At 61.1% G+C, this 111,949-nt stretch carries 107 protein-coding genes (1 of these 107 running past the window's edge); 40 read left to right on the forward strand and 67 right to left on the reverse strand.

All coding sequences use genetic code 11. From position 1 onward, the window contains the following. The 4 genes from ptsP to tadA all read left to right on the forward strand — a co-directional run. Positions 1-29 carry the end of a phosphoenolpyruvate--protein phosphotransferase gene (gene ptsP / locus GV818_RS08830; protein ID WP_161776369.1) on the forward strand. 2,506 nt of this gene lie to the left of the window's left edge, so only the last 29 of its 2,535 coding nucleotides appear in the window; its start codon lies off the left edge, out of view; the stop codon is at positions 27-29. A 2-nt stretch (positions 30-31) separates the two neighbouring features. Further along, positions 32-328 (forward strand): PTS transporter subunit EIIB, encoded by a 297-nt coding sequence (locus GV818_RS08835; RefSeq protein ID WP_161758289.1) that lies wholly within the window; start codon positions 32-34, stop codon positions 326-328. Positions 329-535: 207 nt separating this feature from the next. Beyond that, on the forward strand, positions 536-1,912 hold the full coding sequence (locus tag GV818_RS08840; protein ID WP_161776370.1) for a multicopper oxidase family protein: 1,377 nt from the start codon (positions 536-538) through the stop codon (positions 1,910-1,912). Next, entirely contained in the window at positions 1,912-2,400 is a 489-nt protein-coding gene (gene tadA / locus GV818_RS08845) for a tRNA adenosine(34) deaminase TadA (protein WP_161776371.1), read from the forward strand. The genes GV818_RS08840 and tadA overlap by 1 nt, the downstream gene beginning before the upstream one ends. 148 nt (positions 2,401-2,548) lie before the next feature. On the opposite strand, the gene cmoB is transcribed toward tadA, so the two are convergent. The 5 genes from cmoB to lon form a co-directional block, all read right to left on the reverse strand. Next, the gene (gene cmoB, locus GV818_RS08850; RefSeq protein ID WP_161758292.1) at positions 2,549-3,505 is read right to left on the reverse strand and encodes a tRNA 5-methoxyuridine(34)/uridine 5-oxyacetic acid(34) synthase CmoB; all 957 of its coding nucleotides are present in this window, start codon (positions 3,503-3,505) and stop codon (positions 2,549-2,551) included. Continuing rightward, positions 3,502-4,245 (reverse strand): carboxy-S-adenosyl-L-methionine synthase CmoA, encoded by a 744-nt coding sequence (gene cmoA / locus GV818_RS08855; protein WP_161758293.1) that lies wholly within the window; start codon positions 4,243-4,245, stop codon positions 3,502-3,504. The genes cmoB and cmoA overlap by 4 nt, the downstream gene beginning before the upstream one ends. A 171-nt stretch (positions 4,246-4,416) precedes the next feature. Beyond that, positions 4,417-5,052 (reverse strand): lysoplasmalogenase, encoded by a 636-nt coding sequence (locus GV818_RS08860; protein ID WP_161776372.1) that lies wholly within the window; start codon positions 5,050-5,052, stop codon positions 4,417-4,419. Position 5,053: 1 nt separating this feature from the next. Continuing rightward, positions 5,054-5,446, reverse strand: a complete 393-nt coding sequence (locus tag GV818_RS08865; protein WP_161758295.1) for a protease inhibitor I42 family protein — start codon at positions 5,444-5,446, stop codon at positions 5,054-5,056. Between the two features lie 160 nt (positions 5,447-5,606). Further along, entirely contained in the window at positions 5,607-8,027 is a 2,421-nt protein-coding gene (gene lon / locus GV818_RS08870; protein WP_161758296.1) for an endopeptidase La, read from the reverse strand. Positions 8,028-8,486: 459 nt separating this feature from the next. Between lon and GV818_RS08875 the strand changes: the two genes are divergently transcribed. Continuing rightward, positions 8,487-10,829, forward strand: a complete 2,343-nt coding sequence (locus tag GV818_RS08875) for a putative bifunctional diguanylate cyclase/phosphodiesterase (protein ID WP_161758297.1) — start codon at positions 8,487-8,489, stop codon at positions 10,827-10,829. Positions 10,830-10,880: 51 nt separating this feature from the next. On the opposite strand, the gene GV818_RS08880 is transcribed toward GV818_RS08875, so the two are convergent. Together GV818_RS08880 and GV818_RS08885 are read right to left on the reverse strand one after the other, a co-directional pair. Further along, positions 10,881-11,312 carry a HEAT repeat domain-containing protein gene (locus GV818_RS08880; protein WP_161776373.1) on the reverse strand — a complete coding sequence of 144 codons (432 nt, stop codon included), beginning with the start codon at positions 11,310-11,312 and terminating at the stop codon, positions 10,881-10,883. Between the two features lie 202 nt (positions 11,313-11,514). Next, positions 11,515-12,132: a LuxR C-terminal-related transcriptional regulator gene (locus GV818_RS08885; protein WP_161776374.1), complete on the reverse strand. Its 618-nt coding sequence runs from the start codon at positions 12,130-12,132 to the stop codon at positions 11,515-11,517. A gap of 146 nt (positions 12,133-12,278) precedes the next feature. Here GV818_RS08885 and GV818_RS08890 point away from each other — a divergent pair, with 146 nt between their 5' ends. After that, entirely contained in the window at positions 12,279-13,937 is a 1,659-nt protein-coding gene (locus GV818_RS08890; protein ID WP_161776375.1) for an ATP-binding response regulator, read from the forward strand. Here the strand turns inward: GV818_RS08890 and GV818_RS08895 are convergent. The 6 genes from GV818_RS08895 to GV818_RS08920 form a co-directional block, all read right to left on the reverse strand. Then, entirely contained in the window at positions 13,915-14,562 is a 648-nt protein-coding gene (locus GV818_RS08895) for a carboxypeptidase-like regulatory domain-containing protein (RefSeq protein ID WP_161776376.1), read from the reverse strand. The two genes, GV818_RS08890 and GV818_RS08895, sit on opposite strands and share 23 nt — an antisense overlap. 103 nt (positions 14,563-14,665) lie before the next feature. Beyond that, positions 14,666-14,959, reverse strand: a complete 294-nt coding sequence (locus tag GV818_RS08900; protein ID WP_161758302.1) for a hypothetical protein — start codon at positions 14,957-14,959, stop codon at positions 14,666-14,668. A 221-nt stretch (positions 14,960-15,180) separates the two neighbouring features. Next, entirely contained in the window at positions 15,181-15,480 is a 300-nt protein-coding gene (locus GV818_RS08905) for a hypothetical protein (protein WP_161758303.1), read from the reverse strand. Positions 15,481-15,862: 382 nt separating this feature from the next. Further along, positions 15,863-18,283 (reverse strand): glucose/quinate/shikimate family membrane-bound PQQ-dependent dehydrogenase, encoded by a 2,421-nt coding sequence (locus tag GV818_RS08910; protein WP_161776377.1) that lies wholly within the window; start codon positions 18,281-18,283, stop codon positions 15,863-15,865. A 118-nt stretch (positions 18,284-18,401) separates the two neighbouring features. After that, a complete protein-coding gene (locus GV818_RS08915) occupies positions 18,402-19,775 on the reverse strand; it encodes a carbohydrate porin (protein ID WP_161758393.1) in 1,374 nt (457 codons plus the stop codon). Positions 19,776-19,998: 223 nt separating this feature from the next. Then, the gene (locus GV818_RS08920; protein WP_161776378.1) at positions 19,999-21,201 is read right to left on the reverse strand and encodes a benzoate/H(+) symporter BenE family transporter; all 1,203 of its coding nucleotides are present in this window, start codon (positions 21,199-21,201) and stop codon (positions 19,999-20,001) included. 321 nt (positions 21,202-21,522) lie between these two features. Here GV818_RS08920 and GV818_RS08925 point away from each other — a divergent pair, with 321 nt between their 5' ends. Next, the gene (locus tag GV818_RS08925) at positions 21,523-22,911 is read left to right on the forward strand and encodes a PLP-dependent aminotransferase family protein (RefSeq protein WP_161776379.1); all 1,389 of its coding nucleotides are present in this window, start codon (positions 21,523-21,525) and stop codon (positions 22,909-22,911) included. A 65-nt stretch (positions 22,912-22,976) separates the two neighbouring features. On the opposite strand, the gene GV818_RS08930 is transcribed toward GV818_RS08925, so the two are convergent. Then, positions 22,977-25,016, reverse strand: a complete 2,040-nt coding sequence (locus GV818_RS08930) for a TonB-dependent receptor (RefSeq protein WP_161776380.1) — start codon at positions 25,014-25,016, stop codon at positions 22,977-22,979. A 375-nt stretch (positions 25,017-25,391) separates the two neighbouring features. On the opposite strand from GV818_RS08930, the gene GV818_RS08935 reads away from it, so the two are divergent. Together GV818_RS08935 and GV818_RS08940 are read left to right on the forward strand one after the other, a co-directional pair. After that, positions 25,392-25,622, forward strand: coding sequence for a VF530 family DNA-binding protein (locus GV818_RS08935; protein WP_016966714.1), 231 nt, complete (start codon positions 25,392-25,394; stop codon positions 25,620-25,622). Between the two features lie 8 nt (positions 25,623-25,630). Then, entirely contained in the window at positions 25,631-26,290 is a 660-nt protein-coding gene (locus GV818_RS08940; protein ID WP_161758308.1) for a Pr6Pr family membrane protein, read from the forward strand. Positions 26,291-26,296: 6 nt separating this feature from the next. Here GV818_RS08940 and GV818_RS08945 read toward each other — a convergent pair whose 3' ends face one another. The 3 genes from GV818_RS08945 to GV818_RS08955 form a co-directional block, all read right to left on the reverse strand. Next, a complete protein-coding gene (locus GV818_RS08945) occupies positions 26,297-27,082 on the reverse strand; it encodes a siderophore-interacting protein (RefSeq protein ID WP_161776381.1) in 786 nt (261 codons plus the stop codon). Continuing rightward, complete coding sequence (locus tag GV818_RS08950) at positions 27,079-27,654, reverse strand: PadR family transcriptional regulator (RefSeq protein ID WP_161776382.1); 576 nt, start codon at positions 27,652-27,654, stop codon at positions 27,079-27,081. Before GV818_RS08950 ends, GV818_RS08945 begins: the two co-directional genes overlap by 4 nt. 254 nt (positions 27,655-27,908) lie before the next feature. Further along, a complete protein-coding gene (locus GV818_RS08955) occupies positions 27,909-31,016 on the reverse strand; it encodes a transglycosylase domain-containing protein (protein WP_161776383.1) in 3,108 nt (1,035 codons plus the stop codon). Positions 31,017-31,650: 634 nt separating this feature from the next. Here GV818_RS08955 and GV818_RS08960 point away from each other — a divergent pair. Further along, positions 31,651-33,072: an amino acid permease gene (locus GV818_RS08960; RefSeq protein ID WP_161758312.1), complete on the forward strand. Its 1,422-nt coding sequence runs from the start codon at positions 31,651-31,653 to the stop codon at positions 33,070-33,072. 101 nt (positions 33,073-33,173) lie between these two features. On the opposite strand, the gene GV818_RS08965 is transcribed toward GV818_RS08960, so the two are convergent. From GV818_RS08965 to GV818_RS08985, 5 genes are all read right to left on the reverse strand, one after another. Beyond that, a complete protein-coding gene (locus GV818_RS08965) occupies positions 33,174-33,773 on the reverse strand; it encodes a hypothetical protein (protein ID WP_161758313.1) in 600 nt (199 codons plus the stop codon). 8 nt (positions 33,774-33,781) lie between these two features. Next, positions 33,782-34,372 (reverse strand): papain-like cysteine protease family protein, encoded by a 591-nt coding sequence (locus GV818_RS08970; protein ID WP_161758314.1) that lies wholly within the window; start codon positions 34,370-34,372, stop codon positions 33,782-33,784. Between the two features lie 280 nt (positions 34,373-34,652). After that, a complete protein-coding gene (locus GV818_RS08975) occupies positions 34,653-34,949 on the reverse strand; it encodes a cupin domain-containing protein (RefSeq protein WP_161758315.1) in 297 nt (98 codons plus the stop codon). Positions 34,950-35,024: 75 nt separating this feature from the next. Next, complete coding sequence (locus tag GV818_RS08980; protein WP_161758316.1) at positions 35,025-35,309, reverse strand: putative quinol monooxygenase; 285 nt, start codon at positions 35,307-35,309, stop codon at positions 35,025-35,027. Between the two features lie 55 nt (positions 35,310-35,364). Beyond that, positions 35,365-36,984 (reverse strand): FMN-binding glutamate synthase family protein, encoded by a 1,620-nt coding sequence (locus GV818_RS08985; RefSeq protein WP_161758317.1) that lies wholly within the window; start codon positions 36,982-36,984, stop codon positions 35,365-35,367. Between the two features lie 308 nt (positions 36,985-37,292). On the opposite strand from GV818_RS08985, the gene GV818_RS08990 reads away from it, so the two are divergent. The 6 genes from GV818_RS08990 to GV818_RS09015 all read left to right on the forward strand — a co-directional run bounded on the left by GV818_RS08990 (position 37,293) and on the right by GV818_RS09015 (position 41,176). Next, positions 37,293-37,565, forward strand: a complete 273-nt coding sequence (locus tag GV818_RS08990) for a type B 50S ribosomal protein L31 (protein ID WP_161758318.1) — start codon at positions 37,293-37,295, stop codon at positions 37,563-37,565. Between the two features lie 178 nt (positions 37,566-37,743). Then, on the forward strand, positions 37,744-39,090 hold the full coding sequence (locus GV818_RS08995; protein ID WP_161776384.1) for an HD domain-containing phosphohydrolase: 1,347 nt from the start codon (positions 37,744-37,746) through the stop codon (positions 39,088-39,090). Positions 39,091-39,191: 101 nt separating this feature from the next. Further along, a complete protein-coding gene (locus GV818_RS09000; protein WP_161758320.1) occupies positions 39,192-39,626 on the forward strand; it encodes an NUDIX hydrolase in 435 nt (144 codons plus the stop codon). Positions 39,627-39,650: 24 nt separating this feature from the next. After that, the gene (locus GV818_RS09005; RefSeq protein ID WP_161758321.1) at positions 39,651-40,289 is read left to right on the forward strand and encodes a LysE family translocator; all 639 of its coding nucleotides are present in this window, start codon (positions 39,651-39,653) and stop codon (positions 40,287-40,289) included. A 15-nt stretch (positions 40,290-40,304) separates the two neighbouring features. Next, on the forward strand, positions 40,305-40,670 hold the full coding sequence (locus tag GV818_RS09010) for a nuclear transport factor 2 family protein (protein WP_161758322.1): 366 nt from the start codon (positions 40,305-40,307) through the stop codon (positions 40,668-40,670). Positions 40,671-40,672: 2 nt separating this feature from the next. Further along, a complete protein-coding gene (locus GV818_RS09015; protein WP_161776385.1) occupies positions 40,673-41,176 on the forward strand; it encodes a GNAT family N-acetyltransferase in 504 nt (167 codons plus the stop codon). 74 nt (positions 41,177-41,250) lie between these two features. On the opposite strand, the gene metR is transcribed toward GV818_RS09015, so the two are convergent. Then, positions 41,251-42,168: a transcriptional regulator MetR gene (metR, locus tag GV818_RS09020; RefSeq protein ID WP_161758324.1), complete on the reverse strand. Its 918-nt coding sequence runs from the start codon at positions 42,166-42,168 to the stop codon at positions 41,251-41,253. 107 nt (positions 42,169-42,275) lie between these two features. Between metR and metE the strand changes: the two genes are divergently transcribed. Both metE and GV818_RS09030 read left to right on the forward strand, forming a co-directional pair. Continuing rightward, positions 42,276-44,585 carry a 5-methyltetrahydropteroyltriglutamate--homocysteine S-methyltransferase gene (gene metE / locus GV818_RS09025; protein WP_161776386.1) on the forward strand — a complete coding sequence of 770 codons (2,310 nt, stop codon included), beginning with the start codon at positions 42,276-42,278 and terminating at the stop codon, positions 44,583-44,585. A 201-nt stretch (positions 44,586-44,786) separates the two neighbouring features. Next, positions 44,787-45,821 carry an alpha/beta fold hydrolase gene (locus GV818_RS09030; RefSeq protein ID WP_161758326.1) on the forward strand — a complete coding sequence of 345 codons (1,035 nt, stop codon included), beginning with the start codon at positions 44,787-44,789 and terminating at the stop codon, positions 45,819-45,821. Positions 45,822-45,919: 98 nt separating this feature from the next. Here the strand turns inward: GV818_RS09030 and GV818_RS09035 are convergent, their stop codons facing one another. The 7 genes from GV818_RS09035 to GV818_RS09065 are packed head-to-tail and all read right to left on the reverse strand — an operon-like array spanning position 45,920 to position 53,404. Beyond that, positions 45,920-47,317, reverse strand: coding sequence for a sigma-54-dependent transcriptional regulator (locus GV818_RS09035; RefSeq protein ID WP_161776387.1), 1,398 nt, complete (start codon positions 47,315-47,317; stop codon positions 45,920-45,922). Continuing rightward, positions 47,307-49,088 carry a sensor histidine kinase gene (locus GV818_RS09040; protein WP_161758328.1) on the reverse strand — a complete coding sequence of 594 codons (1,782 nt, stop codon included), beginning with the start codon at positions 49,086-49,088 and terminating at the stop codon, positions 47,307-47,309. Before GV818_RS09040 ends, GV818_RS09035 begins: the two co-directional genes overlap by 11 nt. Beyond that, positions 49,085-50,212 (reverse strand): GNAT family N-acetyltransferase, encoded by a 1,128-nt coding sequence (locus GV818_RS09045; protein WP_161758329.1) that lies wholly within the window; start codon positions 50,210-50,212, stop codon positions 49,085-49,087. Before GV818_RS09045 ends, GV818_RS09040 begins: the two co-directional genes overlap by 4 nt. 14 nt (positions 50,213-50,226) lie before the next feature. Further along, positions 50,227-51,093 carry an alpha/beta hydrolase gene (locus GV818_RS09050; RefSeq protein ID WP_161758330.1) on the reverse strand — a complete coding sequence of 289 codons (867 nt, stop codon included), beginning with the start codon at positions 51,091-51,093 and terminating at the stop codon, positions 50,227-50,229. Continuing rightward, positions 51,090-52,484, reverse strand: a complete 1,395-nt coding sequence (locus GV818_RS09055; protein WP_161758331.1) for an aspartate aminotransferase family protein — start codon at positions 52,482-52,484, stop codon at positions 51,090-51,092. Before GV818_RS09055 ends, GV818_RS09050 begins: the two co-directional genes overlap by 4 nt. Beyond that, entirely contained in the window at positions 52,477-53,172 is a 696-nt protein-coding gene (locus GV818_RS09060; RefSeq protein WP_161758332.1) for an MtnX-like HAD-IB family phosphatase, read from the reverse strand. Before GV818_RS09060 ends, GV818_RS09055 begins: the two co-directional genes overlap by 8 nt. Further along, positions 53,147-53,404, reverse strand: a complete 258-nt coding sequence (locus GV818_RS09065) for a hypothetical protein (protein WP_161758333.1) — start codon at positions 53,402-53,404, stop codon at positions 53,147-53,149. The genes GV818_RS09060 and GV818_RS09065 overlap by 26 nt, the downstream gene beginning before the upstream one ends. Here GV818_RS09065 and GV818_RS09070 point away from each other — a divergent pair. Continuing rightward, positions 53,403-54,173 carry a MipA/OmpV family protein gene (locus GV818_RS09070; protein ID WP_161758334.1) on the forward strand — a complete coding sequence of 257 codons (771 nt, stop codon included), beginning with the start codon at positions 53,403-53,405 and terminating at the stop codon, positions 54,171-54,173. The genes GV818_RS09065 and GV818_RS09070 overlap by 2 nt on opposite strands. 137 nt (positions 54,174-54,310) lie before the next feature. Then, positions 54,311-55,171, forward strand: coding sequence for a fatty acid desaturase family protein (locus GV818_RS09075; protein ID WP_161758335.1), 861 nt, complete (start codon positions 54,311-54,313; stop codon positions 55,169-55,171). A 196-nt stretch (positions 55,172-55,367) separates the two neighbouring features. Here the strand turns inward: GV818_RS09075 and GV818_RS09080 are convergent, their stop codons facing one another. The 14 genes from GV818_RS09080 to GV818_RS09145 all read right to left on the reverse strand — a co-directional run bounded on the left by GV818_RS09080 (position 55,368) and on the right by GV818_RS09145 (position 69,718). Then, on the reverse strand, positions 55,368-55,769 hold the full coding sequence (locus GV818_RS09080; protein ID WP_161758336.1) for an EamA family transporter: 402 nt from the start codon (positions 55,767-55,769) through the stop codon (positions 55,368-55,370). Between the two features lie 31 nt (positions 55,770-55,800). Continuing rightward, positions 55,801-56,175, reverse strand: coding sequence for a transporter (locus tag GV818_RS09085; protein WP_161758337.1), 375 nt, complete (start codon positions 56,173-56,175; stop codon positions 55,801-55,803). After that, positions 56,172-57,092 (reverse strand): arginase, encoded by a 921-nt coding sequence (locus tag GV818_RS09090; protein ID WP_161776388.1) that lies wholly within the window; start codon positions 57,090-57,092, stop codon positions 56,172-56,174. Before GV818_RS09090 ends, GV818_RS09085 begins: the two co-directional genes overlap by 4 nt. A gap of 187 nt (positions 57,093-57,279) precedes the next feature. Then, a complete protein-coding gene (locus GV818_RS09095) occupies positions 57,280-57,609 on the reverse strand; it encodes a GlpM family protein (protein WP_178124830.1) in 330 nt (109 codons plus the stop codon). A 27-nt stretch (positions 57,610-57,636) separates the two neighbouring features. Next, on the reverse strand, positions 57,637-58,962 hold the full coding sequence (locus tag GV818_RS09100; protein ID WP_161758340.1) for a sigma-54-dependent transcriptional regulator: 1,326 nt from the start codon (positions 58,960-58,962) through the stop codon (positions 57,637-57,639). Then, positions 58,959-60,860, reverse strand: coding sequence for a sensor histidine kinase (locus GV818_RS09105; protein ID WP_161758341.1), 1,902 nt, complete (start codon positions 60,858-60,860; stop codon positions 58,959-58,961). The genes GV818_RS09100 and GV818_RS09105 overlap by 4 nt, the downstream gene beginning before the upstream one ends. Before the next feature lie 135 nt (positions 60,861-60,995). Further along, entirely contained in the window at positions 60,996-61,730 is a 735-nt protein-coding gene (locus GV818_RS09110; protein ID WP_161758342.1) for an amino acid ABC transporter ATP-binding protein, read from the reverse strand. Beyond that, on the reverse strand, positions 61,727-62,398 hold the full coding sequence (locus tag GV818_RS09115; RefSeq protein WP_161758343.1) for an amino acid ABC transporter permease: 672 nt from the start codon (positions 62,396-62,398) through the stop codon (positions 61,727-61,729). Before GV818_RS09115 ends, GV818_RS09110 begins: the two co-directional genes overlap by 4 nt. Next, the gene (locus GV818_RS09120) at positions 62,398-63,144 is read right to left on the reverse strand and encodes an amino acid ABC transporter permease (protein ID WP_161758344.1); all 747 of its coding nucleotides are present in this window, start codon (positions 63,142-63,144) and stop codon (positions 62,398-62,400) included. The genes GV818_RS09115 and GV818_RS09120 overlap by 1 nt, the downstream gene beginning before the upstream one ends. Positions 63,145-63,335: 191 nt before the next feature. Beyond that, complete coding sequence (locus GV818_RS09125) at positions 63,336-64,250, reverse strand: glutamate/aspartate ABC transporter substrate-binding protein (RefSeq protein WP_161758345.1); 915 nt, start codon at positions 64,248-64,250, stop codon at positions 63,336-63,338. A 366-nt stretch (positions 64,251-64,616) separates the two neighbouring features. After that, positions 64,617-66,155, reverse strand: coding sequence for a glycerol-3-phosphate dehydrogenase (glpD, locus tag GV818_RS09130; protein WP_161776390.1), 1,539 nt, complete (start codon positions 66,153-66,155; stop codon positions 64,617-64,619). A gap of 281 nt (positions 66,156-66,436) precedes the next feature. Further along, positions 66,437-67,192, reverse strand: a complete 756-nt coding sequence (locus GV818_RS09135; RefSeq protein ID WP_161758347.1) for a DeoR/GlpR family transcriptional regulator — start codon at positions 67,190-67,192, stop codon at positions 66,437-66,439. 95 nt (positions 67,193-67,287) lie between these two features. Next, positions 67,288-68,793 carry a glycerol kinase GlpK gene (glpK, locus tag GV818_RS09140; RefSeq protein WP_161758348.1) on the reverse strand — a complete coding sequence of 502 codons (1,506 nt, stop codon included), beginning with the start codon at positions 68,791-68,793 and terminating at the stop codon, positions 67,288-67,290. Positions 68,794-68,869: 76 nt separating this feature from the next. Continuing rightward, a complete protein-coding gene (locus GV818_RS09145) occupies positions 68,870-69,718 on the reverse strand; it encodes an MIP/aquaporin family protein (RefSeq protein WP_161758349.1) in 849 nt (282 codons plus the stop codon). 370 nt (positions 69,719-70,088) lie between these two features. On the opposite strand from GV818_RS09145, the gene ybaK reads away from it, so the two are divergent. Both ybaK and GV818_RS09155 read left to right on the forward strand, forming a co-directional pair. After that, positions 70,089-70,559 (forward strand): Cys-tRNA(Pro) deacylase, encoded by a 471-nt coding sequence (gene ybaK / locus GV818_RS09150; RefSeq protein ID WP_161758350.1) that lies wholly within the window; start codon positions 70,089-70,091, stop codon positions 70,557-70,559. 120 nt (positions 70,560-70,679) lie between these two features. Beyond that, positions 70,680-71,462 (forward strand): PhzF family phenazine biosynthesis protein, encoded by a 783-nt coding sequence (locus GV818_RS09155; protein ID WP_161758351.1) that lies wholly within the window; start codon positions 70,680-70,682, stop codon positions 71,460-71,462. Between the two features lie 74 nt (positions 71,463-71,536). Here GV818_RS09155 and GV818_RS09160 read toward each other — a convergent pair whose 3' ends face one another. Beyond that, positions 71,537-72,646, reverse strand: a complete 1,110-nt coding sequence (locus GV818_RS09160; protein ID WP_161758352.1) for an ABC transporter ATP-binding protein — start codon at positions 72,644-72,646, stop codon at positions 71,537-71,539. Then, positions 72,643-73,563 carry an ornithine carbamoyltransferase gene (argF, locus tag GV818_RS09165; protein WP_161776391.1) on the reverse strand — a complete coding sequence of 307 codons (921 nt, stop codon included), beginning with the start codon at positions 73,561-73,563 and terminating at the stop codon, positions 72,643-72,645. The genes GV818_RS09160 and argF overlap by 4 nt, the downstream gene beginning before the upstream one ends. A 415-nt stretch (positions 73,564-73,978) precedes the next feature. On the opposite strand from argF, the gene GV818_RS09170 reads away from it, so the two are divergent. The 3 genes from GV818_RS09170 (at position 73,979) to grxD (ending at position 76,948) form a co-directional block, all read left to right on the forward strand. Further along, complete coding sequence (locus GV818_RS09170; RefSeq protein ID WP_161776392.1) at positions 73,979-74,269, forward strand: hypothetical protein; 291 nt, start codon at positions 73,979-73,981, stop codon at positions 74,267-74,269. A 135-nt stretch (positions 74,270-74,404) separates the two neighbouring features. After that, positions 74,405-76,513: a molybdopterin oxidoreductase family protein gene (locus tag GV818_RS09175; protein WP_161776393.1), complete on the forward strand. Its 2,109-nt coding sequence runs from the start codon at positions 74,405-74,407 to the stop codon at positions 76,511-76,513. 96 nt (positions 76,514-76,609) lie between these two features. Beyond that, positions 76,610-76,948 (forward strand): Grx4 family monothiol glutaredoxin, encoded by a 339-nt coding sequence (gene grxD, locus GV818_RS09180; RefSeq protein WP_025129648.1) that lies wholly within the window; start codon positions 76,610-76,612, stop codon positions 76,946-76,948. Positions 76,949-77,154: 206 nt separating this feature from the next. Here the strand turns inward: grxD and bfr are convergent, their stop codons facing one another. Then, the gene (gene bfr / locus GV818_RS09185; protein WP_092311010.1) at positions 77,155-77,628 is read right to left on the reverse strand and encodes a bacterioferritin; all 474 of its coding nucleotides are present in this window, start codon (positions 77,626-77,628) and stop codon (positions 77,155-77,157) included. A gap of 212 nt (positions 77,629-77,840) precedes the next feature. Next, positions 77,841-78,059: a bacterioferritin-associated ferredoxin gene (locus tag GV818_RS09190; RefSeq protein ID WP_161776394.1), complete on the reverse strand. Its 219-nt coding sequence runs from the start codon at positions 78,057-78,059 to the stop codon at positions 77,841-77,843. Between the two features lie 323 nt (positions 78,060-78,382). Here GV818_RS09190 and GV818_RS09195 point away from each other — a divergent pair, with 323 nt between their 5' ends. After that, positions 78,383-78,985 carry a peroxiredoxin gene (locus GV818_RS09195; protein ID WP_020298582.1) on the forward strand — a complete coding sequence of 201 codons (603 nt, stop codon included), beginning with the start codon at positions 78,383-78,385 and terminating at the stop codon, positions 78,983-78,985. A gap of 70 nt (positions 78,986-79,055) precedes the next feature. Here the strand turns inward: GV818_RS09195 and rnt are convergent, their stop codons facing one another. Next, positions 79,056-79,727, reverse strand: coding sequence for a ribonuclease T (gene rnt, locus GV818_RS09200; RefSeq protein WP_015636816.1), 672 nt, complete (start codon positions 79,725-79,727; stop codon positions 79,056-79,058). Further along, entirely contained in the window at positions 79,724-80,770 is a 1,047-nt protein-coding gene (pyrC, locus tag GV818_RS09205) for a dihydroorotase (RefSeq protein ID WP_161776395.1), read from the reverse strand. Before pyrC ends, rnt begins: the two co-directional genes overlap by 4 nt. 153 nt (positions 80,771-80,923) lie before the next feature. Here pyrC and GV818_RS09210 point away from each other — a divergent pair, with 153 nt between their 5' ends. The 3 genes from GV818_RS09210 to GV818_RS09220 all read left to right on the forward strand — a co-directional run bounded on the left by GV818_RS09210 (position 80,924) and on the right by GV818_RS09220 (position 84,193). After that, the gene (locus tag GV818_RS09210) at positions 80,924-81,838 is read left to right on the forward strand and encodes a flagellar protein MotY (protein WP_161758358.1); all 915 of its coding nucleotides are present in this window, start codon (positions 80,924-80,926) and stop codon (positions 81,836-81,838) included. 129 nt (positions 81,839-81,967) lie between these two features. Further along, a complete protein-coding gene (locus GV818_RS09215; RefSeq protein ID WP_161758359.1) occupies positions 81,968-83,185 on the forward strand; it encodes an argininosuccinate synthase in 1,218 nt (405 codons plus the stop codon). Between the two features lie 381 nt (positions 83,186-83,566). Then, complete coding sequence (locus GV818_RS09220; RefSeq protein ID WP_161758360.1) at positions 83,567-84,193, forward strand: response regulator transcription factor; 627 nt, start codon at positions 83,567-83,569, stop codon at positions 84,191-84,193. 150 nt (positions 84,194-84,343) lie between these two features. Here GV818_RS09220 and GV818_RS09225 read toward each other — a convergent pair whose 3' ends face one another. From GV818_RS09225 to metG, 8 genes are all read right to left on the reverse strand, one after another. After that, the gene (locus GV818_RS09225) at positions 84,344-84,523 is read right to left on the reverse strand and encodes a PA3496 family putative envelope integrity protein (protein ID WP_161758361.1); all 180 of its coding nucleotides are present in this window, start codon (positions 84,521-84,523) and stop codon (positions 84,344-84,346) included. Between the two features lie 107 nt (positions 84,524-84,630). After that, positions 84,631-85,269 (reverse strand): endonuclease III, encoded by a 639-nt coding sequence (gene nth, locus GV818_RS09230; RefSeq protein ID WP_161758362.1) that lies wholly within the window; start codon positions 85,267-85,269, stop codon positions 84,631-84,633. A gap of 7 nt (positions 85,270-85,276) precedes the next feature. Continuing rightward, entirely contained in the window at positions 85,277-85,873 is a 597-nt protein-coding gene (locus GV818_RS09235) for an Rnf-Nqr domain containing protein (protein ID WP_161776396.1), read from the reverse strand. Further along, entirely contained in the window at positions 85,866-86,477 is a 612-nt protein-coding gene (locus tag GV818_RS09240) for an RnfABCDGE type electron transport complex subunit G (RefSeq protein ID WP_161776397.1), read from the reverse strand. Before GV818_RS09240 ends, GV818_RS09235 begins: the two co-directional genes overlap by 8 nt. Then, entirely contained in the window at positions 86,474-87,466 is a 993-nt protein-coding gene (locus GV818_RS09245; RefSeq protein ID WP_161776398.1) for an RnfABCDGE type electron transport complex subunit D, read from the reverse strand. The genes GV818_RS09240 and GV818_RS09245 overlap by 4 nt, the downstream gene beginning before the upstream one ends. Continuing rightward, positions 87,453-88,658 carry an electron transport complex subunit RsxB gene (gene rsxB, locus GV818_RS09250; protein WP_161776399.1) on the reverse strand — a complete coding sequence of 402 codons (1,206 nt, stop codon included), beginning with the start codon at positions 88,656-88,658 and terminating at the stop codon, positions 87,453-87,455. The genes GV818_RS09245 and rsxB overlap by 14 nt, the downstream gene beginning before the upstream one ends. Then, complete coding sequence (locus GV818_RS09255; protein WP_161758367.1) at positions 88,655-89,236, reverse strand: Rnf-Nqr domain containing protein; 582 nt, start codon at positions 89,234-89,236, stop codon at positions 88,655-88,657. The genes rsxB and GV818_RS09255 overlap by 4 nt, the downstream gene beginning before the upstream one ends. A 130-nt stretch (positions 89,237-89,366) precedes the next feature. Continuing rightward, positions 89,367-91,418, reverse strand: a complete 2,052-nt coding sequence (gene metG, locus GV818_RS09260; RefSeq protein WP_161758368.1) for a methionine--tRNA ligase — start codon at positions 91,416-91,418, stop codon at positions 89,367-89,369. 162 nt (positions 91,419-91,580) lie between these two features. Between metG and apbC the strand changes: the two genes are divergently transcribed. After that, on the forward strand, positions 91,581-92,675 hold the full coding sequence (apbC, locus tag GV818_RS09265) for an iron-sulfur cluster carrier protein ApbC (protein ID WP_110594902.1): 1,095 nt from the start codon (positions 91,581-91,583) through the stop codon (positions 92,673-92,675). Between the two features lie 102 nt (positions 92,676-92,777). On the opposite strand, the gene GV818_RS09270 is transcribed toward apbC, so the two are convergent. Further along, on the reverse strand, positions 92,778-93,536 hold the full coding sequence (locus GV818_RS09270) for an SDR family oxidoreductase (RefSeq protein ID WP_161776400.1): 759 nt from the start codon (positions 93,534-93,536) through the stop codon (positions 92,778-92,780). 160 nt (positions 93,537-93,696) lie between these two features. On the opposite strand from GV818_RS09270, the gene GV818_RS09275 reads away from it, so the two are divergent. The 9 genes from GV818_RS09275 (at position 93,697) to GV818_RS09315 (ending at position 101,268) form a co-directional block, all read left to right on the forward strand. Beyond that, complete coding sequence (locus tag GV818_RS09275) at positions 93,697-94,428, forward strand: HugZ family protein (protein WP_161776401.1); 732 nt, start codon at positions 93,697-93,699, stop codon at positions 94,426-94,428. Between the two features lie 66 nt (positions 94,429-94,494). Then, positions 94,495-94,971, forward strand: a complete 477-nt coding sequence (locus tag GV818_RS09280; RefSeq protein WP_161758371.1) for an FxsA family protein — start codon at positions 94,495-94,497, stop codon at positions 94,969-94,971. Between the two features lie 250 nt (positions 94,972-95,221). Beyond that, a complete protein-coding gene (locus tag GV818_RS09285; RefSeq protein ID WP_011063093.1) occupies positions 95,222-95,515 on the forward strand; it encodes a co-chaperone GroES in 294 nt (97 codons plus the stop codon). 49 nt (positions 95,516-95,564) lie between these two features. Then, positions 95,565-97,208 carry a chaperonin GroEL gene (groL, locus tag GV818_RS09290; RefSeq protein WP_161758372.1) on the forward strand — a complete coding sequence of 548 codons (1,644 nt, stop codon included), beginning with the start codon at positions 95,565-95,567 and terminating at the stop codon, positions 97,206-97,208. Positions 97,209-97,490: 282 nt separating this feature from the next. Then, complete coding sequence (gene colR, locus GV818_RS09295) at positions 97,491-98,174, forward strand: two-component system response regulator ColR (protein WP_161758373.1); 684 nt, start codon at positions 97,491-97,493, stop codon at positions 98,172-98,174. After that, a complete protein-coding gene (locus GV818_RS09300) occupies positions 98,164-99,444 on the forward strand; it encodes a sensor histidine kinase (protein WP_161758374.1) in 1,281 nt (426 codons plus the stop codon). The genes colR and GV818_RS09300 overlap by 11 nt, the downstream gene beginning before the upstream one ends. A 198-nt stretch (positions 99,445-99,642) precedes the next feature. After that, complete coding sequence (locus tag GV818_RS09305; RefSeq protein WP_161758375.1) at positions 99,643-100,323, forward strand: class I SAM-dependent methyltransferase; 681 nt, start codon at positions 99,643-99,645, stop codon at positions 100,321-100,323. A gap of 4 nt (positions 100,324-100,327) precedes the next feature. After that, complete coding sequence (locus tag GV818_RS09310) at positions 100,328-101,041, forward strand: lipopolysaccharide kinase InaA family protein (protein WP_161758376.1); 714 nt, start codon at positions 100,328-100,330, stop codon at positions 101,039-101,041. Positions 101,042-101,043: 2 nt separating this feature from the next. Next, on the forward strand, positions 101,044-101,268 hold the full coding sequence (locus GV818_RS09315) for a hypothetical protein (protein ID WP_161758377.1): 225 nt from the start codon (positions 101,044-101,046) through the stop codon (positions 101,266-101,268). Between the two features lie 99 nt (positions 101,269-101,367). Here the strand turns inward: GV818_RS09315 and GV818_RS09320 are convergent, their stop codons facing one another. The 8 genes from GV818_RS09320 to GV818_RS09355 form a co-directional block, all read right to left on the reverse strand. Further along, positions 101,368-102,465: a DUF1513 domain-containing protein gene (locus GV818_RS09320; protein ID WP_161776402.1), complete on the reverse strand. Its 1,098-nt coding sequence runs from the start codon at positions 102,463-102,465 to the stop codon at positions 101,368-101,370. Between the two features lie 2 nt (positions 102,466-102,467). After that, the gene (locus GV818_RS09325; protein WP_161758378.1) at positions 102,468-103,532 is read right to left on the reverse strand and encodes an imelysin family protein; all 1,065 of its coding nucleotides are present in this window, start codon (positions 103,530-103,532) and stop codon (positions 102,468-102,470) included. A gap of 43 nt (positions 103,533-103,575) precedes the next feature. Beyond that, on the reverse strand, positions 103,576-105,003 hold the full coding sequence (locus GV818_RS09330; RefSeq protein ID WP_161776403.1) for a di-heme oxidoredictase family protein: 1,428 nt from the start codon (positions 105,001-105,003) through the stop codon (positions 103,576-103,578). A 212-nt stretch (positions 105,004-105,215) separates the two neighbouring features. Then, a complete protein-coding gene (locus tag GV818_RS09335; RefSeq protein WP_161758380.1) occupies positions 105,216-106,556 on the reverse strand; it encodes an imelysin family protein in 1,341 nt (446 codons plus the stop codon). Between the two features lie 162 nt (positions 106,557-106,718). Continuing rightward, a complete protein-coding gene (locus GV818_RS09340) occupies positions 106,719-108,770 on the reverse strand; it encodes a putative bifunctional diguanylate cyclase/phosphodiesterase (RefSeq protein ID WP_161758381.1) in 2,052 nt (683 codons plus the stop codon). Positions 108,771-109,073: 303 nt separating this feature from the next. Continuing rightward, positions 109,074-109,670: a superoxide dismutase gene (locus GV818_RS09345; RefSeq protein WP_011063080.1), complete on the reverse strand. Its 597-nt coding sequence runs from the start codon at positions 109,668-109,670 to the stop codon at positions 109,074-109,076. A 176-nt stretch (positions 109,671-109,846) separates the two neighbouring features. After that, positions 109,847-110,449, reverse strand: coding sequence for a LysE/ArgO family amino acid transporter (locus tag GV818_RS09350; protein ID WP_161758382.1), 603 nt, complete (start codon positions 110,447-110,449; stop codon positions 109,847-109,849). Between the two features lie 2 nt (positions 110,450-110,451). Continuing rightward, a complete protein-coding gene (locus GV818_RS09355) occupies positions 110,452-110,856 on the reverse strand; it encodes an ACT domain-containing protein (protein ID WP_161776404.1) in 405 nt (134 codons plus the stop codon). A gap of 110 nt (positions 110,857-110,966) precedes the next feature. Here GV818_RS09355 and GV818_RS09360 point away from each other — a divergent pair, with 110 nt between their 5' ends. After that, positions 110,967-111,866: a LysR family transcriptional regulator ArgP gene (locus GV818_RS09360; RefSeq protein ID WP_161776405.1), complete on the forward strand. Its 900-nt coding sequence runs from the start codon at positions 110,967-110,969 to the stop codon at positions 111,864-111,866. Positions 111,867-111,949 lie beyond the last annotated feature (83 nt).

The following is a 111,949-nucleotide window of genomic DNA, read 5'->3' on the forward strand; positions in this document are numbered from 1 at the left end:
CCGTCGGCGCACTGGTTCTGGAGAACTGAAGATGTTCGAGAAATTACAGCAGGCGTTCTGGAAAGCCCTGACCCCTGACCTAGTGCCCGATCAGCCGAAAGCGCCGTCGCCCAAAGCCGCCGACAATGCTCTGGCAGAATCCATGCTGGCGGCATTGGGAGGCAGCGCCAATATCAAGAGCCAGCAACGCTTGGCCCTGACCCGGATGCGGCTCGAGTTGCACGATCCGCAACTGCTGGATGTCACGGCCTTACGGGTGGCCGGGGTGCCGGCGGTGATGTCCCTGGCCGGAGGGGTGGTGCACCTGCTGCTGGGATTGCAGGGTTGAACGGGCCTTTCGCCGGCCAACCGGCGCCGAAAAATGATTGGTGCAGACGCTGGCAGGCCAGCTAAGAGACCCGCAAAAACGCCGCCAACTCCCCGACTTCCCTGCGTCCCGTCGCCACGCCGGCCTTACTGTTTCTCAACTGCGGGTGTATCGTATTCGCCTTTTGCGGGCCTGGGTCCGCCGCAGATATGTGAGGTAGTTGAGTCCATGTCCTTTACCCGTCGACAAATACTCGGTGGTCTGGCCGGTCTGGTAGTGGTTGGCGTGGGAGCAGGCGGCGCGTCGCGTTACTGGCTGGGAAAAATGGCCGATGCTGAGGCGGGCCATGACTACGAGCTGATCGCCGCGCCACTGGATGTGGAACTGGTGCCGGGGCACAAGACCGAGGCCTGGGCCTTTGGTCCTTCGGCGCCGGGCACCGAGCTGCGGGTACGTCAGGGCGAATGGCTGCGGGTGCGCTTCATCAACCACCTATCGGTGGCCACCACCATCCACTGGCATGGCATCCGCCTGCCGCTGGAAATGGACGGCGTACCCTATGTCTCGCAACTGCCGGTGCTGCCCGGCGAATACTTCGACTACAAGTTCCGTGTGCCGGATGCCGGCAGCTACTGGTACCACCCACATGTGAATAGCAGCGAAGAACTGGGCCGCGGCCTGGTGGGACCACTGATCGTCGAAGAACGCGAACCCACCGGGTTCAAGTACGAGCGCACCCTGAGCCTGAAAAGCTGGCACGTGGATGAAGAGGGCGCCTTCATGCCCTTCAGCATTCCCCGGGAAGCGGCACGGGGCGGCACCGCCGGGCGCCTGTCGACTATCAATGGCGTGTCCCAGGCAGTGATCGAGCTGCCGGCCGGGCAGATTACCCGGGTGCGCCTGCTCAACCTCGACAACACCCTGACCTATCGCATCAATATCCCTGGTGTCGAGGCGCAGATCTACGCGTTGGATGGCAATCCCATCGAACCGCGTCCCCTGGGCAAGGAGTACTGGCTGGGCCCGGGCATGCGCATCTGCCTGGCGATCAAGGCACCGGCGGCGGGCGAGGAGCTGTCCTTGCGCAATGGTCCGGTGCGCCTGGGCACCCTGCGCTCGGTGGCCAACACCGATGCGCCGACTACATGGCCGAAGGCCTTGCCGGCCAATCCGGTGGCCGAGCCGGATCTCGACAACGCCGAGAAGCTCAACTTCAATTTCGAGTGGGTTGGCTCGGTCTCGGTGAATGTGGACAATGGCCAGCCGCCGAGCCTGTGGCAGATCAACGGCAAAGCCTGGGACATCACCGACAAGACCTGCGCCGACCGCCCGATTGCCACGCTGAAAAAGGGCCAGAGCTACATTTTCGAATTGAAGAACATGACTCAATACCAGCATCCGATCCACTTGCACGGCATGAGCTTCAAGGTCATTGCCTCGAACCGCAAGAAGATCACCCCGTACTTCACCGACACCTACCTGCTGGGCAAGAACGAGCGTGCCCGAGTGGCACTGGTGGCCGATAACCCGGGTGTCTGGATGTTCCACTGCCATGTGATCGACCACATGGAAACCGGTCTCATGGCCGCCATCGAGGTGGCGTGATGCGCCAGATTCGCCCGGCGTCGATCATCGACCGTAGTCGCGATCAGGATTTCATGCGTGAAGCCCTGGCCCTGGCGGCCCAAGGTGCAGCCCTGGGGGAAGTCCCGGTGGGCGCGGTGCTGGTGTCGGACGGTGAAATCATTGGCCGTGGCTACAACTGCCCGATCAGCGGCAGCGACCCCAGCGCCCACGCCGAAATGGTAGCGATCCGTGCGGCGGCCCAGGCGGTCAGCAACTATCGCCTGCCCGGCAGCACCCTGTACGTGACCCTGGAGCCTTGCAGTATGTGCGCCGGGCTGATCGTCCACTCGCGCATTGCCCGAGTGGTGTACGGCGCCCTGGAGCCCAAGGCGGGGATTGTGCAGAGCCAGGGGCAGTTCTTCACCCAGGGGTTTCTCAATCATCGGGTGTTGTACGAAGGCGGGGTATTGGCCGAAGAGTGCGGCACGGTGCTGAGCGAGTTCTTCAAGGCGCGTCGAGCGCGCTGAGCTCAAACGCGTCCGCGGTTTTCGCGAGCAAGCCGGCTCCTACAAAAAACCGTAGGAGCCGGCTTACCGGCGAAGAGGCCCTTGAGCCCTGCGCCACTCTGGTGGACGCCTTCGCTGGCAAGCCAGCTCCTACAGGGGGAGGGTGGTATTATTTTTTGGCGACAATCACTGCCCGCATCGGTGCCGGCAGGCCCTCGATGGTCTTGCTGTGGTCGTTGGGATCGAGGAAGTCGCTCAGGGACTGATACTTCATCCACTCGGTGCCGCGCTGTTCCTCGATGCTGGTCACGCTGACATCCACGCACCGCACGTCGCTGAACCCGGCGCGCCGCAGCCACAGTTCCAGGGCCGGCACCGAGGGCAGGAACCAGACGTTGCGCATCTGCGCATAGCGGTCTTCCGGCACCAGCACCTGGTGCTGATCACCTTCCACCACCAGGGTTTCCAGCACCAGTTCACCGCCCTTGACCAGGCAGTCCTTGAGCGCCAGCAAGTGCTCGATAGGCGAGCGGCGGTGGTAGAATACCCCCATGGAAAACACCGTGTCGAAACCTTCCAGGTTGGCCGGCAGGTCCTCGAAGGGGAACGGCAGGTGCCACACCGACGGCTCGGACAGGTAGCGCTGGACCGCCTGGAACTGGCAGAAGAACAGCCAGTTGGGGTCGACACCGATCACGCTGTGGGCACCCGCGCCGAGCATGCGCCACATGTAGTAGCCATTGCCGCAGCCGACATCGAGGATGCGCTTGCCTTTCAGGTCCAGGTGCGGGGCGACCCGCGACCATTTCCAGTCCGAGCGCCATTCGGTATCTACGTGCACACCGAACAGATCGAACGGCCCCTTGCGCCATGGCGACAGGCCCATCAGCGCAGAGCGCATCTGTACCCGGGTGGCCTCGTCGCAGTCGCAGTCCAGGCTCAGGCCATTGACCAGGTCGATCTCAGTGGGCTGGATCTTCGGCAGTGCATCGAGGGCGCTTTGCCAGCGCTCCAGGTCGCCGTGGCCTTTGTCCATCTTGGTATCGAGCTGGGCTTGCAGGCCGCTGGCCCATTCGGCCAGGGGAGTGCCCGCCATACGGCGAGCGAGGGGGGACAGATCAATCATGGCAAGGCAATCAACGAGGCAAAATTAAGACACTGGAACCACGGCACGACTTTCGAGAACCCGGCAGCCAGCAGGCGTTCGCGGTGTTCTTCGAGGCTGTCGGGCTTCATGACGTTTTCGATGGCGCTGCGTTTCTGGGCAATTTCCAGTTCGCTGTAGCCGTTGGCGCGTTTGAAGGCGATGTGCAGGTCGGTGAGCAGTGCGTGTTCCTCGCTGTCGTTGAAGCGCAGCTTCTCCGAGAGGATCAGCGCACCACCGGGCAGCAGCGACTGGCGGATGCGCCCGAGCAAGGCCAGGCGCTGCGCTGGAGCAATGAACTGCAGGGTGAAGTTCAACGCCACCACCGAGGCTGGCTGAAACTCCAGGGCCAGGATGTCAGCCTCGATCACCTCGACCGGCAGCAACTCCTGGAACATCGAGTCCTGGCCGTTGAGGTATTCCCGGCAGCGCTCGACCATGGCTGCCGAATTGTCCACGGCGATTACCCGGCAGCCGTCGCTGCGCACATGGCGGCGCAAGGCCTGGGTCACCGCGCCGAGGGAGGCGCCGAGGTCGTAAAGCGCACTGTGGGGCTGGGCGAACTGCGCCGCCAGGACCCCGAGGTTCTCGACAATGGTCGGGTAACCCGGCACCGAGCGCTTGATCATGTCCGGGAAGACCCGCACCACATCCTCGTTAAAGGCGAAGTCGGGCACCTGGGGCAGGGGCTGGGCGAAAAGGCGGTCGGGTTCTTTGCTCACGGCGGTTCCGGCGATGGAGATAAAAAGAGGGCGGCATTGTAGCCGCTGGCGCCGGTGGCGATAAGGCCCGAAGGGCCTTCAGGGGGGCGAGGGCGACACAAGGTGTGGTGCTGTTCGCCGGCCAGCCGGCTCCTACGGATTGTAGGGACCGGCCTGCCGGCGAAGCGGGGGTCAGCGCGGCTTCTGGCGGAACGCCGAAGCGGCGATGCCCCACTGGCCCAGCCAGTAGAAAATGATGATGAGGTAGGGCGCGGCATCGAAGGCCAGCACAAAGCGGCTGATGCCGATCAGGCTGTCGGAGAAGGCGAAGCTCAAGGCGCCCAGTGCCGCCAGCAGCGCCGAGCGCTTGGGCACCTCTGTGCCTAGGCGCGCCAGGGCCCGCCAGAGCATGGCGCTGATGGTCAGGGCGTAGACGATCACCGGGATCAGCAACGGGCCGAGGCCGTGGGATATCAGGATGCCCAACAGCACTGTGCCGATGGCCAGGGCCACCAGCAGCGGTAGCAGGGCCGGGCGCCGGCAATCACTGAGATAGGCCTTGAGATAGGCCAGGTGCGCCACCAGGAAGGCCCCGAGGCCGAACACGAACAGGTCCATGGGCCAGGCTAGCAACACATCGCCCAGTACCGAAAACAGCAGCCCGATAATGACCCAGCGGCGGTAGTCCCCGGGCGGTGCATCGTGCAGCCAGCCCAGCAGGGCGAGTACTGGCAGTGGCTTGACCAGCAGGCAGAGCAGCGTCGCATGTACGCTGACGCCGTAGATGAAGGTGGCGGCGCCCATCAGCGCAAGGATCAGCCAGCCCATGTCAATTGACCGTGATCGAGCAGTCGAAGGCCTTCACCGGGGACTCTTCCGGCGCCCAGGGTTGCTGATAGGTCAGCAACAGCCGGCCGGTACCGCTGGCAAAGGCCTGGAAGCGCCAGCTCGAGTGCCCACCGCTACCCACCAGGCCGGTGTCGTCGGGGTTGTTGTAGACCTCGGGGCTGACCTTGCGCAGGATGCCGCCGGCCGAGTCCTGGATCGCCCAGCGATAACCTGTGGTGGGGTTGCTCGGTAGGGTGACGATCAGGTTTTGCCCGTTGTGCAGTTGCAACGGACATTCACTCTGGTTCTCCACCGTGACGTTTTGCTTGGGCTGGCTGGCGCAGGCAGTAAGCAGGGCAAGGCTGAACAGGGCAAGCAGGCGAGTTACGGGCATGGGGCAGGAGGCTCCGATCATTCATGACGAACGGCGAGCATAACTGAAGATGTTGCGAAGTGTGGGGAGGGGAATAGAGGTTGGCCGTTATGACCTCTTCGCCGGCCAGCCGGCTCCTACAGCTTGGCAGCTATAGGCGTCGGCTTGCTGGCGAATGGGCTTAGAACAGCACTTTGGCCACGTCGGCGAAACGCTTGGCGAAGTGCACGGTGATGCCTTCCTTGAGGTAGTCCGGCAGCTCTTCGAAATGCCCGCGGTTGGGTTCCGGCAGGATCAGCTCGTGGATCTTCTGCCGCCGCGCCGCGATGACTTTCTCACGCACCCCGCCAATCGGCAGCACGTGGCCAGTGAGGGTCAGCTCGCCGGTCATGGCCACGCCTTTTTTCGGCGGCTGGTTGCGTGCCAGGGACAGCAGCGCGCTGGCCATGGTCACCCCGGCGCTGGGGCCGTCCTTGGGCGTAGCGCCTTCCGGCACGTGCAAGTGGACGAAGGCTTCGTCGAAGAACTTGCTGTCGCCACCGAACTGCTTGAGATGCGAACTGACGTAGCTGTAGGCGATCTCCGCCGACTCCTTCATCACATCTCCCAGTTGTCCGGTGAGCTTGAAACCCCGGTTGAGGGTGTGAATCCGCGTCGCCTCGATAGGCAGGGTGGCGCCGCCCATGCTGGTCCAGGCCAGGCCAGTGATGACTCCGGTGCCGCTCAGTAGCTGCTCGTTGCGGAACACCGGCATGCCCAGGGACGCTTCCAGGTCCTTGGGGCCGATCTTGATGCTGGCATCGGGTTCGTCCAGTAGCTTGACCACGGCCTTGCGCACCAGTTTGCCCAATTGCTTTTCCAGCTGGCGCACCCCGGCTTCCCGGGCGTAGCCGTCGATCACCGAGCGCAGGGCGCTGTCGCTGATGCTCAGGCTGTTCTTGGCCACACCGGCCTTCTCCAGTTGCTTGGGCCACAGGTGGCGCTTGGCAATGGCGAGTTTTTCCTCGGTGATGTAGCCCGCCAGGCGAATCACTTCCATGCGGTCAAGCAATGGCCCGGGAATCGAATCCAGGGTGTTGGCGGTGCACACGAACAGGACCTTGGACAGGTCCATGCGCAGGTCCAGGTAGTGGTCGAGGAAGTCGACGTTCTGCTCCGGGTCGAGAGTCTCCAGGAGGGCCGACGCGGGATCGCCCTGGTAGCTCTGGCCCATCTTGTCGATCTCGTCGAGCATGATCACCGGGTTCATCACCTCCACTTCCTTCAACGCCTGCACCAGCTTGCCCGGCTGGGCGCCAATGTAGGTGCGGCGGTGGCCCTTGATCTCGGCTTCGTCGCGCATACCGCCGAGGCTGAAGCGATAGAACGGCCGTCCCAGGGATTCGGCGATGGATTTGCCGACGCTGGTCTTGCCGACCCCGGGTGGGCCCACCAGCAGCACAATGGAGCCACTGATCTCGCCTTTATAGGCACCCACCGCGAGGAATTCGAGAATCCGATTCTTGATGTCGTCGAGCCCTGCGTGATGCTTGTCCAGCACCTTGCGCGCGTGCTTGAGGTCGAGTTTGTCGTCGCCGTAGACACCCCATGGCACTGCGGTGGCCCATTCCAGGTAGTTGCGGGTAACGGCGTATTCCGGCGAGCCGGTCTCGAGGATCGACAGCTTGTTCATTTCCTCTTCGAGGCGTTTCTGCGCCTGAGGTGGCAGGACCTTGCCCTGCAGGCGTTGCTCGAACTGTTCCAGGTCGGCGCTGCGGTCATCCTTGGTCAGTCCCAGCTCCTGCTGGATCACCTTGAGCTGTTCCTTGAGGAAGAACTCGCGCTGGTGCTCGCCGATCTTGCGGTTGACCTCGGCGGAAATCTCTTTCTGCAAGCGCGCGACTTCAACTTCCTTGCGCAGCATCGGCAAGACTTTTTCCATGCGCTTGAGCATTGGCACGCAGTCCAGCACTTCCTGCAGCTCGCTGCCGGTGGCGGAAGTCAGGGCGGCGGCGAAGTCGGTCAAGGGCGACGGGTCATTGGGGCTGAAGCGGTTGAGGTAGTTCTTCAGCTCTTCGCTGTACAGCGGATTGAGCGGCAGCAATTCCTTGATCGCATTGATCAGCGCCATGCCGTAGGCCTTGACCTCGTCGGTGGGCTCGCTGAGCTGGCGCGGGTATTCGACCTCCACCAGGTAGGGCGGACGATGGTGCTTGAGCCAGGTACGGATGCGCACCCGGGTCAGGCCCTGGGCGACGAATTGCAACTTGCCGTTTTCGCGGCTGGCGTGATGAACCTTGACCAGGGTGCCGTATTCCGGCAACGCGGAAGTATCGAAGTGCCGCGGGTCTTCCTGGGGGGTGTCCATGAAAAACAGGGCAAGGGAGTGGTGATCGGATTTGCTCACCAGTTCCAGGGTTTCGGCCCAGGGTTCTTCGTTGACGATGACCGGCAGCACTTGTGCTGGAAAGAACGGCCGATTGTGAATTGGAATGATGTAGACCTTGTCCGGCAGATTCTGCTCGGGCAGGGCCAGGTCGGTGCCATGGGCCGTCGATTGTTCGGTATTTTCCGGATCGATGTACTCACGCGGATCTTCGGGAAATTCTTGCTGGTCGCTCATGGAGGCTCCTGCGCGATGGTCTATGCAAGTTAGATGGGGCAGGTCATGGCGGGTTTCAATGGGAAACTGGTTTCAGCATTTTTCTGGAACGCCAAAAAGTCTGCCCGAGGCACTTTCAGGTATGGCGCAGACGGTGTTCCAGCGGGTATCCGCGTAGGGTTTTATGCTCAGTCCGGGCGTGCCGAGCAGGTCTTCTGAGAGCGTTTGAAGTGTCCGTCTGATACGATTTGTCAATAAAATGACTGAGGTAACACCTGTTTTATTGCGTGATCTTCTGTTGGTTGAGGATTAATCTGAGTGCCAGTCATGCTGGAATGAGACTGGCATTTATTTGACGCGCGCATTCAGCTTCTCTTGAGGGATGGGTATGAAGAACGGACTTTTCAGCTCCCGGCGGCGGCCATCCGCGCAGTCGTTTTCAGGTTTTTTCGTGCCATCGGAGTTGTCGAGAGCAACCTTATGAAGTGGCGCCGAACCTTCCAGGCAAGGATTGTCGGGGTGTTGGCGCTGTTGTTGCTGGTGCTGATCGGAGCGGTGTATTTCGCGGTCAAGACCGCCACCACCCAGGCGGTGGAGAAGCAGGCTCAGCTGCAGTTGAAAATCGGCACCCGGGTATTTGAGCGTCTGCTGGATCTGCGGGGCCGCAACTTGCAATACGGGGTCGACTGGCTGGTGGTGGATTCGGAGTTTCGCCGTGCGGTGCTCAGTGGCAAAGCGGTGGATATCCTCGCGGCCCTGGCTCAACACAGCGGCGGTATCCGTTCCAGCGAGATGTTTGTGCTCAGCCCCGAGGGGCGGGTTATCGCCAGCACCCTGGCGGACATTGTCCGAGACCAGCATTTTCCCTACGACCAGGCCCTGCGCCGAGCCCTGCGACACAACACCCATATGCTGTTCGTTGCGATCAAGGGCCGCCCCTACCTGCTGGTCCAGGGGGAAGTGCTGGATTCGCTACCTATCGCCCGGGTGGTCATGGGCTTTCCCATGGACGAGTTGTTCGCTCGAGAACTGCGCTCCATGAGCAACCTGGAAGTCTCATTCCTGACCGTTGATGGCCCACATCCCGGGGAGCTGTTCAGTACCCAGCCGGAGTTCTTCTGGACACCGATCATTCGCGTTTTGAGTGATTCCCTATGGCAGTCCTTGCCAGAATTGAGCGAAACCCATGGCCAGCGGTTTCTCAACCAGGCACTGCAATTGGCCAACACTGGCGATCGTGACGACCCGCGGGTCATGGCCTTGTTGCAAAGCCCCCTGGAGCAGGCACTGCAAGCGTTTGCGCCGCTGGATCGGGAGTTCTTGTGGATTGCCATGGTGGCGTTGGTGGTTTCGCTGGCCGGAGCCTTGTTCATGGCCCGACGGGTCTCGCGCCCCCTGGAAGACCTGGCCCAGGCGGCGCGACGTATCGGTGCCGGCAATTATCAGGCGCCGGTAACCGTCAAGCGCAGCGATGAGTTCGGGGTGCTGGCGGATGCCTTCAACGCCATGCAAAGCGCCATTGCCTCTCGCGAACGTCAGTTGGCACATAACGCCCTGCATGATGCGCTGACGGGGCTGCCCAACCGCGCCTTGGCCATCGAGCGTCTGAGCAAGGCCATCGCCGTCCGGCGCAATGTGGTGCTGCTGTACTTGGGGATCGACAACTATCGGGCGATCAACGAAGGCTTCGGCAGGGAAGGGCTGGAGCAGATGATGGGCGAGCTCAGCCGGCGGCTGCGCGAAGTGCTGTCCCAGGGGGACACGGCGGCGCGGATCACCGCCAGTGAATTCCTCCTGTTGCTGGAAAACACCGAGCTCGACGGTGCCATTGTCATGGCTGACCGGCTGCATGGCTTGCTGAGCCGACCGCAACTGATTCAGGGGGATGAAGTCCGACGCCAGATCTGCATGGGTGTGGCGGTGTATCCCGCCGACGGCCAGTCTGCCGAGGAACTGATCAGCCGTGCGGCCATTGCCCGCCATGATGCCTCGCTCAAGCCCGGCTATCTGCAGATCTACCAGCAGGACCGCGATCTGGCCCATCAACGGCAGATCAGCCTGATTCGCGATTTGCGTCGCGCTGCCGCAGAGGGTGAACTGTTTCTGTTGTATCAGCCCAAGCTCGACCTGCGCCGGGATTACCTGCATCAGGCTGAAGCCCTGCTGCGGTGGCAGCACCCGGTGTTTGGCGTGGTCTCGCCGGCGGAATTCATTCCCCTGGCCGAACGTACCGGCAGCATGCACAGCCTGACGTCCTGGGTCATCGAGGCCTGCATTCGCCAGTTGGCGGAGTGGAATCGCCGGGCCTTGCCGGTGCGCTTGTCACTGAACATCTCCGCCAGCGACCTGGAGGGCGATGGCCTGGATGCCCGCGTCAGCGACTTCCTCGAGCGCTATCAGGTGGCGGCCGAGCAACTGGTGTTCGAGATCACCGAGAGCGCAATCATGCGCAATCCAGAGCAGTCGCTGGCGGTGCTGCAGAAGTTGCGAGGCTGTGGCATCAGCCTGTCGGTGGATGACTTCGGCACGGGCTATTCATCCCTGGCGCAGTTGCAACGCTTGCCGGTGCAGGAACTGAAGATCGATCAGTCGTTTATCCGCAACCTGGACGAGACCAGCGGCGATGCGGTGATCGTGCGTTCGACCATTGAAATGAGCCACAAGCTGGGGCTCAAGGTCGTGGCTGAAGGGGTGGAGTTCGAGCATTGCCTGAAGCTGTTGGAAAGCTGGCACTGCGACACGGTACAGGGTTACCTGATCAGCCGGCCATTGCCGACCGAAGCCTTTGAACGTTGGTTGTTGCAGTCCCGGGTGCCGAGCTGAGGGGCAGGATGGCCGGCCGGGACATGCCGGCCGGCGTCCGAAGCCTGTCGTTCAGGGGACGGCAGACTCGGCCTTGGTCAGCAGGCTGTGCAGTTCCGGCTCGATGCCTTCTTCACTCAGGTTGTCCATGATTTCCAGGATACAGGGCGCGTAGCGCTGCTCGATGACCGCCTCCGCCCAGTCCAGTTCATAGATCGCCATGACCCGTACATCCAGGTAGGGCGAATCCGCCAACAGGCGTTTCAACAACTTGATGGCTGGCGCTGTGCGCAGCTCCCCGAGGGACACCGCACAGCGGTGCTGCCAGTATTCGGGTCGTGACAACAGCGTCTCGCCGAGCCGCTGCCACTGCGCCAGGGTAAAGGCCTGGAGCACTCCCTTGGCCACCTGTTCGGTGGTGTATTCGTTCCAGTTGGCGGCTTCCGAGTCACCAAACCAGTGTTGTAGCTGATCGAACAATTCATCACGTTTATCCGTATTCATGATGTTTTTCTCCTGCTTGGGGCGGCCGCGCCAGCACGCTGTTCCTGGCGTGCCGCCCGATGCCATGGCGTTTATACAGGCGTGCCGAGTCCGATGCTGCCTCATTTGCGGCAGGCTTCCCAGTGTTAACCGCATGGCAGGGGAAACAACGGCTGAGCGTGCTGGTGCTCGCCATCGGCAATTGGCTGGGCGCTATCCCGGTTTACCAGGCCCCGGCGAACTTTACTGCCGCCGCCGCCCGGGAAGGCACCTTCAGGGTATGGAGCAACGAAGACACATGGATGCGCACGGTGAACGGCGAGATATCCAGCTCACGGGCGATTTCCTTGTTGGTCTTGCCCTGGGCGATCAGACGCAGTACTTCCTGCTGCCGAGTGGTCAACTGGCTCAGCTCGGCGCCGGCATCCAGGGGCAGCAGGAGGCCGGAAGGGGCGTACTTGACCAGCACTTCGCCCTGGCGAATGGCCAGGATGGCTTGGCCGATCTCCTCCGGGGAGATGCTCTTGCCGATGTAGCCATCGGCGCCGGCAGCCATGACTTCGCCGATCAGCTGCTGTTTGTCGACCATCGACACCACGATGATCGAGGTGCGCGGCAATTGCCGGCGCAAGTCGGCAATCATGCTCACGGAGGTCAGCCCGGGAAAGCGCAGGTCGAGAATCAGCGAGTCGGGCTCCTCGCCGCTATTGGCCAGCTCCAGCACGGCGGGCAGATCACCGGCCTCTTCGAGCACGGCTTCGGGCAGCAGACGCTGGATGGTGCGCAGCATGCCCTCGCGAAACAGCGGGTGGTCGTCGGCGACGATAATCCGGCACGTCATGTGTTGAAACTCCTTGAAGCATCCATTTCTGTGAGCATGCTAACTTGGCGCGCGATGTTGTAACGGCCCGCTGGTCGTGTCCGGGATGCTGTGGTGCAGAGGGGCAAAAAACCATGGCAACGCATATTGCACAAGGAGGTGATTGGATGAAAGTTGAGAAGGACAGCGAACTCGACCAGGCCACCCTGCGGATCATCGTGGCCGGTTGTGCCCTGGTTTGGTTTGGCTTGATCGGCTTTCTGCCGGGGCAGGATATCGATACCTATGTGCCGGTGATTATCTATATTTCCCTGTTCATGCTGGGTTCGATCGTCCTGCGTGTGGCCATTGCCCGTTGGCCCGGGCACTATCCGGCGCGGCGCATCCTGGGCATGGTCTACGACTACAGCGGTACCTGTTACGGCCTGGTGATGGGCGGAGAGGGGGCGCTGCCGATCTATGCGGTGATGGTCTGGGTCAACCTGGGCGATGGCATGCGCTTTGGCTCGCGCTACCTGGCCATCGCCACGGTTCTGGCGCTGTTCGCGCTGTTCGTGGTCTACCTGCTGACCCCGTTTTGGCAGGCTCAGCCCTACATGGTGCTGATGCTGATGATCACCAGCACGGTGATTCCGGTGTACGCCCATATCCTGCTCAAGCGTACCCGCCTGGCTTCGGAAGAAGCCATTGCCGCGAACCTGGAAAAGTCTCGCTTCCTGGCCCAGGCCAGCCACGACCTGCGCCAGCCGATCCATTCCATTGGGTTGTTTACCGCGTGCCTGCGTGAAGCCAACCTGGGCGTTGATGAGCGGCGCATGGTGGATAACATCGACCGTTCGCTGCTCAACGTGTCGCAGTTGTTCCGTTCGATCCTCGATCTCTACACCCTGGACAACGGGCGGGTGCAACCCAAGTACGAAACCGTGCACCTGGGCGAATTGCTGCGCGATCTGGTGCGTCAGAACACTGAAGCGGCGCGCTGGGCCGGTGTTGAACTGCGGCTGCGGCCTTGCGGCCATTGGGTGCGGGTTGACCCGGGGCTGTTGGCGACCATGGTGCAGAACGTGCTGTCCAACTGCTTCAAGTACGCGGCGGAACGGCCGGTGCTGATTGGCGTGCGCCGGCGTGGCCAGGGCCTGGCCATCGTCATCTATGACCAGGGCCGGGGGATTGCCGAGGAGCATCTGCCGAAGATCTTCGATGAGTTCTACCGGGTTCGCCAGGTGCGCGACAAGGACGTTGAAGGCGTGGGCCTGGGGTTGTCCATCGTCAAGCGCCTGGGGCAGTTGATCGACCTGGAGGTGACGATCCGCTCGCGGCTTGAGCGGGGCACTGCGGTGTCTCTGCATGGCCTGCCACTGGCTGCACCACAGCAACTGCGCAATCGTGACGAAGCCCTTCAGAGCGGCCTGTTGACCGGATTGCGGGTCTGCCTGGTGGAAGATGACCGCAACGTGCTGCTGGCCACTTCGGCGCTGCTTGAGCGCTGGGGGTGTGTGGTCCAGGCGGAGTCGAGCGGGGAGGATCTGCTGACCGACTGCGACATCATCGTCGCCGACTACGACCTGGGTACCCGCGCCTCGGGTATCGAGTGCATCGACAGCATCCGTCGGCAGCGAGGCTGGGAGGTGCCGGCGCTGATCATCACCGGGCACGACATCGAAAAGATCCACGCCGCCCTGCACGACCGCAACATTGCCATCCTGTCCAAGCCGGTACGCCCGGTGGAACTGCGCAGCACCTTGCGTGCCCTGCGCGAGACACCAATGGCATCCACTCACAGGGCCGTGGTGCAAGAGGCCGCTACCAGGTCCGGCATGGGATAAGCAGGGGATAGTTGGTCATGGTCAGTTTCTTGTTCTCGCCGCTGGCGAGTTCAACGAAGTCGTCGAGCATCCCCGAGTTCGAAGAGGTCGAACTGCGCTCGGTGTAGTAGTGGGTGGTTACCGGCCCGTAGTTGGTGTTGCTCTGCCCGGTACCCACGTACTCGTTCCAGCGGCTGGTGCCGTACACCATGTCCTGGCCCTGGACGAAGTACCGACCGGGCTGCAAGCCGCTGAACTGGAAGATGCCGTTGCCGTTGGTCCGGGTCACCCGGTGCACGGCCACGGCCTCGGGGACCATGCTCACCGGTGCGCCTTCGGGTTGGGACGCGCGCAACTTATGCCAGGCCTGCAAGTGCGGGGTGACCGGGTAGAGATAGATCTTGACGTCGCGGCTGTCCTCGATGCCGTCGTTGCCGACAATGCAGAACTTGCCGGTGAGGGTTGCGCTGCCGGGTTGCAGGGCGGCGCGCGCGGCCTGGGTGTCGAAGGGGACGTCGGGGTACTGCACGGTGGAAATCTTGACCGGCGGGTATTCGTCCAGGGTTCGTCCCTGACGCGGCGCGCAGGCACTCAAGGCACAGGCGAGCAGGAGCGTGCCTGCCACCATGAAGAAGCGAGAGTTCATGGGTTCAAAACCTTTGAAGAAATTGCAGTGTTCGCGTGACATAGCCCTGCCATGGTGCAGGTGCCGGTGGTCGCCGCGAACCTGGGGGCCAGGGGCTAGCTGTTTACTGCTTGGTGCACTGGGCCGGCAGCGCTACCACTCCGCCCATGCTGGCGAAGGCGACCATGCCACCGCTGGGCAACACACAGTCGTATGCGCCGTTGCTGGTGCTGGCGGTGAAGTAGGTCTGGGAGGCGTCGCTGCGCACGTTAGAGACCGTATTCACGGGCTTGCCGAGGGTGGTCTGGGCGCGATTCTTGAGGTCGTCGTTGCTGGGCTTGGCGATGGCGCAACCGCCCAGGGCGAGGGCCAGGACGCTGAGCAGGGCAAGGGGGCGGACGTTGGAGTGGAGTTTCATGATGAGTCTTCCTTGGTGTTGTTGTGCTTTTTACGGCGCAGCCGCTCCCCACGCCGCAAACGGCGGTGTTGAGAGGAACGGGTGGTGGGTTGGCACTATATCGCCGGGATGGGGGAGGGTCGATTAGCACAAATGGGCTAATGTCGCTTTGCAATTACGGGGCGGAGGGAGTGGCGATCAGGGCTGCCTGATGGGACCGACTGCGCGGTCCCGGATCGGGGTCAGGTCAGCAGTTGTTCCTGCAGGCGCCGGCCCAGCACGTCCAGCAGGTCGCAGCCGTCGCGCAGGGGGATGACGCACAGTTGGGCGAAATCCTGGAGCAGGGCCGGGTTGCTCTGGAGGTTGTCGTGGCTGGCGATGTTTTCCAGCAACTGGGTGGCCGCGCGGATGCGGTAGGCGGCGGCTTCGTGGAGCGCGTCCAGTGGCGCCTGAGTGTCCACCAGCAGGGCGGGGATGTTGTAGTCGTTGCTGGTGAGGGGCATGTAGCGTTGCTCCGGCTGGTCAGCGGCGTTGTTGTTCATTGCTTGGGTCCCTCTCGCAGGAGTCGGAATGGCCACTAGGTGGCGTTGTGTACGCCTAACGAGATAGGGGCTTCCACACCCTGTCACGGTCTTGCCGGTGACAGGTCAGACCTTAGAGGCTGAGCCTTTGATGGACAAGGTGATGCGATTCGACGCAGGTTGTAGGAGTTTTCGGTGACCGCCCTTTGAGGGGCTGCTGGTCGAGCAAGATCAAACGCCAGGCACCTTGTAGGAGCCGGCTTGCCGGCGAACAGGCCCGCGAATGATGCATCGCCCTGGCGGACGCCTTCGCTGGCAAGCCAGCTCCTACGGGGAGTGCGAACGGCACAAAAAAAGGCGGCTACCCCAAGGTAGCCGCCCCTTTCATCCCTGCCGGTAGAGCTTATTCCGCCAGTTTGTAGGCAATGATGTAGTCGCCCATCTTGGTGCCCAGGGAGCCATGGCCGCCCACAACCACCAGGACGTACTGCTTGCCATCCTTGCCGGTGTAGCTCATCGGTGTGGCCTGGCCGCCCGCTGGCAGGCGGGACTTCCACAGTTCCTTGCCGTTTTTCACGTCATAGGCGCGGATGTACTGGTCCAGGGTGCCGCTGAGGAAGCCCACGCCACCACCAGTGACCATGGAACCGCCCATGCTCGGCACGCCCATCGGCAGGCCAATCGGGATCGGCGAGCTGTCACGGCTGGTGCCGTTCTTGTGCTTCCACACCACTTTGTTGGTGGTCAGGTCGATACCGGCCACGTAGCCCCAGGCCGGCGCCTGGCACGGTACGCCGAGCGGCGACATGAACGGGTGCATGATCACCGCGTAAGGCGCGCCAGTGTTGGGTTGCACGCCCGAGGTCTCGCTTTCACGCTTGCTGCCGGCAGCCACTTCGGCTTGAGGCACCAGCTTGGAAACGAAGGCCATGTAGTTCGGGCTGGTGAACAGCAGTTGGCGCACTGGGTCCAGCGAGACGCTGCCCCAGTTGAACACGCCGACGTTACCCGGGTAGATCAGGCTGCCCTGCACCGACGGCGGGGTGTATTGCCCCTCGTAGCGCAGTTCCTTGAACTGGATGCGGCACAGCATCTGGTCGAATGGGGTCGCGCCCCACATGGCTTTTTCGTTCAGCGGCGGTGGCAGCAGGTTCAGGTCCGAGCGGGCCTGGGTTGGTGCACTGTGGTCGCCTTCGACAGCGCCGGTCGGAGCCGGCACTTCCTGGATCGGTACGATCGGGGTGCCGTCACGACGGTCCAGTACATACAGGCTGCCTTGCTTGGTCGGCTGAATCAGCGCTGGCTTGACGCCGTTCGCGGTCTTCATGTCGAGCAGGGTCGGCTGGCTGCCCACGTCCATGTCCCACAGGTCGTGGTGAGTGAACTGGTAGTTCCAGCGCAGCTTGCCGGTATCGATGTCCAGGGCCACGGTGCCGGCGCTGAATTTCTCGGAGGTGGGGGTACGGTCGCCACCCCACTGGTCAGGCATCTGGTTGCCCAGTGGCAGGTAGACCAGGCCCAGTTTCTCGTCGACGCTGGCCAGAGACCACATGTTCGGCGAGTTGCGGGTGTAGGTCTTGCCTTCTGGCAGTGGGGTGGTTTCGTCGGGGTTGCCGGCGTCCCAGTTCCATACCAGGTGACCGTCATGCACGTCGAAGGCGCGGATTACGCCGGACGGCTCGTTGGTCGATTCGTTGTCGGTGACGTGACCGCCGATGATCACCAGGTTGCGGGTGATGGCGGCTGGCGAGGTGGAGTAGTAGCCACCCGGGGTGAACGTGCCGATACCGGCTTTCAAGTCCACTGCGCCTTTGTTGCCGAAGTCTTCACAGACCTTGCCGGTGTCGGCGTTGATGGCGATCAGGCGCGCATCGGCGGTTGGCAGGAACAGGCGACGCGGGCAGCTGGCGGTAATGGCCTGGCCGGCTGGAGACAGGCTGGCCGGCTGGCTGATGGCGTCGGACTGTGCGTAGTTGGCTTCGTCGTAGTACGACACGCCACGGCAGGTCATGTGCGCCCAGCCACGGAAGTCATCGCCGTTGGGGCCCTGGATTTGTGGGTCGAAGCGCCAGATTTCCTTGCCGGTATCCGGGTCAAGGGCCAGCACCTTGCTGTGGGCGGTGCAGGCATAGAGCATGCCGTTGACCTTCAGCGGGGTGTTCTGGTTGGTGATTTCCACCGGGTCCTTGGCAGTCGGCATGTCACCGGTGCGGATGCGCCAGGCTTCCTGCAGCTTGCCGATGTTGGCCGGGGTAATCTGTTTCAGCGGCGAGTAGCGGTCGCCGAATTCGGTACGACCATAGGCCTGCCATTCACCGTCGGGCATGGCCGGCGCGGTGCTGGTCATGTCGGTGCTATCGCGGCCCAGGTCACCGGAGATTTCCCCCGGGTGGGTGAACTGGCTGCCAATGGCGGCGCCACCGGCCAGCACCACGGCCACGCTCAGGGCTGCGGTGCCCATGGGGGCCGGGCCATCGCGCAGCAGCGGGCGGCGGAACCAGGGCAGCAGCAGGACCACGCCGAGGGCGAACCACAGCGACAGGCGTGGCACCAGTTGCCACCAGTCCAGGCCGATTTCCCACAACGACCAGACGGTGCTAGCAAACAGTACCAGGGCGTAGAGGCCCAGCGCCGCGCGTTTACCGGCCAGTAGCAGGAGGCCGGTCAACGTCAGGCCGATACCGGCCAGGACGTAGTACAGCGAACCGCCGAGCATGCTCAGCTTGATCCCCCCGGCCAGCAAGGCCAGGCCCATTAGCAGCAGCAAGATTCCGAGCAGGCTTGGCAGCAAGCGGCTCGGGCTTGAAGCACCCTCAGTGCTCATAGTGTGGTTCTCCGTGACGTTTAGAGTGTTCCCGCGCATGTTCACTGTAGATGACGATCAGGCGCGGACTTGGTTCAGCGAAAAAGTGTTGGGCGAGTCGTTTTTGTGCCGTTGGGCCTCAGAACGAACTCTGGATCTTGATCCCGCCGATCAGCGCATCATCCACCTGGCTGACGCCGCCGGGGTGGCGGATGTACTGCAGGTTGGGGCGCACGGTCAGCCAGTTGGCCAGGTGCACGCCGTAGTACAGTTCGGCGCTGTATTCGGTGTCCTGGGGTGGCAGGTAGCCTGGGTTGTCGTAGTCGTAGATTGCCCGGGCCTGGTTGCTGGCCTGGGCATTCTTGCGGAACGCCGGGTTGACGTGGACCCGGGCCAGGGCGAAGCCGATGTCGTCTTTCGCTCGGGCATCGAACAGGCCCTTGTAGACCAGGCCGGCCTGGACGTAGTTATCGATGGCGTTGGTTTTCTTGTCATGCGCGGTGGCATTGGCGAACAGGCTCAGGCCGCGGGAATGATCGCTGGCGACGCTGGTGACTTGCTGCTGGACCCCGAGCCACAGGCCGTGCTTGCTCGAACTGCTGCGGTAGGCCTCGCCACTCAGAGCAGCAGGCTGGCCGTTGCGGTCCTTGTAGACATCGCTGGCCTTGGCGCTGCTGTAGTAGTAACCGGCGCGGTATTCCCCTGCCAGGCCGTTGAGCTTGGGTGTCCACACCAGTTCCACCGGCACTACCGTGCCCTGGGTACCGCTGCCGCTGAGTTTGAAGCCGTTGTCACGGTCCAGGTTCGACGGGTTTTGTTCATAGGCACCGATCTGCGCGTACACCTCGGGAGTCAGGTGATATTTGACCCGCAGTGCCCACTGGCTGACGGGCCAGTTGTACCAGATGCCGCCGGCCCAGTTGCCGACCTGGGAGCCACAGAACGCCAGGTTCTGGAAGTCGCAGGGGAAGCTGTTGAAGTCTTCGCCTTCGCCGAAGCGACCGGCCTTGATGTCGAGCTTCTGGTCGAAGAATTTCTGCTGGTACCACATCTGCGTCAGGCGCCAGGTCTGGCCACGGCCCCAGACTTCCTGGGCCGAGGTGAAGCCGCCGACGCGCGGGTCGTTGATGCGGTCGTTGCTGATGTTGTCGCCGTCGCGCTTGGTCACCGTCAGTTGGAATTCGGCGTCGTCCCAGCCGAGGATCTTCTGCAGGTCCAGGTGGCTGCCGAAGGCAAACTGGTCGCTGTAGCGCGCGGTGCGGTCATGGTCGTAGCCGCCATGCAGGTTGGCGCCCATTTCACCGACATAGTCGACCTTGAAGTCGTAGCCCTTGTTGGCCAGTTCCGTGCGTGTGCCGTTCCAGTCGCCGAGCATCCATGGTGAGTCGCTGTCGAAGGCCGGTGCGGCCTGGGCGCAGGCGGCAAACCCCAGGGCACTGAGCAGGCTCAGGGTTTTGGGCAGGGCAACGGGAGTCAGGACAGCGCTGTCTTTTAAGCGCTGGAAAATGGGCATAGGCATTCGAGTCAGGTCTTTTTCTAGGAATAGGCAGAAGCAAGGGCAGGCTGCGTGGCCTTGATCACGCTGGATCGAGGCGGCATGCCGCTGATTTCAAAAGGAAAGATGAAGCGTTTCAGCTTCAGGGTGCAAAGGATAAAGCGCTGTCTCATCAAGAGAAAGCGCTTTTATTGACATGAACAGTTTCGGATTCGGTAACAGTCACCGGGTCCAGACGGGTTCAGCGCGGGACGGTGGCCCCGGCGAGGGCGGGCTTGTTCCGGGTATAGCTCAGGGCGAAGTGCGCCACCAGGCCGAAGATCAGCCCCCAGAACGCGGCGGCCAGCCCCAGGAAACTCATGCCCGAGGCTGTGACCAGGAAGGTGATCAGTGCCGCTTCACGCTGTTTCTCATCGGCCATGGCGCCGCTCAGTCCGGCGCTGATGGCGCCGAACAGGGCGAGGCCGGCCAGGGCCGCGATCAGTTCCTTGGGCAGGGCGGCGAACACCGAGGCCAGGGTCGCGCCAAAGATGCCCATGAGGATGTAGAACAGGCCGCAGGCGATTCCGGCGATATAGCGCTTGTCCGGATTTTCATGGGCTTCACGGCCGGTGCAGATAGCTGCGGTTATCGCGGCGAGGTTGATCCCGTGGGAGCCGAAGGGTGCCAGCAGCACCGAGGTGATGGCGGTCCAGGAAATGATCGAGCGCGCCGGGGTGGTGTAACCGGCGCTGCGCATCACTGCCATGCCCGGCACGTATTGCCCGGTCAGGGTCACCAGGGCCAGGGGCAGGCCGATGTTGATGATGGCGTGCCAGCTCCACTCGGGGGCGATGAACATCGGCTGGGCCACGGCCAGGGTCATCGAGCCGGCATTGAGCTCGCCCAGGCCGGCGGCCACCGCGCAGCCCACTAGCAGCACGGCGAGAATCGCGTAGCGCGGCGACAGGCGCTTGCCCATCAGGTAGGCGGCGATCATCGCCAGTACCAGGGTCGGTTGCAGGGTGACCGAGGTAAACAGCCCGGCGCCGAAACGGAACAGGATACCCGCCAGCATGGCAGCGGCAATGGCCTTGGGCAGGCGGCTCATGAGCTTGTCGAAAGCCCCGGAAAGCCCGACCACGGCGATGATCAACGAGGCGACGATGTAGGCGCCGATGGCCTGGGGCAGAGATACCGTTGGCAGCATCGACACCAGCAACGCCGCGCCAGGGGTGGACCAGGCGGTAATCACCGGTACTTTCAAGCGCCAGCTGAGCAGCAGGCCGGTGAGGCCGCTGCCGATGGAGATGGCCCAGATCCAGGAGGACACCTGGTCATTGGGCAGATGGGCTTCGCGGGCGGCCTGGAACACGATGATCAACGGGCCGGCGTAGGAAATGATCACAGCGATCAAGCCGGCGATCACGGCGGAGAGGGACAGGTCCTTTCTGAGATTGTGCATGGCATCTCGACTGAGTGGAGGGTGGGAAAGGGATTGATTCGATTAGGTTGGCGGTGATTGAGTGTATTTCAAAAAATTGAATCGATTCAATTGGTCGTTAAGGCAAGGCTCGCTTGAACCAACTGAAAATCTTCTATTTTTCTAAAAAACTTAATGATTAATAAGTACTTATGTTGATCATGAAAAAATCTATCGAATGTTCTGCAGCTTTTTCAGTTGCTCGATTATCAAATCAATGTGTGGATTGAGTCGATTCGAGAGCACGGCAGGCCTGTGATATGCTCCGGTCCACCTCAACGCAGCCGATGGTCATCAGCCTTCATGTGGGTTCCCCAGTTAAGCGAGTTCAACCAACCGGTCTACCTGTCCATCGCCGACGCCTTGGCGCGAGATATCAGCAGCGGCTTGTTGAACGATGGTGACCGCTTGCCGACCCTGCGCGAGCTGGCGGTGACCTTGAATGTCACCCCCGGCACCATCAGCCGCGCCTACAGCGAGGCCCAGCGTCGCGGCCTGGTACAGGGCGAAGTGGGGCGTGGCACTTATGTGCTGGCGCAGCCGCCGCAGGTGTTGGCCGAAGGTTCCAGTGCGCCGTCGCTGTCGCTGGGGCAGTCCGAGGCCTTGGACCTGTCGATCATCAAGCCCTACAGCGAAACCCTGGAATACTGGCTGCGCGGCGCCCTGGTAGGCATGGCCCGCAGCAGCGATTTCGGTCGCGCCCTGGACTACGCCCCCGATGGCGGCCACCCGGCCCATCGCGAGGCCGGGGCGCAATGGCTGCGGCACTCTCTGCCCGAGGCCCATTGGCAGCAGGTAGTGATCACCTCCGGTGCCCAGCATGGGCTGATGGTGGCGATCAGTGCCCTGAGCAACGCTGGTGACCTGGTGCTCTGCGAGTCGCTCTGCTACCCGGGCATCATCTCCGTGGCCCATGGCCTGGAACGGCGCTTGCGTGGCGTGGCGATGGATGAAGAGGGGATGCTTCCCGAAGCCTTGCGCGAGCAGTGCCTGCGGGAGAAACCGGCGTTGCTGGTGTGCGTCGCCAGTTGCCAGAACCCCACCACGGCGATCATGTCGCCAGGGCGTCGGGCGCAGATCGCGGCGATTGCCGAGGAGTTCGACTTCCTCATCATTGATGATGATATCTACGGGTTTCTTGCCACCGATCCCGGGATCAAGCCGCTTTCGGCCTACGCGCCGGAGCGTTCGGTGTACCTCACCAGTTTGTCCAAGGCGATCATGCCGGCATTGCGGGTCGGCTACCTCTACAGCCCGCCGAAGTTGTTGTCGCGCTTGAGTTCGATGGTCCGCAGCAGTGTGTGGATGCCTTCGCCGCTGACCGCGCAGTTGGCCAGCAACGTGATTGTCGAGGGGTTGGATCGCAAGCTGGTGCAGACCCAACGCACTGAAGCCGCGGCGCGCCAGGACATTGCCCGGCAGGTGTTTGCCGGTTTGCAGATCCAGACCCAGCCCCACAGTTATCACCTGTGGTTGACGTTGCCTGAGCCCTGGACTGGCGATGAGTTCGCCACTCTGGCCCGGGCCAACGGAGTGTTGGTGATGAGCGGGACGCAGTTTCAGGTGGAGCGTGGCGCCAGTTCGCGCTGTGTGCGGGTGGTGCTGATGTCGCCCACCACCCAGGACGAGCTGCGCTTTGCCCTGACCCAACTGGCGAGCCTGATCGAGGCCGATCCACGGCGTTATCGCTGAGATCGCTTTCGCCGGCAAGCCGGCTCCTACACGGATCTGTAGGAGCCGGCTTGCCGGCGAAGGGTTTAGAAGGTGGTCCGCAACCCCACTTCCACACTGCGCCCGGCAGCCGGCGCGATATCCCGCAGGATCGAGCTGGCATAGCGCACGGTCTGGTTGGTCAGGTTCTCGCCCTTGACGAAGGCCAGCCACTGGCTGCCACCCACATCGAAGCGATAGCCGGCGCTGGCCCCCAGGGTGGTGTAGCCGTCGGTGCCGCTTTCGTTGTCCGGCACTCGTCCCTGGCTGGCCGCGTGCTGTACATCCAGGCGTGCCTGCCAGCGGTCCAGTTCCCACAGCAAGCCACTGTTCAGGCGTAGCGGAGCAATGCGCGGCAGGTCCTGGCCGTTATCCAGGTTCTTGGCCCGGGTGTAGTCGCCGGACAGTTCCAGGGCGAACTTGCCATAGGCGCCTTCCCCCAGGCTCCAGCGATCCTGAGCCTCGATCCCGGTGAAACGTGCCCGCACCCCGGAGTAGGCGTATTCGGGAATACCCGACGCGTCTTCTTCGCCTTCATCATTGAGGGTCCGCCCTGTGCCCAGCAGGCCGATGTAGTTGGAGAAGTGGCTGTAGAAAACGCCGACGCTGCCTTTGTGGGTACCGTTGTCGAAGCGCAGGGCCAGGTCACTGGATACGGCCTTTTCCTTGGACAATTTGGCGCTGCCCAGTTCATAGGTGCCGGTGGCGACGTGGGCGCCATTGGCATACAGCTCATAGAAGGTTGGGGCGCGTTCGGTGTAGCCCAGGGTGGCGGCGAGGGACCAGACCGGCGTCAGGGTATAGACCGCGCCGGAGGACAGGCTGCCGGCGGTGAAACTGCTGGACTTGTCGGCCTGGGCGAAGCGTTCGTTACCCTTGCTGTCCGGATCCACGGTGGTGTGTTCCAGGCGACCGCCGAGGCTGAGCTTCAGGCGTTCAGTGGCTTGCAGTTCTTCAAGAATGAACAGCGCGCCGCTGTTGGTATCGGTCTGCGGCACGAAGGCCTCTTCGCCCAGGGCGGAGAACTCGTTGCGATTGACCTGGGCGCCGATCACCCCTTCCAGTGGGCCGAGGGGCTGGTGCCGGGCCTCGACCCGGGCCTCGTAGCCCTTGTTCTTGAAGGTGGTGCCGGTTTCGCCGCCTTCGATCTCGCGGTGTTCATAGTCGGTGTAGCCGGCGTTGAACTTGAGCGAGCTGAACGGGCCCTGGAGGTTGCGCAGTTCCGAAGCGAAGGCGTAGTGGTCCTGCTTCATGCGGATGCGTACGTCCTCTTCGGCGGGGGAGCCGTAGTTGGAGTCGTAGTTGCTGTAGGACAGGCCGGCATAACCGTCGTCCCAGGTGTAGGAACCACCGATGGCACCGCCGTCCTGGCGTCCGTCGCTGTTGCCCAGGCGGCCTTTCTTGCCGTCGCCGTCTTCGCTGGCTGGAGCGTGGCGGCTGCGGGCGTAGCCGGGAATCTTCAGGTCATTGAACTGCCGTGAGTTGGCGTCCAGGTGCAGGGCAAAGGTGCCGTCGCCGGCTTCCAGTTTGCCGGCGCTGCTGCGGGTGGTATCGGCGCCGCCGTAGCGCAGTTCACCGGCCCCATGAATACCCTCGATGGCCTCGGTGGGGATGCGATTGTCGAAGCTGTTGATCACTCCGCCAATGGCGTTGCCGCCGTACAGCAGGGCCGCCGGGCCACGGACGATTTCGATGCGCTCGACGTTGACCGGGTCCAGGGGCACTGCGTGGTCATAGGACAATGACGAGGCATCCAGCGCGCCGACACCGTTCTGCAGGATGCGGATGCGGTCGCCGTCCAGGCCACGAATGATCGGCCGGCTGGCGCCCGGACCGAAGTAGGACGAGGACACGCCTGGCTGTTTGTTCAGGGTTTCACCGAGGCTGCCTTTCTGGTCCAAGGTCAGTTGCTCGCCTTCCAGCACGGTGCTCGGCGCGGCCATTTGCGTGCTGCCCAGTGGGTTGGCGGTGATGACCTGAGGCGCTAGTTCCAGGGCCTGAGCCTGGGAAGCGAGCAGCAAGGCGGCGGACAGCGGCGACAGGCGCCACAGTAAAGAGCGAGAAGGGCGAAGGGGTGAGAGGGACATCGGTCATTCCTTGGCAAGCGTTGCGCAGCGCGCTTTGATTCAAAAAACAGGCGGGACACGGGGGTGTCCAGAATGCGGGTGAGTTGTTATTGATTGATACAATATAACATCTCTTTTATTTCGAAAAGCCAGGAACTTTGCGCTTTTCATGCGTCAACGCTTTGGTCGCCACTGCCGCCCACCCGGTTTGCCCCCGAACCACAAGCACTCAGAACCAGCAGTGGACTTGACCTCGCCACGTCCCTTCGACGCGATGCCGCCCAAGTCGATCGCGCCCTGCGGCAGCGGCTACAGTTACTCAAGCGCTCTGGCGCGGGCGCATGCCCTCGGATAAGGTGCGCGGCTTCCTTTTCTTTCTCCGTTCGAAGGCCTGGCATGACCGATACCCAAACCGACCCGCTGCATGGTGTGACCCTGGAACAGATCCTCAAGGCGCTGGTGGAACACTACGAATGGTCGGGGCTGGCCGAACGCATCGATATCCGCTGCTTCAAGAGCGACCCAAGCATCAAGTCGAGCCTGACCTTCCTGCGCAAGACCCCATGGGCTCGGGAGAAAGTCGAGAAGCTCTACGTCAAACTGCAGCGCACCAAGCGTCCGCTTTAAGGAGTCCCATGGCGGGTATATCGCTGCAGGGGCTGTTCAGCCGGCGCGGCCTGACCGCTGTTGCTGCCGTGCTGGGCTGGCTGGGGTTGGCGGTTCAGCTGTACCTGATCCTGCTGCTGCGCTGGGAGGCTGGAGCCAGTCTGCTGGGTGGCCTGGTGAATTTCTTCAGCTTCTTTACCGTGCTCAGCAACACCCTGGTGGCCAGTGTGCTGACCTGTGCCCTGAACCTGCGAGTTTCCCGAGGGCAGGCGTTCATGCTCCAGCCCTGGGTCAGTGGCGCCGTGGCGGCGAGTATTGTGCTGGTGGGGTTGGCGTACAGCCTGCTGTTACGTCACCTGTGGCATCCCCAGGGTTGGCAATGGCTGGCGGATGAGTTGCTGCACGACGTGATGCCCGTGCTGTTCCTGATCTACTGGTGGTGTTGCGTGCCCAAGGGCGGCCTGCGCCTCAGGCACCTGGGAGTGTGGATGCTCTACCCGCTGTTGTACTTCGCCTATCTGCTCCTGCGCGGGCATTTGCTGGGGTTGTACCCCTATCCTTTTATCGCCGTGGACAAACTGGGCTATCCCCAGGTGTTGCTCAATGCCCTGGGGATATTGGCGGGGTTCGTACTGGTGTCGCTGGTGCTGCTGGGCCTGGATCGCTGGCTCGGTCAGCGACGCACCTAGACGGGGTTATTGTTCTTCGCTGCTGTCCAGGCGCCAGTAGCCAGCGGCCTTGACGAAGGCATCGTCGAGCTGATGCTCGTCCAGCAGCACGCGACGAATCTGCCGCGAGACCTTGCTCTCGGTGGCCACCCAGGCATACAGCTTGCCTTCCGGCACCTGCAGTTCACGCACGCAACTGACCAGGTCTTGTAGGCCGCTGTTCCGTTCGACCCAGATCACCTGCACCTCGGCGGCGCTGTGCAGCTCCTGGCGCTCGGCCGCGTCCTGTACTTCGATCACCGCCAGCACCCGGCGTCCGGCGGGTAATTCTTCCAGGCGCCGGGCAATTGCCGGCAGCGCGGTTTCATCGCCGATCAGCCAGTAGCTGTCGAAGATATCCGGCACGATCATCGATCCCCGTGGCCCGCCAATGTGCAAGTACTGACCGGGCGCTGCCTGCTCGGCCCAGGTCGATGCAGGGCCGTCGCCATGCAACACGAAGTCGATGTCCATTTCGCCCAGGTCCAGGTCATAGCGGCGCGGGGTGTAGTCACGCATGGCCGGCATCGGCCCACCGTCCTTGCCCGGACCCAGTACCAGGGTTTCCAGGGCGGCTTGCTGCTCGGCGTTCTGTGGGAACAACAGCTTCACATGGTCATCGCTGCCCAGGCTGATGAACCCGGCCAGCTCTGGCCCGCCGAGGGTGATGCGGCGCATGCGCGGGGTCAGGTCGACGACGCGCAAGACTTCCAGGCGCCGGCGCTTGATCTCGTGGCTGACCCGGTGAATGGATGGTTCTGGGGTTGCAGTCATTCGGTTTTCTCCTGGGCAGAAGGGTGCAGAGGACCATCGACGACGGCCTTGGCGGTGTTGTTCAGCAGGTCTCGGACCCGGAGGATTTCTTCCGGACTCCAGCGGCCGTGGTGCATTTGCAGGGCGTGGCGCAGGTTGTGCACCGCCTCATGGATTTCCGCTGGCCGATCGTGCCCGCGCAGTGAGCGTTTGCTGACTTCGATGCGCATGCGCACCCCGTCCAGGGCAATGGCCTGTTCTTGCAGGGACAGACGACCGGTGTCGGTCACGCTGTAGCGTTTTTTCCCGCCTTCGGCGTCGCCCTGGATCATTTCGCTTTCTTCCAGAAAGGTCAGGGTCGGGTAGATCACTCCAGGGCTTGGGCTGTAGGCGCCGTCGAACATGCCTTCGATCTGGCGGATCAGGTCGTAGCCGTGGCAGGGCTGTTCGGCAATCAGCGCCAACAGCAGCAGTTTCAGGTCGCCGGGGGCAAACACCCGGGGACCGCGGCTGCCGCGTTCGCGACCGGGACGGCGCTCGAAGCCGTCGTGACTGTCACCTTGTTCGCGGTGGGGGTGATGATGCTCTCTCATTTCCTCTTTCTCCTTTTCGATTTAGACATAACTTAAGATATATCTTAATAATTGCGCAAGTGCTTCTGCGCAATCCAAACCTGCCGTTTGTCGGAGAAGGAAGTGGGCGGACCCTGAGGATTTACAGCCTTGAATGGTGTGGGCAGTGTGGCTGCAGCCGACTTGAGTTCATCGTGCCCCTTCGACGGAGTACCCCAGGTCGGTCGACCGAGTGCAGCTTGAGTTGCAGCGGCGGTCACAAACGTTGGAAGGATTCAGCGTTGCGCGAGGCGGCCCAGGCATTGGGTACCACTGCCCGGCTGCAGGTAGGGCATGAGAATCGGCGCCATGCCCTTGAGCACTTGTACCGGCAGGGCCGAGGTGAATTTGAAGGCTTGCGCTGAAGCCCCCGGTACATAGGCGGTAAGGGTGCCGAAGTGGTGCTCGCCAATATAGAACACGAAAGTTGCGGTGCGGTTGATCGACTTCGAACTCAGCACCCGGCCGCCTGCACCAATGGCTTCGATGCGGTTGTCGCCGGTGCCGGTCTTGCCACCCATGGCCAGGGGAGTGCCATCGGCCAGTTTGAAACTGCCGGCAACCCGTTTCGCGGTGCCGGCATCCACCACCTGCGACAAGGCCCCGCGCAGCGCCGTGGCGACTTCCGAGGGCATCACCCGCTTGCCTTTGTCGGGGTCATTGAGCAGGAGGGTCTCATAGGGGGTATTGGCGGCAAAATGCAGGCTGTCGATGCGCAAGGTTGGCAGGCGTACGCCGTCGTTGAGGATGGTCCCCACCAGTTCGGCCAGGGCCGCTGGACGGTCGCCGGAGCTGCCAATGGCAGTGGCCAGGGAGGGCACCAGGTGGTCGAACGGGTAACCGACACTCTGCCAGCGTTGATGGATGTCGAGGAACGCCTCGATCTCCAGCATGGTGCGGATACGGCTGTCCCGGGCGCTGCGATGGCGGCTCTTGAACAACCAACTGTAGACCTCCTGGCGTTCGAACTCGCTGGCTTTGACGATCTGGCTGAAGGTGGCGTCGGGGTTGTTCATCAGGTAGCCCAGCAACCACAGGTCCAGCGGGTGGACCTTGGCGATGTAGCCCTGGTCCGGCAGATCATAGGCACCCGGGCCGTAGCTCTGGTAGAGCTTGTCCAGGCGTTCATCGGTGAGTTTTTCGCTGACCTTGGCGGTTTTCATATGCGCGCGGACGAAGCCGTTGAAGCTCTCCTGGCTGGCATCCGGCAGTAGGTAGCGGTGCACGGCGGACAGGCGAATTGCCGTGGGGTGCATGCCGTCGAGGAAGGTTTCCAGGCGCGATGAGGTGTCTTTGTTACGGTACTTTTTCCAGAACCGTAGTAGGAACGAAGTGCCTTCACGGTCGGCGAAGCGTGCCAGGTATTCTTGGCGCCGTGGGTTCTCGTCGTCCTTGAGCAGTTCGGCGCTGCTGCTGTCGCCGCCATAGGTGCTGTAGCGCACCAGGTCACGCATCAGGCGAATGAACGGCAGGTTGATGGATTCACGCAGGGCATCGCGCAGGCTCGGGCTGCGACCATTGTCCTCGTTGCGGAAGTTATGGAAGTGATGCACCCCGCCGCCAGTGAAGAAGGCTTCGCCGGGGTTGGCGGAGTAGGTGCGGTCCAGGGCCGCCTCGAGCATCTTCGGCAGGCTGCGGTCGCTGTTTTGCATCAGGTAATCGATGGCCCAGCGGCTCAGGCGGTCTTGGTCATTGACCGGCACCTTTTTCAACTGAGCAGGTGTTTGCCCGGTGTACCTGTCGTGTAACTCGGAGATGATTTGCAGGTAGGTGGTCAGCACCCGCAGCTTGGCGGTGGAGCCCAGTTCCAGCTTGCTGCCTTCGTTGATATCGAAGGGCTGGTCGGTGCTGTCGGTCTGCACCCGGACCCGTGAGCCGTCTGGCGTCAGCTCGAACAGCGTGAAGCTGTAGCGCACCTGGGTGGTGCTGGTGGGGGTCAGCAGGCGCTCGCCGAGTACGCCAATCTGCGCGGCGAAGGCCGGGTCGGCGAGGTGCTTGAGGTACTCGGTGGCCTGGCGCTGCAGGTCGCTCTGCAAGGTGCTGGTGGCCGACAGGTCGAGGCGGTCCAGGTCATACAAGGGCCGGTTGAGCAACGCTGCCAGCCGGCTGCGGGCCACGCTGATGCCCTTGTTGGTTTCGATCGGCTGGATCGTCGGTTGTTGCTGCCAGTCGCGGTAGGTCACCTGGCGGGCCAGGGCGGCGGCGCTCAGGGCGGGATCGATGACGTTGTTCTGGGCCAGCAGGCGGATATGGCTGTCGGTCAGCGCCGCAAGTTCTGCGCGGCCCTTTGCCAGGTAATGGGAAGGGCGGCGCTGGGCGATCATCAGTGACAGGACCTGGCGCAGGGCCAATCCGCGCAGGGCCAGGCTTTTCGAGTCCGTGGCGGTGCTATTCAAGGTCAGGTTGACCTGGTCGAAATCGGCGCCGTACCAGACCCGCAGCCCTTCCGCCATGCCGTGCACCTCACCGTGGCCGGGAACCGCCGACAGCGGCACGCTGTTGAAGTAGTCGCGAACGATTCGCTGCCGCGCCTCGAAGGTCTGCGGGCCGTCCTGATAGGCGCGTACGCTGGCGGAAATCATCTGGCGGATCTTCTCGCCGCCGGACACGGTCAAGCCATCCGGCGAGTGACGGTACTTTTCCAACTGGGTGGCCAGGGTGCTGCCACCCGCGGTTTGCCCCGGCAGATGCAGGAGTTTGGCCACTTGGGACCAGGCCGCCTTGGCAAAGCGCGGCCAGTCCACCGCCGGGTTGGCCTGTGCCAATGTGGGGTCCAGCAGATCGCGGTTCTCGATGAACAACAGGCTGTGCACCATCAGCGGCGGAATACTGGCGAAACTCGCATACAGCTGTTGTGGGTAATTGAAGTGATACAGGGGCGCGGCGCGGCAATCGGTGATGGACAGACCGGCCTGGATCTTTTCCGGGTACGGCACGAAAAATCCGTTTTTGCTGTAGTCCATCAGCGCTGGCGAAAACCGCGTCTGGGCTTCGATCAGGTAACCGCGTTTGAGCAGGCGGGGCAGGAATTCACCGAGGGCGCTGTAACCCAGGCGTCGGTCGAAGGGGCCGGCGCCTGGGTAGAACACCGCATCGCTGGGGCCCGGTTGCAGGGAGTAGCTCAAATCATTGGCCAGTCTGCTGAATTCCCGGGCCTGGAATTTCGAGGTGCGTATTTCCCGGTTGGCGGCAAAGCCGAGGGCGATCAACGCAAGCAGCAGTAACAGCCAGAACAGGCGCCAGGCATAGCGACGGGGATTACGACGTTTTGGTAAAGGCGCTTCGTCTTCGCGGTGGCCTGGCACTGCGTTCTCGCGCGAATCGGTCTGCCATAAAGCGCCCATAGTCGATTGATCCATTCACGCAGATTGATCGGACTTGTCTGAAGCTTAGTCGGTGCCGGCTGGCGGTGAAGAAATTGTCAAAACGCTTGGTTTTTTTACGGCCAGCTGTCTTGTGGCGGCGGACCCTGCTCTCGTTGGCTGGTTGCGCGGCGGTAAAACCCGGGCGCCAAGGCTTTTCCGCTAAGCGCCTCAGCCGGTATGACGACTGCTGGCCCCGGAGCAAGCCAATCGAGCACCAGCAAGCGCCTTTATCCCTGGGCGCTTTTTTCATCTATGGGAAAGCGCTGCGATAGAGCCTTCCCCAAGGTAAATACGCCCTAGGTAGGGGCATGACGATGCACCAGGGCTGTGCAATACTCCAAACCCTTTCCGAGTGAGGTTTCCAGGCAAAAAGCAGGCAATGCTTCTCCGTGAAAGCCGGTTTTGCCGAGATTTCTCTCTGAATTTAGCTGCTTATAGAGTGAAAAGCCCTGTCAGGAGCTTTTTATACTGCGCACCCCGCTGATCTGGCAGGTTTTGTCCTACTAGACGCGCCGTCCCATAAGGTCGGTACGGTTGAGCAAGCTTTGGCTACCCGCCGCTGCTTCGAAGACTCGGTGGTTCATATCCAATAACAAAATGAGGTTGTATCTCTATGCCAGTTGGCAACCAACTGCCCCACGGCGAGACCGCTAACGGCGGCCCGCTGAAACGCGAACTCGGCGAACGGCATATTCGCTTGATGGCCCTGGGCGCCTGTATCGGCGTCGGTCTGTTCCTCGGCTCGGCCAAGGCCATCGAAATGGCCGGTCCGGCCATCATGCTGTCCTACATCATCGGCGGCCTGGCGATTCTGGTGATCATGCGCGCCCTCGGTGAGATGGCAGTGCACAACCCGGTCGCAGGCTCTTTCAGCCGCTATGCACAAGATTACCTGGGCCCATTGGCGGGCTTTCTTACCGGCTGGAACTACTGGTTCCTATGGCTGGTGACCTGTGTCGCGGAAATCACTGCAGTGGCGGTATACATGGGGATCTGGTTCCCCGATGTGCCGCGCTGGATCTGGGCCCTGGCGGCCCTGGTGAGCATGGGCTCGATCAACCTGATCGCGGTCAAGGCCTTCGGTGAGTTCGAGTTCTGGTTTGCCCTGATCAAGATCGTCACCATCATCGCCATGGTCGTTGGTGGCATCGGTATCATCGCCTTCGGTTTCGGCAATGACGGCGTCGCCCTGGGTATTTCCAACCTGTGGGCCCACGGCGGCTTCATGCCCAACGGCCTGACCGGTGTGCTGATGTCCTTGCAGATGGTGATGTTCGCCTACCTGGGCGTAGAGATGATCGGCCTCACCGCCGGTGAAGCGCGTAACCCGCAGAAGACCATTCCCAATGCCATCGGCTCGGTGTTCTGGCGCATCCTGCTGTTCTACGTGGGTGCGTTGTTCGTGATCCTGTCGATCTACCCATGGAACGAGATTGGCACCCAGGGCAGTCCCTTCGTGATGACCTTCGAGCGCCTGGGGATCAAGACCGCTGCTGGCATCATCAACTTCGTGGTGATTACCGCCGCGCTGTCGTCCTGCAACGGCGGCATCTTCAGCACCGGGCGCATGCTCTACAGCCTGGCGCAGAACGGTCAGGCCCCGGCCGGTTTTGCCAAGACCTCGAACAACGGCGTGCCTCGTCGGGCGCTGCTGCTGTCGATCTTTGCCCTGCTGCTGGGTGTGCTGATGAACTACCTGGTACCGGAAAAAGTATTCGTCTGGGTGACGTCCATCGCCACCTTCGGCGCGATCTGGACCTGGGTGATGATCCTTTTGGCCCAGCTCAAGTTCCGCAAGGGCCTGAGCCCGGCCGAACGTGCAGGCCTGAAGTACCGCATGTGGCTGTACCCGATCAGTTCCTACCTGGCCCTGGCATTCCTGGTGCTGGTAGTGGGCTTGATGGCCTACTTCCCGGACACCCGCGTAGCGCTGTATATAGGCCCGGCGTTCCTGGTGCTGCTGACCGCGTTGTTCTACGTGTTCAAGTTGCAACCGACCAATGTCCAGCAAGGCGCGGCACGTTCTGCGTCGTGACCGGCGGCCCGCCGATGCTCCTGGCTTGAGCATCCCGGGCTGAATGCCAGGCTTGGAAAAACCGGCGTCCCGCAAGGGGCGCCGGTTTTTTTTGGCCCGGGTCAGCCTCCCAGGGTTCCGCTGGTGTCGGCATCGAAGACCGCCTTGGCCTGTCGGGCCAAGGGCGCCAGCAAGGCCAGCAAGCTTGCCTCGTCATAGACTCGCCGGGCCGCCAGTTGTGCGGGCGTCGGCTCGACGGGAATCAGCAGTTGCTCCTCGCTACCGTGCAGCCAGATTGCGGTGACCTGCAACGCCGGGACGAACAGCAACCGCAGCTCATAGGTTTTGCCCTGCAGCCTTGGCGTTTTCTGCGCAAAGTCCAGGGCGCTGACCGCGGATGCGGCAAGGGCGCCATGGTTGAGCGAGGAAAACTCGAGCTTGCCGGCGACTTCCGTCAGTTGCGCGTCGGCGATCGACAGGCCGCCGGCGAACACCAGGTAATGCCAGTCACCGGCCTTGGCCTGGTCCAGAGCAAGACCCTGGCTCAGCTCCTGCAGGCCGAGGGCGTAGCCACGAAACCCTTGGGACAGGCTCAGGCTGTTGGCGCGGACGCTGGCAAAGCCATGGTTGATGCCAAAGCCCCGGGTTTGCAGGGCCGCCTGCAGCACCGGGCGCAGTTGCTGGACGCCGTTGGCAGGCGCCTTGGGGTAAGTCAGTTGCATGACGCCTCCTAGTTTTTTCGGGTGAAGTAGGTGTGGGTCCAATTGCCGCCGCCGTTGTAGGAACCGGGGAAGCTGTTCAGGGCTCGGGTCGAGTATCCGTAGATCGAGTCCGCCACCAGGATGTAGCCGCCGTCGGTGCCGTAGATCGTCAGGAAATGTGCGCCGCCGCCATACCAGGCACAGCGCAGGCTGACTGGCCGGCCCATACCGAGCTGGTTTTCGATGGCCGGCATCTGCATCCGGTCTTCGCGCATGCCGCCGTAGCTGCGGGTGGTCCTCAGGGCCGAGTCCAGGTAGCCGTAGACATTGCAAGGTCCGGGCTGGTTGCAGCAGGAGTTGCGGCCCAGTTCGGCGTTGGCCACGGCGCATTGGGTCCAGGAGCCGGTGCCGTAATAGTTGCCAACCGAGGCCGACAGGGCCGCCCAACACCAGTTGCTCTGGGTCTGCTGATACACGTTGAAGTTGAGTCGGGCGCCGGCGAGCGCTGCCGTTTGGGTGCGCGGATCGATCTCGGACAGTTCGGGATCCATCAGTGCACTGGCCAGGCACTGCGGCAGTACCTGCGCAGTGCTGGTGTGGGTCAAGGGTGTACTTAACATGTTCATCCTCCAGGAGTGAAAACAAGCCTGTGGCTTGTGTCGTGGTCGCCTACTTGGATAAAGCGACTAGTCCGGCCTGGATGCCAGCCTCGATGGCATGCGCTGGTCGGGTCTGAAAACCACCTTAGAGGCTTGATGCGTTAATGCAATTAATTTATGCGTTTATGCATTTTGGCGGGCGTGGATGTCCCTGTTAAGAGGGTCATCCGTGACGGTCGGGCAGGACCGCCTCGGGGCCGGTTGTCAGCGTATCCGGGCCAGTGCGTGCAGGGGCAGGGCGCTAGACATCGATGATCACCAGGGTGCCATGGCTACCGGGCAGTACGCTGTGGGCCTGACCGGCTTCCACCAGGTACATCTGCCCAGGCAGCACTTCCACTATTGCTTCGCCGAGGCCCAGGCGCAGACAGCCTTGGGTCACCAGCAGGCCTTCGTTGTAGTCGTGGGTTTCTTCCGGGTAGGACTGCGGGCCCATGCGCAGCACCTTGATGCGGGCAGGGCCGACTTGCCCCACCAGCGAGGATTGCCAGGGCGCTGGCAGCGGCAGGGACAGCAGATCGAAGGACAGCAGGGGCATGGGGACTCTCCCAAAAGTCAGCGGGGCGTGGTCTGCTTTCGGTGGTCCGGTCAAGCGTCGGGGCACATAGGATCGTTAGAATGGGTTCATCAACAGCACGCGGCATTCGCGGGCCTGAAAAGCGTTGATCTGCGGTACCAGGCGGGTGAAGTGCTCGGTGCGGCAATGGGCGTCGAGGGCGGCTTGGTCGGGCCATTGTTCGACAAAGATGAAGTGCCCGGGGTCTTTCTGGTCGACGAATAGATCATAGGCAATGCACAGCGGTTCCTGGCGGGTTTTCTCCACCAGTTCGGCGTACCACGGACGCACGGTGTCCAGGTGTTCGGGTTGGATGAAGTCTTCAGCGATAACCTTGAGCATTGCAGTCTTCCTTGTGAGCGGCCCAGGTTCCCGGGGGAGCGCTGGGCCTGCGTGTTCAGGCTGCGGCTTCGGCGTTGGGTTCGAAGCTGTCGGCACGGGCCAGTTGCCACATGCGCGAGTAGAACTCGCCATTGACTTCACCGGTGAGCAATTCGCCAGGCTTGAGGAACACATGCAATTGGGAGAACAGCTTGATCTCTGTGGCCGACATGCGTCGCACCAGGTGTTTGGCTTCCAGTTGCGACGGATGTTGCAGACCCGCAGCGGCGAGCATTTCCGCCAGGGCCTTGAGGGTATTGCGGTGGAAGCTGTACACCCGCTGGGCTTTGTCCGGCACCACCAGGGCGCGCTGGCGCAGGTTGTCCTGGGTGGCCACGCCGGTAGGGCATTTGTTGGTGTGACAGCTTTGCGACTGGATGCAGCCGATGGCGAACATGAAGCCCCGGGCCGAGTTGGCCCAGTCGGCACCGATGGCCAGCACGCTGGCGATGTCGAAAGCGCTGACGATCTTGCCGCTGGCGCCGAGCTTGATCTTGTCCCGCAGGTTCAGGCCCACCAGGGTGTTGTGGACGAACAGCAGGCCTTCGCGCATTGGCGCGCCGATGTGGTCGGTGAACTCCACTGGTGCTGCGCCGGTTCCGCCCTCCTTGCCGTCGACCACGATGAAGTCCGGGAGAATGCCGGTTTCCAGCATGGCCTTGGCAATGCCCATGAACTCCCAGGGATGGCCCAGGCAGAACTTGAAACCCACCGGTTTGCCGCCGGACAGCTCACGCAACTGCTGGATGAAATGCATCATTTCCAGTGGCGTGGAAAAGGCGCTGTGGCTCGACGGCGAAATGCAGTCCTCGCCCATGCGGATGCCGCGGGTGTCGGCGATTTCCTGGGTCACTTTGTGTTTGGGCAGGATGCCGCCGTGGCCCGGCTTGGCGCCCTGGCTCATCTTGATTTCGATCATCCGTACCTGCGGGTTCTGCGCCTGGGTGGCGAAGCGCTCGGGATCGAAACGGCCATCGCTGGTGCGACAGCCGAAGTAGCCGCTGCCCAGTTCCCAGGTCAGGTCGCCACCGTGCTCGCGGTGATAGGGGCTGATGCTGCCTTCACCGGTGTCGTGGGCGAAATTGCCGAGCTTGGCCCCCTGGTTCAGGGCGCGAATGGCGTTGGCGCTCAGGGAGCCGAAGCTCATGGCCGAGATGTTGAACACCGAGGCCGAATAAGGCTGGGTACATTGTGGGCCACCGACCGTGACCCGGAAGCCGTTGGGATCGCTCAGGGGCGCCGGGCGCATGGAGTGGCCGATGAATTCGAAGCCCGACTGGTAGACGTCGATCAGGGTACCGAAGGGCTTGTCGGCACTTTCATTCTTGGCCCGGGAGTACACCAGCGAGCGCTGGGCGCGGGAAAAGGGCAGGGCGTCGCTGTCGGACTCCAGCAGGTATTGGCGGATCTCCGGACGGATACCTTCCACCAGGTAGCGGATATTGCCCAGGATCGGGTAGTTGCGGCGTACCGCGTGGGGGCTTTGCAGCAGGTCGAAGATGCCCAGCAGGCTCAGCAGGCCGGTGACCAGGGTGAATGGCCAGAGCCAGTCGTGTGCGAGAAAGGGCAGGCTGGCGAGGGTGAATATCACGCAGGCGGCAAAGAAGGCGTAGCGGCTCAGGAGTGACAGGCTCATACGGTTTCCTTGGTTCGGACTCATCAGGTCAATCAGGCAGGCGATGCCTGGATAACGGGTAATAGACAGCGGCACCGAGCGAATGGGACGGCGGGCTGCACAGGTATTTCTTATAGGAATTCAAGGCTGTGTCAGAACGTTGCAGCTCAGCATACTGGCCCGCCAGGGCCGTGCGGGCAAGCCTGAAGCTCAGGGCGCAGAGCGGTTGGACTCTTGGCGGGAAATCTTATTGCGATTAGTTCTCGTTTGAAATGAGTTTCAGTGTTACTGTATAACACTTGTTTCTACCCACACCGCTGGAGATTTCCATGAAGCCTGGTATCCATCCTGACTACCGAACCGTACTTTTTCACGACACTGCCGCCGATGTTTACTTCCTGATTGGCTCCACCGTCGACACCGACCGCACTCACCAACACAGCGATGGCAAGACCTATCCCTATGTGGCCCTCGACGTGTCCAGCGCCTCGCACCCGGTGTACACCGGTCAGCAGCGCAAGACTCAGTCCGAAGGTCGTATCGCCGGTTTCAACAAGCGCTTCGCCTCCTTCAGTTCCAGTGGCAAAGCCGCTGCCCAGTGAGGTCCTGGGCCTCTCGATGGTCACCGCTGGCCGTTGGAATCTTTCCAGCGGTCAGATGGTGTTAAAAAGCCACTATTGCGACTGGGAATTCCTCTAGACTGCACTCAGGCAACAGGGATTACCGTTGTCAGCAATAACAATGAAGGACGCGTGCATCCACGTTGACCCGAGGTGTCTCATGGGTGAACTGAACGTTGCCACAGTCACACGCCAGCCCGGGGTTCTGCTGGTGGATGCTCAGGAGGAGATCCTCCAGCGTCTGCGCCAGTTGCTCAGCCCTCACCCTTACACGCTGCATTTCGCTCACGACGCCACCCAGGCCCTGCACGTCATGGCCACCCAGGAAGTGGACCTGGTGATCAGTGCTGCCCATCTGCCACAGATGGATGGCGCGACCCTTCTGGCGCGTATTCATCAGGATTACCCGGCGACCACACGCATATTGCTGACCGGCGATCCGGAGCTGACGCTGATCGCCAAGGCGATCAATGAGGGCGAGATCTACCGCTACCTGAGCAAGCCCTGGGATGACCAGGCGTTGCTGCTGACCTTGCGCCAGGCCCTGGAGCATCAGCATTCCGAGCGTGAACGCCAGCGCCTGGAGGCTTTGGCCCAGCAGCAGAACACTGAGCTCAAGGCACTTAACACCCTGCTGGAAAAACGCGTTGCCGCGCGTACCGCGGAGCTGCAGCAAACCGCCGATATGCTCGACCTGGCCTATGAGGAGCTCAAGCACAGTTATGCCACGGGTGCCGAGTTGTTCTCATTGCTGGTGAACCAGCGCCTGCCAGCGGATAAACAGACCAACCGGCGGATCATCGAACTGGTGCGAGCCTACTGCAAGGTCCAGGGGATCGACGCTGCCACGCAGCGGGATCTGGCCATGGCGGCGGCGCTGCACAACATCGGCAAGCTGAGTTGGAGCGACAGCATGATGATCACCCCGGCGGACCTGCTGCATCATCATCAGCGCGAGCATTATCGGGCGTATCCGCAGCAGAGCGAGTCACTGTTGATGACCCTGGAGCCGGTGCAGGATGCCGCGCACCTGATCCGTCATCACCAGGAACATTGGGATGGCGGCGGTTTTCCCGATCGTCTCAAGGGTGAATTGATTCCCCTGGGCTCGCGCCTGCTCAAGCTGGCGGTGGATTTCATCGAGTTGCAGTGCGGGCTGATTCTCGAACGGCGGATGAACAGCGACGAAGCCCTGGTGTTCATCCGCAAGTACGCCGGTCGACTGTACGACCCCGAGTTGGTGGAAGGTTTCATTCAAGTGTGCTCGGTGTACCTCAGCGATGTGACCTTGGGCGATCCTTCGGTCAAGGTCCTGGGCACCCGGGAGCTGGCGGCGGGCATGGTCCTGGCGCGTAACCTGAATGCCAACAACGGCATGCTGCTGCTCAATGCCGGCAAGGTGCTCAACTTGCCCCTGGTGGACAAGCTGATCGCTTTTGAAACCATGGAGGGCGCTCGTTACAGCGTGTTCGTCAAATTGCCGCCAGAGCCGCCGATGAGCACTTGAGCGCGCGCTGCGTGCGGCTGGAAAAAATCCATCGGCAGGATGACGACCTGCCGTCGGACATGTGATCCTTGCGCCTTTATTTTCAAGGTTGCCGGGTTCCCATGTCGCTGTCTGCCACTGCTGTACCCTCCATCATCCGTATCGCCGCTGCCCTGTTGATTGGTGCCGACGGGCGTACCCTGCTGGTGCGCAAGCGCGGCACCCAGGCCTTCATGCAGCCCGGCGGCAAGATCGAAGTCGGTGAGCAGCCGGTGCATGCCCTGGCCCGTGAGCTGGAGGAAGAGCTGGGCTTGCGCATCGACCCGAGCCAGGCGCGCTACCTGCAGCAGTTCTCGGCACCGGCGGCCAACGAGCCAGGATTCGAGGTCCAGGCTGAGGTGTTTCTGGTGCGTATCGACACACCGGTAACCCCAGCGGCGGAGATCGAGGAAGTGTGCTGGATCGATCCTGCCGGCGACGGTGATTTGTTCCTGGCGCCATTGACACGGGATCTGATCTTGCCGTTTTATCGCAAGGCTCAAGCGACCCTCGCCTGACCGCCCTTATTGCCAAGGACTGCCATGATTCCACTTCCCGACTACCTGATCTTCGCCGCTGCTTCCCTGCTGATGGTGCTGACCCCGGGTCCGAACATGATCTACCTGATTTCCCGTTCGATCTGCCAGGGTCGCAAGGCCGGAGTGACGTCGTTGCTGGGAGTCGTGGCAGGTTTCTTCGTCCACCTATTTGCTGCTGCGCTGGGCCTGACGGCGGTGTTCATGGCGGTGCCCATGGCCTACGAAGTGCTCAAGTGGGCCGGTGCCCTGTACCTGCTGTGGCTGGCTTGGCAGGCGCTCAAGCCTGGCGCACGGTCACCCTTCGAAGCCCAGCAACTGCCGGCGGACTCGCCTCGCAAGCTGGTGACCATGGGCTTTTTGACCAGCGCCCTGAACCCCAAGATTGCGGTGTTCTACCTTTCGGTATTTCCGCAGTTCATCAATCCGGAGCACGGGTCGGTGTTTGCCCAGAGCATCATTCTCGGCCTGACCCAGATCAGCGTGAGCTTCTCGGTGAACCTGCTGATCGCGATGTTCGCTGCGGGGATCGCTTCGTGGTTCGTCAATAACCCCACCTGGCTCTCGGTGCAGCGTTATTTCATGGGTTTTGTACTGGCGGGACTGGCTGTGCGGTTGATGTTCGAACAGCGTCGAGTCAACTGATCAAGGAGCCGTGTCATGCCAGATTTTCCAAGCCCGGAAGCTGTAGTAGAGGAACAACTGCAGGCCTACAACTGCAAGGATGTGCAAGCCTGGCTGGCGACCTATGCGCTGGATGCTCGGCAATACGAGCATCCGGCCACCTTGCTGGCCACGGGGCATGAAGAGATCCGCTCCCGTGCGGTGTTGCGCTTCCAGGAGCCCAACCTGCATGCCCGGCTGATCCAGCGTTCGGTCATGGGCAATGTGGTGATCGACCATGAACTGATCAGCCGGACCTTCGCCGACGGTACCGGAACCCTGGAGACCGTGGCGATCTATGAAGTGCAGGCGGGCAAGATCAAGTGCGCCTCATTCATTACCGGACAGAAGACCCTCGACTGAGTATGCAGATCCAGCGCCTGACCCCTGAGGACGTGGAGCAATACCGGGTCTTGATGCTCGAAGCCTATGACCGCCACCCTCAGGCGTTCACCTCCAGTGTCCGCGAACGGGAAAAACTGCCCCTGGCCTGGTGGGCTGCGCGCCTGGACGGCGAGCTGGACCTGCTGCTAGGGGCCTTTTCCGAGGGCCGCCTGCTGGGGATTGTCGGCCTGGCCTTCGAGCTACGCGAGAAAGCCCGGCACAAGGCGACTCTCTTTGGGCTTTACGTCACCGGCGAGCAGCGCAACAGCGGCCTGGGTTACCAACTGGTGCAGAGTCTGCTGGTCGAGGCCGCTGAATATGACGGGCTGCGCCTGGTGCAACTGACGGTGACGGCGGGAAATGATGCGGCCCTGTCCTTGTACCGACGCTGCGGCTTCGTCCAGTTCGGTCTTGAACCCCAGGCGGTGCGGGTCGCGGATGACTACTTCGACAAGATCCACATGTGGCGCGAAGTGCCGCAGTGAGCCGACTTGGACCCTGAGTAGGCCGGCTTGGCAAGCCGGCAGCTGCAGAGTCGAGGGCGGTTCGGGCCTTGGGATCAGCGCACGGCGCTGACGCCGTCGAGGGTCGAGAACGAGGTGTCCTTGGCGGTCAGCAGGAAGTCGCGCATGTAGGGCGCATCCAGCATGTCGGCGCGAATCGCCGCGTACAGGGTGGCGAACAAGCCCTTTTCCCCCAGGCGCTTGGCCTTCACATAACCCCGTGAACTGTATTCATGCAGGGCCCAGTGGGGCATGCCGCAGACACCACGGCCGCTGGCCACCAGTTGCATCATCATCACCGTCAGTTCCGAGGTGCGTACTTGCGCCGGCTCGATGTCCGCCGGCTCCAGGAAGCGCGTGAAGATATCCAGGCGGTCGCGCTCCACCGGGTAGGTGATCAGGGTTTCCTTCAGCAAGTCTTCCGGGACGATGTAGGGCTTGTTCGCCAGCGCGTGCTGGTTGGCTACCGCGAGCATGGCCTCATAGGTGAACAGCGGCACGTAGGTGATGCCGCTCAGCTCCAGGGGATCGGAGGTCACCACCAGGTCCAGGTCACCCCGGGCCAGGGCCGGCAACGGTGCAAACGAGAAGCCGGAAGCCAGGTCCAGCTCCACTTCCGGCCAGGCGTCGCGGAACTGGTCGATGGTTGGCATCAGCCACTGGAAGCAGCTGTGGCATTCAATGGCCATATGCAGGCGGCCTGCAGTGCCACCTGCCAGCCGGGAGATGTCGCGCTCGGCGCCACGCAGCAGCGGCAGGGCCGCATCTGCCAGTTGCAGCAGGCGCAGGCCGGCGCTGGTGAAACGCACCGGCTTGGTCTTGCGCACGAACAGTTGCATGCCCAGGCGCTCTTCAAGCTCCTTGAACTGGTGGGACAAGGCGGACTGGGTCAGGTGCAGGCGTTCGGCGGCTTCAACCAGGCTGTCGGCTTCGCGCAGGGCGTGCAGGGTCTTCAGGTGACGGATTTCGAGCACCAGGGTCTCCATGAGAAAATTTGATGATGAACACGAAAAGGTTGAGTTTGTCTCATGTTGCGCGGGCTGTCGACAATAGCGCCATCTTTTATAAGAAGGCACTTCCCATGGCACTGGCCCACACCCTAGGTTTTCCTCGCATTGGCGTTGACCGTGAATTGAAAAAAGCCCTCGAGTCCTACTGGAAGGGCGACCTCGATCAGGACTCACTGCAACGGGTCGGTTGTGAACTGCGGGCCAGGCACTGGCAACTGCAGAAAGACGCCGGCATCGATCTGCTGCCCGTGGGCGACTTCGCCTGGTACGACCAGGTACTGAGCCATTCCCTGACGTTCGGGGTGATTCCCCAGCGTTTTGACAGTACCCGCGATGCCCAGGGCCATCCGACCTTGAACACGTTGTTCGCCATGGCCCGTGGCGCCTCCACCCGCTGTTGCGGCGAACATGACCAGGCGCAATATGCTCAGGAACTGACCAAGTGGTTCGACACCAACTACCACTACCTGGTCCCTGAATTCAGCGCGGACCAGTCGTTCAAACTGAGCTGGGAACAGTTGTTCGACGAGGTCGACGAGGCCCGTGCCTTGGGGCATCAGGTCAAGCCGGTATTGATCGGGCCCTTGACCTACCTGTGGCTGGGCAAGGCCAAGGGCAACGGGTTCAACAAGCTCGACCTGCTGGAGCGCCTGCTGCCGCTGTACGGCGAGATCCTCAACCGTCTCAAGGCCCAGGGCGTGGAGTGGGTGCAGATCGACGAACCGATCCTGACCCTCGACCTGCCCCAGGAATGGAAGAGCGCCTTCGAGCGCGCCTACCACGTCCTCCAGTACTCACCCCTGAAAAAGCTGGTGGCGACCTACTTCAGCGGTCTGGAGGACAACCTCGGGCTGGCGGTCGGGCTACCGGTGGACGGTCTGCACATCGATGCGGTGCGGGCCCCGGAACAACTGGGCCAGGTCCTTGATCGCCTGCCGACCTACAAGATCCTTTCGGTGGGCCTGGTCAATGGGCGCAACGTCTGGCGCTGCGAGTTGGAGCAGGCCCTGCAACAGTTGCAGGTGGCCCACGAGCGCTTTGGCGACAACTTGTGGGTCAGCAGTTCCTGTTCCTTGCTGCACAGCCCAGTGGACCTGTCGCGAGAAGATCAGTTGGATGCCGAGCTGAAAAGCTGGCTGGCTTTCGCCGTGCAGAAGTGCGGCGAGATATCGGTCCTGCGCGACGCCCTGAACGATCCCCAGGCTCCGGCGGTGCAGGCGGCCCTGGCGCAAAGCCGGGCGGTGCAGGCCAGTCGTGGGCAATCGCCGAGGATTCACAAAGCCCAGGTCCAGGCACGGATCAAGGCCATCAGCGCCGCTGACAGCCAACGCCGATCGCCCTTTGTTCAACGCATCAAGCAACAGCGGGCGCGGCTCAAGCTGCCGGTCTTTCCGACGACCACCATCGGCTCTTTCCCGCAGACCCCTTCGATCCGCCTGGCACGCCAGGCCTACAAGCAAGGCAAGTTGTCGCTCAACGATTACACCGATGCGATGCACCACGAGATCCGTCATGCGGTGGAGATCCAGGAACGTTTGGGGCTGGATGTCCTGGTTCACGGCGAAGCTGAACGCAACGACATGGTCGAGTACTTTGCCGAGCAACTGGACGGCTACCTGTTTACTCGTTTTGGCTGGGTCCAGAGCTACGGTTCCCGCTGCGTCAAGCCCGCGATCATCTATGGCGACCTGAGCCGTCCCCAGGCCATGACCGTGGACTGGATCCAGTACGCCCAGAGCCTCACCGACAAGGTCATGAAGGGCATGCTCACCGGCCCGGTGACCATGCTCATGTGGTCCTTCCCCCGGGAAGACGTGTCACGCAAGGTCCAGGCTCAACAGTTGGCCCTGGCATTGCGTGATGAGGTTGAGGATCTGGAGCAGGCCGGGATCAAGATCGTGCAGATCGACGAGGCGGCGTTCCGCGAAGGCCTGCCGCTGCGCCGGGCGCAATGGCAGGAGTACCTGGATTGGGCGGTGCAAGCCTTCCGCCTGAGTGCGTCCGGGGTGCGGGACGACACCCAGATCCACACCCACATGTGCTACAGCGAGTTCAACGATGTGATCCAGTCGATTGCCGCCATGGATGCCGACGTGATCACCATTGAGACCTCCCGTTCGGACATGGAGTTACTGCAGGCCTTCGAGGCGTTCGACTACCCCAACGACATCGGCCCGGGGGTGTATGACATCCACTCGCCACGGGTGCCGGACACCGCCGAGATGGTCAAGTTGATGAGTAAGGCTGTCCAGCGGATCCCCGCCGAGCGGCTGTGGGTCAACCCGGACTGCGGCCTGAAGACCCGCGGCTGGCCGGAAGCCGAAGCGGCGCTGGTGAACATGGTGGCGGCGGCTCGGCAACTGCGCAACCAGTTGGCCTGACCCTCAATCGGCAGGCGCACCGGACGGCGTTGCGGTTGCCGGCGAGGATGATCTTGCGCGGCTCTTCGCCGGCACATCGGCTCCTGCAAGGTCGTGACCGCTGGGCAATCTTCATCAAACTGTCACGCAACTGTGGCAGCGCGAATCATCGAAGTTCATCAGACTCGCGCTCTACTGGGGTTCTGCGTTTCGGTGTTTTCCATGCGGGCAAGATTGTTTTCCACTGTCGTCCTGCTGGCCGGGCTTGTGCTCGGCCAGTTGTCTTTTGCGGCTTCGCGTTGCGATATCAACGTCGCGACTCAACGGGTCGACCTGCCCGAGGTGAGCCTGGCTTACCAGAGCATCGGGCGTACCTCCGATCCAGCGCTATTGCTGGTCATGGGCCTGGGCGGACAACTGATCCATTGGCCGGATGAGGTGGTGGTGGCCTTGTGTCAGCAAGGCTTTCGAGTGATCCGTTATGACAACCGCGATGTCGGCCTGTCCACTTGGCGCCAGGCACCGGCCAGCGCCAATCTGACCTTCGAAGTGTTGCGCTACAAGCTCGGCTTGCCGGTGGCCGCGCCTTATACCCTGAGCGATATGGCCGATGACGCCCTGGGCCTGATGGATGCACTGCATGTCGAGCAGTTCCATGTGCTGGGGGCGAGCATGGGCGGCATGATTGCCCAGCACCTGGCGGCCATGGCGCCGCAGCGGGTCGAGAGTTTGACGCTGATCATGACCAGTTCCGGTGCCGAAGGCCTGCCGGCGCCGAATGCCGCGCTGGTGCAGTTGCTTTCCCGGCGCAACGCGCCGAGCCGCGAAGCGGCCCTGGAGCAGCAGGCGGACCTGCTGGCGGCACTGGGCAGCCCGAAGGTCACGGATGATCGCCAGGCGCTGCTGCATCAGGCCGCAGTCGCCTATGACCGGGCGTTCAATCCGGAAGGGGTCAAGCGCCAGATCATGGCGATTCTCGCCGAGCCGAGCCGGGTGGCCCTGCTCAAGCAATTGCGGGTGCCGACCCTGGTGGTGCATGGCACTGCCGATCCGTTGTTACCGGTGATGCACGGGGTGCACCTGGCAGCGCATATCCAGGGCAGTCAGTTGAAACTGATACCGGGGCTGGCCCACCGTTTCCAGGAAGCCTTCAAGGCACCACTGCTGGCGGCGGTGCTGCCGTATCTGCGAAGCCATCGCGAAGACACTTCCCACTGGGCACAGATCGAGCCGGCGGATACCACCCACATTCTGTAGGTGCTGGCTTGGCCTTGGGCAATGGCGAAAGCCCTTTGCCGGCAGCCGGCTGCTACTTCTGTAGCAACCGGTGTGCAGGGGATGGAGGAGGTAGCCTCTCAGCGGACGATCTTGTCGACCTGGATGCCCAGCTTCTTCAGCCGGTACCAGAAGCTGCGTTCGGAAATACCAATCATCTGTGCCGCTGCGGCCTGGACACCGTTGCTTTGGTGCAGGGCGGCGAGAATGTAGGCTTTTTCCACTTCGGCCAGGGCCGCGTCTAGGTCGCTGGGCACTTGCGGGCCAACGCTGATCGAGGTGCCGGCCTCGGCCCCCTGTGGCTGGCTGCCGAACAGATATCCCGGCAGGTCAGTCTCTTCGATGACCTGGCCCGAGGCGACGATGGTCGCGCGCTCGACGCAGTTCTGCAGTTCGCGAATATTCCCGGGCCAGGCGTAGCTGGCCATTGCCTGCAAGGCTTCCGGGCTGAATCCGCTAATGCGTTTGCCGGCAGTGGCGCCCAGGCTGTGGGCGAAGTGCCGGGCCAGCAGGGCGATGTCCTCGACCCGCTCACGCAACGCCGGCAGGGGAATCGGGAACACGTTGAGGCGGTAGTACAGATCCTCGCGGAACTCTTTGTTGGCCACGGCTTCCAGCAGGTTCTTGTTGGTTGCCGCGATCACCCGTACATCGACTTTGCGCTCCCGGGGATCACCCACCGGCTCGATCACCCGTTCCTGCAGGGCGCGGAGGATCTTGGCCTGCAAGGCCAGGGGCATATCACCGACTTCATCGAGGAATAGGGTGCCCTTGTCGGCCTGCTGAAAGCGTCCGACCCGGTCAGCCACCGCACCGGTAAAAGCGCCCTTGCGATGGCCGAACATCTCGCTTTCAAGCAAGCCCTCGGGAATCGCTGCGCAATTGACTGCGACAAATGGCTTGTCGGCGCGATTGCCGTGCTTGTGGATGGCTCGGGCGACCATTTCCTTGCCGGTACCGCTTTCCCCGGTCAGGAGAATGGTGGCGCTGCTTTCCCGTACCGAGTCCACCGCCTGCAGCACCCGGCGAAAGGCCGGGCTGTCGCCCACCAGGCTGTCGAATTGCTGTTGCTCTTCGAGCTCGGCACGCATGCGCTGGTTGTCTTTGAGGATGTCGCGAAACTGCAGGGCCTTGCTGACGGTGATGTCCAACTCGTCGATGTCGAAGGGCTTGGCAATGTAGTCGTAGGCGCCATTGCGCATGGACTGCACGGCGTTTTTCACTGTGCTGTAGGCGGTCATCACGATCACCGGCAGCTGCGGGTAACGCTGTTTGATCTCCGCCAGCAACTGCGGGCCGTCCATGCCGGGCATGCGCCAGTCACTGATCACCAGGTCGATGTCTTCCTGCTCCAGCACCTTGAGGGCGTGCAGGCCATTGCTCGCAGTGAATACCTGGATGCCGTTCTGGCTCAGAGCCGACGACAACAGGTCACAGAGTTTCGGTTCGTCATCAACCACCAGCAGGTTATGCGTCATCACTGTCCTCGTTGTCTTCGTCGTCCTCGTCACCATTGGCCGGAATGTACAGGCTGAAAGTGGCGCCGGCATCTTTTTCGCTGACGCATTCGATGTGGCCGTCATGGCTTTCCATGATCGAGAAGACTTTGGCCAGGCCCAGGCCGGTGCCCGAGGCCTTGGTGGTGACAAACGGGGTAAAGATGCGCTCCAGCATGTCCGGCTCGATGCCTTGGCCGGTGTCGCTGACACTGATGATGGTTTCATTGTCCTGCTGGGCGATGCCCAGGGTCAGGCGGCCGCCGTCGGGCATGGCGTCGATGGCATTGAGGATCAGGTTCAGGCAGGCCTGCTTGAGCTGGCGCGCGTCGGCGTGAATGGTCGCTCCGGGCGCTTGGTCGTCGATTTGCGCGTCGATGTTGTGGGTCGCCAGTTCCGGGGTGCAGAAGCCCAGCAATTCTTCCACCAGCGGCCGTACCGCTTGCGTGGCGCGAATCGGTGCGCTGGGCTTGGCGAAGTCGAGGAACTCGGTGATCAGGTCATTGATCCGGCTGACTTCGCTGATCACGTATTCCAGGTGACGCTTGTCGTTTTCCGGCAGGTTGGCCCGCCGGTGCAGCAACTGGGTGGCGGTCTTGATAATGCCCAGCGGGTTGCGGATCTCGTGGGCCAGGCCCATGGCCACTTCCCCCAGGGCATGCAGGCGGTCGCGGCGGCGCAGTTGCGCTTCCAGGTGCTGCAGGTCTCCCAGACGCTCGGTCATGTGGTTGAAGGTGCTGCTCAGCTCCGCCAGTTCATCGCTGCCTATCACCGGCACCCGTTGTCGATAGTCACCGGCGATCACCGCCTGCACGCCCTTGGACAGCCCTCGCAGCGGTCGAGTCAGGCGTTGCGACACCAGCCAGCCGACACACAGCGAAGCTGCCGAGCTGAGAAGGAAGATCAGGATGAACAGGTTGCTCTGGTTGACCAGGCCCACCAGGCTGCTGTGGCGCAGCAGGCCACTGAAAATCACCCCGACCAGGTCGCCGTTGTCATTGAAGATCGGCCGGTACAGGCCACTGTAGCGGCTGGTGAACTGCTCGGTGGGTTGCCGGGTCGAGCGCAGGATGTCTTCGATCTTGTGCGGTACCCGCGGCGGGTGGTCCTCGAAGCGCTGGGTAGCGAAGATCTCCGAGAAGTCATCGGCCTTGGCCAGGTACAGGCGCAGGTCCAGGGAATGCACGTCGGCCACGCTGGTGAGGAAGCTGGCGTCCAGGTAGGTGGCGATCAGCAGCTGGTAGTCGACGCCGTCGAGGTTGGTCTGGAAGGTCGAGACCACCGCCCCGGTGGCCACGCCGCCGACCTGGATGGTCTGCAGCGCGGCATTGGAGGCAGTACTGATCTGTCCCACCACATCATCGGCGGCGGTGGTGAACATCACTTTGTGATCGTTCTTGCGAATCAGCGCCACCACGTCGATGCCCATGGAGTCGGCGATGTCGGCGGTGAGCTTGTCGTGCTTGGCCGCGTTGCGATCCGTGGGCGGGCGCGTATAGCGCAGGAACAACTGGGCGATCCGCGCGTTGTCATGGAGGATCTCGGTGATCTCGTCCTCGACGATCTTGGTGGATTCCTGCAGCCAGATCCGCACGTTGCTGTCGAAGATTTCCGACAGCGTAGTGGCCGCGAGCTCAGCGGCGATCATGGTCGGGATCACACTGACCAACCAGAACGCCAGCACCAGCTTGCGCTGCAGGCTCCAGCGGGAGATGGCGAAGGGGCGAGGAGGACGACGATCTTTTCTGGTCATGTACTTTCGCTTATAGCAGCAGCCATGGCGGGGTCGGAGCGATCCGGGCGGACAAAGCGTTTTATCACTTTGAGCAGTGCATTGAGCAAGGGATTACGGTGGCGGAAAAACAACATGTTAGCGGTGAAGCGACAGCCCAGGCGCAGTTTGCTGGCATAACCGGCCTGCCCGCATTCGTACAATGGAATCCGCTGCTGGATACAGTAGTCAACATTGGCCAGCCAACTGCGGAAGTACAGATTGTGCTCACGACTGACATTGAGGTCGTGGGCGAAGAACTTGTCGATCAGCCGGTGCTGGTCGATGAGGATCAGGTTGAACGCTACCAACTGGTCGCCGACCCAGTACAGGACGCAGGCGGCACGCTCGTCCAGCTGTTCGAGGATGCCAGTGAAGTAATCCGCTGGCAGGCGTTCGAACTGCAGGTCGCTACGGTTCAGGGTGGCTTCGTACAGGCGCATGATGTCCGGCAGGACATCGTCGATCTGTCGGCGCCACTCGATGCGCGGCCCCGGCGCCCGGAGCTTGCGGCGCAGGTCTTTGCGGGTGGATTTGCCCAGGGTACCCAGGTAGGCATCGATCGAGGCGAAGGGCACCGGCAGCAGTGCGGTGGGCAAGCTCGGCATGGCTTGCAAACCGGCGGCCAGGCAACTGTTGGCCCATTGCCAATCGTTGCTGGGGGCGTCCTTGACCGCCATCAGGCCGATGCCGAAGCTGTCGGCGTCACGTCGGGCGAGCTTGAGCAACTCGTCCAGCAAGGCTTGGCGGCGTTCGTCGGGAATATGGCTGGCAGTGCCGGCACTGCACTGTTCGGCCACCGGCGAGCCGATGGCGTACAGGCGCAGTTGCAGGACGCCGGGCCAATGGCGCTCCAGGCGCTCGGTAAAGCGCTTGGCCAGGCCCGAGACCGTAGTGTCGAGCCGATACTGGGTGGTAAAGGCCGGAGCCACGGCGACCAGGGTCGAGCCCTCGTAGACCGCCAGGTAGCGCCATTGAAAGTCGGCGATGGCGGCTTTTTCCACGGCCAGGTAGTAGTCCCAATCCTCCAGGGCATCTGGAAAACAGTCATTCCAGGCACTGCGTTCGATGGCCTGTATGGTTGAAAAGGCTTGGGCGGTAATCACGTCTCTTCCTTAAGTCACGCCAGCTGTCGGTAGTCTTCGCGTACGGCGGGTTGGACTACTCGCTGCTGGATGAAGTCTGCGCTCAACTCGATCACTCGCTGGTACTGCAGGTCTACGGTGATCATGTGATAACAGTTGTCGAGGAGGATCTTGGTCACCGATCCTCCGAGTTTGCGTTCTACGTAATCGGCGTTCCAGGTACTGGTGATGTCATCTTCGCTGGAGTGCAGCACCAGGGCCGGTGTCATGATCGACGGCATGCGTTTCTTGACCACAGCGTTCATCCGGTGCAGTTCGCGCACCGTCACGCCCTCCATGGTCAGCAGCCCGGCATTGCTGCTTTCGCCGGCTTTCATCTGCTTCTCGACGATCGCCCGCAGACGCTCGTTCTTGATCCCGTACGGCGGTTTTTCCTCGAAACGGCAGATGTGCACACCAAAAGGAATCTTCATCAGCAGCGGGGTGAGGAACGCTAGCTTGTTGATGCTCCAGCCGTCGTACTTCAGGGTCGTGGAGTACATCAACAGGCCACTGATCTGTCCCGGATGCTCGGATGCCAGGTACATGGACATTACCGCGCCCATGGACAGGCCGCCGACGAACACTTGCTCGTGGCGCTGCTGCACACCAACAAAGGTCTTGCGCACGCCTTCGTACCAGTCCTGCCAGCCGGTGGCCTGCAGGTCGCTGTTGTCCCCGCAGTGCCCAGGCAAGGTCGGTACGTACACCGTGCACGTACCGTCCTTGGCCAGGCCCTGGGCCACCCGACGGAGTTCCGTCGGGGTGCCGGTCAGGCCGTGGATCAACAAGACCCCGACCGGACCCGAGCCGAGAACGAAGCCGGCGTTGCCTTCGCCTAGATCGATCTCAGCCATGCTCATCGCTTCATGGCTCGATCCAGCAGGCGGTCCAGCAGAGCGATGCCCAGATCGATTTCCGCGTAGCTGATTTCCAGCGACGGAGCCAGGGTGATGACGTTCTTGTAGTAGCCGCCTACGTCGAGGATCAGGCCCAGGCGCTGGCCGTTGACTTCGATGTCGCCCTTCATGCCTTCCTCGACCATGTAGTCCAGGGTTGCCTTGTCCGGGGTGAAGCCGTCGGTGGTGCAGATTTCGCAGCGCAGCGCCAGGCCCAGGCCGTCGACGTCGCCGATGATCGGGTAGCGCTTCTGCAGGTCCTGCAGGCCGGCCAGGAAGTACTTGCCCTTTTCCATGACCATCGCGCCGTAGTCGACTTCGCTGGTCATCTTGAACATTTCCAGACCTACCGCAGTACCCAGCGGGTTGGAAGCGAAGGTGGAGTGAGTCGAACCTGGCGGGAACACGCCCGGGTTGATCAGCTCTTCACGGGCCCAGATGCCGCCCAGCGGATTGAGGCCGTTGGTCAGTGCCTTGCCGAATACGATCACATCGGGTTTGACGTCGAAGTGTTCGATCGACCACAGCTTGCCGGTGCGGTAGAAGCCCATCTGGATTTCGTCGACAACCATCAGGATGCCGTGCTGGTCCAGCACGTGCTTGAGCTCGCTGTAGAAGTTCATCGGCGGGATCACGTAGCCGCCGGTGCCCTGGATTGGCTCGACGTAGAAGGCTGCGTATTCGCTCTGGCCGACTTTCGGGTCCCAGACGCCGTTGTATTCGGTTTCGAACAGGCGGGCGAACTGCTGCACGCAGTGGCTGCCGTATTCTTCCTTGGTCATGCCCTTAGGACCACGGAAGTGGTACGGGAATGGGATGAACTGCGCGCGCTCGCCGAAGTGGCCGTAGCGGCGACGGTAGCGGTAGCTGGAGGTGATCGACGAAGCGCCCAGGGTACGACCGTGGTAGCCGCCTTCGAAGGCGAACATCAGGCTCTTGCCGTTGGTGGCGTTACGCACTACTTTCAGCGAGTCCTCCACCGACTGCGAACCGCCGACGTTGAAGTGCACGCGACCGTCGAGGCCGAACTTTTTCTTGGCGTCTACCGCGATCATTTCCGACAGTTCGATCTTGCCTTTGTGCAAGTACTGGCTGGCGATCTGCGGCAGGGTGTCGATCTGTTGTTTCAGGGCGTTGTTCAGGCGTGGGTTGGCGTAGCCGAAGTTGACTGCCGAGTACCACATCTGCAGGTCGAGGTAGGCCTGGTCGCTGGTGTCCCAGACATAGGAGCCTTCGCAGCGGCTGAAAATACGCGGAGGTTCGATGTAGTGAACGGTATCGCCGTAGGAGCAGTACTTGGCTTCTTTTTCCAGAAGGATCTGGTCTTCTGGGGTCGCGATGCGGATATCAGACATGGTGGAAGAGTTCCTGGGTTTCAAGAGAGAAATTGGTCGCGTTGGCGGCGTTGTTCGGCAGTTTTGCCAACAGCGCTGGCAGTTCGGCGAAGGAGTCGAACCGCGTATGGGGAATGGCGTTGCGTTCGCAGTAGTCGGCCAGGCGATCCTTGGCGAAGACGAAGTCGGCGGTGGAGGCCACGCACATGTCCGACTGGCCATCGCCGATCACCAGCACGCGTTTGCCCCGTGGGGTGGATTTGCACTTGCAGTTGCCGGAGGCGGCGCGGCAGGCGTCGCTGGCATAAGGGAAGTCGATGCGCCAGCTGTTGTGGTCGACCTGGCGCAGGCGGTTGGCGAGGATCGGCAGCAGGGTTACGTAGTTGCGTGCCAGGATCCGTGCGATGCCTTGCTCGATGCCGTCACTGACCACTTCGATGGAAGCGCCCAGGCCGATCACGTGATCGACGAAGTCAGGGAAGTCGGGGTCGATTTCGACACTGTCGAAATAGCCCAGCAGTTCGCTGGGCGAGGCCTTGACCAGGGCCAGTTGGCGGCTGAGGCATTCACGGGAACCGATGTGACCGTCCAGCCATTCCTGCTCGATGCTTTCCCAGCTTGGGTCGGCGAAGCGTTGGAGAACGTTATCGATCACGTCGGCGCGGGAGATGGTCCCGTCGAAGTCACATACGATATGCCAGTGCATCATCTGCTGTTACCTGTTGAATAAGAGCGCCTTTGCGCTTGCGGCAGGGGTACAGCAGGGACTGTGCCAAAGTGGTGGGAGCCCAGTAGGGCTGGGGCTTTGGCTGGCGGGCTGAGTGATTTGTAGCTTTCTGGCTACAATTTTTGTAGCTTGCTACAAACAACATCAGTGCTTGCGCCCAAGGGCGGCTCTGATGATTGATGCGCGCATGTTCAGTACAAGGAAACTCATTCATGCCCCGGCTTTCTCTACCTGCCTTATTGACCGGCCTGTTGTCGCTGACCGTCGCCTGCGGCGCTGCAGCCGACTCCGGCATCACCGGCGATCTGGGTTTTGGCCTCGGCTATCAACCCCATGACCCCACGGGCAGCAGCTATGACACCGTGCCGTTGCCGTACATGGATCTGGAATGGGGCGATGTCAGCCTGAGCACCGATGATGGCCTGACCTGGAGTGCCTTCAAGAGCAATGGCTTGAGCATCGGTCCCTATGTCAATTACCTGCAGGGGCGTAACGCCGATGGCGCGCTGCGCGGGCTGCGGGATGTTCGCGACATGGCCGATATCGGCGGTTTTGTCGAATACGCCCCGGATGACTTCTGGCGAGTGTTCGCCGCCGTCGGCCAGGCTGTCGGCGGCGCCGGTGGCCAGGGTGGCCTGCTGGGCAAGCTCGGTGGCGAAATCGGTTATCCGCTGGGCATGGGCATCATTGGTAGCAACGAACTGACCCTGCACTTTGCCGACGCCCGCCAGGCCCAGACGTTCTTCGGGGTCAGTGCCAAGGAGTCCCTGGCTTCAGGTATCGGCCAGTACAACGCTGGCGGTGGCATGCAGAACTTCACCCTGAGCCAGAATTTCCGGTTTCCCCTGGGGGACAACTGGTCGTTGGTGGCCAGCGCCAGCTGGATTCGCCTGGCCAATTCCGCAGCGGACAGCAGCATTGTCCGCGACAAGGGCGAGGTCAATCAGGGCCAGGTACAGACGGCCATCAGCTACAAGTTCTGACGGGGTGAACGCGCGCATCATGGAGTTGCTGCGACGCAGTTGCAGGATGCGCCGGGGTCATCAGTAGGGTCTCACCGGCAAAGCTGGTCTGGCCTTTGCAATAGACGCCATGAACTCAATTTCTCAGGAAGTTCTTCATGGCTCGACCTGCATATCGTCTGCTTGCCTATTCGCTTTGGGACCTGATCCCGATTGCCATGGCCCTGGCGCATTTCTCCTTTGTCCTGTGGCTGGTGCTGGCTTTCCACGAGCTGTCCTGGTGGATCATCCTCCCGGCGGCGCTGCTGTACGCGGTCAGCCTGTCGTGGAGCATCAACAGCATTTCCCACAACCAGATCCATAACGCCTATTTCACCCCGGGCTGGATGAATCGCGCCTTCGATCTGTTGTTGTCGGTGACCATCGGCTTTTCCCAGACTCTGTATCGCGACATCCATAACCGTCACCATCGGGGCAACTCGGACCTGCCGGACGCCAATGGCAACACTGTCGATCCGCTGTCGATCTACCTGCACGGCAAGAACGGTCAGCCGGACAATCCCTGGGCCTATACCTTTCTGAGCTTCTTTCGTGATGATCCAAAGGAGATCTATCAGGAAATGCAGCGCAAGCGTCCCGATGATGCGCGCTGGGTGAAGGTGGAGATCGCCGTGACCGTGGCGTTCTACCTGGCACTGGCCTTTTATGACTGGCACGCGGTGCTGGTACTGCTGCCGTTCTGGTACCTGGGGCAGTCGTTGTCGTCACTCAATGGTTATTACGAGCACTTGGGAGGCAATCCTGACTTGCCGATTGCCTGGGGCGTGAGCTCCTACAGCCCGCTGTACAACCTGATCTGGATGAACAACGGCTATCACGCCGAGCACCACTATCGGCCGAAAATGCACTGGACCAAGGTCAAGGCCTTTCACCGCGAGATTCGCCAGCAGCAACAGGCAGCGGGGGTGAAAGTGATTCCCGTGTCCCATGGGCTGGGCTTCCTGGTTTCTCATCGGTAGCCGCAGCCACCTCTTCAAGGCGCGCAAAAGCGGCGCCCCTTCGATGGCGAATGCAGCTTCGGCAGTGGCAACAAAGGTGCAATCGAGCACCGTGTGGCCGTTGCCGCAGACTGCGATAAATCACGGTGTTGCAAGCCACAGGAGGTTCCTGGAACTCGGGCAACGGCGCGTTCTTGGGGCGTGCTGCAGAGGCGCCTCAGGCTTCTTCGCCCTCGGCCAGCAGGGCGATCCCGCCAATGATCACGAAGACACCTACCCAATGCAGCAGGCTGATCTGTTCCCCCAGACCCAGCCAGGAGCCCAGTAACACCACGACGAACACCAAGGAGCTCAAGGGGAAGGCCAGGGACAGGCTGCTGCGGCGCAGAATCAGCATCCAGACGAAAAACGCGCCGATGTAGCAGGCAATCGCCATCAGCACGCCCGGGTTGAGCGCTACCGCTGCCAACCATTGCAGGTTGAAATTCATCTGGCCCAATTGGTCGCCACCGACCTTGGTGGCGATCTGGCCGGCGCTCTCGAAGCCGATCAGCATGGCCCAGAGCACAATGGTGCCCAAGCGCCCGTGCAGCCAGCCGTGGGAGTTGTTCGAACTCATGAAACGCTTCCTTCTATTCGTTGAATAAGGCTCAGGTACTGGCGATGCAGACCAGCATCACGCCAGCGGTGATCACCAGGGTGCCCAGCCAGCGACGGCGACTGACGGTTTCGCCTAGTACCACCTTGCCGGCCATTACCACGCCGCAATAGGCCAGGGCGGCGGCCGGGAACAGCAGGCTCAGGGGCGCACGGGACAGGGCTTCGAGCCAGACGAAAAACTCGATCACATAGGCGCCAATGCCGCACCACAGCAGCGGTGCGTTGAACACCTGGCCCCAGAATGCATTCAGGCGGAAACCACCCTCCAGCTCTGGCAGGCGGTCGAGGCCGAGCTTGAAACAAAGCTGGCCGATCACGTCCAGGACAATGGAAAAAGCCACCAGCAGAACAACGGTCAACGTCACGGGAACAGCTCCTCGAACAGCGAAATCAGGGCTTCATTGGTTACTGAGTTGCGCAGCAGGTCCTCTTGGCTCCAGCGCTCGGCCGGGGGTTGGTCGGACTTGGCTTCCCAGCGCTTGAAGGCGTTGCTGAAGGCCGGCTTGGCAAACTCGCCACAGATATCAATGCCGAGAATTCGCTTGTGCGCCGCCAGCGCGCGCAGGGCTTGCAGCAGATGGCTCAGGCGCATGCCGCCTTGATCCCAGTTGGTGGCGGCGTCCTCGCTGGCCAGCACGTCCTTGTCGATGGTGATCCACACCGCCTCGGTGGGCAGGCTATCGATCATCTGGGTAAGGAAGGCTTGCCAGTCCAGCCCCGCCAGGTTGCGCCAGTGCAGGTGGTTTTCCTGCTGCTGGTGCCCGGCGCCGTCGCCGACCCGGCCCCAGACCTTGGACGGCGCGTGTTGCCAGGGAAACAACTGCAGCTTGCCGTGTTTCAGCGCGCCGAGGTTACCGCCGCGCAGTTGCGGATTGTGCAGGTCTTCACTGCAGGGGCCGAGGGTGACGATGCGCTGGATATTCGGCAGTTTCAGCGCCCGGTTGACCCAGGAACCGCAATGTCGGCGGGGGGCGAAACGCACCCAGTCCGGGTGATTGTCGAAGTGAATCAGGCTGACCGGCTCGGGCAGGTCGGTGAGGAAGGCCGGGGTCAGGTGGTGATAGTCACCGGAGCCGACAAAGAAGATTTCCGGCTGCGGGCCGCTGTGCCGGGGCCGTTGTCGCAGGCGTTCGGCAAAGTGGCGATAAGTGCGCTCGGTGGACCAGAGCCGCAGCTTGGGGCCCAGGTCCAACAGGTCGAGGCGTCGGGCCTGACCGCTTTTCAGGCGCCGGGCAATGGGCTCCTGGGCGGTCAGGCTGTGGTCGAGATCTAGGATATTCAAGGTGTTCTTTACCCATGGCAGCGCCCTCCAGAAAACTGCGTGATACCGCTCAAACGCAGGCTAGCCGGGCTTTGCCGGGTAAATGCAAGGGTCGGGCCAGCCGCCGATTGTAGGAGCCGGCTTGCCGGCGAAGAACGGTGTCAGCCGCTTCGCGAGCAAGCTCGCTCCTACGGGAGTGGAGGGCGGCTCAGGCGTGGACCCGGACCCAGACGCTGACCAGGATGCTCGCGGCAATCAGCCATCCAACGGTGGCCACTGCCAGGGAGGCTTCCAGGCGTAGGCGATCGACCATCAAGTACAGGGTCGCCAAGTAGACGAAGTAGGGAATGATCGACCACATGCCGAAGAGGATGGTGGTCTTCAGATCATCGACTGTGCGCCCTTTGCCGACGATGTAGTGGGCAATCAGGGCGAAGGTCGGGAACAACGGCACCAGGCCCGCAATGTAGTAGTTCCGGGTCTTGGCCAGGGCCGCCAGAATCACTACCACCGCCGCGCCCAAGGCGGCCTTCAACAATAGATCCATAAGCTATCGCGCCTTGGGTTAGTGGCTCAGGCCGTATTTCTTGACCTTGTCGAACAGGGTGGTCTTGGCCATGCCCAGCTCCTGGCTGGCCTGGGTCAGGTTGCCGCCGCTGCGTTGCAAGGCATCGTTCAACAGGTTGCGTTCAAAGGCTTCCACCGCTTCGGCAAAACCCAGGCCTTGGGCGCTGTTGCTGCCGGACTTCTTGAACGCCGGCAGGCCCAGGGCGAAGCGTTCGGCGACGTTGCGCAATTCGCGCACGTTGCCTGGCCAGTCATGGCTCATGAGGGTCGACAGGGTCTGGTTGTCCAGCTCCGGTACTGCGCGGTCGAAACGCAGGGACGACTGCTGCAGGAAGTGTTCGAACAGCTGCAGGATGTCCTCGCGGCGTTCACGCAGGGGCGGCAGCTCCAGGGTCACCACGTTGAGGCGGTAGTACAGGTCGCTGCGAAATTCCTTGGCTCGGCTGAGCTCGTCCAGGTCTGACTTGGTGGCGGCGATCACTCGGCAATCGACGGCCACGCTCTGGTTCGAACCCAGGCGCTCCAGGGTGCGTTCCTGTAACACCCGCAGCAGCTTGATCTGCAGGTTGATCGGCATGCTTTCCACTTCATCGAGGAACAGCGTGCCTTGGTGGGCGTGCTCGATCTTGCCGATCCGGCGTTTGCCGGCACCGGTGAATGCATTGGCCTCGTGGCCGAAGATCTCGCTTTCGAAGAGGTTTTCCGGCAGGCCGCCGCAGTTCAGGGCCACGAACTGCTGTGGGTGGCGGCGGCTGAAGTCGTGCAGGCAACGGGCAACCAGCTCCTTGCCGGTGCCGGTTTCACCTTCGATCAGCACGTTGGCTGAAGTATCGGCGACGTTGGCAATCAACTCCCGCAGGTTCTGCATGGCCGGCGAGCGGCCGATGATCCGTCCTTCCAGGGAGCTGCGTTCTGCCAGTTGGCGGCGCAGCGAGGTCACTTCCCGGGCCAGCCCCCGCTGTTCCAGGGCGCGGCGAGCCACGTCCACCAGGCGCTCGGGGGAAAAGGGCTTTTCCATGAAGTCGTAGGCGCCTTTCTGCATCGCGCCCACGGCCATGGAAATATCGCCGTGGCCGGTGATCAGTACCACTGGCAGGCTGCGATCCCGGGCCTTGAGGTGGGTCAGCAGTTCCAGGCCGTCGATGCCCGGCAGGCGAATATCGCTGACCACGATGCCGGGGAAGTTGTCTCCGACCTGGGCCAAAGCTTCTTCGGCGCTGCCTACGCCGATGCACGGGATGTCTTCCAGGGCCAGGGCCTGTTGGCAACCCAGCAGGACATGGGGGTCGTCTTCGACGATCAGCACGGTCAGCTCGTTGTTCATATCGGCTCGGCTTGAGTAGGGCTTGCCAGGGGCAAGCTGAGGACAAAGGCGGTACCGCCGCTTGCCGGATGCTCCACCCCCAGGCTGCCGCCGGTGGCGGCGGCGAGGCTGGCAGACAGGGTCAGGCCGAGGCCCAGGCCCTGCTCGCCGGGTTTGGTGGTGAAGAAAGGTTCGAACAGGTGTTTGCGGGCTTCGGGGTCGATGCCGTGGCCATTGTCGCGTACGCGCAGGCGATACTTGCTGTCGTTGAGCTCGCCTTCCAGCCACAGCTCTGGCGCCGGTTGTGCCTGCATGGCATCCAGCGCATTGCCAATCAGGTTGACCAGGATCTGCTCCAGGCGGGTCTGATCGATTTGCAGGGTTTGCTCGGTGAAGTTGCGGTGCAACTGCAGTGGCAGGGGGTCGAGGCGTGCGTTGAGGATCTGCAGGGCCGCATCCACGGCTTTGCCGAGGCTGGCCTGGCCCTGGTTGTCGCCGCGGCGGGCAAAGGAGCGCAGGCTGGCGGTGATCCGGCCCATGCGGTCGATCAGTTCGTTGATGGTCTTGAGGTTGGCGCTGGCGGTGTCCAGGGCACCGCGCTCAAGGAAGCGCACGGTGTTGCCGGACAAGGTGCGCAAGGCCGCCAGCGGTTGGTTGAGCTCGTGGGCGATGCTGGTGGACATCTGGCCGATGGCCGCCAGCTTGCCGGCCTGGACCAGTTCGTCCTGGGCTCGACGCAGGGTTTCTTCTGCTTGGCGGCGTTCGCGAATCTGGCCCTTGAGTCGTTCGTTGCTGGCCCGCAGGTCGGCAGTGCGTTCAGTGATCCGCCGCTCCAGTTGGCTGTTGGCTTCCTGCAGGGCTTCGCGGGCGGCAAGACGGGTGGCTATGACTTTGCGCCGCTCGTTCCAGGCGATCAGCAGAAAGGCCACCAGGGCAAAGGCCACGGCCACCAGGATGCCCTGGTTGATGGCTTCTCGGCGCAGGTCCTGCAAGGGGGTCAGCAGGGTGAAGTTCCAGGGGGTGTCGCTCAGGGGACGGGTCTGGGACAGGTAGCTGACTTCCTTGTCGTCGGACACCAGTTCAGTGTTGGCGGGGAAGGTCAGTTTCTCCACGCCTTCGGCCAAGCGTTCCCGGGCCAGGGGTTCCAGTTCGTTGAGGGGGAACCAGTAGTACTGCAGGCTGCGGGCCAGGCGTTCCTTGGTGTCATCGCTCAAGGGACGGACCGACTTGAGTCGGCGTGTCGGATCGCTGGAAAGGATGATGATGCCGTTTTCGTCGCTGACGAAAGCTTCCAGGCGGGCGCGTTGCCAGCGTTCCTCCAGGGCTTCGAGGCGTACCTTGACCACGGCCACGCCAATGATCTTGCCTTGTTCCTCCAGGCCGTGGGCCAGGTAGTAGCCGGGTTCGCCGTTGGTACTGCCGATGCCGTAGAAGCGCCCGGGTTGGCCGCGTACAGCGTTCTGGTAATAGGCCCGGAACGATAGGTCCTCGCCCAGGTAGCTGTCGACGTCGCGCCAGTTGCTGGTGGCCAACACCCGCCCCGTGGTGTCCATCACATAGATGGCGCGGCTGCGGCTGCGACGGTTCAGGCCTTCGAGGTATTGGTTGACGGTTTGCCGGTGTTCCGGCGAAGGATCGGCGAGCAGCTTGGATACGCTGGATTCCAGTTCCAGCAGGCTCGGCAGATAGGTGTACTTGCTGATCTCACTTTCTACGGCGCGGGCGTGCAGCTCCAGTTGGCGTTCGCCATTTTCACTGAGGGTGCGGATGCCGTTGTGTTCGCTGATCCAGAAGCCGGCATAGCCCAGGCCGATCATCAGCAGAATGACCAGGGGCGGTAGGAACAGGTGGCGGATCAGACGGGGTTTCACGGCAAGTGATGGCGGTGCGGCGCGATAGAGAGTGGGGTCGCATTTCATCACAGATGCCTTGGGTCAACCACTGCACGATTCCTGTAGGAGCCGGCTTGTCGGCGATGAGAGCGTCCCTGACGATAGGGGAGTCAGGTTTGCGCGCCCATCGCTGGCAAGCCAGCTTGTGCAGGAGTGCTGGTTTTAGTGCTGCAGAATCTTCTCGAGGAAATGCTGCGCACGTTCGGAGCGGGCGCTGATATCGCCAAAGAACTCTTCTTTCGGACAGTCCTCGATGATCTGGCCCTTGTCCATGAAGATCACCCGGTTCGCCACTTTGCGGGCAAAGCCCATTTCGTGGGTCACGCACATCATGGTCATGCCTTCATTGGCCAGTTGCACCATCACGTCCAGCACCTCGTTGACCATTTCCGGGTCCAGGGCCGAGGTCGGTTCGTCGAACAGCATGACGATCGGGTCCATGGCCAGGGCGCGGGCGATGGCCACACGCTGTTGCTGACCGCCGGAGAGCTGGCCCGGATGCTTGTGAGCGTGGGCCGCCAGGCCGACGCGATCCAGCAGTTGCAGGCCTTTCTTGGTGGCCTCTTCCTTGCTGCGGCCCAGCACCTTGATCTGCGCGATGGTCAGGTTCTCGGTGATGCTCAGGTGCGGGAACAGCTCGAAGTGCTGGAACACCATGCCCACCCGCGAACGCAGTTTCGGCAGGTTGGTCTTCGGGTCGGCAATCGAGGTGCCATCGACCACGATGTCGCCTTTCTGGAAGGGTTCCAGGGCGTTGACGCATTTGATCAGGGTGGATTTGCCGGAGCCGGACGGCCCGCAGACCACCACCACTTCCCCCTTCTTGACCTCGGTGCTGCAATCGGTCAGCACCTGGAAGTCCCCATACCACTTGTTGATGTTCTTGATAGAGATCATACGGCGAACCTTTTTTGCAGACGCTTGACCAGCAGCGAGGCGGCAAAGCTGATTGTGAAATACACCAGACCGGCAACGATCAGGAATTCATTGGAGCGGCCGATGATGTCGCCGCTGGAGCGCGAGGCGTTGAGGAAGTCCACCAGGCCCACGGTGTAGACCAGTGAGGTGTCCTGGAACAGGATGATGCTCTGCTGCAGCAGCAGCGGGGTCATCTTGCGGAACGCCTGGGGCAGGATGATCAGGCGCATGGTCTGGCCATAGCTCATGCCCAGCGCCTGGGCTGCGCCCATCTGGCCCTTGGGGATTGCCTGCACGCCGGCGCGGACGATTTCGCAGAAGTACGCTGCCTCGAACATCATGAAGGCCACGATGCATGAGGTGAAGGCGCCGATCGGGGTGTCTTCACCGGTGATCCAGCGCAGTACGAACGGCACGGCGAGGTAGAACCAGGTAATCACCAGCAGCAGTGGGATCGAGCGGAAATAGTTGACGTAGGCACCGGCCAGGTTCGACAGCAGCTTGTTGTGGGACAAGCGCATCAGTGCCAGCGCGGTGCCGAGGATGATACCGCCGACCACGCCCATGACCATCAGCTTGAGGGTCATCAGCATGCCGTTCCACAGGCCGGGAATGGCCGGGATGATGCCCGAGAAGTCGAGTTCCATTATTTACCCCCCACGGAGATCAGGCCGGGGACCGATACTTTCTTCTCTACCACGCGCATCAGCAGCATCAGGCTCATGTTCAGGGTGAAGTAGATCAAGGTAGCCAGGGTGAAGGCTTCAAACAGGTTGGCCGAGAATTCGGCGGTCTGCTTGGTCTGGGCCAGCAACTCCATCAGGCCGATCAGCGAGGCCACGGAGGAGTTCTTGAAGACGTTGAGGAATTCCGAGGTGAGCGGCGGAATGATGATCCGGTAGGCCTGGGGCAGCAGCACGTTCCAATAGATCTGCGGCAGCGAAAAACCCATGGCGCGTGCGGCGGATTCCTGGCCGCGAGGCAGGGCCTGGATACCAGTACGTACCTGCTCGCAAACCCGCGCGGCAGTGAACAGACCCAGGCACACGACAACGCTCAGATAGGCCGAGGTGGTCGGGTTGAGGTCCTGCTTGTACCACTCCTGGAGGTTCTGCGGCAGCAGGTCCGGCACCAGGAAGTACCAGATGAACAGCTGCACCAGCAGCGGCACGTTGCGGAAAATCTCCACGTAGACGGTGGCGATGCCCGACACCAGACGGTTCGGCACGGTGCGCATGACCCCGAGGACCGAACCCAGCACCAGCGCAATGATCCAGGCCACCACGGCGATAGCGATAGTCCAGCCTAAACCGGTGATGAACCAGTCGAGATAGGTCTCGCTGCCCACGCCGGTGGACTTGAAGAATACGCCCCAGTCCCAGTTGTAATTCATTAGGGTTACCCCTCAGATCGTTCGATGTACAAGCACCCGCCTGGGGACGTCCGTTCCCGCCTGACGTTGACCGTCAGGCACACGCGATCGGCTCGACAACCACCGGTTCGAGTGTTTCCAAAAAATGCCAGCAGGTAGTGACAGACTCCTGAAGGGGCAGGGCCCCTTCAGGAGATAAGATTAGTCAGGAATCAGGACTTTTTATCGTCAGCCGCTTTGTCGGTCGGGTTGGCGATCAGGGCCTTGAGCTCATCGCTCATCGGGAACATCAGGTTCAGGCCTTTTGGCGGGATCGGCGCTTGGAACCACTTGTCGTAGATCTTGTTGATTTCGCCCGACTTGTAGGTGGCGACAATGGCGTCATCCACGGCTTTCTTGAACGGAGCATCGCCCTTGCGAACCATGCAGCCATAGATCTCGTAAGACTGAGGAGTGCCGGTTACGGCCCAGTCGCCTGGCTTCTTGGCCTTGGCCATTTCACCAGCCAGCAGCGCGTCGTCCATCATGAAGGCTACCGCGCGACCCGACTCCAGCATCTGGAACGACTCACCGTGGTCCTTGGCGGAGATCACGTTCATGCCCATCTGCTTGTCGGCATTCATCGACTTGAGGATGCGCTCGGACGTGGTACCAGCGGTGGTTACCACGTTCTTGCCTTTCAGGTCAGCGAAGTCCTTGTAGGTCGAATCCTTCTTGGACAACAGACGGGTACCGATTTCGAAGATGCCGACGGAGAAGTCGACCTGTTGCTGGCGCTCGACGTTGTTGGTGGTGGAGCCGCATTCAACGTCCACGGTGCCGTTCTGCACCAGCGGGATACGGGTCTGCGAAGTCACCAGGTTGTACTTGACCTTGAGGTCGGGAATGTCGAGGTCTTTCTTGATTGCTTCGACGATTTTCAGCTGGATGTCGTGGGAGTAGCCCACTGGCACGCCGGAAGCGTCAGCAATGTAGGAAAACGGAATGGAAGCGTCGCGATGTCCGAGGGTGATGGTGCCGGACTCTTTGATTTTCTTCAGTGTGCCGGTGAGTTCGGCAGCGAAAACTGGAGTGCTAATCAGAGCGGCAGCGATAGCTGCGCCCAACAGATGGGGAACGATGCGCATCAATATTTCCTCGACATTTGTTTTTTTTATGAAGCCAGTTCGACGGCTCTTTTATACAGCGAATGCCTTGACGGCTCCTGGTGTGTTGGCACGACAGGCATTCGTCGCACAGTGTAGAGCATGAGTCGTGCCAGACCCATTGATAGCGCACAAGTCATTGATTTTGCTTGGTATTAAATATTTATGGCTGGGATTTTTCGTTGATTTTATCCGGTTAACCGAATCGCTTCTGGCTAATTGTTCGGAAAACCGAACGCGCTCCGGCTGCTTGTAGGCGACAGCTTGCTGGTGAAACATTCAACTTATTTGGCCCACAAAAAAGCCCCTGAACCTTCCGGTGCAGGGGCTATTGTCTGCCTGAGATATTCAGGCCGCCTGGATCTTGCGGCGATTGTGTTCGACTTTCTGCAGATAATCCTCCAGCTGCTGCTGTTCTGCTTCGTTGGTGAACAGCCCCAGCTTGCTCCGGCGCCAGAGAATGTCCTGAGCCTTCAGCGCCCACTCTTCGGCGCACAGATAGTCCACTTCGCGGGTGTAGAGGCCGCCACCAAGGTGCTCTCCCATGTCGCTGAGGCTGTGCACACCTTCCAGCAAGCGCCAGGTGCGGCTGCCGTAAGTGGTGGCCCAGCGGCGGGCGATCTGGCTGGGCACCCAGTCGAATTTCTTGCGGATGGCTTCCGACAGGGCTTGTGGTGTAGTCATGTTTTCGCCGCCGGGCAAGGTGGCTTGTGCGGTCCAACTTGGCTTGGCCTGCTTGAAGTAGGGCGCCAGTTGCGCCATCGCCGATTCCGCCAGCTTGCGATAGGTGGTCAGCTTGCCGCCAAACACCGACAGCAGTGGCGCTTCGTTGCCACTGCCGGAAAGGGCCAGGGTGTAGTCGCGAGTCACGGCCGAAGGGTTATCGGATTCGTCGTTGCACAGCGGACGAACACCGGAATAGCTGTGCAGGATGTCGCTGCGGCTCAGCTGTTTCTTGAAGTGTGCATTGACCACTTGCAGCAGGTAATCGGTTTCCCCCTCGGTGATCGCCACCTTGGCCGGATCGCCGGTGTATTCCCGGTCGGTGGTGCCAATCAGGGTGAACTGATTGAGATAGGGAATGGTGAAGACGATGCGTTGGTCTTCGTTCTGCAGGATATGCGCGTGCTCACCTTCGTACAGCTTGGGCACGATCAGGTGGCTGCCCTGGATCAGGCGGATGCCGTAAGGCGACTCCAGCTTCAGGTCATCCTTGATGAACTTGGCGACCCACGGGCCAGCAGCGTTTACCAAGGCTTTGGCGGTGATGGAAAACAGGCTGCCGTCGGTGCGTTCCAGGTCCAGCTGCCACAGGCCCTTGCTGCGACGAGCGCTGATGCAGCGAGTCTGGGTGTGAACATGGGCGCCGTGTTCACGGGCGGCCATGGCATTGAGCACCACCAGGCGCGCATCGTCGACCCAGCAATCGGAGTATTCGAAACCCTTGGTGATTTCCGCCTTCAGGGCGCTGTCGGCGCCGAACTTCAGGCTGCGTGAACCGGCGAGTTTTTCCCGCTTGCCCAGGTGGTCATAGAGGAACAGGCCGGCGCGAATCATCCAGGCTGGACGCAGGTGCGGCCGGTGCGGCAGGACAAAACGCATGGGTTTGACGATGTGCGGCGCCTTGGCCAACAGCACTTCACGCTCGGCCAAGGCTTCGCGTACCAGGCGGAACTCGTAATGTTCGAGGTAGCGCAGGCCACCGTGGATCAGCTTGCTGCTGGCCGACGAGGTGTGGCTGGCCAGATCGTCTTTTTCGCAAAGGAATACGGACAAGCCGCGACCCGCCGCATCCGCGGCAATTCCAACACCATTGATCCCACCGCCGATGACGGCGATGTCGTAAACCTCGGAAAGAGGGCGCGCGGGCAAGGTAGAAGTGGGCATCGACGGGCCTCGTGTTGCTTTGATATTTGAATTCGAACATCAAATGTTCATTTTCGAAAATACTAGCGCATAAGGAAGCCAGCATCCAGCGGCTTTCGATTGAAAAAACTGATCGAAAGGGGCTGAAAAGAAGGTTTTCGAACATTTATAAGGATTAACTGTAGCTGCTGCTGCGGCCACGAGCCGTGTTTCGAGGTGCGGCCAGGACGGCCACGGCAATTGGGAAAGGCCTGAGGCCCAGGGTTTTGTATTTGGGGCCTGGCCCAATCCTGGGCGGGCGGTCAGACCACTTCGAGGCGGATCTTGTGCTGGTGGAGCAATTGGGCCAGGGCTGGCACTGGTTGCTGGTCAGTGACCAGGCAATCGATCAGGCTGATGGGGCCGAGGCGAATCATGGCATTGCGCCCGAACTTGCTCGAGTCGGCGGCGAGGATCACCTGGCGGGCGTTGGCAATGATCGCCTGGGAAACCCGTACTTCCTGATAGTCGAAGTCCAGCAGGCTGCCGTCCTCGTCGATGCCGCTGATGCCGACCAAGGCGAAGTCCACCTTGAACTGATTGATGAAATCGACACTGGCCTGGCCTACCACACCGCCATCACGGCGGACATTGCCGCCTGTGAGCAGCACGTCGAAGTCGTCCTTGGCGCTGAGCATCGAGGCGACATGCAGGTTGTTGGTGATGATTTTCAGATGGCTGTGATTGAGCAGGGCGCGGGCAATGGATTCGGTGGTGGTGCCGATGTTGATGAACAGCGAGGCGTGATCGGGGATCTGCGCGGCCACGGCTTCGCCGATGCGTTGTTTCTCATCACGCATCTGGTCGGCGCGCATGGCGTAGGCGGTGTTTTCTACGCTGGAGTCATAGGCCGCGCCGCCGTGGTAGCGACGCAGCAGATTGACTTCCGCCAGTTGGTTGATATCACGGCGGATGGTTTGCGGGGTAACGACGAACAGCTGGGCCAATTCCTCGATGCTGACGTAGCCGCGTTCGCGAACCAGGTCGAGGATTTGCTGCTGACGGGGAGGCAGATTCATGGGGCGTCCTTTGGGCTGCCGTGCAAAATTTGCCCATGATGCCGTACGAATCTGCTCCCTGCCAGTTACAACCGGATACGAATCCGGCTGATGGCTTATTTGGCCTCCTCGTGGGGCTCCCAGTCGCGGGTGCGGCTGACGGCCTTCTTCCAGCCGGCGTACAGGCTTTCTTTCTCCGCCTCAGCCAGCGTTGGCTCGAACTCACGCTCGATCACTGCCTTGCCCCGCAGTTCTTCCAGGCTGCCCCAGAAGCCGCACGCCAGGCCTGCCAGGTAGGCAGCGCCCAGGGCCGTGGTTTCACGCATTTGCGGGCGTTCCACCAGGGTGCCGAGAATGTCGGCCTGGAACTGCATGAGGAAGTTGTTGGCCACAGCACCACCGTCCACCCGCAGTGCTTTCAGGCGTTCGCCGGAGTCTTGCTGCATGGCGTCGAGTACATCGCGGGTCTGGTAGGCGATGGATTCCAGGGCGGCGCGGATGATGTGGTCCACCCGCACACCGCGTGTCAGGCCAAACAGTGCGCCACGGGCATAGGGGTCCCAGTACGGAGCGCCGAGACCGGTGAAGGCCGGTACCAGGTACACGCCATTGCTGTCCTTGACCTTGTTGGCGAAGTATTCGGTGTCATGGGCATCGTTGATGATTTTCAGTTCATCACGCAGCCATTGCACGGTGGAACCACCGTTGAATACCGCGCCTTCCAGGGCATAAGCCACTTCGCCACGCGGGCCGCAAGCGATGGTGGTGAGCATGCCGTGCTTGGACTTGACCGCCTTGTCGCCGGTGTTCATCAGCAGGAAGCAGCCCGTACCGTAGGTGTTTTTCGCCTGGCCCGGTTCTACGCACATCTGGCCGAACAGGGCCGCTTGCTGATCGCCGGCAATGCCGCCGATGGCAATGCCGCTTTTGGTGCGGCCGTAGATTTCCGAGGAGGACTTCACTTCCGGCAGAATTTCCCGTGGGATATCCAGTACCTCCAGCATCTTCGCATCCCACTCCAGGGTGTGGATGTTGAAGAGCATGGTGCGCGAGGCATTGGTGTAGTCGGTGACGTGGGTCTTGCCGCCAGTGAATTTCCAGATCAGCCAGCTGTCGATGGTGCCAAACAGCAGTTCGCCGTTGCGCGCGCGCTCGCGACTGCCTTCGACGTTGTCGAGGATCCACTTGAGCTTGGTGCCGGAGAAGTAGGGGTCGGTGACCAGGCCGGTAGTGTCGCGGATGTAGTCTTCCAGGCCGTCGCGCTTGAGCTGCTGGCAGATCTCGGTGCTGCGGCGGCACTGCCAGACGATGGCGTTGTAGATCGGCCGGCCGGTGCTCTTGTCCCAGACCACAGTGGTTTCACGTTGGTTGGTGATGCCAATGGCAGCCACCTGATCGTGATGCAGGCCGGCTTGTGCCAGGGCCTCGACCATCACTGCGCTCTGGGTGGCGAAGATTTCCATTGGGTCATGCTCGACCCAGCCGGCCTGTGGGTAATGCTGGGCGAATTCACGCTGAGCAGTGCAGACCACGTTGGCGTCGCGATCGAAAATGATCGCCCGGGAGCTGGTCGTACCCTGATCAAGGGCAATGATGTAGTTCTTATTCTGAATGTCGGTCATGTCGATTGCCTTGGACGAAATAAGGGAGTGAGAACCGGCACGTGATCGGTTTGGGCAGGATCACGCACCGCTGGATTCAGGAAGCTTTTACTTTGCCATCGGTGGCCTGTTCTGCCTCAGGGGCAGGGGCGGCGCTGGGTAGATGACGGGCAATCAACCCGCGATAGGCCGCTGCACCGAGGCAGGCACCGAGGATCGGGGCGAAGATTGGCACCAGGAAATAGGGAATATCACGGCCGCCAGTAAACGAAATTTCACCCCAGCCAGCAAAGAACGTCATCAGTTTAGGTCCGAAGTCCCGCGCCGGGTTCATCGCAAAGCCGGTCAGTGGGCCCATGGCGCTGCCGATCACGGCAATCAGCAGGCCGATCAGCAATGGCGCCATCGGGCCCCGAGGCAGGCCATTGTTGTCGTCGGTCAGGGACATGATCACCCCCATGAGGATCGCGGTGATCACCACTTCCACCAGGAACGCCTGGGCAGTGGACAGCGCCGGGTTGGGGAAGGTGGAGAACACCGAGGCCAGTTCCAGGCTGGCCTGTGAGCCACGGATCATCTGGTGGGCTTGTTCGAAATCGAAGAATAGGTTGCTGTACAGCGTGTAAACCAACAGAGCTGCGCAGAAGGCGCCGGCGATCTGGGCGAGGATGTAGAACGGCAGTTTGCGTTTTTCAAAATCGGCGAAGAGGCACAGCGCGATACTTACGGCCGGGTTCAGGTGCGCGCCGGAGACGCCGGCGGTCAGGTAGATCGCCATGCTGACGCCGATCCCCCAGATGATGCTGATTTCCCACAGGCCGAAGCTGGCGCCCGCGACCTTGAGCGCGGCGACACAGCCGGTGCCGAAGAAGATCAACAGTGCAGTACCCAGGAACTCGGCGATGCATTGGCCCGATAGCGACGGTTGTTGCAGAGCAGTTGTCATTGTGAACCTCGATTTTTGTTGTTGTCTGGCGCTGCTGCAAAAGGCATGGAGCGCGACTTCCAACGAAGAGGGAATCCCCATTCCGACCTCGTCTTGCTACGGGGTGCAACTTTGGATCTGTCGCATCATATTCAGAAACGAAAAAATATAGACAAGAAACACCGCTGTCAAAGGTCGAAAGTGAACTAGTGGTCATTTTATAGATATCAATCAAATGAATGATTCCGGGGGCTGGTTCCGTGAGTGATAGGAACCCTCGCTCCCCAAGACTCAAGGGGCGGTTATCAAGGCTTGTAATAGAGCCTTTTGCTGATGAATGGCCTAAAATCCGTGGGCTTTTTTTCCTCTTCATCCATCGCCTGGAGCTGTCATGACCCCCGCACTGGACCTGCTGAAAAAAGTTCGCGCCGAACATCGTATCCACAGTTACGAACATGATCCCAAGGCAGCGTCTTATGGCCTGGAGGCAGCGGAGAAGCTCAACCTCGATCCGGCGCAGGTGTTCAAGACGCTGCTGGCCTGCAGTGAAAAGGGCGAATTGCTGGTGGCGGTGGTGCCGGTCGTCGGAAGTCTTGATCTGAAGGCGCTGGCCCAGGCGGCCGGGGTGAAAAAGGCTGAGATGGCTGATCCGGCCGCCGCCCAGCGTGCCACCGGTTATCTCCTGGGGGGGATCAGCCCGCTAGGGCAGAAGAAACGCCTGCGGACCTTTATTGATAACAGCGCACAACCGTTCGCCAGCATTTTCGTCAGTGCCGGCCGTCGTGGTCTGGAGGTGGAGTTGGCAGCTGCTGTGCTGGCCGAACATACGCAGGCGAAGTTCGCCGATATCGGGCGTTCTTGAGTCGAAGTGTCGGCGGTGGATCAGGCCGCTGCTGTATGCAGGAAAATCTTCCCTTCTGTGTCTGTCGCGTTCCTTGTCCCGGGGCCCATGCTGGCGCTCGACTGTTCAAGGAGAAAGGTTATGCAGCTTGAGTTTCATCAGATCGATGCGTTCAGCGATCGACCATTCGCCGGCAATCCGGCGATGGTTTATCGGCTCGAGTCATGGCTCAGTGATGAGTTGATGCAGCAGATCGCTGCCGAGCACAACCTGGCGGAAACCGCCTTTGTAGTGCGCGAGGCGCAAGGCTGGCGCATCCGCTGGTTCACCCCGGCGACTGAGGTGCCCTTGTGCGGGCATGCCACCTTGGCCAGTGCCTACGTATTGTTCGAAATTTATGAAGAGTCGGCGCAACGCATCGAATTTCTCAGTCGCTCCGGGCCGTTGAGTGTCACCCGGGAGGGCGGGCTGCTGTGGCTGGACTTCCCCCTGCGCAGTCCTGGCGGTCAGGCTGGATTGGAGGTAGTGGCGCAGGCGTTGGGTACCAAGGTGGTCGAGTTGCTGGGAGCCAATGAGTTATTGGCGGTGCTGGAATCCGAGCAGGCGGTGCGCGAGTGCCGACCGGACATGGCGGCATTGGCCAAGCTGCCTTGGCCAGGGGTGATTGTTACCGCCCGAGGCGACAAGCATGACTTTGTCTCGCGTTATTTTGCCCCGGCCATCGGCATCGATGAGGACCCTGTCACGGGTTCGACCCATTGCTGCCTGACGCCATACTGGGCGCAGCAGTTGGGCAAGCAGCAGTTGAGTGCTTATCAGTGCTCCGCGCGGGGTGGTGCCTTGTTCTGTCGGCTGGAAGGCGAGCGCGTGAAGATCGGTGGGCATGCCCGATTGATCGCGAGTGGGCATTTACATCTGCAATGATCGGCCGGGACTTTCGTCGGCAAGCCGACTCCTACGTGCGGTGTTGTAGGAGCAGGCTTGCCAGCGAGGCGTGCTCAGTGAGCGCTGCTGTAGCGGCGCACTCCTGAGTCGCTGGCGGGAATCTGCGCCGCCGTGCTGCCCGAGGCCTGGAACAGCACCAGGTGTTCCGCGGCGACCCGGATCCCTACGTCCGCACCAACCTGGTGATCTGCATGGCTCGGGAAGATCGACTCCAGCTGGCTGCCGGTAGGCAGTTGCAGGCGATACAGGGTCGAGGCACCAAGGAAAGTCTTGCCGACGATACGCGCTTTCAGGCCACTGTCCGGCGCATAGACAATATCGTCAGGGCGCAGCAGCACGTCCACCGCGCCGCCGGCCGGCCAGGTGTAGGCCCGGTTGCCTTGCAGCATGCCCAGTTCGGTCTGTACCGATTCCGGGCTGCTCAACTGACCGCGAATGAAGTAGCCCTGGCCAATGAAGCTGGCGACAAAGGGCGTCTGTGGTTCGTGGTAGAGGTTATAGGGCGTGTCCCACTGCTCCAGGCGACCCTCCTTGAACACCCCTACCTGATCACTCACGGCAAAGGCTTCTTCCTGGTCATGGGTCACCAGGATCGCGCTGGTGCCACGGGCCTTGAGGATGTCACGCACCTCGTGGCTGAGCTTGCGTCGCAGCTCGCCGTCAAGATTGGAGAACGGTTCGTCGAGCAGCAGCAGTTGCGGTTCCGGTGCCAGGGCGCGGGCCAGGGCCACTCGCTGCTGTTGGCCGCCGGACAACTCGTGGGGAAAGCGCTTTCCGAGATTCTTCAGGTTGACCAGCTCCAGCAACTCGCCAACCACCCGATCTTTCTGTGGGTGCTTGCGGATACCGAAGGCAATGTTGTCTGCCACGCTCAGGTGCGGGAACAGGGCGTAATCCTGGAACACCATGCCGATTCGACGCTTCTCCGGTGCCAGGGTGAAGCCAGCGCTGGAAATGGTCTCGCCAGCCAGCTGGATTTCACCTTCATGCACCGGCTCGAATCCGGCGATGGCGCGCAGGGTAGTGGTTTTGCCGCAGCCGGATGAGCCCAGCAGGCAGCCAATATCCCCGGCATTGAGGTGCAGGTTGAGGTTCTGCACTACCCGTTGGTCCTGGTAGCCGCACGCCAGATTGCGCAGGTTCAGCAGTAATGGCTGGCTCATGCGTGGTGGTACGCCGGCTCGACGAGAAACTCGAGCAGGGCCTTCTGTGCGTGGAGGCGGTTTTCCGCCTGATCCCAAGCCACCGAGCGAGAGTCGTCCAGCAGGTCAAGGCTGATTTCCTCACCGCGGTGGGCGGGCAGGCAATGCATGAACAGCACGTCCGGCGCCGCCAGGTCGAGCAGGGCGCGGTTCACCTGGAACGGTGCGAACAGCTTCAGGCGCTTGGCGGTCTCTTCTTCCTGGCCCATGGAGGTCCAGACGTCAGTACTCACCAGGTGGGCTCCGGTTACGGCTTCGCGAGGATCGCGGACAATGATTACACGATCGCCGGCCTTGGCTATGAACTCTGGGTTCGGCTCATAACCTTCCGGGCAAGCGATACGCAGTTGGAAGTCGAATTGGATGGCCGCTTCTATATAGCTGTTGCACATGTTGTTGCCGTCGCCAATCCAGGCCACGGTCTTGCCCTGGATCGAGCCGCGATGCTCGAGGAAGGTCTGCATGTCGGCCAGCAACTGGCACGGGTGCAAATCGTCGGACAGGCCATTGATCACCGGTACGCGGGAATTGGCCGCAAACTCGGTCAGGGTGCTGTGGGCAAAGGTACGGATCATCACCGCGTCGAGCATGCGCGACATGACGATGGCGCAATCGCCGATGGGCTCGCCACGTCCCAGTTGGGTGTCCCGTGGCGAAAGGAAGATGGCTTGGCCGCCGAGCTGGATCATGCCGGCTTCGAAAGACAGCCGGGTACGGGTCGACGACTTCTCGAAAATCATGCCAAGCACACGATTTTTCAAAGGCTCGAAGAGTACGCCGCGGTTACGCAGGTCCTTCAGCTCGATGCCTCGACGAATCACACTGACCAGCTCTTCGGGCGTGCAATCCATCAGGGAGAGAAAGTGCCTTGCGCTCATCATTAACTACCTTTTTGCAACGGACCGCAGATTCTCAAAGCCTTGTTTAATCGAACAACGGGCTGGACCTGCGGCGAAAGCCGCACGGGGCGACGAAATAGGGGAAGGCGCGATCTTATAATTAAATGTCGCGTCTTACCAATAGTGCTACAGCGATTATGGGCATTCAGAGAGGCCAGGACGCGAATGCGCTAGCACTTTTGAGACCGGTTTCCAGGCAGCAGCCAGGCATTTGTACACTGCCCCAACGCGGCTTGGCAATCGAGCGAGGCGGTGGCAGTGCGGTTGCGGTCGTTTTCTGACCTGTGGGCCGAGGGGGGGGGGCTGAGTATTCTGCGAGTTGCCAGACTGAAATATTTCCTAATGCAAAGTGCTGAGGTTATAAAGATCAATCGGCAGTAGGGAAGCGTGTGCAATGGAGTCCAAGGAGCAACAACTGATGACGCTGTTGGGGCTCACGGCCCGCACGCTCACCGACATGACCGCCTCAATGACGGCGTTTTCTTTCGAGCTGTTGCGCAGCGAGGATCCCGTCACTTGTGCCGCGGCGCGCAAGATGATCGACCGGATGATGACCCTGAGTGCCGGTCTGGATGAGCACTGGCGATTGCTCGCCGAGCTGTCCGGGGTGTATGCGGAACAAGGGCCCATCGACTCGACAGTGCAAATCTCCTCGGACGGTGCACCGAGGTTGCCCTCCAATTGAGCACTGCGATCATGGCCAAGGGTGATGGCTGTGAATTCATATGGCGAACGTCGCTGGTGTCCGCTGGAGGCAGCCGCCATAGTTTTTGCTCCCAGCGACCGCATACGGGTCGCCATCAAACAATAGAGACTGGCCATGACCAAGACTCTCCATCACCGTGCCTGCCATCTGTGTGAAGCTATCTGCGGCCTGTCCCTGGAAATCACCGAAGAAGAGGGCAGCGGCCCACGCATCACCTCGATCAAGGGTGATCCCCAGGACAGCTTCAGTCGTGGTCATATCTGCCCCAAGGCGGTGGCCTTGCAAGATATCCAGAATGATCCGGATCGCCTGCGCCAACCGGTGCGGCGTGTCGGCAATGAGTGGCAGCCGATTGAGTGGGATGAGGCTTTTGCCCTGGTAGCGGAGCGTCTGGCGAGTATCCAGGAGCGTCATGGCAATAACGCGGTGGCAACGTACCAGGGGAATCCGAGTGTCCACAATTATGGATTGATGACCCACAGCAACTATTTTCTGGGGCCGCTCAAGACCCGCAACCGCTTCTCGGCCACTTCGGTCGATCAACTGCCGCAGCACCTGACCAGCTACTTGATGTACGGCCACGGTTTGCTGCTGCCGATTCCCGATATCGACCACACCGATTTCATGCTGATCCTGGGCGGCAATCCCCTGGCGTCCAACGGCAGCATCATGACCGTGCCAGATGTGGAGAAACGCCTGAAGGCAATCCAGGCCCGTGGCGGCAAGGTGGTGGTGGTTGATCCGCGGCGCAGCGAAACGGCGGCGATGGCCGATCAGCATCTGTTCGTCCGCCCGGGCGGTGATGTGGCTTTGCTGTTTGGCCTGCTGAACAGCATTTTCGAGGAAGGACCGACCCGCGACAGTCACCTGCAGGTAGACGGTCTGGCCGAGGTGCGCCAAGCCATTTCCCGCTTCACTGCGGAAGCCATGAGCCCGCTGTGCGCCATTCCGGCAGCGCAGATTCGCCAGTTGGCGCGAGAGTTCGCCTCGGCGGACAAGGCGGTTTGCTATGGCCGCATGGGGGTCTCGACTCAAGCGTTCGGTACGCTGTGCCATTGGTTGCTGCAACTGCTCAATCTGGTTACCGGCAATCTTGATCGGGTGGGCGGGGCTTTGTGCACCTCGCCGGCGGTGGACCTGGTGGCAGCGACGTCTGGTGGTCATTTCAATGTCTGGCAGAGTCGGGTTTCCGGGCTGCCGGAGTACGGCGGCGAACTGCCGGTGTCGGCACTGGCCGAGGAAATGCTCACCGAGGGCGATGGGCAGGTGCGTGCCTTGATCACAGTGGCGGGCAACCCAGTATTGTCCACGCCCAATGGTCGACAGTTGGAGCAGGCTCTGGAGGGGCTGGAGTTCATGCTCAGCATCGACTTGTACATCAATGAAACCACCCGTTATGCGGACCTGATTCTGCCGTCCACCTCGGCCCTGGAGAACGATCACTACGACACCACCTTCAACCTGTTCGCGGTGCGCAATGTCAGCCGCTTCAACCGGGCAATTCTGCCCAAGCCCGAAGGTGCATTGCATGATTGGGAGATATTCGTTGGCTTGGCCAAGGCGTTTGCTGCAAGAACCGGCAGTCCGCTCAAACCGACCATCGCGCCAGCGCAAATGATCGATATGGGCTTGCGAGCCGGACCCTACGGGGATGCTTCGACGCTCAAGCTGTCGCTGGCGACTTTGGACCAACATCCGCACGGCATCGACCTTGGAGCGCTGCAGCCGAATTTGGCAGCACGCTTGAAGACTGAGAATCGGCGGATTCAGGCCGCACCGGCAGCGATCATGGCTGACCTTGCACGGTTTGCCGCTCTGCGTGCACCGCAGGAGGATGAATTGCTGCTGATTGGGCGGCGACATGTGCGCAGTAACAATTCCTGGATGCATAACTATCACCGTTTGGTGAAGGGCAAGCCCCGTCACCAGTTGTTGATGCATCCGGAGGATCTGGCCCGCCGAGGTCTGAGTGATGGCCAGCGGGTGCGGATCAGCTCCCGGGTCGGTGCGGTGGAGGTGGAAGTGTTGGCCAGCCGCGAGATGATGCCGGGAGTGGTCAGCCTGCCCCATGGCTGGGGGCATGGACGGCCAGGCGTCCACATGGCGATTGCCACGGAGCAGCCTGGCTGCAGCGCCAATGACCTGACTGATGAGCGCCAGCTCGATGTGTTGTCGGGGAACGCGGCGTTGAACGGGGTGCCAGTCAAGGTGGCGGCGGCCTGAGATGTCTGTCGGAGAGGCCGAGCAGGGCGCTCAGGATTCCGTTACAATGCGCCACCGTGCCGACAACAGAGTCGGAAAGTTCAGCCGAGGTGTTCCATGGATATCATCGAAACTATTAAAGAGCAGATTGCCAACAACACCATTCTGCTTTACATGAAAGGCTCGCCGAATGCCCCGCAGTGCGGCTTCTCTGCGAAAGCCGCTCAGGCCGTAATGGGCTGTGGTGAGAAGTTCGCTTACGTGGACATCCTGCAGAACCCGGAAATTCGCGCCAACCTGCCCAAGTACGCCAACTGGCCAACCTTCCCGCAACTGTGGGTGGGTGGTGAGCTGGTTGGGGGCAGCGACATCATGGCTGAAATGTTTGCCAACGGTGAGTTGCAGACCCTGGTCAAGGCCGCCGCCGAGAAAGCCGCTGCCAAGACCGAGGCCTGAGTCTCGTTGCGCTGTAGGAGCAGCGGGGCAGTGTCCCGCTTGCCGGCGAAGAAGTCCTGAGAATCTTCAAAGTCCTTTTGTCATTCTCAGGATGTTCCATACGCGCATTTGCTCCTGCTTTTTACGTGAATATATCCGCGTAATAAAAAAGCCCCGCCTCTCTTACGAGGGCGGGGCTTTTTATCGCCGGAGCTTTACGAGTTAACTTACTCGTCACCCATTTGCGATTGCAGATAGTTCTCGATACCAACTTTGTCGATCAGGCCAAGTTGAGTTTCCAGCCAGTCGATGTGTTCTTCTTCGGATTCAAGAATATCTTCCAGCAGTTCACGACTGCCGAAGTCACCTACCGATTCACAGTGAGCGATGGCGACCTTGAGGTCCGCATGGCCGGTACGCTCGATGCGCAGGTCACACTCGAGCATTTCCTTGGTGTGTTCGCCGATGTGCAGCTTGCCCAGGTCCTGGACGTTCGGCAGGCCTTCGAGGAAGAGGATGCGCTTGATCAGCTTGTCCGCATGCTTCATCTCGTCGATGGACTCGTGATACTCATGCTTGCCCAGTTTGTTCAGCCCCCAATCTTCATACATGCGCGCATGCAGGAAGTACTGATTGATCGCGACCAGTTCATTGGCAAGGATTTTGTTGAGGTGCTGGATGACTGTGATGTCGCCTTTCATGATGGGGTCCTGCCCTGTATTTAGTGGAACATGGGCAGAGTCTGAGCTGCACAAACATTACTGTCAAACCTAAGTTATTGAATAATATATGAAAATTAATCGGAATAAGAATGTTTGTGTTCCGCGTTTTGTCTCTAAGCGATTGAATTACAGGCATAAAAAAACCGGACGCTAGGTCCGGTTGTTTGAAACAGTGCTATTTATTCGCTAAATCAAGCAACATTAAATTCCACGGGATAGGGAATGGCTGCTTGGCTGCTCTGCAATTCGGTCAGGGTATCGCGGACCACTTGTTTGGCCAGGCATGCACATTTTCCGCATTGGCTGGCAACGCCTGTTGTCTGACGCACTTCGCGGTAGCTGCAGCAACCTTCATAGATCGCTTCGCGAATTTGTCCGTCGGTAACACCGGTGCAGAGGCAGACATACATAGGATGAGAACCGTCGCTGGTTAGGGCTCAATTGCGATGGATCTTAATGTTAACGAGAATGATTGTCAAAGTGGTTTCGGCGGTGTTTGTTGCAGTTTCTTTCTGGGGTGACGAACGGTTTCGTTGGCGATAATGACAGATCAATCGCATTTTCCACTTTGTGGGCCAGCCTGGCGAAAAACCGTTAAGGACAGCTCAAAAACGCGGTGTATGATGGTCGGTCCTTGCGAAGTGGGGTCAGGTCACAGAGCTGTCGCAACCGCGTGGCAGACTCGAGGCCAATCCCCTTCTTCTATTACTACGTCCACACCAGGAGATCTCCAATGAGCGTACTCGTAGGCAAACAAGCCCCTGACTTCACCGTACCGGCCGTTCTCGGCAATGGCGAAATCGTCGACAGCTTCACCCTGTCCTCGGCCATCAAAGGCAAATACGGCCTGGTGTTCTTCTACCCGCTGGACTTCACTTTCGTTTGCCCGTCCGAGCTGATTGCTCTGGACCACCGCATGGCCGACTTCAAGGCACGCAACGTTGAAGTGATCGCTGTTTCGATCGACTCGCACTTCACCCACAACGCCTGGCGCAACACCCCGATCAATGCCGGTGGCATCGGTCAGGTTCAATACATCATGGCCGCTGACATGAAGCACGACATTGCCAAGGCCTATGACGTTGAATCCGAAGGCGGCGTGGCTTTCCGTGGCGCATTCCTGATCGACGACAAAGGCGTGGTTCGTTCGCAGATCATCAACGACCTGCCGCTGGGCCGTAACATGGAAGAGCTGATTCGTCTGGTCGACGCTCTGCAATTCCACGAAGAGCACGGCGAAGTCTGCCCTGCCAACTGGAAGAAAGGCGACAAGGGCATGACCGCTTCGCCAGAAGGCGTTGCTGCATACCTGAGCGAGAACGCCGGCAAGCTGTAAGCCTGGTGTCACGCATAAAAAAACCGGCCTAAGGGCCGGTTTTTTCATGGGCGCGATTTGGCGACTGAATTCAGTCGTCGAAGTCTTGCCAGCCGCCCATCTGCTTCCAACGGTTGACGATGCCGCAGAACAGTTCGGCGGTCTTCTCGGTGTCGTAGCGAGCCGAATGAGCCTCGCGACCGTCAAAGTCGATATCCGCGCTCTGACAGGCCTTGGCCAGTACCGTCTGGCCGTAAGCCAGGCCGGCGAGGGTTGCCGTGTCGAAGCTGGAGAACGGGTGGAACGGGTTGCGCTTCATGTCCAGGCGCGCAACGGCTGCGTTGAGAAAGCCCAGATCGAAGCTGCTGTTGTGGCCCACCAGAATGGCACGTTTGCAGCCATTGGCCTTCAGCGCCTTGCGCACACCACGGAAGATATCGGTGAGGGCAGTTTCTTCGCTGACAGCCATGCGCAGGGGATGGTCGAGCTTGATCCCGGTAAATTCCAGGGCAGCCGCTTCGATGTTCGCGCCTTCAAAAGGCTCGACCCGGAAGAAGTAGGTATGTTCAGGAAACACGAACCCCTTTTCATCCATGCCGATAGTCGTTGCGGCAATTTCCAGCAGGGCGTCGGTTGCCGAGTTGAAACCACCGGTTTCAACGTCGACGACTACCGGCAGGTAACCGCGAAAGCGTGCCGCCATGGGGTGGCGAGGACCGCCGCTGTTACCTTCTTGTTCGTCGTCGAAATGGTCGTCACTCACGAGTGATCCTCCAGCAGGCGCCAGCGCAGTTTTTCTCCGGCGCGCAGCGGAATGACAGTCAGCTCACCGAACGGCAGGCTAGCGGGGGCGGTCCATTCTTCACGAACCAGGGTAATGCGATCAGTGTTGGCCGTCAGGCCATAGAAACGTGGGCCATTGAGGCTGGCAAACGCTTCCAGTCGGTCCAGGGCATTGCGCTGTTCAAACGCCTCAGCGTAGAGCTCGATCGCGGCAAAGGCGCTGTAGCAGCCGGCACAACCGCAAGCGGCTTCCTTGGCATGCTGGGCGTGGGGCGCCGAGTCGGTGCCGAGGAAGAACTTCTCACTGCCGCTGGTGGCTGCATCCAGGAGGGCTTCCTGGTGCGTGTTGCGCTTGAGAATCGGCAGGCAATAGAAGTGCGGACGAATACCGCCCACCAGCATGTGGTTGCGGTTGTACAGCAAGTGGTGCGCGGTGATGGTGGCGCCAACATTGGTCGAGGCCTCCTTGACGAACTGCACCGCTTCACTGGTGGTGATGTGCTCGAAGACCACCTTCAGGCTGGGGAAGCGCTCGACCACACGACGCATATGCTCGTCGATGAAGATCTTCTCGCGGTCAAAGACATCCACATCGCCGCGGGTCACTTCACCGTGGATCAACAGCGGCAGGCCGACTTCGGCCATGGCTTCGAGCACCGGAAAGATCGTGTCGATGCTGGTCACGCCCGAATCCGAGTTGGTGGTCGCGCCGGCCGGGTACAGCTTGGCCGCGTGCACGAAACCACAGGCCTTGGCTGCGCGGATCTCGTCCGGTTGGGTGCGGTCGGTCAGGTAGAGCACCATCAGCGGCTCGAAGCGGCTGCCGGCCGGCCGCGCAGCGAGAATGCGCTGGCGATAGGCGTCGGCTTCCACGGCGTTGCGCACCGGAGGTACCAGGTTAGGCATGATGATGGCGCGGCCAAAGGTGCGCGCGACATCTGCGACTGTATTGGGCAACACGGCCCCATCGCGAAGATGAATATGCCAGTCGTCGGGACGCAGCAGGGTCAGGCGGTCGGACATTGGAGGTTCCAGGCGGGTAAAACTCGAGGGAATGCTACCGGAAAAGACTCTTCCAGGCACTCGCTATCAAGTTTTGCGACGAGCAACCGATATCCCGAAGGTATGGTGAATTAATGCCTGCCGATTTTTTAGTACACGTCAGTGGAGCCTCCCGTGCGCCAGCGTTATCTAGCCTTGCTCAGTGTGTTTGCCAGCCTGCCCGCGATGGCTCTCACTTTCCAGACTCGCCTGGAGAGCATTGAGTGGACGGTCGAAGGCGATAAGTTCGAGTGCCGGCTGATTCAACCCGTCACCGATTTCGGTTCCGGCGAATTCGTTCGTCGTGCCGGCGAGCAGGCGATTTTCCGTCTCAAGAGCTTCAACCCGATGCAGGCGGGTGGTTCGGCGACCTTGCTCGCTGCAGCCGCTCCCTGGCAGCCGGGGCGTGGCGATATCAACCTCGGTGCGGTCAAGGCCGGTTCTGAGGGCGTGCTGTTCAACAGCAACCAGATGCAGGCCGGACGCTTGATCATTGGCCTGCTGGAAGGGCGCAGTCCGGTGGTCCGGCATTTCTCCCGTGAGGGCGGTGTGTCCGAAGTGCGTCTGTTGCCGGTGAAGTTCAGCAAGGCCTATAGCGATTATCAGGGGTGCATGGCCAAGCTGCTGCCGATGAACTACGAGCAAGTGAAACAGGCCGAGATCGGTTTCCCTGGTGGTGGCATTGACCTGGATGCGCGAGCCAAGGCCAGGCTGCAGGTCATGGTGGACTTCATCAAGGCGGACCCGACGGTCAATCACGTCGAGTTGGACGGGCACTCTGACAACAGTGGCAACCGCCTGACCAATCGTGACTTGTCCCGCCGCCGAGCTTTGGCGGTGATGGAGTTCTTCAAGGCCGCCGGCCTGGCCGAAAACCAGATCGTGGTGCGCTTCCACGGCGAGCGCTATCCCCTGGCGCCCAATACCAATGCCGCGAACCGGGCCAAGAATCGCCGGGTAAATGTGCATCTGGAACGGGTCGCCCCTACCGAAAAACCGGCTCCGGCGCCTCAGGCCGCCTCCGGTTCCAGCGCTGCGGCGACTTCCTGATACGGCTGTCGTCGTCGCGCGCTCGACATAATCTGTCGCCTGGTCGTCTTAAGCTGTCGCGCCTCTGTAAATTATCCGCGTGGATCGGTAGACTTGGCGGCTTTCCGTACAACCCCGTGGAGTGATGGCATGGCCGACGTAAACAAGGTCGTTCTCGCGTATTCCGGCGGCCTGGACACTTCGGTGATCCTCAAGTGGCTGCAGGATACTTATAACTGTGAAGTAGTGACTTTCACTGCTGACCTGGGTCAGGGCGAAGAAGTCGAGCCTGCACGTGCCAAGGCGCAAGCCATGGGCGTGAAAGAGATCTACATTGACGACCTGCGTGAAGAGTTCGTGCGCGATTTCGTTTTCCCGATGTTCCGCGCCAACACCGTTTACGAAGGTGAGTACCTGCTGGGTACTTCCATCGCTCGCCCGTTGATCGCCAAGCGTCTGATCGAGATCGCCAACGAAACTGGTGCTGATGCCATTTCCCATGGCGCCACCGGCAAGGGCAACGACCAGGTTCGTTTCGAGCTGGGTGCCTATGCCTTGAAGCCAGGTGTGAAGGTTATCGCTCCATGGCGCGAGTGGGACCTGCTGTCCCGCGAGAAGCTGATGGACTATGCCGAGAAGCACGGTATCCCGATCGAGCGCCACGGCAAGAAGAAGTCGCCGTACTCGATGGACGCCAACCTGCTGCACATCTCCTATGAAGGCGGCGTGCTGGAAGACACCTGGACCGAGCACGAAGAAGACATGTGGCGTTGGACCGTCTCTCCGGAGAACGCTCCTGACGCCCCGCAGTATCTGGAACTGACCTATCGCAACGGCGACATCGTTGCACTGGACGGCGTCGAAATGACTCCGGCTACCGTGCTGGCGACCTTGAACCGCATCGGTGGTGAACACGGTATTGGTCGTCTGGACATCGTCGAGAACCGTTACGTGGGCATGAAGTCCCGTGGCTGCTACGAGACTCCTGGCGGCACTATCATGTTGCGTGCCCACCGCGCCATCGAGTCCATCACCCTGGACCGTGAAGTGGCTCACCTCAAAGACGAGCTGATGCCCAAGTACGCCAGCCTGATCTACACCGGCTACTGGTGGAGCCCGGAGCGTCTGATGCTGCAACAGATGATCGACGCCTCCCAGGCCCACGTGAACGGTGTGGTTCGCCTGAAGCTGTATAAAGGCAATGTGATCGTTACCGGCCGCAAGTCCGATGAATCGCTGTTCGATGCCAACATCGCCACCTTCGAAGAGGACGGCGGCGCCTACAACCAGGCGGACGCAGCAGGCTTCATCAAGCTCAACGCCTTACGCATGCGTATTGCGGCGAACAAGGGTCGGACTCTGGTCTGATTGTTGAGAGCGTTAAAGGAACCCCGCGATAAGCGGGGTTTTTTTTGCCTCGGTTAATTCAAATTTCAGTTGGTTGTACGCGAGGCAAATTGAAGATGACTTTGTTGAATGTGCTGCTGTTATTTGTCAGCGACTAAGATTGGCTATTGAAGCTTTTGATTTTTAGCTAAGTTTTAGTACGAAAAGTAGCTTCTTTAGTGATTAATCTTAAGCGTTCTCCAGAGTAAGCGACCTTTATCTAAATTATTTTGTAAGGCAATTCGGTATTGTTTGTAAGGAACGTCCTCGTAGGCCCGTAACCCCCTGAGACGCAGTGTCAGAGTCACTTCTCTGCGGTATTGTGCTGGCTCTAAAAATAACTCTCAGGACTTGGATGGACCTATGAAAAGAGTATTGATCGTGGATGATCACCCTGTTATTCGCTTGGCTGTGCGCATGTTAATGGAGCGTCATGGCTTTGATGTAGTAGCAGAGGCAGACAACGGCATGGATGCATTGAAGTTAGCTCTTGAGCATGTTCCCGACATCTTGATCCTGGATATCGGGATTCCACAGTTGGATGGTCTTGAGGTGATAGCCCGTCTGATGTCCAAGGCCCCACCGATTAAAGTCCTGGTTTTGACCCTTCAGCTTCCTGGGCCCTTTTCCATGCGCTGCATGCAGGCCGGGGCTGCCGGCTATGTGTGCAAGCAGCAGGATATTACCGAGTTGATCAGTGCAGTACGGGCGGTACTGGCGGGTTACAGCTATTTTCCCAATGAAGCGCTACACACCTTTCGATCGAGTCAGGGCGCCAGCAGCGAGGAAGAAATGATCGAGTTACTTTCCGGTCGTGAGTTGGTCGTATTGAAGCAACTCACCAATGGCATGAGTAACAAGGAGATCGCCGAAGGACTGTGTTTGAGCAACAAGACTGTCAGTACTTACAAGCGTCGACTGCTCGCCAAGCTCAATGCCCGTTCATTGGTTGATCTGATCGAGTTTGCCCAGCGTCATCAGTTGGTGTGAGTGTTTGCTGGGCTATTGCCCTGAAGCGCTAGCGCTGGATGGGCTACCGCTTCAGCGCAGGCATGGCCGGTCAGCCCTGAAGGCTGATCGGTCAGACTTCAACCGGTTGGGGAGGCACAAAAAAACCTCCGATGGGAGGTTTTTCTGCTGCTAGAGATCAAAGTCGTAATCGGCCAGTTGCTTTTGCAAACGCCGTTCTTCCAGAAGATTGTCGATAGTACGGCGCTTGCTCAGGTTGGTTTTCGCCACCTCGACTACGGGTTCGGAATCATCTGTTTCAGCCGCGATGAAGTCGTCTTCTACGTCCAGTTGTTCTTTGCCAGTGCTCATAGGGTCAACTCCAGGCTAAGACTGCCATTGGCGCTCCTTATAGCGATATTCTCCTGGCGGGTAAAAAAGATTTTTTCAATCGACTCATCAGAAAAATCAATGCTCAGTCAATCGTCAGAAGTCTTTTGCTTGTATTCGCACAGGTCTTCGATTCGACAGGCGCCGCAACGCGGCTTGCGTGCCACGCAGACATAGCGACCGTGCAGGATCAGCCAGTGATGAGAGTCCAGCAAAAACTCCTTGGGCACGAACTTCATCAGTTTCTTTTCAACCTCTACCACGTCCTTTCCGGGCGCCAGCCCGGTGCGATTGCTGACGCGGAAGATATGCGTGTCCACAGCCATGGTCAGCTGTCGAAATGCCGTGTTGAGCACCACATTGGCGGTCTTGCGCCCGACACCGGGCAACGCTTCCAGTTCTTCGCGGGTCTGCGGCACTTCACCATTGTGGCGTTCCACCAGCAAGCGGCAGGTCTCGATGACGTTCTTCGCCTTGCTGTTGTAGAGGCCAATGGTCTTGATGTATTCGGACAGGCCCTCGACCCCCAGGGCATGAATAGCCGCCGGTGTATTGGCCACGGGGAAGAGTTTGGCGGTCGCCTTGTTGACTCCGACGTCGGTCGATTGCGCCGAAAGAATGACTGCGATCAGCAACTCGAATGGCGAGGAGTAGGCCAGCTCGGTTTTCGGCTCGGGGTTGTCTTCGTGAAGTCGGCGAAATATTTCCAGACGTTTGGCGGCATTCATGGGTGGTTCATTTCCTCGAAGGCGGTCGGTTGAAGATCGAAGAGGCGGCCCAGGCCCGTTGCGCGGCCAATAGCAGACCCAGCAGGATAAAACCGCCGGGGGCCAGCGTCAGCAGGCGCAATCCGCCTTGCGGCAGCAGCACCCAGCCGCTGCCATCATCCGCGAGGCCGGCGAGCCAACCCAGATGGTTGCCCAGCGCGCCGGTACCCAGCAGTTCGCGCAAGGCGCCCAGCACTATCAGTGCATTGCAGAAACAGCCGGCCAGGCGTAAGCGGGCGGGGTGCTGGAAAAAGCCTGCCTGCTCCAGGACCACGCATTGCAGTGCCAGCAAGCCCAGGTAAAGCCCCAGTTGCTGGTGCAGTTCATAACTCCAGGCTTGCAGCGCCAGCCACAGGCAGCTGCCGAGGGCGGCGCTGAGCAGCAGGCTGGCGAGCAATTGGCAGCGCTTCTCGATGCGTGGGCGCAGCAACTGCATGCTGGCACCAAAGGTGCTGATCAGCAGCATGCAGGCCAGGGCCAGGCCAATGGCCTTGATCCAGGAGTCTGTGGCCCCGATCAGCGGTGTCAGCATCAGCAGGCCCGGCAAGGACAGTGGCTTACTCATGGGGCGCTCCGCTGAGTAACTGCTCGCGATGCTCGTCAAAGTAGCGCAGGGCATCGTGCAGGGCACTGACTACGGCCCGGGAGGTGATGGTGGCACCGGCGATTTGATCGAATTGCCCATTGTCCTTCTTCAAGGCCCAGGCGTTGTCGCCTGGATCATTGCGGGACTTTCCGGAAAAGCCCTGTAGCCAGGCGTTGGGGTGCTCTGCGATACGGCCGCCCAGTCCCGGGGTTTCATCCTGTTTGAGGGTTTTGCTACCCAGCAGGCGCCCATGACTGTCGATGGCGATCAACAGCTCGATGGGGCCGGCGTAACCCGTGACCTGGCTGCGCAACAGCAATGCGCTGGGTTGGCCATCGAGGGTCGCCAGATAGCCGTCCAGCAAGCGACTGTTGCTCAATTGCACATCGTTCAGGTGCAGCGGGTGATCCAGTGGATGATTGTCATAGCTGCCGGAGGGCAGTACATCCAGCAGCTTGCGCGCCTGCAATGCTCGCTGCTCGGCGTCGATGTGGGGCGCGGTAGCGCGTTGCAGCCACAGGGTGGCGCCGACGCCCAGGGCGGCGAGCACCAGTAGCAAGAGCAGGCTGCGAGTTCTCTTCATGATGTGCGTACCTGTTGTTCGGTGCCACAGAACCGTTCCAGTGCGGGCACTGCGAGGTTCATCAACAGCACGGCGAATGCGACCCCGTCTGGATAGCCGCCCCAGGTTCGGATCAGATAAGTCAACAGGCCGACGCCGATGCCAAACAGCAGTCGGGCTTTCGCCGCCTTGGGGCCGGACACCGGCTCTGTGACGATGAAGAATGCGCCGAGCATGCTGGCACCGCTGAGCAGGTGAAACAGCGGTGAGCCATGGGAGTCGGAACCGGTACCGTTCCAGCACAACAGGCTGACCAGCAATAGGGCGCCCAGCATCCCCACCGGCGCCTGCCAACTGATGACTCGTTGCTGCAGCAGAAACAGGCCTCCGGCGAGAAACCCCAGGTTCACCCATTCGGCCCCTCGGCCACCAAAATGGCCGAAGGCCGGGTTGCCGGCAAAGAGTTCGTCGATGGTCAGGCTCTTGTTGATCCGCAGGCTGTCCAGTGCGGTGGCCTGGGCCCAGGCATCCGCTCGCAAATCGCTGCCGAAGCCGAAAACCTGCTGCAGGCCGCCGAGCAGGTCCATGGCATGGGGGGCCGGCCAGTGAGTCGTCGATTGTGGGAAGCACAACAAGGCCAGGGCATAACCCAACATGGCTGGATTGAAGGGGTTTTGCCCGACCCCGCCGTATAGCTGCTTGCCAAAGAGCATGGCGCAGGCCGCGGTACTCAGCGGTAGCCACCAGGGGCAATAGGGTGGCAAGGCCAGGGCCAGCAGGGTGGCGCTGACCAGCGCACTGCCATCACTGAGGGCGGGGGGTAATGGGCGTCGACGCAGGAACATGACCAGGGCTTCCATGGCCAGGGCACCACTGACTGTCAGTAGCAGGTTGAGCAACAGTCCCCAACCGTACAGCCACAGAAGTACCAACAGACCTGGCAGCGTGGCCAGCAGCACTCTCTGCATGGCCTGGCGCAGGCGTAGATCGACTCCGTCAGCCAGCGTCATGGGCGTTCACCTGGCGCTCGGCCTCATTCAGGCGAGCCTGGGCCTGGGCCTGTTGTTCGGGGTTGCTATCGACCTGGCGCTGCAGTCTGTTCAAGTCGGCGCGGGCATAGGCCAGCTCGGTTTTCAGTTGCCGCAACTGTGGGTCAATCGGGCGTTTGTCGATTCGGGTGAGCACCGGGGCGGGCTTTTCACTGGCAGCCTCGGCGGCATGCAGGGCTTGCTCGGCAGTCGCCAGAGCGGCGCTCAAGGCTTCCAGCTCTGTGCTCGAAGCGCCTGCGGCCTGGGTTTTTTTCAGTTCGGCGCGGCGTGTTGCCAGCTGGATCTTCGCTCGCTTGAGGTCGGCATCCTTGGCCACCGGGGCCGGAGCAGGTGGTGCCTCGGCCTCCAACTGGAGCAGTGCCTGCTCGGCGGTCTGGAACTGACTCTGCAGGACGATCAGTTGCGATTGTTGTTCGAAGGTCGGTGGATGACCGAAGGCCTTGAGCGACTTGTTCAACTGCGTCCGACTCATCGCCAGATCGATCTTGGCTTTTTTCAGCGCGGCATCGGCGGCTGCGGCTTTTTGTGCGCGAACGCGTTCGATGGCCGCCTGCAGTGGATCCTGGCTGTTGTCGGTAGCCTGGGCGGCGCGTTGCGCCCGTGCTTGGCGTTCTGCCAGACGCCGCGCCTCTTCCCGTTGCAGCCGTGCATTGCGTTGTTCGAAGCGCCGCCGCGCATGATCGCGCTTGTCACTGCGGGCCAGCAGTTGCTCGGCGCTTTTGGCCAGGCCGCCGACAATTGCTACCACCCGGGCCTCGGGCAGCGGCAGCATGTCGATGCAGTCCACAGGGCAGGGCGCCACGCACAAATCGCAGCCGGTGCATTCGTCGATGAGTACGGTGTGCATCAATTTGGCCGCGCCAAGGATGGCATCCACCGGGCAGGCTTGAATGCACTTGGTACAGCCGATGCATTCGGCTTCACGGATATGCGCCACCTGGGCTGGGGCTTGGCCGCGACTGTGGTCCAGCTCCAGTACGGGCAGCTTGAGTAACTGCGCCAAGGCCGCAATGGTTTCCTGGCCTCCGGGCGGGCACTTGTTGATAGCCTCGCCATCAGCAATGCCCTGGGCATAGGGCTGACATCCGGGATGGCCGCACTTGCCGCATTGGGTCTGGGGCAGCAGGGCATCGATGCGTTGAATCAGACTCATGTTTTGATCAGTCCGTTGAAGCCGAGAAACGCCACTGCCAACAGACCGGCGCTGATCAGGTCGATCGGCAGGCCTTGCCAGGGCAGCGGAACATCGTTGGTGGAGATACGTTGGCGCAGGTCACTGAACAGACCCAATACCAGCCAGAAACCCAGTCCGGCACCCAGGCTCATGGCGCTGAGGGTCACCAGCCCAAGGTTCTCCTGGCTGGCGATCAACAGCAGGCCAAGTATGCCGGCGTTGCCCAGGAGCAAGGGCCAGAGGCCGTCGAACGGCAGTCTGGGCAGGGCTCGGGACAGCAGGCTCAGAAGTGGTTTGATCAGCAGCACGCTCAAGGGCAGCCACAGGAACAACTGCAGCGACTCCAGGCCCCAGGGCACCAGCAGCCCACGATAAAGGACATGCCCCAGCACGCTGCTGACCAGCATCAAGGCCGTGGTGGCAAGGCCCAGGGCGTGGAGCCGTTGCCGAGTAGTGCCAGTTGGGACCTGGAGCAGCGGATCAACGCCCAGGGGCCACTGCAACACAAAGTTGTTGATCAGGGCGGTGCTGATAAGGGCAAGCAGGAAGTGGGTCATGGTTGGGGCCGGGGCGAACAGGCTGTCCCTCAAGAGTAGGCAAACTCCCGCGCGGGCGCAGGGGCGCCAGATATGCAAATCCCCCCGTTACGCCTGTGCGCGACGGGGGGATAGGGTCCAGCGCGAAGTCTTACTTGATCCGCTGGCCTGGCTTGGCGCCGCTGTCCGGGCTCAGCAGGTAGATCTCTTCACCGCCGGGGCCGGCGGCCATCACCATGCCTTCGGAGATGCCAAAGCGCATTTTCCGTGGCTTGAGGTTGGCGATCATCATGGTCAGGCGACCTTCAAGCTTGGACGGATCCGGGTAGGCACTCTTGATTCCGGAGAACACATTGCGCTGTTCGTCACCGATATCCAGGGTCAGGCGCAGCAGCTTGTCGGCACCTTCCACGTGTTCGGCCTTGAGGATCAGGGCTACGCGCAGATCCACGGCGGCAAAGGCGTCGAACTCGATTTCCGGCGACAGCGGGTCCTTACTCAGCTCGCCGTTGCCTTGTGGGGCGCTGGCGCTGGTGTCGGTCTGGCTGGCCGCGAGGTCTTCTTTCGAGGCGTCGGTCATGGCTTGTACCTTTACCGGGTCGATCCGCGTCATCAGCGGCTTGAATTCGTTCAACTGATGGTTGCTCAGCAGGGTCTGATGGTCGTTCCAGGTCAGCGGCGCGACGTTGAGGAACGCCTCGGCATCGGCGGCCAGCAGCGGCAGCACCGGCTTGAGGAAGATCACCAACTGGCGGAACAGGTTGATGCCCTGGGCACAGATGGCCTGGACTTCATCCTGCTTGCCTTCCTGCTTGTTCAACGACCATGGTGCCTTGTCGGCGATCCAGGCGTTGGCACGGTCGGCCAGGCCCATGATTTCGCGCATGGCACGCGCAAAGTCGCGGGCTTCATAGGCTTCGGCGATGCTTGGCGCGGCGGCCAGGAACGCTGCGTCGAGTTCTGGTGCGGCGCTGCCGGCCACCAGTACACCGGCATTGCCCTTGTGGATGAACCCGGCGCAACGGCTGGCGATGTTGACCACCTTGCCGACCAGATCGGAGTTGACCTTCTGCACGAAGTCTTCGAGGTTCAGGTCCAGGTCGTCGACGCCACGGCCCAGCTTGGACGCGTAGTAATAACGCAGGTATTCCGGCGTCAGGTGGTCCAGGTAAGTCCGGGCCTTGATAAAGGTGCCGCGGGACTTGGACATCTTCTGGCCGTTGACGGTCAGGTAACCGTGTACGTTGATGCCGGTCGGTTTGCGGAAACCGGCGCCTTCGAGCATGGCCGGCCAGAACAGTGCGTGGAAGTTGACGATGTCCTTGCCGATGAAGTGGTACAGCTCGGCGGTGGAGTCCTTGCCCCAGAACGCGTCGAAGTCCAGCTCCGGCGTACGCTCGCACAGGTTCTTGAAGCTGGCCATGTAGCCGATCGGCGCGTCCAGCCACACATAGAAGTACTTGCCCGGCTCGTCGGGGATCTCGAAACCGAAGTACGGCGCATCACGGGAGATATCCCACTGCTGCAGGCCGACATCCAGCCACTCGGCAATCTTGTTCGCCACGGCGTCCTGCAGGGTGCCGCTGCGGGTCCACTCCTGCAGCATCTGCTGGAAGTCCGGCAGCTTGAAGAAGAAGTGCTGAGAGTCCTTGAGCACTGGAGTTGCACCGGAAATGGCCGATTTCGGATTCTTCAGGTCGGTCGGTGCATAGGTGGCGCCGCATTTTTCGCAGTTGTCACCGTACTGGTCCTCGGTGCCGCATTTCGGGCAGGTGCCCTTGATGAAGCGGTCGGCCAGGAACATTTTCTTTTCCGGGTCGAAGTACTGGGTGATCGAACGGGTCGCGATGTGCCCGGCGTCACGCAGCTTCAGGTAGATCTGGCTCGACAGCTCACGGTTTTCTTCGGCGTGAGTGGAGTGGAAGTTATCGAAGTCCACCAGGAAATCGGCAAAGTCGGCGCTGTGCTCAGCCTGGACATTGGCGATCAACTGTTCCGGAGTGATGCCTTCCTTTTCCGCGCGCAACATGATGGCCGAGCCGTGTGCGTCGTCCGCGCAGACATAGATGCATTGATTGCCGCGATGCTTCTGGAAGCGCACCCACATGTCGGTCTGGATGTACTCAAGCATGTGGCCAAGGTGGATGGAACCATTGGCATAGGGCAGGGCGCTGGTGACGAGGATCTTGCGTGGCTCGGACATGGGGCTCGGCTACTTGATGAAACGGAGGTCGGCCACTATAAAGCGCCGGCGCGGATTTTTCACCTTTCCGGGCAGATTGTGCACAGCAAGCTTTCTCGCCACAAAGGAGTCGGCGGCGTAGGATAGCCGGCTGATTTTCCTGTCTTGTTATCGGAGTTGCCCATGAGCGCCGTCAATCGCGCAGCGGTGGAAGCCGTCCTTCGCCAATACACCGACCCTTACCTGAACCAGGATCCGGTCAGCGCCGGCTGTGTGCGGGATATCGACGTCCAGGGCGACCGGGTCACGGTTCGCATGGAACTGGGTTATGCCGCCGGTCTGTTCAAGAGCGGTTGGGCGCAGATGCTGCAACTGGCCATCGAGGGCCTGGACGGCGTGAGCTCGGCCAAGGTCGAGATCACCAGCGTGATCGCCGCGCACAAGGCACAGGCACAGATCCCGGGCCTGGCCAACGTCAAGAACGTGGTGGCGGTAGCCTCCGGCAAGGGCGGCGTGGGCAAGTCCACCACCGCCGCCAACCTGGCCCTGGCCCTGGCTCGGGAAGGCGCTAAGGTGGGGATTCTCGATGCTGATATCTATGGTCCGAGCCAGGGCATCATGTTTGGCATCGCCGAAGGCACCCGGCCGAAGATCAAGGACCAGAAGTGGTTCGTGCCGATCGAGTCCCACGGTGTCGAGGTCATGTCCATGGCCTTTCTGACCGACGACAACACGCCGATGGTCTGGCGCGGTCCGATGGTCTCAGGGGCCTTGCTGCAACTGGTGACCCAGACCGATTGGGGCAACCTCGACTACTTGGTGATCGACATGCCGCCGGGCACCGGTGATATCCAGTTGACCCTGGCACAGAAGGTCCCGGTGGCCGGCGCAGTGATCGTCACTACGCCTCAGGACCTGGCTTTGCTGGACGCGCGCAAGGGCGTGGAGATGTTCCGCAAGGTCAACATCCCAGTGCTGGGCGTGGTGGAAAACATGGCGGTGCACATCTGCTCCAACTGCGGCCATGCCGAGCATCTGTTTGGCGAAGGCGGCGGCGAGAAGCTGGCCAGCCAGTACGATGTCGAACTGCTGGCTTCGTTGCCGTTGTCGATGCTGATCCGCGAGCAGGCCGATGGTGGCAAGCCGACAGTGATCGCCGAGCCTGAAAGCCAGATCGCCATGGTCTACCAGGAACTGGCCCGGCACGTTGGAGCACGCATCGTATTGCAGGAAGCCGCCGCGCCGGCGATGCCCAACATCACCATCAGCGACGACTGAAACCCGAGACCGGTGCTTGTATGTAGGAGCCGGCTTGCCGGCGAAGGCGTCCGCGAGATCGCTTTCGCCGGCAAGCCGGCTCCTACGGCAGGTGCGGCAGGATCAGACCCGCAAACCGCCGTCCATCTCCAGGATGCGCCCGGTGTAGTAGTCGTTCTCGAAGATATAGGCCGCCGAGTGGGCGATCTCTTCCGGCCTGCCCATGCGCTTGAGCGGAATGCCGGCGGTCATCTTCTCCAGCGCCTCGGGCTTCATGCCCAGGGTCATCTCGGTCTCGATGAAACCTGGGGCAATGCCCGCGACGCGGATGCCGTAGCGCGCCAACTCCTTGGCCCAGGTCACGGTAGCCGCTGCCACCCCGGCCTTGGCCGCCGAATAGTTGGTCTGGCCGATGTTGCCCGCCCGCGAGATCGAAGAAATATTGATGATCGCGCCGCTGTTGTTCAGCTTGATCATCTTCGCCGCCACTTCCCGCGTGCAAAGGAATACCCCGGTCAGGTTGACGTCGATCACCGCCTGCCATTGGGCCAGGCTCATCTTGGTCATCTCGCCATCCTTGACCTTGACCAGCAGGCCGTCACGCAGGATCCCGGCGTTGTTGATCAAGCCGTGGATGGCACCAAAGTCCTCGGCGACCTGGGCCACCATGTGGGTGACCTGTTCTTCATTGGCGACATTGCACAGATAGGCGCGGGCTTCGACGCCGTGGGCCTTGCAGGCGGCGACGGCCTGGTCGAGCTTTTCCTGGCTCAGGTCCACCAGGGCCAGCCTGGCGCCCTTGGCGGCGAAATACTCGGCCATGGAGCGGCCCAGACCTTGGCAACCGCCCGTGATAATGATTACTTTGTCAGTGAGTTGCATTTGCATGTCCCGCTAGCAGGTCTTTGAAGGTTGTCCTTGTTGGGGAACCTCGGCCGGCGGCCGGACCTGGCTGCAGATGAGAATTGCCCCGTTGGCGTAGCTGGAACAATGCTCCAGGCGCCCGTCCGTTTCCGACGGATTTTAAGGAAGGAGTCACAATGTGAGCGTTGAAGCTGCCAAGAATGCACGAGAATTGCTGCTCAAGGAATACCGCGGCGCGTTGGCGACGCATTCCAAGGCCATGCCGGGTTTTCCCTTCGGTTCCGTGGTGCCTTACTGCCTGGATGCCGAGGGACGGCCGCTGATCCTCATCAGTCGTATCGCCCAGCACACCCACAATCTGCAGAAGGACCCCAAGTGTTCGCTGCTGGTAGGAGAGCGGGGTGCCGAAGACGTGCAGGCGGTGGGACGCCTGACCTACCTGGCCGAAGCCGAGAAGCTTGAGGACAGTGCCGCGATCGAGGCCGCCGCCGAGCGCTACTACCGCTATTTCCCCGAGTCGCAGAACTACCACAAGGCCCATGACTTTGATTTCTGGGTGCTCAAGCCGGTGCGCCATCGCTACATCGGCGGTTTCGGCGCGATTCACTGGGTCGATCAGGTGACCCTGGCCAACCCCTTCGCCGGCAAGGCCGAGCAGAGCATGGTCGAGCACATGAACAGCGACCACGCCAAGGCCATTGCCCATTACGTCGAACTCACTGGGTTGCCGAACCACGAGCCGGCGCAATTGGTCGGGATCGATACCGAGGGCATGCACCTGCGCATCGGCCAGGAGCTGTACTGGTTGTCGTTCCCAAGCCCTTGCAACACGCCGACACAGGTTCGCGAGGCCCTGGTTTTCCTGGCTCACGCCGATCAATGGCCGAAAAAAACGGCTGTCGGTGCTTGAATTCACGAATTGGCGACGTCATTTAAGGTCTATTGGAAGGCATTCTTCCGCAGAGGAAACCATTTGATGCGCCCTTTTCTGTTGCTCTTTCTGCTGTTTCCGGTGTTGGAGCTGTTCGTCTTCGTCAAGGTCAGCGCGGCCATCGGGTTTTTCCCGGCCCTGCTGCTGATCATTCTCGGTTCGATGCTCGGTGTGCTGGTGTTGCGCGTGGCCGGCCTGGCTACGGCACTGCGTGCCCGTGAAAGTCTCAACCGCGGCGAGTTGCCGGCCCAGCAAATGCTCGAGGGCCTGATGCTGGCGCTGGGTGGCGGCCTGCTGATCCTGCCGGGTTTCATTAGCGATGTGTTCGGCCTGCTGATGCTGCTGCCGATCAGCCGTCGCCTGCTGGCCAATAAAATGCGCCGGCGTGCCGAGGAGCAGGCCCAGCGCCAGCGTGCCTTTGCCGACGACATGCGCGCGGCCCGTGGCGGTCCTGCGCCGCAACAGCCGTTGGGTCGTGAGCCCAATGTCATCGAAGGCGAGTTCGAACATCGCGACTCATAAGTCTCTGGCTCAAACACACGGCACCTTCGGGTGCCGTGTTGGTTTTACCGCAAGGGATGTAAAAAAATTCGTCAGCCAGCCCTTGTAATAACCTTATGCGCCCTTATGTAACGGTCACCGCAAGGTTTCTGGTGCTGGTACCAGACAGACTTCCGCGGCTCGCTCGCGAGCCGCAACCGGCCACGCCGGATTTGTTAACCCGCCGGTATCGACACCGGCCGCTGAAAACCACAATTAGGAGAGATCGACAATGAAGCTTCGTCCTCTGCATGACCGCGTCGTCATCCGTCGCAGCGAAGAAGAATCGAAAACTGCCGGCGGTATCGTTCTGCCTGGTTCGGCCGCTGAAAAACCTAACCGTGGCGAAATCGTCGCTGTAGGTACTGGCCGTGTGCTGGACAACGGTGAAGTACGTGCGCTGGCCGTGAAAGTGGGTGACAAAGTGGTGTTTGGCCCGTACTCCGGCAGCAACACTGTGAAAGTAGACGGCGAAGACCTGCTGGTAATGGCTGAGAACGAAATTCTCGCTGTTATCGAAGGCTGATTTCCCGCTCATTTTCCCGTTACTACAAAGTATTTAAGGAATATCGATCATGGCTGCTAAAGAAGTTAAATTCGGCGATTCCGCCCGCAAGAAAATGCTCACCGGTGTCAACGTCCTGGCTGACGCAGTAAAAGCGACCCTGGGCCCGAAAGGCCGTAACGTGATCATCGAGAAGAGCTTCGGCGCTCCGACCATCACCAAGGACGGCGTTTCCGTTGCCAAAGAAATCGAGCTGAAAGATCGCTTCGAGAACATGGGCGCGCAGCTGGTCAAAGACGTTGCCTCCCGTGCCAACGATGACGCTGGCGACGGTACTACCACTGCTACCGTTCTGGCTCAGTCGATCGTCAACGAAGGCCTGAAAGCCGTCGCTGCCGGCATGAACCCGATGGACCTGAAACGCGGCATCGACAAGGCGACCATCGCCATCGTCAAAGAGCTGAAAGGTCTGTCCAAGCCTTGCGCTGATTCCAAGGCCATCGCTCAGGTTGGCACCATCTCCGCCAACTCCGACAACTCCATCGGCGACATCATTGCCGAAGCCATGGAAAAAGTCGGCAAAGAAGGCGTGATCACCGTTGAAGAAGGCTCGGGCCTGGAAAACGAACTGTCGGTTGTTGAAGGCATGCAGTTCGACCGTGGCTACCTGTCCCCGTACTTCATCAACAAGCCGGACACCATGGTTGCCGAGCTGGACGGTCCGCTGATCCTGCTGGTGGACAAGAAGATCTCCAACATCCGCGAAATGCTGCCAGTGCTGGAAGCCGTTGCCAAAGCCGGCCGCCCACTGCTGATCGTTGCTGAAGACGTTGAAGGCGAAGCCCTGGCGACTCTGGTTGTGAACAACATGCGTGGCATCGTTAAAGTCGCCGCCGTTAAAGCCCCAGGCTTTGGCGACCGTCGCAAGGCCATGCTGCAGGACATCGCTGTTCTGACTGGCGGTACCGTTATCTCCGAAGAGATCGGCCTGAGCCTGGAAAGCACCACCCTGGAGCACCTGGGTAACGCCAAGCGCGTGATCCTGTCCAAAGAAAACACCACCATCATCGACGGTGCTGGCGTTGAAGCGGACATCCAGGCTCGTGTGACTCAGATCCGTCAGCAAGTAGCCGACACTTCGTCCGACTACGACCGTGAAAAACTGCAAGAGCGTCTGGCCAAGCTGTCCGGCGGCGTTGCAGTGATCAAGGTTGGCGCTGGTTCCGAAGTTGAAATGAAAGAGAAGAAAGCCCGCGTTGAAGACGCCCTGCACGCTACCCGTGCAGCCGTTGAAGAAGGCGTGGTACCTGGCGGTGGCGTAGCCCTGATCCGTGCTCTGCAAGGCATCAACGACCTGAAAGGCGACAACGCCGATCAGGACGTGGGTATCGCCGTTCTGCGTCGCGCTATCGAAGCTCCGCTGCGCCAGATTGTTGCCAACTCCGGCGACGAGCCAAGCGTTGTTGTCGACAAGGTCAAGCAGGGTTCGGGTAACTTCGGTTACAACGCTGCTACCGGCGTATACGGCGACATGATCGAAATGGGTATCCTGGATCCAACCAAGGTGACCCGTTCCGCGCTGCAAGCAGCATCCTCCATCGGCGGCCTGATCCTGACCACCGAAGCCGCTGTTGCTGAAATCGTGGAAGACAAGCCTTCGGCTGGCGGCATGCCAGACATGGGCGGCATGGGTGGCATGGGCGGCATGATGTAAGCCAGCCTTACCCCTGTACTGAAAAAGCCCCGCCGGTGAAAGCCGGCGGGGCTTTTTTGTGCCCGGCGAAATGTGTCGTCGGACCGCTCTCTTCGCGGGCAAATGCACCAATTCTGGTCTTGCCCCTGTCGTCCGCGGGTGAAACCGTGGTGAAAAACTCGTCAAGCCGCTCACGGCGTCGGAGCGGGCTCCGGAACCTGGCAACAACTCTGGCGGTGTGTCGGACTTGGCCTTAAGCTGCGCGTGCCAAGACGGCTGTAACTGTGTAGGGAGAGAGTTCCGATGCGAATTCTATTGGTTGAAGACAACCGCGATATTCTCGCCAACCTGGCTGATTACCTGGGGCTCAAAGGCTATACCGTGGACTGCGCCCAGGACGGTCTGTCGGGCTTGCACCTGGCCGCCACCGAGCATTACGACCTGATCGTGCTCGACATCATGCTGCCGGGGATCGATGGTTACACCCTGTGCAAGCGCCTGCGCGAAGACGCCCGGCGTGACACGCCGGTGATCATGCTCACCGCTCGTGACCAACTGGATGACCGGCTCCAGGGCTTCAAGTCCGGGGCCGATGATTACCTGCTCAAGCCGTTTGCCCTCTCGGAGCTGGCTGCGCGGATCGAGGCCGTGATGCGGCGTACCCAGGGTGGTGGCCGACGTTCCTTGCAGGTCGGTGACCTGAGCTATGACCTCGATACCCTTGAGGTTACCCGCGAGGGCCGCCTGCTCAAACTCAACCCGGTAGGGCTCAAGCTGCTGGCGGTGTTGATGCAGAAGAGCCCTCATGTGTTGCGCCGGGAAATTCTCGAAGAAGCCCTCTGGGGTGATGATTGCCCCGACAGCGACAGCCTGCGCAGCCATGTCCACCAACTGCGCCAAGTGATCGACAAACCCTTCGCCAAGCCGCTGCTGCACACCGTGCACGGTGTCGGCTACCGCTTGGCAGAGGGGCGTGATGGAGTTTAAGCAGAGCCTTGCCCAGCGCATCATCATTGCCTTTGCCTTGATGAGCGCCTTGGTGGCGGGAGCGTTTGCCATGGGGATCGTGGCGACCGTGCACCTGGTGGAGGAGAAACTCATCTCCGCCGGTTTGGGCGGTGACCTGCAACGCTTGTTGTTGATGGATGACATTGCCGACTGGCGCCACCGTCCCGAGCCCGACCAGTTGTTCTACTTCAGCGGTGGGCGCGGTGATTTCGAGTTGCCCAAGGACCTGCGTCATCTGGACCCGGGCTTTCATGAGGTCTTTCGCGAGCAACTGTCCTACCACGCGATAGTTGAAGTGGTCGATGGTCGACGCTATGTGCTGCTGCAGGATCAAAGTGATTTTGAAGAGCGCGAGCGCATTCTGTTCGCCGTGGTACTGGTGGGTTTTGTCCTCAGCCTGGCGCTTGCGGTGTTCCTCGGCTGGATTCTGGCACGTCGGGTGATGGCGCCGGTGGTACGTCTGGCACGGCAGGTACGTCATCGCGATCAGTTACTGGGGCTGGCCCCGCCGCTGGCTCCGGATTACGCGGCGGACGAGGTCGGTGAGTTGGCCATTGCCTTCGACGCGACCCTGGGGCGCCTGCGTCAGGCGTTGAGTCGCGAGCGGCTGTTTACCAGTGATGTCAGTCACGAACTGCGCACACCGCTGATGGTCTTGGCCACTTCCTGCGAGTTGCTCCTGGAAAACCCAGGGCTGGATCTGCGCGGGCGGGCGCAGGTCGAAAGGATTGCCCGGGCGTGCGAAGAGATGCGTGAGTTGGTACAGACCTTCCTGATGCTGGCGCGAGCCCAGCGGGAAGACGCCAGCATGTCGCCGCAACTGACCCTGAAACAGGCTGCCAATGACCTGCTGGGAGTGTGGAGCCAATCGATCAATGACAAGGGTATCGAGTTGATCTTTGAGCCCGGTCAACCCGGCGACATGCGCTATAACGCAACCTTCCTGCATGCGGTCATGGGCAATCTGCTGCGTAACGCCTTGCACTACACCGAGCGCGGGTTTATTCGCCTTAGCCTGGCACCGGACGGCTTTGTAGTAGAGGACAGTGGGGTTGGTATTCCCGAGGAAAAACGCGAGGCGATGTTCCAGCCCTTCGTACGTGGTGAAGAACAGCGTGGCGAAGGTTTGGGGCTTGGATTATCCCTGGTCCAGCGTATTTGCGAGAACCAGGGCTGGAGTGTCAGCCTCAGCACGATGACTCCCAATGGCTGTCGTTTTCACGTGCAACTGCAATCGGCCAAGACTTGATGGATTCCACCTGGCCCCGTTTTACCGGGCCAGGTGCTTGTCGATTTTTCCAATCAAGTGGCCCCAGGCCACTGTCGACAGGCTGTAAAACCCTGCAATATTTCTCGGTTGGACGGGACAAAGTTTTCACAAAGGGATGACCTGTGGCTGACATGCCGCTGCCTAAGGTGGCGCTATCAGCAGTAGGAGATCTTGATGATGGCTACCCCGATCAAGCTGGAATTTTCCGACAAGTACGATGCTCAACATGCTCAGGAATATCTGCTCAAGCATCAGGATGGCCTGGCGCGTCAGTTGTCGCACAAGCGCGATGAACAATTGGCCCGCGCCGCGCTGGCCCTGGTAGGAGAGCCGGGGCTGGTACTGGACCTGCCATGCGGTGCAGGTCGTTTCTGGCCGCTGCTGGCCGAAAAGGCCAATCGCGTCATCATCGGTGCGGACAATTCAGCGGCGATGTTGAGCACCGCCACGGTGGCGCAGCCGGCTGAAGTGCTGAAACGGGTCAAGCCCTTGCAGACATCTGCATTTGCCATCGATTTGCCGGATAACGCCGTGGATTGTATTTTCTCCATGCGCCTGTTGCATCACATCGGCGAGGCCGAGCATCGGATGACACTGCTACGGGAGTTTCAGCGGGTGACTCGAGACAGCGTGATCATTTCGCTGTGGGTCGATGGTAATTTCAAGGCCTGGAAGCGCAAGCGCATGGAGCGCAAGCGACTGTCCGATGTTGGGCTGGAGGGTTACCAGAATCGTTTCGTGTTACCGGCAGCGATGGTAGAAGAAGAATTCAGGCAAGCCGGTTTTCGTGTCCAGGAGCACTTGGACTTCTTTCCGCTCTACGCCATGTGGCGAGTGTACGTACTACGCAAGAGGTAAAAGGATGGCTGTTGAATGTGCTTCGGAAATGGATGCCGCGCCCTCAGATCGCTTCGAGTACTTCTGGAACAAACAAGGTGAGTGGGTCGAGGAGCCCAATCAGCGTCGAGGCGGCGAGAGCGGCGTACAGCGAATCCTCAGCACCAGCGGTCGTCTGCTCTACGCCAAGCGGCAGATCGGCCATATTTATCGCAGTTGGCAGCACCCTTTTGGTCGACCGACGGTTTTGCGCGAGCGGGATGCAATGATGGGTTTGCGTCTGCTCGACGTAGGGGTGCCGGAATTGGTGTTCTGTGGTTCCCGGCGTGATTCGCAGAATCAATGGCAGGCCTTGCTGGTTACCGCAGCGCTCGATGGTTTTGTCGAGGTCGATACCTGGTATGCCGCCGGTGGGCGCGAGCGCCATGGTGAGGCCTTCCATGACCGACTGTTGCAGGCCCTGGCGACGACCCTGGCGCGCATGCACAAGGGCCGCTGGCAGCATGGTTGCCTGTATGCCAAGCATGTTTTCGTGCGTGTGGATGGCGAAGGCGAGCAGGCTCGGGTGAAGGTTGCCTTGCTGGATTTCGAGAAGTGTCGGCAGCGTCTGAGCAGTCAACGGGCTGCCGCTCATGACCTCAAGCAGCTGCGCCGCCATTCGTCGTGGAATGGCGCGGATTGGCAAAAGCTCTACTACTTTTATAGAACGGTGTTTGGCAGCTCCATCAAAGGTTTATAGCTATGAAGCTAGAAATTGCACGAGGTTTGTTCCTGGCAGGAGCCTTGGCAGTTGCTTCCTTGGCCCTGGTTGTCTGGGAGCAACCACGAACGCAGGTGCTCAGTGCTGCCCAAGGTGCTCATTGTCCGCTGCCGCGGGTAGCGAAGGCCTCTGTAGCGGCCAAGCCCGATCATGATCTGTTGTTGTTCATGTTCGGCATGACACAAGGGTTGAAACCGCAAAGTTGAAGCCGTATTACTGCCACTTGAAGGCCTCGCATCGCGGGGCCTTTTATTTTCCGCCGTTCAGGCGCTCACAGTGACCCCAGAAGGCGTGCAAGCAGCGTCTCATACCAGATGCAGGTGGTTGTCCCAGAGCCCGGCAGGCAGCTCCAGGGGCTTGGCCACAATCGGTGTCTGGCGGCAGTCATAGAAGCGGCAACGACCTTGCCCCGAGGTGACCACGAAACCGTCGGCTACGGCACCAACTCCTGCGCAGTCTGGCAGTGGCGCGTCGACCCGCACGCTGCCGCTGTCCAGGTCCCAGATGAAGAAGCGATTGCCCCGGGGGGCGGTCAGGGCTACCAGTCGCAGGTCGCTGTGTACCGCGACGCTGGCAGTGTAGTGCCCCATGGCTTGCAATTGCTGTTCGGCCACCGGGAAGGCCGCGAAGGGCTGGCCCGGTCGCTTGATCGCCAACAGCTCCGAGGACTCATGGGCTGCCCCCATGAATTGTTGGCCGGTGACAATGGTGCCGTCGCTGGCGATACCCATGTGGCGCACGCTGTTCATCTGCTGGGCCAGGGTTTCCTTGCTCAGCAGCGTACCGTCGCGCTGCATCAACACCAGGCTCGGCGCCATGGCGTCGAGGTTCATCTCCACCCGACTTTCCGCTTCGGTGCGGATACCGCCGTTGGCTACTACCAGGGTTTCTCCGTCGGGCATCCATGACACCTGATGCGGGCCAACTCCGTGGGTGGACAATTCGCCGCTGTGTACCAGGCGCTCGCCTTCGAAGCGATAGACGCCCAGCAGGCCACGGCCCGGATCACGGGTGTCGTTCTCGGTGGCGTACAGCCACTGGCCGTCCTTGTGGACCACCGCGTGTCCGTAGAAGTGCCGGTCGGGCTGTGAGGCCACGGTTTGCAGCAGGGTGCCGTCCCGCAGGTCGATCAAGTAGCTTTCGGTGCCCGGGCGCCGCGCCACGAACAAGGCGATCGGCAGGCTTGGGTGATTGATGATGTCGTGGCAACGCTGGCCGACCTGGGTGGCAAACACCTGTTGACCGTCCAGCTGAAAACCGACGGCGTAGTGTTTGCCATCACCATCGTCCCTGGCCGAAAGCAGCAAGGGCGCTTTGCCCTTTTGCTTGAACAGCGTCCAGCCGCCCAAGGTCACTGCGCTGAGCAGCAGGCTGCCCAGCGCCAAAGCCTGACGTCGCAGCATCATCAGTCACCGTCGTTGGCGTTGAAGCCCAGTTGGATGCCCAGCGCCTTGGCCAACTCACCTTCGTGCAGGCGATGAACCACGTTGAGGCTGTCATACAGATCGTTGAGTTGCTGGCGTCCGGCGTCGTCACCGAGCATTTCGCTCAGCGAGCGTTGGGTGCTGGCAAAGAGTTTCAGCGACGCGGCGTAGGCGGCGTCGATCTTCTCGGCCAGGGGCTTCTGATCGGCCGACAGCAGGCCGCGCAGGCCTTTGTTATCAACCCCGGCCCACACGGTCTGGGCGGCGCTGAGGCTGGCCTCCAAACCTTGCAGGGAAGACTGACTGCGCCAGGCATCGGCCTGGAATGGCTGTGGAATGCCCTTGGTCTGGCGGCCCATTGGCGTGCCGAGTTTCTTCTTCAGGGTATCCAGGGCTGTGACCTGAACCCGCAGCAGATCGGCGATGGCTTCATGGGAGTCGGCGTAGCGCTGGTTGGGGAACTTGCTCATCTGCGCGAGCATGCCGTCGTTGGTGTTCCAGCTCGACAGGATCTCTTCGGCCAGTTGCTTCTGGCGTTCACCGATGGCGGTCAGCAGCGGGCAGTAGCGGGCTTTCTGCGCGCTGTCGGCCATGTCGATCTTGCTGTCGAAGAGGATGTACTCGTAGGCCGACAGGCCCTGGACCACGACACTGGACTTGGCCAGGGCGGCGGCGTCGATCTGCGGGTTGGCGGTGACCAACTGCTCGACCTGGCGCCCCACCAGATTTTTCTTGTCCGGCCAGAACTGCACCTGCCAGGAGCGGTTGCCTTCGGCCAGTGGGCCAATCAGCAGGGGTTGCAACTCGGCCCAGGCTTTTTGCGCGTGGAGGAAGTCGGCACGGGCGGTGTCCAGGTTTTCCTTGCCTTCGCAGAAGGCCAGGGCGCTGATGGCCAGTTGGCGATCAGCGTCGACCCAGCGGCTGTAGGTCGGCAGGATCACCTGCTTGGCGATGGCTGCCGAGGTCACCGCTTGTGGATCCTGGGGTGAGCAGGCGCCTAAAGCGAGTGCGGCAAGGCTGGTGAAGAGCAGTTTGGGGCGGAACATGTTCGGGCTCCCTTTATTGTGGAGAAAGCAAATGAGTCGAGCGTTATAGAGAATTCAGAAATGCCAGCAACGCAGCGCGCTGTTCGGCATTGAAGGCCAGTACCTGTTGTTTCGCACCCTCGGCCTCGCCGCCATGCCACAGCACGGCTTCCATCAGATTGCGGGCGCGACCGTCATGGAGGAACTGAGTGTGACCGCTGACCGTTTCGGTCAGGCCGATGCCCCACAGAGGCGCAGTGCGCCAATCACGACCACTGGCCTTGAACTCGGCGCGGTGGTCGGCCAGGCCTTCACCCATGTCATGCAGCAGCAGGTCGCTGTAAGGGCGTATCACTTGGTTGGCCAGTTCGGGTTCCGCGGCATTGGCCGCAGTGGTAAAACGTGGGGTGTGGCAGGACTGGCAACCGGCCTGGAAGAACAGGTTCTTGCCGGCCAGGACTGGCGACGAACTGACGTCACGGCGTGCCGGCACTGCGAGGTTGCGGGTGTAGAACAGCACCAGGCGCAGGATGTTGTCGCTGACTTCCGCTTCGCCGTCCGGGCCATTGCCATTGGGGGCCTGCTTGCAGGCGTTCTGGGCATCGGTGCAGTCATCGAAGGGTCTCAGGCTGGTGGTCAGGCCCATATCACCAGAAAACGCGTGAACATTTTGTTGATTGAGGTTGGGTTGCCCGGCTTTCCAGCCAAAGCGCCCGAGCACGGTCTTCTGTTGCGCATCATCCCAGACCCAGTTGGGTCGTCCGGCAATGGCGTTTTTTGTGCCGGTGCCAGGCTGGGCGTTGGCCAGGATCGCCTCTTCGGGAATGGCTTCGAGCAGTCCGAGGCCAATCATCGGTGGCGCGACCCGGGCCGAGAATAGCGTGTCCGGGTGCATCGGGCCGTAGCCCAGGTCGGTGATCTGCAGTTTCGGTTTACGCAACTCCACCAGGGTGCCGTCCTTGAAACGTACCGGCACCGGGTCGTAGCTCACCCGCACCCGGCCTTCAGGGGCGACCCCGGGAATGGCCATGTCCTGCAACTGGCCGCCGTATACCGGTTCCGGCAGGACGCCGACTTGCTCGATGAGCTTGGCGTAGGCTGGGTCATTGGGGATCGACAGGCGCACCAGCATCGAGACAGCGTTCAGGGCCTGCGCCGTGGGTGGATGCCCGCGACCATCCTTGATGTGGCAGTTCTGGCAGGCGTTGGTATTGAACAGCGGGCCCAGGCCATCACGAGCGGTGGTGGTGGAGGGCGCGATCACCCAGGGGCTACGGAAGAAGCTGTTGCCAACACTGAAATCCAGGCGTCGGGTGGGCGCGAGGTTGGCCGAGGGCAGGGAAAAGGCATTGCGATCCGTCTTGTTGACGGTTGTCGTACCGCCGGCGCGGGCTTCTCCAGGTTCGGCCTGGGTAAAGCGCGGAGCGTCATCGCAGGCACTCAGGCCCAGGGCCATGAACAGAGCGGACCAGCGAAGCGGCAACGAGGGCATCGGACATCCTGCAAGACGAGCAAAACAAGGGTGCAAAGTCTAACAGGGCAGCCTGGATTGAATAAGAGGAATTATCGTTTGGTTTGACCCAGGACAAGCTCGCCGGGGGCTGCGCTGCAAAGGCAACGCACACTCCTTGGCCATGGCGAGGGCACGCAGCAGGCACAAAAAAGGCGACCCGAAGGTCGCCTTTCTGCTGGGTGCAAGGCTGATCAGAATTCGTGATCGGCGTTGTCCGGGTTCAGGTCGCTGATGCCCAGCTTGCCTGCGGCCTGCTCGATCGAACCGGTCTGCTTGACCAGGGCGGCGATGGCGTCGCGCACGATCTGGTTGCCGGATTCGTTGCCTGCAGCGATCAGTTGGTCGTAGTGCTCACCCTTTTTGGCGTGGTCGACCATGACCTGGATCTTGGCTTCGGTAGCCGCCAGATCGGCTTTCAGGGCAGCGTCGGCGGCCGGATCGGCCTTGGCCACCAGGGACGACAGGCTGGCGCCGCTCATCTTGCTGCCGTCGGTACGGGTGTACTCGCCCAGGTAGACGTTGCGGATGCCCTTGGCGTCGTAGAAGTGCGAGTTGTGGGTGTTGTCGCTGAAGCAGTCCTGCTCGTCTTCCGGGGAGTTGGCTTCCAGGGACACCTTCATCCGCTCGCCGGCCAGCTCGCCCAGGGACAGGCTGCCCATGCCGAACAGCATCTTGCGCAGGCCGGTTTCGGCCGGTTCGGCTTCCAGGGTGGCGCGGTAGTTGTCGGCCACGTCCGGTTTCCAGTTGCCGACCATCTCTTCCAGGTCGTTGACCAGCAGCTGGGTCACGGCTTTCAGGTAGGCACGGCGACGATCGTTGTGGCCACCAGTGGCACCGGCACCTTCCAGGTAGTCGGAGGCCGGGCGTGCGCCGGCGCCAGGGCCGGTGCCGTTGAGGTCTTGGCCCCAGAGCAGGAATTCGATGGCGTGGTAGCCGGTGGCGACGTTGGCCTCGGCCCCGCCCAGCTCATTGAGGCTGGCGAGTTTTTCCGGGGTGATGTCTTTCACGTCGATCTTGTCTTCGCCGACCTGGATCTCGGTGTTGGCGATGATGTTGGCGGTGGCGCCGGGGTTGCCCAATGCGTGTTCGTAGCTCTTGTCGACGTAGTCGATCAGACCCTCGTCCAGCGGCCAGGCGTTCACCTGGCCTTCCCAGTCATCGATGATGGTGTTGCCGAAGCGGAACACTTCGCTCTGCAGGTATGGCACGCGAGCGGCAACCCAGGCAGCCTTGGCGGCGTTCAGGGTCTCGTCGTTGGGCTTGGCGAGGAAGGCATCGATGGCGCTTTGCAGGGTCTTGGCAGTGGATTCGGAATCGCTGTAGACGGCAAACACCATGTCGGCGTAATGCGCCACCACGGCCTTGGCGGCAGCCTCGTCGAGCTTGCCGGCAGCATCAGTCGCTGGGGTGGCGGAGCTGGTGGCCGGGGTCGGCGCTTGAGCGGTAGCCTTGTCGTCTTTGCCTTCGCCACAGCCGGCGAGGGAAATAGCGATGGCCAACAGACTGGCGGTAGCCAGAGGCATACGAATCATGGCGAACATCCTGCTTCGAGAGGGGGGTGGACGGCGCGGGGGCGCGTAAAAGCTGCGACATAATGCGAAAGATTTGCATTATGTGTAAAGGCTTGTGCCGGTAAATATTTCTTGTTCAACAGGCGATTGCGCTGAGTCAAGGCGGCCAGCGCAATGCCTTTTTCAAAGGATCGCCGCGTTGCTGCGCTGCGCCTGTTTCAGATAAGCGCTCAATTCCCGTGCCGGCAAAGGTTTGCTGTAGTGATAGCCCTGACCTTCATGGCAGCCTTCGGAGATGATATAGGCCTCTTGCTCAGGGGTTTCCACGCCCTCGGCGATCACTTGCATGCCCAGGCTTTTGCCCAGCTGGATGATGGCGCGGACGATGGTTGCATCGTCATCATCATCCAGCAGGTCCTGGACGAAGCTCTTGTCGATCTTGATCTTGTCCAGAGGCAGACTCTTCAGGTAACTCAGGGACGAGTAGCCGGTGCCGAAGTCGTCGATGGCGATCAACGCGCCGGAGCGTCGCAGACTCAGCAGGTGTTGGGCCGCGGTACTGATGTCTTCCATCAGGCCGGTTTCGGTGACTTCCAGTTCCAGGCTGCGGGGCGGCAGGCGATAGATCTGCAGCAGGTTGTTGACCACCCGCGGCAGTTCAGCGTGGTGCAGCTGTACCGTGGACAGGTTGACCGCCATGCGCAGGTCGCTGAAGCCCATGTCGTGCCATTCGCGCAGTTGGCGGCAGGCTTGGTCCAGCACCCACTCGCCGATGGCGATGATGGTGCCGTTCTGCTCCGCCAGCGGAATGAACAGGTCCGGCGGCACCAGGCCGTGTTCCGGGTGTTGCCAGCGGATCAGTGCTTCGACGCCGACCACCCGGTGGTCGCGATAGCTGATCTGCGGTTGATAGACGAGAAAGAACTGATCCCGGGCCAGGGCATCGCGTAGGTCCTTTTCCAGCTCTCGGCGACGACGCATCTCGCTGTCGACGCTGGCGATGTAGAACTGATAACGGTTGCGTGACCGGCTCTTGGCCAGGGTCATGGTCTGTTCGGCTTTTTGCAGGAGTTTTTCGGTGCTGTCGCCGTCTTCCGGAAATAGGGTGATGCCGATGGTGGCACGCAGGCGGATTTCCTGGAGATCGAGGGCGAAGGTGGCTTCCAGGTCATCAAGAATGCTCTGCGCCAGTTCCGCAGCTTCATACGGTTGTTCGATGTCGGCCTGGACCAGGGCGAACTGATCGCCTCCCAGGCGTGCCAGGGCACCGAGGCGGCCGCTGTGGCCGCGCAGGCGATCAGCCAGGGCTAGCAGCAGTTGATCGCCGGTCTGGTAGCTGAACTGTTCGTTGATACCCTTGAAGTCATCCAGGCCGACGCAGAGCACCGCCACTCGGCGTTGCAGGCGCCCAGCGTCCACCAGGATCTTGTCCAGTTGTTGTTGCAACTGCTGGCGGTTCGGCAAGCCGGTGAGGAAGTCGTATTGGGCCATGCGCAACAGGCTGTTTTCTGCTTCGTGGCGCAGGTGGGTATTGCGTTCGATGGACGCCAGCAATTGGTTGGCGGTGTTGATCCAGATCCCCAGTTCGTTCTTTTCGTGGCCCTTGAGCAGCGGCAGTTGGTGTTCGCTGGGGCGGTCGGGGTTGATGTTGGTCAGGTGCTCGATAATCCGCGACAGCGGTTTGGTCAGTAGCCAGTGATAGACCAGGTACAGCACCAGGCCCATGGCCAGGGCGCGCAGGACCCCTGAAATGAAGATGATCACCGAGCTGACAATGAAGCCTTGGCCATAGGTGGCAGTGTCGAGGGTGATGCTCAGGTCGCCGTAATACTCGCTATAGGGCCCGCGACCGACCAATTGGGTAGTGAAGGTCCGTTCCTGGCCGAGGATCGGGTCGGTCAGCCAGCGACTGGAAGATTTCTGCAGGTCGCGGGACTTTTCCGCGAGCATGGTTTCGTTGGGGTGGCCGATTGAAGCCATGCGCACCGCATCGTCCTGGAACAGGCCTTCGATGACCTGCATGCCCATTTCCCGGTCGAGGCTGTAGACCGCCTGTGTCGATGGGTCGCGAAACATGTCGAGAATGCGTTGGGCATCGTTAGCGACCGCCTGCTGAGTCTTGTAGGCATCGAAGACTATCTGTGCGCAGCTCAGGACCACGCCCACTATCAGTGCCGACAGCAGCACAACCCGGAGCAACTTCACCGACAAGCTGTTTTTGAGTTCCAGCTTCAAAGGGTTATTCCTTGTTCCGTGCGTGTAGCGTCAAGTTGCCATGAGTATTGGCAATCCCGTGATGGCCGTCAAAGTGACATTAGTGCCGAGAACAGGACGTCTGCGGGCCAGGCCCGGGTGATCAGATTCAGGATTGCTCTAGCTGTGGGTAGTGTGTCGGTAGCGACGCCTTGCAACTTGAGGGGCGGCGATGATTTTTAACTGCAATGAATCTTAGCGCGTCAGTTCGGCGGGACAAGATCCCGGCTTTGTCAAAGGCAAAAAAAACCCGGCCAGGCCGGGTTCTTTGCACTGCAAACGGACTTAAGCGACGAAGTTCTTGCCTTCGAACTGCTCAGCCACGAATTTCCAGTTGACCAGGTTCCAGAACGCTTCGACGTACTTGGGACGAACGTTGCGGTAGTCGATGTAGTAGGCGTGTTCCCAGACGTCGCAGGTCAGCAGCGGGGTGTCGCCACTGGTCAGCGGGTTGCCGGCGCCGATGGTGCTGGCCAGAGCCAGGGAACCGTCAGCCTTTTTCACCAGCCAGCCCCAGCCGGAACCGAAGGTGCCAACGGAAGTCTTGGTGAATTCTTCTTTGAACTTGTCGAACGAACCGAAAGCGGCGTTGATAGCCTCAGCCAGTGCGCCGGTAGGTTGACCGCCGGCGTTTGGCGCCAGGCAGTTCCAGTAGAAAGTGTGGTTCCAGACCTGAGCGGCGTTGTTGAAGATACCGCCCGAAGAGGTTTTGACGATCTCTTCCAGGGTCTTGCCTTCGAACTCGGTGCCTGGCACCAGGTTGTTCAGGTTCACGACGTAGGTGTTGTGGTGCTTGTCGTGGTGGTATTCCAGGGTTTCCTTGGAAATGTGCGGCTGCAGGGCGTCGTGTGCATAGGGCAGCGGCGGCAATTCGAAAGCCATGATGATTCTCCTAATCAGGTCAGTTGCGGTGAGCGCAAGGCCGATCACGGGCGGCCAGACAAGCGCCGGGGAGTTTGTACTCTTTGCGGCGCAGGGTTCGGATCATAGCACCGGGGGTGCGGCATAACCACGCAACAACTGTGTGGAATAGAGGTTCCAGAGCCTTTTGGAATAAGTCACGCCGCGCTGATCAGTTGCAATGCCACGCTGAACATCATCACCGCTACCAGCAGGTCGAGAATCCTCCAGGTACTGGGACGCGCCAGCCACGGCGCCAGCCAGGCGGCGCCCAGGGCCAGGGTGAAAAACCACAGCAACGAAGCGCTGGCGGCCCCTATCACGTAGGCCCCGGGCTCGGTCTGTTGTGCCCCCAGCGAGCCGATCAGCAGCACCGTGTCCAGGTAGACATGGGGGTTGAGCAGGGTCACTGCCAGGGCGCTGAGCATCACTGCACGCAGTGAACGCACGGCCTGGCCGTCGCCCTGTTGCAGGCTTTGTTTCGAGCAGGCCCGACGCAATGCCTGGGCGCCGTACCAGATCAGGAACGCGGCACCACCCCAGCGGGCCACGGCTAGCAATGTCGGGCTCTGGGTGAGCACGGTGGCTAGGCCGAATACGCCGGCGGCTACCAGCAGTGCATCGCAGATGACGCACAGCGCCGCCACCGGCAGGTGGTGCTCACGGCGCAGGCTCTGGGCCAGGACGAAGGCGTTCTGAGTGCCGATCGCCATGATCAGGCCGGCGGCCACCAAGAGACCGTTTACATAGCTTTGCCACATGATTATTGCTCCTCGCCGGCGGCCAGTCGTTGCAGCACGGCCATGGCCCGTCCGGCATCCGCCTGACCGACAAACAGATGATCGTGGTAGTAGCCGGCGATCACGTTGCAACTGATCCCGGCCTGGCCCAGGGCGCCGGCAAAGGCCGCTGTCAGGCCCACGGCCTCCAGAGCCGAATGCACGTTGAGGGTGATCCAGGCGGCCACGTAGTCGAAGCTCAGCCCCAGGCGTTCGGCCTGCTCGCGCTGGATTATCACCGTCAGGCCCTCGCGCTCATGAAAGCTGCCCAGTACCTCACAGTCCTGCAGCAAACTGCGCTCAGTGATGGAACAGAACACATACTCGCCGTCGTTGAGCTGCGGGCTCATGCTGCGCAGCAGGGTTGCGAGGGAGGTTTCACCAGCCATGAAGAAAATCCTTGAGCGAAGTAGCATTGCAGACGCTTTACGCTGGCTATTTTCCGGTCTCGAGCTGTATAAGAAAAACCAATAGTGCTGATCACTCATTAGGAAAACTGATGTTCGACTACAAGTTGCTCTCCGCATTGGCTGCGGTGATCGAACAGGCAGGGTTTGAACGGGCAGCCCAAGTGCTGGGGCTGTCGCAGTCGGCGATTTCCCAGCGCATCAAACTGCTGGAGGCCCGGGTCGGGCAGCCGGTACTGGTGCGGGTGACGCCGCCGGCGCCGACTGAAATTGGCCGGCGCCTGCTCAACCATGTACAGCAGGTGCGCCTGCTGGAGCGGGATCTGCAAAGCCAGGTGCCGGCTTTGGACGAAGAGGGTTTGCCGGAGCGCTTGCGCATTGCCCTCAACGCCGACAGCCTGGCTACCTGGTGGGCCGAAGCCGTGAGTGACTTCTGTGCCGAACATCATTTGCTTCTGGACCTGGTGGTAGAGGATCAGACCGTGGGTCTCAAGCGCATGCGCGCCGGGGAAGTGGCGGCTTGTGTATGTGCCAGCGAGCGTCCGGTGGCCGGTGCCCGCAGCGTATTGCTGGGGGCCATGCGCTACCGGGCCCTGGCCAGCCCGGCGTTCATTGCCCGGCATTTCCCTCAAGGCGTACGCGCCGATCAATTGGCCCGAACGCCGGCACTGGTGTTCGGACCTGACGATTTCCTCCAGCATCGCTACTTGGCGTCTCTGGGAGTCGATGGTGGCTTCGAGCATCATCTGTGCCCTTCTTCCGAGGGTTTCATCCGCTTGACCGAAGCGGGGCTCGGCTGGGGACTGGTGCCCGAACTGCAGGTCCGCGAGCAACTGGAACGGGGCCTGTTGTTGGAGCTTTTGCCCGATAAACCCATCGATGTGCCGTTGTACTGGCATCATTGGCGCAACGGCGGACAACTGCTGGGGTTGTTGACCGAGCACCTGGCACGTTTATCTGCACAATGGTTGGTGCCCTGGGAGCAGCCATAAGCGTCAAGCGACAAGCTGCAGGTAGACAGCTTGCGCTCTGATTTTTAACTTGCAGCTTGTAGCGTGTCGCTCGTCACTGCTTT

Source organism: Pseudomonas sp. Fl4BN1 (assembly GCF_009908285.1).
Lineage (GTDB): Bacteria > Pseudomonadota > Gammaproteobacteria > Pseudomonadales > Pseudomonadaceae > Aquipseudomonas.

Coding starts and splice junctions, on each gene's coding strand:
- GV818_RS08835 (WP_161758289.1), top strand. CDS start 32: ATGTTCGAGAAATTACAGCAGGCGTTCTGGAAAGCCCTGACCCCTGAC.
- GV818_RS08840 (WP_161776370.1), top strand. CDS start 536: ATGTCCTTTACCCGTCGACAAATACTCGGTGGTCTGGCCGGTCTGGTA.
- tadA (WP_161776371.1), top strand. CDS start 1,912: ATGCGCCAGATTCGCCCGGCGTCGATCATCGACCGTAGTCGCGATCAG.
- cmoB (WP_161758292.1), bottom strand. CDS start 3,505: ATGATTGATCTGTCCCCCCTCGCTCGCCGTATGGCGGGCACTCCCCTG.
- GV818_RS08860 (WP_161776372.1), bottom strand. CDS start 5,052: ATGGGCTGGCTGATCCTTGCGCTGATGGGCGCCGCCACCTTCATCTAC.
- GV818_RS08865 (WP_161758295.1), bottom strand. CDS start 5,446: ATGCCCGTAACTCGCCTGCTTGCCCTGTTCAGCCTTGCCCTGCTTACT.
- lon (WP_161758296.1), bottom strand. CDS start 8,027: ATGAGCGACCAGCAAGAATTTCCCGAAGATCCGCGTGAGTACATCGAT.
- GV818_RS08875 (WP_161758297.1), top strand. CDS start 8,487: ATGAAGTGGCGCCGAACCTTCCAGGCAAGGATTGTCGGGGTGTTGGCG.
- GV818_RS08880 (WP_161776373.1), bottom strand. CDS start 11,312: ATGAATACGGATAAACGTGATGAATTGTTCGATCAGCTACAACACTGG.
- GV818_RS08885 (WP_161776374.1), bottom strand. CDS start 12,132: ATGACGTGCCGGATTATCGTCGCCGACGACCACCCGCTGTTTCGCGAG.
- GV818_RS08890 (WP_161776375.1), top strand. CDS start 12,279: ATGAAAGTTGAGAAGGACAGCGAACTCGACCAGGCCACCCTGCGGATC.
- GV818_RS08895 (WP_161776376.1), bottom strand. CDS start 14,562: ATGAACTCTCGCTTCTTCATGGTGGCAGGCACGCTCCTGCTCGCCTGT.
- GV818_RS08900 (WP_161758302.1), bottom strand. CDS start 14,959: ATGAAACTCCACTCCAACGTCCGCCCCCTTGCCCTGCTCAGCGTCCTG.
- GV818_RS08905 (WP_161758303.1), bottom strand. CDS start 15,480: ATGAACAACAACGCCGCTGACCAGCCGGAGCAACGCTACATGCCCCTC.
- GV818_RS08910 (WP_161776377.1), bottom strand. CDS start 18,283: ATGAGCACTGAGGGTGCTTCAAGCCCGAGCCGCTTGCTGCCAAGCCTG.
- GV818_RS08915 (WP_161758393.1), bottom strand. CDS start 19,775: ATGCCCATTTTCCAGCGCTTAAAAGACAGCGCTGTCCTGACTCCCGTT.
- GV818_RS08920 (WP_161776378.1), bottom strand. CDS start 21,201: ATGCACAATCTCAGAAAGGACCTGTCCCTCTCCGCCGTGATCGCCGGC.
- GV818_RS08925 (WP_161776379.1), top strand. CDS start 21,523: ATGTGGGTTCCCCAGTTAAGCGAGTTCAACCAACCGGTCTACCTGTCC.
- GV818_RS08930 (WP_161776380.1), bottom strand. CDS start 25,016: ATGTCCCTCTCACCCCTTCGCCCTTCTCGCTCTTTACTGTGGCGCCTG.
- GV818_RS08935 (WP_016966714.1), top strand. CDS start 25,392: ATGACCGATACCCAAACCGACCCGCTGCATGGTGTGACCCTGGAACAG.
- GV818_RS08940 (WP_161758308.1), top strand. CDS start 25,631: ATGGCGGGTATATCGCTGCAGGGGCTGTTCAGCCGGCGCGGCCTGACC.
- GV818_RS08945 (WP_161776381.1), bottom strand. CDS start 27,082: ATGACTGCAACCCCAGAACCATCCATTCACCGGGTCAGCCACGAGATC.
- GV818_RS08950 (WP_161776382.1), bottom strand. CDS start 27,654: ATGAGAGAGCATCATCACCCCCACCGCGAACAAGGTGACAGTCACGAC.
- GV818_RS08955 (WP_161776383.1), bottom strand. CDS start 31,016: ATGGGCGCTTTATGGCAGACCGATTCGCGCGAGAACGCAGTGCCAGGC.
- GV818_RS08960 (WP_161758312.1), top strand. CDS start 31,651: ATGCCAGTTGGCAACCAACTGCCCCACGGCGAGACCGCTAACGGCGGC.
- GV818_RS08965 (WP_161758313.1), bottom strand. CDS start 33,773: ATGCAACTGACTTACCCCAAGGCGCCTGCCAACGGCGTCCAGCAACTG.
- GV818_RS08970 (WP_161758314.1), bottom strand. CDS start 34,372: ATGTTAAGTACACCCTTGACCCACACCAGCACTGCGCAGGTACTGCCG.
- GV818_RS08975 (WP_161758315.1), bottom strand. CDS start 34,949: ATGCCCCTGCTGTCCTTCGATCTGCTGTCCCTGCCGCTGCCAGCGCCC.
- GV818_RS08980 (WP_161758316.1), bottom strand. CDS start 35,309: ATGCTCAAGGTTATCGCTGAAGACTTCATCCAACCCGAACACCTGGAC.
- GV818_RS08985 (WP_161758317.1), bottom strand. CDS start 36,984: ATGAGCCTGTCACTCCTGAGCCGCTACGCCTTCTTTGCCGCCTGCGTG.
- GV818_RS08990 (WP_161758318.1), top strand. CDS start 37,293: ATGAAGCCTGGTATCCATCCTGACTACCGAACCGTACTTTTTCACGAC.
- GV818_RS08995 (WP_161776384.1), top strand. CDS start 37,744: ATGGGTGAACTGAACGTTGCCACAGTCACACGCCAGCCCGGGGTTCTG.
- GV818_RS09000 (WP_161758320.1), top strand. CDS start 39,192: ATGTCGCTGTCTGCCACTGCTGTACCCTCCATCATCCGTATCGCCGCT.
- GV818_RS09005 (WP_161758321.1), top strand. CDS start 39,651: ATGATTCCACTTCCCGACTACCTGATCTTCGCCGCTGCTTCCCTGCTG.
- GV818_RS09010 (WP_161758322.1), top strand. CDS start 40,305: ATGCCAGATTTTCCAAGCCCGGAAGCTGTAGTAGAGGAACAACTGCAG.
- GV818_RS09015 (WP_161776385.1), top strand. CDS start 40,673: ATGCAGATCCAGCGCCTGACCCCTGAGGACGTGGAGCAATACCGGGTC.
- metE (WP_161776386.1), top strand. CDS start 42,276: ATGGCACTGGCCCACACCCTAGGTTTTCCTCGCATTGGCGTTGACCGT.
- GV818_RS09030 (WP_161758326.1), top strand. CDS start 44,787: ATGCGGGCAAGATTGTTTTCCACTGTCGTCCTGCTGGCCGGGCTTGTG.
- GV818_RS09035 (WP_161776387.1), bottom strand. CDS start 47,317: ATGACGCATAACCTGCTGGTGGTTGATGACGAACCGAAACTCTGTGAC.
- GV818_RS09040 (WP_161758328.1), bottom strand. CDS start 49,088: ATGACCAGAAAAGATCGTCGTCCTCCTCGCCCCTTCGCCATCTCCCGC.
- GV818_RS09050 (WP_161758330.1), bottom strand. CDS start 51,093: ATGAGCATGGCTGAGATCGATCTAGGCGAAGGCAACGCCGGCTTCGTT.
- GV818_RS09055 (WP_161758331.1), bottom strand. CDS start 52,484: ATGTCTGATATCCGCATCGCGACCCCAGAAGACCAGATCCTTCTGGAA.
- GV818_RS09060 (WP_161758332.1), bottom strand. CDS start 53,172: ATGATGCACTGGCATATCGTATGTGACTTCGACGGGACCATCTCCCGC.
- GV818_RS09070 (WP_161758334.1), top strand. CDS start 53,403: ATGCCCCGGCTTTCTCTACCTGCCTTATTGACCGGCCTGTTGTCGCTG.
- GV818_RS09065 (WP_161758333.1), bottom strand. CDS start 53,404: ATGAATGAGTTTCCTTGTACTGAACATGCGCGCATCAATCATCAGAGC.
- GV818_RS09075 (WP_161758335.1), top strand. CDS start 54,311: ATGGCTCGACCTGCATATCGTCTGCTTGCCTATTCGCTTTGGGACCTG.
- GV818_RS09080 (WP_161758336.1), bottom strand. CDS start 55,769: ATGAGTTCGAACAACTCCCACGGCTGGCTGCACGGGCGCTTGGGCACC.
- GV818_RS09100 (WP_161758340.1), bottom strand. CDS start 58,962: ATGAACAACGAGCTGACCGTGCTGATCGTCGAAGACGACCCCCATGTC.
- GV818_RS09105 (WP_161758341.1), bottom strand. CDS start 60,860: ATGAAATGCGACCCCACTCTCTATCGCGCCGCACCGCCATCACTTGCC.
- GV818_RS09110 (WP_161758342.1), bottom strand. CDS start 61,730: ATGATCTCTATCAAGAACATCAACAAGTGGTATGGGGACTTCCAGGTG.
- GV818_RS09115 (WP_161758343.1), bottom strand. CDS start 62,398: ATGGAACTCGACTTCTCGGGCATCATCCCGGCCATTCCCGGCCTGTGG.
- GV818_RS09120 (WP_161758344.1), bottom strand. CDS start 63,144: ATGAATTACAACTGGGACTGGGGCGTATTCTTCAAGTCCACCGGCGTG.
- GV818_RS09125 (WP_161758345.1), bottom strand. CDS start 64,250: ATGCGCATCGTTCCCCATCTGTTGGGCGCAGCTATCGCTGCCGCTCTG.
- glpD (WP_161776390.1), bottom strand. CDS start 66,155: ATGCCCACTTCTACCTTGCCCGCGCGCCCTCTTTCCGAGGTTTACGAC.
- GV818_RS09135 (WP_161758347.1), bottom strand. CDS start 67,192: ATGAATCTGCCTCCCCGTCAGCAGCAAATCCTCGACCTGGTTCGCGAA.
- glpK (WP_161758348.1), bottom strand. CDS start 68,793: ATGACCGACATTCAGAATAAGAACTACATCATTGCCCTTGATCAGGGT.
- GV818_RS09145 (WP_161758349.1), bottom strand. CDS start 69,718: ATGACAACTGCTCTGCAACAACCGTCGCTATCGGGCCAATGCATCGCC.
- ybaK (WP_161758350.1), top strand. CDS start 70,089: ATGACCCCCGCACTGGACCTGCTGAAAAAAGTTCGCGCCGAACATCGT.
- GV818_RS09155 (WP_161758351.1), top strand. CDS start 70,680: ATGCAGCTTGAGTTTCATCAGATCGATGCGTTCAGCGATCGACCATTC.
- GV818_RS09160 (WP_161758352.1), bottom strand. CDS start 72,646: ATGAGCCAGCCATTACTGCTGAACCTGCGCAATCTGGCGTGCGGCTAC.
- argF (WP_161776391.1), bottom strand. CDS start 73,563: ATGAGCGCAAGGCACTTTCTCTCCCTGATGGATTGCACGCCCGAAGAG.
- GV818_RS09170 (WP_161776392.1), top strand. CDS start 73,979: ATGGAGTCCAAGGAGCAACAACTGATGACGCTGTTGGGGCTCACGGCC.
- GV818_RS09175 (WP_161776393.1), top strand. CDS start 74,405: ATGACCAAGACTCTCCATCACCGTGCCTGCCATCTGTGTGAAGCTATC.
- grxD (WP_025129648.1), top strand. CDS start 76,610: ATGGATATCATCGAAACTATTAAAGAGCAGATTGCCAACAACACCATT.
- bfr (WP_092311010.1), bottom strand. CDS start 77,628: ATGAAAGGCGACATCACAGTCATCCAGCACCTCAACAAAATCCTTGCC.
- GV818_RS09190 (WP_161776394.1), bottom strand. CDS start 78,059: ATGTATGTCTGCCTCTGCACCGGTGTTACCGACGGACAAATTCGCGAA.
- GV818_RS09195 (WP_020298582.1), top strand. CDS start 78,383: ATGAGCGTACTCGTAGGCAAACAAGCCCCTGACTTCACCGTACCGGCC.
- pyrC (WP_161776395.1), bottom strand. CDS start 80,770: ATGTCCGACCGCCTGACCCTGCTGCGTCCCGACGACTGGCATATTCAT.
- GV818_RS09215 (WP_161758359.1), top strand. CDS start 81,968: ATGGCCGACGTAAACAAGGTCGTTCTCGCGTATTCCGGCGGCCTGGAC.
- GV818_RS09220 (WP_161758360.1), top strand. CDS start 83,567: ATGAAAAGAGTATTGATCGTGGATGATCACCCTGTTATTCGCTTGGCT.
- GV818_RS09225 (WP_161758361.1), bottom strand. CDS start 84,523: ATGAGCACTGGCAAAGAACAACTGGACGTAGAAGACGACTTCATCGCG.
- nth (WP_161758362.1), bottom strand. CDS start 85,269: ATGAATGCCGCCAAACGTCTGGAAATATTTCGCCGACTTCACGAAGAC.
- GV818_RS09235 (WP_161776396.1), bottom strand. CDS start 85,873: ATGAGTAAGCCACTGTCCTTGCCGGGCCTGCTGATGCTGACACCGCTG.
- GV818_RS09240 (WP_161776397.1), bottom strand. CDS start 86,477: ATGAAGAGAACTCGCAGCCTGCTCTTGCTACTGGTGCTCGCCGCCCTG.
- GV818_RS09245 (WP_161776398.1), bottom strand. CDS start 87,466: ATGACGCTGGCTGACGGAGTCGATCTACGCCTGCGCCAGGCCATGCAG.
- rsxB (WP_161776399.1), bottom strand. CDS start 88,658: ATGAGTCTGATTCAACGCATCGATGCCCTGCTGCCCCAGACCCAATGC.
- GV818_RS09255 (WP_161758367.1), bottom strand. CDS start 89,236: ATGACCCACTTCCTGCTTGCCCTTATCAGCACCGCCCTGATCAACAAC.
- metG (WP_161758368.1), bottom strand. CDS start 91,418: ATGTCCGAGCCACGCAAGATCCTCGTCACCAGCGCCCTGCCCTATGCC.
- apbC (WP_110594902.1), top strand. CDS start 91,581: ATGAGCGCCGTCAATCGCGCAGCGGTGGAAGCCGTCCTTCGCCAATAC.
- GV818_RS09270 (WP_161776400.1), bottom strand. CDS start 93,536: ATGCAACTCACTGACAAAGTAATCATTATCACGGGCGGTTGCCAAGGT.
- GV818_RS09280 (WP_161758371.1), top strand. CDS start 94,495: ATGCGCCCTTTTCTGTTGCTCTTTCTGCTGTTTCCGGTGTTGGAGCTG.
- GV818_RS09285 (WP_011063093.1), top strand. CDS start 95,222: ATGAAGCTTCGTCCTCTGCATGACCGCGTCGTCATCCGTCGCAGCGAA.
- groL (WP_161758372.1), top strand. CDS start 95,565: ATGGCTGCTAAAGAAGTTAAATTCGGCGATTCCGCCCGCAAGAAAATG.
- colR (WP_161758373.1), top strand. CDS start 97,491: ATGCGAATTCTATTGGTTGAAGACAACCGCGATATTCTCGCCAACCTG.
- GV818_RS09300 (WP_161758374.1), top strand. CDS start 98,164: ATGGAGTTTAAGCAGAGCCTTGCCCAGCGCATCATCATTGCCTTTGCC.
- GV818_RS09305 (WP_161758375.1), top strand. CDS start 99,643: ATGGCTACCCCGATCAAGCTGGAATTTTCCGACAAGTACGATGCTCAA.
- GV818_RS09310 (WP_161758376.1), top strand. CDS start 100,328: ATGGCTGTTGAATGTGCTTCGGAAATGGATGCCGCGCCCTCAGATCGC.
- GV818_RS09315 (WP_161758377.1), top strand. CDS start 101,044: ATGAAGCTAGAAATTGCACGAGGTTTGTTCCTGGCAGGAGCCTTGGCA.
- GV818_RS09320 (WP_161776402.1), bottom strand. CDS start 102,465: ATGCTGCGACGTCAGGCTTTGGCGCTGGGCAGCCTGCTGCTCAGCGCA.
- GV818_RS09325 (WP_161758378.1), bottom strand. CDS start 103,532: ATGTTCCGCCCCAAACTGCTCTTCACCAGCCTTGCCGCACTCGCTTTA.
- GV818_RS09330 (WP_161776403.1), bottom strand. CDS start 105,003: ATGCCCTCGTTGCCGCTTCGCTGGTCCGCTCTGTTCATGGCCCTGGGC.
- GV818_RS09335 (WP_161758380.1), bottom strand. CDS start 106,556: ATGATTCGTATGCCTCTGGCTACCGCCAGTCTGTTGGCCATCGCTATT.
- GV818_RS09345 (WP_011063080.1), bottom strand. CDS start 109,670: ATGGCTTTCGAATTGCCGCCGCTGCCCTATGCACACGACGCCCTGCAG.
- GV818_RS09350 (WP_161758382.1), bottom strand. CDS start 110,449: ATGTGGCAAAGCTATGTAAACGGTCTCTTGGTGGCCGCCGGCCTGATC.
- GV818_RS09355 (WP_161776404.1), bottom strand. CDS start 110,856: ATGGCTGGTGAAACCTCCCTCGCAACCCTGCTGCGCAGCATGAGCCCG.
- GV818_RS09360 (WP_161776405.1), top strand. CDS start 110,967: ATGTTCGACTACAAGTTGCTCTCCGCATTGGCTGCGGTGATCGAACAG.